This window comes from Shewanella sp. Isolate8 (assembly GCF_022398495.1).
GTDB lineage: Bacteria > Pseudomonadota > Gammaproteobacteria > Enterobacterales > Shewanellaceae > Shewanella > Shewanella aquimarina.
Genome location: NZ_JAKEVI010000001.1, coordinates 1,210,620 through 1,325,962 on the forward strand (window position 1 = coordinate 1,210,620; position 115,343 = coordinate 1,325,962).

Consider the following 115,343-nt stretch of genomic DNA (forward strand, 5'->3'; position numbering starts at 1 on the left):
AAGGCCCTTGAGGCTGTCCAGGCCACGCTGATGCTTAACGGCAGCCTTGATACCCAGGTAGGTGCCAAGCGCAGTAAATGGTGATGGGTCACCGCTCTGACCTTCAAGACCCGCCATGTATGGGGTTTCTTGGTGAGCAATCATGATGTCGCTGGTAGACACGCCCACATCTTCTGCAGAGTAGTACTTACCACCCAGAGTATGAATACAACGACCGAAGGCGCGGAACAGGGCTTCACGGTTTTCTACTTTAGGATCGGCGATGATCACCGACTTACCGCCACCCATTGCCAGACCGGCGAGGGCGTTCTTGTAGGTCATGCCACGAGACAGACGTAATACGTCGGTCAGTGCTTCGTCATCAGACTCATAGTTCCACATTCTGCAACCGCCGACCGCTGGGCCCAGGTTGGTGTTGTGAATGGCTATGATTGCACGTAAGCCACTTTCTTTATCATGACAAAATACGACCTGTTCGTGGTCATCAAATGAGATATGATTAAATACTGCCACTTTATGAGTTCTCCGCTTGGGAATTAAAACGCCGAATGCCAAAGAGGCGCCTTCGACGGCTTGTTATATTTATTGCAGAACGATAGCATTTAGCGATACTCTCAACAAAGCAAAGATTGGGATTAATTGTGATCGGTGTGGCAATTTTGCTTTCCACTTTACGTTAACGTAAAGTTGTGTGTGAATTTTCACGCAATATGCAGTTTGTCAGCTCCATTTCGCCCTTCACAGCATAACTATAACAATAGGAAGCAGTATGACGGAACAAGCAGTCGAGAACACCAAAGCACTCACAGCAGAAGAACAAGAAGCCCTAACACAACAATGGGTTAAAGAGCATTTTCAGAAGGCAAATCGCTTCCTGGCTGAAAAAGGGGTGATCCCAAGTAAAGTGATTGCCGAAGAGAGCCGTTACCTTGCGCCTTTCCTCGCGGTATGGAAGATGGAGTCTAAGCAGCCAAAGCCACAGACCTTCTGGGTGATGTCTGGCGATCTGCCTTCAGATTATGTGGATGTTAAGGTCGCCGCCACCGCGCGCGACGCGATTCGCCATTTCTCTATGATGTGGCAGCTTAAGGCGGAAAACCTGGTGAAATCTGGCGCCGTAAAGGACAAGACCCAGGCGCAGTTTGCGCAGCTGTTGGTGTCACGTGCCGAGAGCCTGTATCAGATCCACAACGACGAAAAATTGTGGAAAGAAGGCTAAGCGTTTTAAACAGCCATCGCTGTTAGGAGTGTCTTTAAAAAGCGCTTGAAACGAGAGCCTAAAGCCTAATAAAAAAGCCGCCCATCTGAGGCGGCTTTTTAGTGTTCTCAGCTTCGACGCTTTCTTGTTATCAGATACAGGTCATCAGCTATTTGGCATCGGTTACAGGGCATCAGCGACTGGAGACTCGCATCTGCCAGCTTATGCCAGGTAGGCGTAGCCAGAGTTGAGTAGCCAGATAAAGTATTGGCCTATGGCCTCATGCTGACACAGGTCCAGCGCCTGCTCGCCCTCGAAGCTAAATGCATTAGCCAGCAACATAAGCTGCTCATTCAGCTCATCGGCATCGTCATCATCAACAGCATCAAAGTCGTAGATCTCGCCATTGATAAAGAGCCTAAGGTGTTTATCGCCTTCGAGACGAATCACCTTAAGCCCGCCGATGCGTTGTAGACAGGCGCCGTCTTCTAATGCTCCCATCACCTCTTCTAGGGTGTAGTTATCTCCTTGCTCACACAAGTCAAGCTCGAAGCGGTTCTGGCTCAAGGTTTGGCCCAGTACCGTTTGGTAGTGATCGGGCTGAGATAAGATCTCAGAGACCAGGGCCAACATGCCCGTTTGCTGCTCGACGCTCAGTAGACCTGGGCTGGCGGGTTCCTGATTGGAGGTAAAGCGCTTATTGCCGCCGTTGGTGTCGATGAGATGATCGGCGATGCTGCTAAAGAGCTCCTGTTGGCTCGGCGCGCGAAAGCCTATGGAGTAGCTCAGCGCGGTTTCCAGTGTCTCGCCGCGGTGGGGAAAGCCCGGCGGGATATAAAGCATGTCGCCGGCCTCGAGTACCACATCCAAGATGGGCTCAAAATCATCGATCAGCGCCGTGTGGGTATCACCGCCACGGGGAGCGTATTGCCCCTTGGCGCCGACCTTCCAGCGGCGTCTGCCTTCGCCCTGTAGCAAGAAGACATCATAGTTGTCTATATGAGGGCCGACTCCGCCGCCTGGCGTGGCGTAGGAGACCATAAGATCGTCGAAGCGCCAGTCGGGGATGAAACGAAAGGCGTTAACCAGGGGCTCCACATCCGGGTACCAATGGTTGACGGCCTGTACCAGCAGCTGCCAGTTGGCATCGCCAAAGGGAGAGTAGTCTTCGATGGGGCCTTGGATGATCTCCCAATTATCTTTTTTGGTCAGCACGATGCGCGAGGCGACCTCTTCTTCGCAGGCGAGTCCCGCCAGTTCATCGGGGGCGATAGGGTCTTGAAAATGCGCGAAGGCGCCCTTGAGCACCAGAGGTTGTTTCTGCCAGTGGTTGGCTAAAAATACTTGCGTATCGAAGTTGGGAGTATACATGGCGTCGGTCATCAGGCCTGAATAGTAAGGGGGCAGTATATGCCGAAAATAACATAATCCGGAAATCATATAGTCAGGAAATCGTATCTTCCTGAAACTAGGTATTCCAGAAATAAAAAGGCGGTAAGCTGCTGCCTACCGCCTTTCATAAGGTGTTAGGGATGATTACTTGAGATCATCCACAAACGCTTCGGCGCGGCCAATGTAGTTGGCAGGCGTCATCTTCTTCAGCTCAAGCTTCACGTCGCTTGGTAGCTCAAGATTGTCGATGAACTGCGCCAGTTGCTCGCCGTCGATACGCTTACCGCGTGTCAGCTCTTTGAGTTTCTCGTATGGCTTCTCGATGCCATAGCGACGCATAACGGTTTGTACTGGCTCGGCCAAGACTTCCCAGTTTTGATCCAGCTCTTCACGCAGATGAGTCTCGTTGACCTCAAGCTTGCTGATCCCTTTCAGGGTTGCCTGATAAGCGATGAGCGAGTGGGCCATGCCGACACCCAGGTTACGTAGCACAGTCGAGTCGGTCAGGTCACGCTGCCAGCGAGACACAGGCAGTTTAGCCGCCAGATGCTGCATCAGGGCGTTAGCGATACCCAGGTTACCCTCTGAGTTTTCGAAATCGATTGGATTAACCTTGTGTGGCATGGTCGATGAACCGATCTCGCCGGCAATCGTCTTCTGCTTGAAGTGACCCAGGGCGATATAACCCCAGATGTCGCGGTCGAAGTCGATCAGCACTGTGTTGAAGCGAGCAACGGCATCGAACAGTTCGGCGATGTAGTCGTGTGGCTCGATCTGTGTGGTGTATGGGTTCCAGTTAAGGCCCAGGCTGGTCACGAAACGCTCTGACAGTGTATGCCAGTCAACTTCAGGGTAGGCGGACAGATGAGCGTTGTAGTTGCCCACGGCGCCATTGATCTTACCCATGATCTCAACCGCTTGGATCTGCTTAAGCTGACGTTCGAGGCGTACGGCAACGTTGGCCATCTCTTTACCTAGGGTAGAAGGCGAGGCTGGCTGGCCATGGGTACGTGACATCAAGGGGACCGAACGATATTCATGGGCCAACTTCTTCACGCCGTCGACGATCTGCTGGCAGTATGGCACCAGCACCTGCTCGCGGGCTTCGCTGAGCATCAGGCCGTGAGACAGGTTGTTGATATCTTCCGAGGTACAGGCGAAGTGAACAAACTCGCCGATGGCGGTAAGTTCGCTGTTATCGGCGATCTTCTCTTTGATGAAGTACTCAACTGCCTTCACATCGTGGTTAGTGGTTGCTTCGATGGTCTTGACGCGCAGTGCGTCTTCTTCGCTGAAGTTGTCTTTGATCTGGTCGAGCAAGGCCAGTGCGGCTTCGCTAAAAGGAGGAACTTCTTCAATTTCTGGGCAGCTAGACAGCAGCTTTAGCCAGTTGATTTCGACTTGAACACGGTATTTGGTCAGGCCGTACTCGCTGAAAATCCCTCGCAATGAGGCGGTTTTACTACCATAACGACCGTCTACCGGAGAGATAGCAGTTAGTGCGGAAAGTTCCATTAGAAGCTCCTTTAATGAACTTAACTTATTATTTATAGGGTGAGGCTTTTCTTAGCTGTATCAACTATTGTTTTTCGCGAGAAGACAAGGTGCCTGCGCTTGCCTCCAAGTTGGCGCCACAATACTGCGCTGCGCATGGCAGCTAGCAGCAGGGCGCGTATCTTATGTTGCACCATAGGTTGTTTCAGGTACTCGGGATTGCCCGAGATCTGTATCTTGGGGCCTAAGGTGCTGATTATATCGCTGTAGATGCCGGCGAAGTTGGCAACCACCTGCTCGTCGGTAATTGCAAAGTGGTGCAGCTGGCGATGTACTTGATTGATGCGCTCGGCCAACATGCCCATGGCATTTGAGTTGCGTGATAGCTTACGCTCCAGCGCCAGGATACCGATGAGATAGCGGGTCACTTCGACATCTTTCTGTTTGTCATCGCCCAGCTGATTCAAAATCAGCTGATAACCGCGATTCAGTGCGACCTTGTCTTGATAGACATCGGCGGTGCAGTCGGGATTGGTGACCATGATGGTTCCCAAACAGGCGCCAAGCATCTCATCGTCAGCCTGGCCATGTCTGGCAACCTTTTGTACCTGACCAATCGCCTGCAGTATGCCCGCAAAGGCCATGGTTCTGTCGAATATCGGTTCGCTCACGGCTTACTCTCTAATCAGACTGTCTATGATGCCACCGCCCAGGCAGACCTCGCCGTCGTAGAAGACGGCAGACTGACCCGGCGTCACGGCCGCAACGGGCTCGTCGAAGATCACCTTGATGCGATCGTTCCCTTCATAGGTGAGGGTACAGGCCACATCCTGTTGACGGTAGCGGGTCTTGACCGTGATTTTAGCGCCATCTTTCGGCCCTTTCCTGTCGACCCAGTGTAGCTGATCGGCATAGAAACCAACGGACATGAGGCGAGGGTGCTTACCCCCCTGACCGACAACCAGCACGTTGCGCTCGAGATCTTTATCGACCACATACCAAGGATCGTCATTGCTGTTCTTCATGCCGCCGATCCCCAGCCCCTTGCGTTGGCCTAGGGTGTGGTACATCAGGCCCTGATGCTCACCTATGATTTCGCCTTCGGCTGTCTCTATCTTGCCAGGCTGTGCGGGCAGGAAGGTGCGCAGAAAATCGGTGAACTTACGCTCGCCTATAAAACAGATACCTGTGCTGTCCTTCTTATCGTGAGTAACCAGTCCCATCTTCTTGGCTATCTCGCGCACTTCACCCTTTTCCAGTTCACCTACAGGGAACAGGGAACGGGCGATCTGCTCGTGGCTCAAGGTGTATAGAAAGTAGCTCTGGTCTTTGTTGCCGTCGACGCCACGTAGCATCTGGCTTTGGCCCGAGGCATCGCTGCGGCGTACATAGTGGCCCATGGCGATGTAGTCGGCGTCCAGGATGTCGTCGGCAAACTCGAGAAATGCCTTAAACTTGATCTCTTTGTTACACATGATGTCTGGGTTAGGGGTACGGCCTGCCTTGTATTCGGCAAGGAAGTACTCGAACACATTGTCCCAGTATTCGGCTGCAAAGTTGACCGTGTGCAGCTTGATCCCGAGTTTGTCACAAACGGCTTGGGCATCTTTAAGATCTTCGGCGGCGGCGCAATACTCGTCGGTATCGTCCTCTTCCCAGTTTTTCATGAACAGGCCTTCGACCTGATAGCCCTGTTGCATGAGGAGATACGCCGAAACAGATGAGTCGACACCGCCGGACATACCGACGATCACTTTTTTACCGTTTGGATTGGGTTCGATTGCTGCCATAAATCCTAAAAACCATTAAATTCGTGTAGCTATGGTGGCTGTTTTCGGCGGTTGAGCAAGCCGGTTTGCCTGCTTAGCCCTGTGTCTAATTGCGTGTTGATCGCGCATCACTTGCCGGGAAAACCATCACCATAATATGCGGGGGCATATTCTATCATGCATTGTGACTTTGGGCTAACTAGAGAAAGCGGCTATTGACCACCTCTGTCGAAAAGAGTTTTCCCTGACGAAAGTCGTGAATACATTGCAGTACCAAGGGGCTTCTGAGCTGCGTCTTACGCTGGGCTATCTCATCATATGTCATCCACAGGGCGCGGCGAATCGCGCTATCCTGCGGGGCGGGTGATGGCTGCTCATTAAGGACACAAGCATAGGTGAAGCGCAGAAAGGCCAGGCCTTCATTTGCCTGAAACTGATAGATGTTGATGAGCGACTGTACTTTGATAGTCAGGCCTGTCTCTTCCCATACCTCACGTTCGCAGGCCTGATTTAGGCTCTCAAAGGCTTCCAGGTGACCGGCGGGTTGGTTGTAGGTGAGCTTGCCATCGATGAGCTCCTCGACCATCAGGTATTTGTCGTCACAATTGATGACGCAGGCGACGGTGACATTGGGTTTATAACGTTCCATCTATTACCTCGTTAGGATTGGGGCAGCACCTTATAATCGCCGTTTGCGATGTCATCCAGGCTCCATTGACCTATTTTATAACGAATCAATCTTAGGGTCGGGTGGCCCACGTGGGCTGTCATGCGCCTGACTTGACGATTACGTCCCTCGCAGATGGTGATCGCCAGCCAGCTGGTGGGGATCTGTTTACGCTCTCTCACCGGCGGGTTACGGGGCCAGATGTTCGGCTCGTCGATCCGCTCCACCCTGGCGGGCAGAGTCGGACCATCTTTTAGGGTAACCCCCTCTCTGAGCGCTTTGAGCGCCTCGTCGCTGGGGTTGCCTTCGACCTGCACCCAGTAGGTCTTATCGGTTTTCTTCTTAGGCTCTGTGATACGTGACTGCAGCTGACCATCGTTGGTGAGCAGTAACAGCCCTTCGCTGTCTCTGTCGAGTCTGCCGGCGGCGTAGACATCTTGAATTGGGATAAAATCCTTCAATGTCTGACGTCCCTGTTCATCGGTAAATTGACACAAGACATCGAAAGGCTTGTTAAACAGTACTATGACTGGGTTTTGCGGCCTTGGCTTCGGCTTAGTCCCTAGCTTGCCTTTGGGACGGGGCTTGTAGTGACCTTTAGCCTTAACGCCTTTTGCCGATGGTGCTGCCGAGCCCTGCTTGTGCTGGCGATGATTCCCCTTGGCATTGAAGTCAGGAGATTGGGAAGATGGGGATTTGGACGATGTGGCGTCTTTTCTTGCGCCCCTGCGTTTATTTACTGGCTTATTGGCTCCGGGTGTTTTTTGGGTCACGAGACAAACTTTTGGCTGAGTGTATGCTAATGCTGACATTGTACTGTGCATTGGCCATTAGTGGAATTTGAATATTGGCGTGAATGATTTATGATGTCGGCCAACTAAATGTGATCGATAGCAAAACGTGAACAGCTTTTGAGATGTTAAACGCGCTTTGTTTTGCATTAAATCGGTTTAAGTGTCAGGGCATGGCCCCAGGGCGTTCACCCTTACAGTTTCTCCTTTTCATGCCTCGCATTCGCCATCGTAAAATTATAATAATGACATCATAGTTGTTTGATTCATAAACGATTTATTTTACAAAAACGTAGGAAGTAATAATGAACGATAATCCAACGATCATCTATACGGAGACTGATGAAGCTCCGGCTCTCGCGACCCTCTCTCTGTTACCTATTATCAAGCATTTCACCGCAGCTGCAGGTGTCGGCGTCGAGACACGCGACATCTCATTATCTGGCCGCGTTATTGCCAATTTCCCTGAATTTTTAACCCCAGAACAGCAGATCTCTGATGCACTTTCCGAGCTGGGTGAACTGGCCACTAAGCCAGAAGCCAACATCATTAAGCTGCCTAACATCAGTGCCTCGATCCCACAGCTGAAGGCCTGTATCAAGGAGCTGCAAGACAAAGGTTATGCACTGCCTAACTATCCTGATGAGCCGCAAAATGACGCAGAAGCCGATATCAAGGCCCGTTACGACAAGATCAAAGGTAGTGCCGTTAACCCTGTGCTGCGTGAAGGTAACTCAGACCGCCGCGCGCCGACTTCTGTGAAAAACTACGCCAAGAAGAACCCGCACTCAATGGGCGCCTGGAGCCGTGACTCTAAGTCTCATGTTGCGCACATGGAAGCGGGCGATTTCTATGGTAGCGAGCAATCGGTTACCATCAACGAGCCGACTAGCATAGATATCCTGTTCGAAGGTAAAGATGGCAGCGCTAAGACTCTGAAGTCTGGTCTTAAGTTACTGGCCGGTGAGGTGATTGACGCATCGACTATGAGCAAGAAAGCCCTGGTTGCCTACATGGAGCGTGAAATCGAGGCGGCTAAGGCCGAAGATGTGCTGCTGTCGCTGCACCTAAAAGCCACCATGATGAAGGTGTCAGATCCTATCATGTTCGGTCACGCCGTTAAGGTGTTCTACAAGTCGCTGTTTGACAAGCATGGTGAGCTGTTTGAAGAGCTCGGCGTGGATGTTAACAACGGTTTTGGTGACGTGTATGCCAAGATTGCTAGCCTGCCTGCTGACAAGAAGGCCGAAATTGAAGCCGACATCGCGGCTATCTACGCCGAGCGTCCAGCCCTGGCGATGGTCGATTCAGACCGTGGTATCACCAACCTGCATGTACCAAGCGATGTGATCATCGATGCCTCTATGCCGGCGGCGATTCGCTCTTCCGGTCAGATGTGGGGCCCAGATGGTAAGCTGAAGGATACTAAGGCGCTTATTCCAGATCGTTGCTACGCTGGCGTGTACCAGGAAACAATCCAATTCTGTAAAGAGAATGGTGCCTTCGACCCTACCACCATGGGCAGCGTGCCAAACGTGGGCCTGATGGCTCAGAAGGCCGAAGAATACGGTAGCCATGATAAGACCTTCGAGATCGCCGCAGACGGTGTGGTTAAGGTTGTCGATGCCGCCGGTAATCTGTTGATGTCTCACGATGTCGAAGCCGGTGATATCTGGAGAATGTGTCAGGTTAAAGACGCACCTATCCGCGACTGGGTTAAGCTTGCCGTTAACCGTGCGCGTCTGTCATCGACACCAGCCGTATTCTGGTTAGACGAGAACCGTGCCCACGACGCCCAGCTGATTGCCAAGGTAAACAAATATCTGCCAGAGCATGATACCGATGGGTTAGAGATCCACATCATGGCGCCTGTGGCCGCAACACGTTTCTCGCTAGAGCGCATCAAGCAGGGTCTGGATACCATCTCGGTAACGGGTAACGTACTGCGTGACTACCTGACGGATCTGTTCCCAATTCTTGAGCTGGGCACCAGTGCGAAGATGCTCTCTATCGTGCCGCTAATGAGTGGTGGTGGACTGTTTGAAACCGGTGCAGGTGGCAGCGCGCCTAAGCACGTTCAGCAGGTCGAGAAAGAGGGTCACCTGCGTTGGGACTCTCTGGGTGAATTCCTGGCTCTGGGCGCGTCACTCGAACACCTGAGCCAAAACTATGGTAACCCTAAGGCACAGGTATTGGCCGATGCGCTGGATAACGCAATCGGTAAGTTCCTCGATGAAAACCGCTCACCATCACGTCGCGTGGGTGAGCTGGATAACCGTGGTAGTCACTTCTACCTGGCGATGTACTGGGCACAGGCGCTGGCCGCTCAGGAGACTGATGGCGAGCTAAAGGCGCAGTTTGCACCGCTAGCCGAAGCCTTGACCAGTAACGAAGCTAAGATAGTTGCCGAGTTAAATGGTGCTCAGGGTCCTGCGGTTGATTTAGGTGGTTACTATCGCCTAGATATCACTAAGGCCGAAGCGGCGATGCGCCCGAGCGCAACGCTGAATCAGTTGCTGAGCTAATAAAAGCTAAGTAAATAAAAAGGGCGCCATGGCGCCCTTTTTTATTGCTTGTTTTATACCAATCGTAATAAACAATTGATAATTCTAGCTTGTTAAAACGCTCGATAACTGTATTAGAATTTTTAATTGTAGAATAACTACTTATCTAAAAATCCTGCTTGGTTCTCAAGCGTTTTTCCTGCGCTATTTCTGATCACATATTTACTGTGATTGGTATTAGATATTGGTGAGCGTTTAAAAAGGCAATAAAAAAGGCAGGGATAACCCTGCCTTTTTTGTTTTGGTCCCACTAACTATTTAGTGGGTGATATCGCTGACGCGTGCATCCCTTTAGGCCCCTGTTCCACCTCGAATTGGACTGATTGGCCTGCTTTTAGAGTTCGATAGCCTTCCATTTCAATGGTAGAATAGTGTGCGAAAACGTCTTCACCACCAGCTTCAGGGCAGATAAACCCGAATCCTTTGGCGTTGTTGAACCATTTCACAGTTCCGTTTGCCATACTTCCACTTCCTTCTGTTGTTTACTGACCAGTAAGATAGTAAAACTTATGAGGCGGGGTAAATTCACCGCTCGATGAACAGAATGAAACCAGTATAAGCGGATGTCAAGACCAATTTAACAAAAAGGCAACATTTGCGCTAAATTCGTCAGCAATTGGTTCTAATGGTCGGATGAGTAACAGGTTTATCCCGGGTGGTCAGCAACTTTTGGAAGAAGCCAAAACTAGAGGCTAATATTGAAATATGGGTAAAGTAGGTAATATTGAGCATATTGAAGAGCGCGCGGAAACTGAACTCATGCCGCCTTCGATGTACAAAGTGATCTTAAACAACGATGACTATACCCCGATGGACTTCGTCATCGAGGTGTTACAACTCTTTTTTAATAAAAATGAACAAGAAGCCACAGATATCATGTTGGCAATTCATCATCAGGGTAAGGGAATTTGCGGCGTTTTCCCTTTCGGCATTGCAGAAACCAAGGTCGCACAAGTAAATCAGTTTGCAAGACAAAACCAACATCCGTTACTGTGTTCATTAGAGAAAGCCTGAATATCGAAGTTTTGTGATTATTTTAGGGGGTGCTTATGTTAAATAAAGATTTAGAGGTCACCTTGAATCTGGCGTTCCAACAAGCCAGAGACGCGCGACACGAATACATGACCGTAGAGCATCTGCTATTGGCGTTAATCGATAATCCTGCGGCTCAAGAGGCGCTGCTCGCCTGCGGTGCAAACCTCGACAAGTTAAGAGAAGAGGTGTCGAGTTTCATCGAACAAACCACACCTATCATCAGCGATCCTAACGACGACAGAGAAACCCAGCCTACCTTAGGTTTTCAGCGCGTGCTGCAGCGCGCTGTCTTTCATGTGCAATCTTCGGGTCGCAACGAAGTGACAGGTGCTAACGTCTTGGTGGCCATCTTCAGCGAGCAGGAGTCTCAGGCGGTTTATCTGCTGCGTAATGGTGAGATCACCCGCCTTGATGTGGTGAACTACATCTCCCACGGCGTGGCGCGTGATGAGCTGGATAATGCTCAGGAACCCGAACAGATTGAAGATCACAGCGAATCGGAGGAGCGCAGCAAGCTGTCGCAATTCACCGCCAATCTCAACGAAGAGGCCCGCAAGGGCAATATCGATCCTCTGATCGGCCGCTCCGATGAGATAGAGCGCTCGATTCAGATCCTCTGCCGTCGCCGAAAGAATAACCCGCTATTGGTGGGTGAGGCGGGCGTCGGTAAGACGGCTATTGCCGAGGGGCTTGCCTATCGCATCGTCAACGACGAGGTTCCCGAGGTAATGGCCGACGCCACCGTTTACTCACTGGATCTCGGTGCCTTGCTAGCCGGTACCAAATATCGTGGCGACTTTGAGAAACGCTTTAAGAGTCTGCTCAAGGAGCTTTCGCAAGACAAACACGCCATTCTGTTTATCGATGAGATTCACACCATTATCGGTGCGGGAGCGGCATCCGGTGGCGTGATGGACGCGTCTAACTTGCTAAAGCCGCTGCTCTCTAGTGGGCACCTGCGCTGTATGGGCTCGACCACCTTCCAGGAGTATCAGAGCATCTTCGAGAAAGATCGCGCCCTGGCCAGACGTTTCCAGAAGGTGGATATCAACGAGCCGTCTGTGGCGGAAACCACGAAGATCCTACAAGGCCTCAAGAGCAAGTATGAGGAGCACCATGGTGTGCGTTATACCATGGCGGCCTTGTCCGTGGCGGCGCGTCTGGCGGATAAGCATATCAACGACAGACATCTTCCCGATAAGGCGATCGATGTGATCGACGAGGCGGGCGCGCGCATGGCGATGCAGCCGGCAAGCAAGCGCAAGAAGACAATAGGTCAGGCGGAGATCGAGTCTATCATAGCCAAGATAGCGCGGATCCCTGAGAAGACGGTATCGGCCACCGATAAGGATATGCTGAAGAACCTTGAGCGTAATCTAAAGATGGTGGTGTTTGGGCAGGATAAGGCTATTGAAGCCTTAAGCTCCGCGATTCGCCTCTCACGCTCTGGCCTCAGCGGCGCCCACAAGCCTGTGGGTAGCTTCCTGTTTGCCGGTCCGACCGGTGTGGGTAAGACAGAGGTCACCAGCCAGCTAGCGTCCTGTCTCAGCCTCAAGCTGGTGCGTTTCGATATGTCCGAGTATATGGAGAGTCATACCGTGTCTCGCCTTATCGGTGCGCCGCCAGGCTATGTTGGCTACGATCAGGGGGGCTTGTTAACCGATGCGGTGATCAAGAACCCACATTGCGTGGTGTTGCTCGATGAGATCGAAAAGGCCCACCCCGATGTCTATAACCTGCTGTTGCAGGTAATGGACCACGGTACCCTGACCGACAATAACGGTCGCAAGGCGGACTTTAGACACGTGACCTTGGTGATGACCACCAACGCGGGGGTGCAGGAGACGGTGCGTAAGTCCATCGGCTTTAAGCAGCAAGATCACAGCCAGGATGCGCTGTCGGAGATCAATCGCGTCTTCTCGCCTGAGTTTAGAAACCGCTTAGATGAGATCATCTGGTTCAATCATCTGGATATGACGGTCATCGCCAAGGTGGTCGACAAGTTCCTGGTCGAGCTACAGGCGCAACTGGATGAGAAATCTGTGGTGCTGGATGTCAGCGACGATGCCAGAACCTTATTGGCCGAGAAGGGCTATGATAAGGCGATGGGGGCACGGCCTATGGCTCGAGTGGTTACCGAGATGATCAAGCGGCCACTTGCCGATGAGATCCTCTTTGGTAAGCTGGAGAAGGGGGGGATTGCCCATGTGGATGTCGTCGGTGATAAGCTGACCATCAAGATTGAGCAGTCGGAGCGGCTGACACAGGTGTAATACACTGATGTAATAAAAAGGCTGCAGATGCAGCCTTTTTTCATGATTTGGTTTTTGTATCAGATCCTGCCTAGTGGCTAGAACCTTCATCAACCTTCTTCGCTGCCAGATTCGGCTTGGTCGGGACTGTGTCGGTTTCCGCCAGTCTCTGCCATTGTAGCTATCGATTAGGAACAAAAAAACCGGCACTGCCGGTTTTTATTATTCGCAAGCTAACGATTAGCGTGAACGGAAGACGATGCGCCCTTTGCTCAAATCATAAGGGGTCAGCTGAACAGTGACCTTGTCACCCGTTAGAATACGGATGTAGTTTTTACGCATTTTGCCTGAGATATGGGCGATTACTACGTGACCATTCTCTAGCTCTACTCGAAACATTGTATTTGGCAAGGTTTCAAGAATAGTGCCTTGCATCTCAATGTTGTCTTCTTTCGCCATTAATCAGTTATCCTGTTAGCCTTCAAATATTAAAAACGGGCGTATCATGCCGCAAATTAGCGCTTCTGTAAAGAGGTGTTCGTTATCTGGGCAAATATCTGTTTGCTTTATTTTTTCTAATTAAGCGCGCTTATTCACTGCGTTGCCAACCGTTTGCGGTCAATATCTCATAGGGATGGTAGGCCGTCTTATAATTCATTTTTCGTGACTCATGGATTTGATAACCCAGGTAGAGGTACTCCTTGTGCATCTGCTTGGCAAGTTCGCACTGCAGCAGGATCATCAAAGAGCCCAGAGAGCGTTTGTCCAGCTCTGGTGCAAAAAAGCTATAGATGGCCGACAGGCTGTTGGGTAAGAGGTCGGTGATCGCCACGCCAATCAGCTCGCCCTCGAGCCGCAGTTCAAGCAGCTTCGGTGGATGCCAGCTGCACTGCACGAAATGATCGTATTGCTCGCGTGAGGGGGGATACATGGGACCGTCGTGATGCCGCGCCTTGATGTACCTGTCATAGAGCGCATAGTGTTCGTCGGTGCAGTTGTCGACTAAGTGCCAACTTACGTCCCTGTTTTGTTTCAGGGTACGTTTCTGGCGTCGTGACGGGATAAAAGCATCGACCGGAATGCGAATGGGCAGACAGGCCTGACAGTGGGGGCAATGTGGCTTATAGATGGTCTCACCACTACGACGAAATCCCAGGGCGAGTAGCTTCTCAAACAAGGTCAAGTCGAGCGACTCCTCCTGCAGCACCAATAGCTGTTCCTGCTTATTGGGCAGGTAGCTGCAGTCGAAGGTATGTGTCATACCCACCTGTATGGTGTCGGATCTAGAGTTCAATCTGCACCTCTTGTGGGTGCCAGGCATCGCTGGCGACCTCGGTATCGCGAAAGCGCTTCAATAAATTGATGAAGTCTGCGCGTTTTAACGCCTTGGCGCCCAGTGAGGCTAGATGAGGATTCATGACCTGGGCGTCGATCAGTCGGTACCTGTGTGACAACAGGTGCTGATGCAGCATGGCCATGGCTGCCTTGGAGGCATTGCTCTGCAGGTGAAACATGGACTCGCCGCAAAATACCTGGCCGATGGCCACCCCATAGAGGCCACCAATGAGCTTATCGCCGTCCCATACCTCAATCGAGTGGGCCTTGTTGTACTGGTGTAGCGCCTTATAGGCCTGCTGTATCTCTAAGGTTATCCAGGTGCCCTCCTTGCCTTGGCGGGTGAGGGCGCAGTGTTCGATCACGCTGTTAAAGGCGCGATTGACGCTGAAGCGCCACTGACGGCGTTTGATATCGCGCTTCAGGCTACGACTGACCTTGAGTGAACCGGGCACAAATACGGCACGGGGGTCGGGGGACCACCAGAGGATAGGGTCGTTTTCGTTAAACCAGGGGAAGATCCCTTCATAGTAGGCGTTAAGCAGACGCTTGGGATGTAGATCGCCGCCGATGGCCAAGAGTCCGTTTGGATCGGTTAGGGCAAACTCCGGCGAAGGGAACTTTGCCAGCTCATGATTTAAATAGGACAGTGAGTTCACAATTGAGTAAAATTAGTTATCGGCCTCTTTATAAGTTAGCGGAAAACCTCTTATGTTGAAACCTACACCCAGCCTCTTTCGCTTCATTTGGTCAGTTTTTATCTTGGTTGCCAGCCTGGGACTGAGTGCTAGTGCAAGTGCGGCCTATGAGCGCAATCAAGCAGTCCCTGTCGAGAAGGTAGAGTATGGTTATGTCACCTCGGTACGTAACATTACTCAGACTCAGTTGGTGGAAGACCGTAACCAAGGTTGGCGTACTTTTGGTGGCGCCCTGATAGGCGGTGTCATTGGCCATCAGTTTGGTGGCGGCAGCGGTCAGGATGTGGCTACGGTGTTGGGTGCCCTGATAGGGGGCGGTATAGGGCACAGTGCTGGCGGTGACTATTATCAGCAACTAAAGTTGGTCGAGCTGATGATACGTTATGAAGATGGCCAGGAGGTGATGGTGATCCAAGACTTAGATCCCGGCATGATCTTCAACGTCGATGACGAGGTGCGTGTGGTTTATCTTCAGGGAGGCGTGCGAGTCGATCTGGCGATGTAGCAGGCGTGTAGCTATTGCAGAGTTATATTCAATAAAAAAGGAGCCCTGAGGCTCCTTTTTTATAACAACATCTTGCTTGGTTAGAAGCCGCGAGGAAGTTGTCCTTTACCCGCCAGCTTAGCACGCCATAGTTCTTTCGGTGTCATGCCACCAGAGGTAGACTTGCTGGCTTTTGCTTCCGCCTTAGACTTGGCTGCTTTTGCAGGCGCGGCCTTCTTAGGTGCAGCCTTTGCTTTTTCCGCTTTTGCCGGTGCCTTAGCTACTGGAGCTTGCTCACCTTGTTCAGCCAACATAGCTTCTAAATCACTAAAGCGAAGAGACTTACCACCATCGATCTTATACCAGCTTCCTTTCTGCTCGATAGTAACACTCTTACCCTGCGCCTTGCTCAATGCAGACTCGAGTGCGCTGATCACCTCTTCTTTGGTCAACTTTGACATAGTATTAACCTATTTCTTTTAATGTGTAATTGAAGGTTTGGCCTAATTTTATAGTCCAAAGGCCTGAATTGTCCAATTTTCACAGAAATTCAACGTATTTCTATGAACTGAGGCCCAGATATGGCTAAACTAGGCGCTATCGCCACGGCCATTTTTTTCGTTTTTGAACGGGGAATCGGCCAAAGTTATCTGATTCATATGAGGAGCTTAGATGAATCGCACAGCATTGACTCGATACCTCACGGAATTTCTGCAGGTAGGCAACTATAAGGACTATGCCCCCAACGGGCTCCAGGTCGAGGGTAAAGAGCGGATCAAGACGATTGTCACTGGGGTGACTGCCTGTCAGGCATTGATCGATAGGGCGGTTGAGCTAAAAGCCGATGCCTTGCTGGTGCACCATGGTTTCTTCTGGAAGGGAGAGCCTGAACCCATTACCGGCATGAAGTATCGCCGAATCAAGTCGCTGATCACCAATGATATTAACCTCTTTGGTTACCATCTGCCGTTAGATGGTCACCCTATGCTGGGTAACAACGCCGAGTTGGCTCGCGAGCTTGGGATCATAGATGCCGAATCGGTTGAAGGGGTCGCCCAGGGGCTGGTCTGGCAGGGACGTCTCGATGAGCCTATGGCGCCGAGTGCGTTTGCCGAGCATTTGGCGGGCGTTCTGGGCCGTCAGGCATTACACCTGGGTGAGAGCAACAAGCCGATTCATCGCCTGGCCTGGTGCAGCGGCGGCGCACAAGATTATATCGATATCGCCGTCGAACTGGGCGTCGATGCCTTTATCAGTGGCGAGGTGTCTGAGCGTACCTTCCACAGTGCGGTCGAACAGGATATTCACTATTATGCCGCAGGCCATCACGCCACGGAAAGGTTCGGCATCAGGGCATTGGGTGAACACCTGGCTAATGAGTTTGACTTGACTCACCATTTTGTGGATATCGACAATCCTGTGTAACGCATCTTTTAGCGACTCTACTAAAAGAAAAGGCCGCTAGTAGCGGCCTTTTTGTCATATCGGTACACAACCGATCATCTGGATAGCGACTTATTTAACGCGCATGCCAGGCTGCGCGCCTTCATGGGGCTCCAGGATCCATAGATCTTTCTTACCCGGCCCCGCGGCCAGCACCATGCCTTCAGACATGCCGAAACGCATCTTACGTGGCGCCAGGTTGGCCACCATCACGGTCAGCTTGCCTTCCAGATCTTCTGGTGCGTAGGCAGACTTGATACCGGCAAACACCTGTTTAGTCTCGCCGCCCAGATCCAGCTGAAGCTTGAGTAGCTTGTTGGCTTCAGGCACATGTTCCGCCTTGGCGATGCGGGCGATACGCAGATCTAACTTGGCGAAGTCGTCGAAGCTGATCTCTTCGCTGATAGGGTCGAGATCCAGCTGGCTCTTAGGCGCCTCGGCTACCTGCAGGTTCTCGGTCGATGCTTCGATAATGGCTTCGATGTTCTTCATCTCGACACGTTGCATCAGTGCCTTGAACGGTGCGATCTCGTGACCGCTCAGATCCTTGGCCAGATCATTCCAGGTCAGCTCAAGTTGTAGGAAGGCTTCAACATCCTGGGCCAGTTTTGGCAGCACAGGCTTGAGGTAGGTCACCAGAATACGGAACAGATTCAGCGCATTGCTACATACTTGATGGGCTTCTTCTTGCTTATCTTCCTGCTTCACCAGCTGCCATGGCGCGGCATCGGCCACATAGGCGTTGGCGATATCGGCCAGGGCCATGATCTCACGCATCGCCTTGCCAAATTCGCGAGTCTCGTAAAACTCGGCAATAGCATCAGCCTTGGCGAGGAAGGTCTCGCTCAGGCTTGTGTCGGCTACCTTGGCTAGCTTGCCGTCGAAACGCTTGCTGATAAAGCCAGCGGTGCGAGAGGCGAGGTTAACCAGTTTACCGACGAGATCTGAGTTGACGCGCTGGGCGAAGTCTTCCAGGTTCAGGTCGAGATCGTCGATGCGGCTGCTGAGCTTGGCGGCGTAGTAATAACGCAGGTACTCGGGGTTTAAGTTATCCAGATAGGTTCTGGCCTTGATGAAGGTACCCTTAGACTTTGACATCTTGGCGCCGTTCACTGTCACATAGCCGTGGGCGTAGACGCTGTTTGGCTTACGGAATCCCGCGCCTTCAAGCATGGCTGGCCAGAACAGGCTGTGGAAGTAGACGATATCCTTACCGATGAAGTGATACACCTCTGCGGTAGAGTCTTTGGCCCAGAACTCGTCGAAGTTAAGGTCGCCGCGCTTGTTACACAGGTTTTTGAACGAGCCCATGTAGCCGATAGGCGCATCGAGCCAGACGTAGAAGAATTTACCTGGTGCATCGGGGATCTCGAAACCGAAGTATGGTGCATCACGGGTGATGTCCCATTGCTGCAGGCCTTGTTCGAACCATTCGCCCAGCTTGTTCGCCATCTCTTGTTGCAGGGAACCTGAACGGGTCCACTCTTTCAACATCTCTTCGAAGGCAGGCAGGTCGAAGAAGAAGTGTTCTGTCTCCTTCATCACAGGTGTGGCACCGGATACCGCCGACTTAGGATCGATCAGATCCGTCGGGCTGTAGGTTGCGCCGCAGCTGTCACAGTTGTCGCCATATTGATCCACAGATTTACACTTAGGGCAGGTGCCCTTAACGAAGCGATCCGGCAGGAACATAGACTTTTCTGGATCGAACAGCTGAGAGATGGTTTTAGACTTGATATAGCCGCCATCACGCAGTTTCAGGTAGATCTCGCTCGCCAACTCACGGTTCTCGTCACTGTGAGTGCTGTGGAAGTTATCGAACTGGATATTAAAGTCGGCAAAATCTTGCTGATGCTCTTTCTGTACCTGAGCGATCATCTGCTCGGGCGCCATGCCGAGTTGCTGTGCCTTAAGCATGATGGGCGTGCCGTGGGCATCGTCTGCACAGATATAGTGACACTCGTGGCCGCGTAGCTTTTGAAAACGCGCCCAGATATCGGTTTGAATATATTCAAGCATGTGACCTAAATGAATGGGGCCATTAGCGTACGGAAGTGCGCTGGTCACGAGAATTTTACGTTGTGAAGTTGCCATCTTGTCTCTAAATCAGTAAGTGCCCAAAAAGAATGGCATAGATACTAACCGATCATCGCTAAAGTTTCATCAAAAGCTGCTTTAAGTGAACTAAATCTATCCGAATATGAGGAGTTTTTCTGATACACTTAGCCAAATTTATTTTTGGAGGTAGTCGTTTTGTCTTCAGCGTCTCAGAATTATCATCTTCATGATGATCTGCTCGGTCCGGTTTTGGCCATTTTAGATGCCCATCAAGACCCCTATTTAATGCAAGGTCTCGTCAGCGCAGGTTGTGTCACCAAGCTGGATATTGAAGGCAAGCGATTGCAACTCGGGCTGTGTTACCCCTATCCCTGTCAGAGCCAGTATCGCGATACGGTAATGGCAATCACCAACAAGCTGGCGGTACTCGATGCCATCGATGAGGTCGAGTGTGAAATCGATTTCCAACCCGCGGTGATCTCGGCCGGCGCCGTCGAGCCGCTACCCAATGTGAAGCAAGTGATTGCCGTTGCCTCGGGCAAGGGCGGTGTGGGCAAATCGACCACCTCGGTTAACCTGGCGCTGGCGCTCGCGGCAGAAGGCGCTAAGGTTGGCATTCTCGATGCCGATATCTATGGCCCCTCTATTCCTTTAATGCTGGGTGTCCCCAATTTTAACCCTGTTTCACCAGACGGCAAGATGATGACCGCGGCCGAGGCTCATGGTATCGCCGCCCAGTCTATCGGTTTTATCGTCAGTGGTGATGAGGCCGCCGTATGGCGCGGCCCAATGGCGGCGGGCGCACTGGCGCAGCTGCTTAATGAGACCTTGTGGCCCGAGCTGGATTACCTGGTTATCGACATGCCACCGGGCACCGGCGACATTCAGCTGACCCTGTCACAGAAGGTGCCTGTAAGCGGCGCCGTGGTAGTGACCACCCCGCAAGATATCGCTCTGGCCGATGCCAAGAAGGGGATCAGCATGTTCCAGAAGGTCAACATTCCCGTATTAGGGATTGTCGAGAACATGAGTTTCCATATTTGTAGCGACTGTGGTCATAAGGAGCACCTCTTCGGTGAGGATGGCGGCCTTAAGATGGCAGCGCGTTATAATGTACCACTATTGGGGCAGCTACCGCTGCAACTTAATATCCGCGAGGATGTGGATAGAGGCACGCCGAGCGTAGTGGCGGATGGTGAGAGCCAGGTGGCCTTGTTGTATAAGGAGATCGCCAGAAAGGTGGGGGCACAACTTGCCCTGAGCCAGACACAGAGTGTCGTATCTATTTCAATTTCAGATGATGAGTAAGGTTTACAAAGCATGAATTCGCAATGTGTCATAATTGGTATCGCAGGGGCATCGGCATCGGGTAAGAGCCTAATCGCGAAGACGATTTTCGAGGAGCTATGCCGTGATCTAGGCACAGATCAGATAGGGGTTATCGCCGAGGATGCCTACTATAAGGATCAGAGCCACCTGTCGATGGACCAGCGTGTCCTGACGAATTACGATCACCCTAAGGCACTGGATCATCAGCTACTGTGTGAACACCTTAGCGCCCTAAAGAATGGTGAGTCGGTGGAGATCCCGCAATACAGTTACACCGAGCATACCCGTATGGCCGAGACAGTCACCATGACGCCAAAGAAGGTGATCATTCTCGAGGGGATCTTGCTACTGACAGATCCTAATCTGCGCGAGCAGATGGATGCGAGCGTCTTCATGGATACGCCACTGGATATCTGTTTCATGCGCCGCCTGACCCGCGATGTGGCCGAACGTGGCCGTACCATGGAGTCTGTGATGCAGCAGTACACTCAGACGGTGCGTCCTATGTTCCTGCAATTTATTGATCCTTCAAAGCAATACGCCGATATTATCGTGCCGCGGGGTGGTAAAAACCGCATCGCAACCGATATATTAAAGGCGAGAATTCAGCACCTTTTAGCAAAATAATCGCTGTTTACGGGGAGTTTGGCTGAGATGCGTTTAACTGATTTAGAGATTGAAGCATGTCTGGACGATGGGTCTATTATCCTTGAGCCTCGTCCGAGCAATGATGCCATCAACGGTGTCAGCGTCGATGTTAAACTCGGCGATCAGTTCCGCGTCTTTCAAGATCATACGGCGCCCTATATCGATCTCAGCGGTCCTAAGGCCGAGGTACAGGCGGCCCTAGACAGGGTGATGAGCGACAAGATAGTGATCCCGGAAGGGGAGGCGTTTTTCCTCCACCCGGGTGAGCTGGCGTTGGCGGTGACCCATGAGAGCCTGACCCTGCCTGCCGATATCGTCGGCTGGTTGGATGGTCGCTCTTCCCTGGCAAGGCTCGGGCTCATGGTGCATGTCACGGCTCATCGTATCGACCCAGGTTGGCAGGGAAAGATAGTGCTTGAGTTCTACAACAGCGGCAAGCTGCCCCTGGCCTTGAAGCCTATGATGACCATAGGTGCCCTCAATTTCGAGCGCCTAAGTTCGCCCGTGGCGCGCCCCTATAATCAGCGCGAGAGCGCTAAATATAGGGATCAGCAAGAAGCCCTTGCCAGCCGCATTAGCCAGGACAAGTGATGTCGAAGGCTATCTGGGTAAACGGTCAGCAAGAGGACAGTGTTTCGGCGTTCGATAGGGGACTCGCCTATGGCGACGGCCTGTTTGCCACCATGCGTTGCAGTGGCAATGAGGTGCGCTTCCTTGACAGTCAGCTGTTGCGTTTAGCCCAAGGCGCCGCCAGGTTAGGCTTGCCAACGCTAGATGACGACTCGCTGCGCCAACGGCTAGCCGAGGCTTGCGCGCAAGGTGCCAGTGCCTTTTCACAGGATTATTGCCTCAAGTTACTCATTAGCAGAGGCTGTGGTGGACGTGGATACCTACCGCCTGCTGCGCCAACGCTGACTGAGGTGATCTCACTTCACGAGATCCCAAGTCACTACAGTGATTGGCAGACTCAGGGGATCAGGCTACAGATGAGTCAGCTAAGCCTGGCCCGGCAGCCGCTGCTTGCCGGCATCAAACATCTTAACCGTCTCGAGCAGGTGTTGATTCGCCGTCAATCACTGAGTGAGGGCTACGATGACTGGGTGGTCTGCGACACGGCCGGTAATATCATAGAGGCCTCCATGGCCAACCTTTTCTTTATAAAGGGCCGCACCATAGTTACGCCGAGTCTGGATCAGGCCGGGGTGGCCGGTGTGATGCGCGAGCAGTTGATGCTGTGGTTTGTTAAGGCAGGCTTTAATCTTGAGGTGCGCCGCGTAACATCCGATGAGCTCACGCATTTTGATCATGTTCTGGCCAGTAATAGCCTGTTTGGTGCGGTCGCCGTGACGGGCATCGCAGAGCATAGCTTTAGCCACAGCCCACTGCTAGCCCAATTGCTGCACGATCTAAAACTAACTTTATGAAAAAAATGATCATAGGTGTGCTTGCCACACTCTTTACCTTACTTACCGTGAGTGCGATTGGCTTCTATTGGGTCTATCAGAGCGTGGTGAGCTACGGCCAGGCACAACTCAAGCTAGATGCACCCGTCGAGTTTGAGCTGACGCGCGGCACCTCCTTTTCACAGATGGCCACCGCCTTGGCGCAAACCGGCGCGGTGGATGAGCTTTGGAAACTTAAGCTGCTGGTTAGGCTGCGCCCTGAGCTTGCCAAGATCCGCAGCGGACTATATCAACTCTCTCCCAACGACACTGTGGTGGAGCTACTCGAAAAGCTTCGTCAGGGCAAGGAGATGGTCTTTACCGTGACGCTTGTCGAAGGGCAGAGCATTAAAGAGTGGCGCGAGCAGCTCAAACAGTTACCGCGCCTGAAATGGCAGGATGAAGCCTTTATGCAGGTGCTTGAGGATAATGGCGATGAGTCTAAACTGCCCGAGGGCAAGTTTTATCCCGACACCTACCACTATGGCGCCGGTGATTCGGTTAAGGTGATCCTGCAGCAGAGCTATCAGAAAATGCAGCAGGAGCTGGACAAGGCCTGGCAGGAGCGCGATCAGAGCATCCCGCTTAAGAGCCCTTATGAGCTGCTGACCATGGCCTCGATTATCGAGAAAGAGACAGGCAAGGCCAGCGAGCGCCCCTGGATCTCGGCGGTTTTTACCAATAGGTTACGTAAGGGGATGCGTTTGCAGACAGATCCTACTGTGATCTATGGCATGGGAGAGCGATATCAGGGCAACATTACCCGCAAAGATCTGCGCGAGCAGACCCCCTATAACACCTATCGCATTCATGGCCTGACGCCGACACCCATTGCGGCCCCGAGCGGCGCATCCTTGATGGCGGCGGCGCGCCCGGCCGATGTCGACTATCTCTATTTCGTGTCGAAGAATGACGGCAGCCATATTTTTTCTAAAACATTAACCGAGCACAATCGTGCTGTAGACAAGTATCAGAGAAATCGATGAAGCAAAACAGCGCGAAATTTATCGTTATCGAAGGATTGGAAGGGGCGGGCAAGTCGAGTGCCATTGCCCTGGTAAGAGATTTTATCGAGAAGCATACCGGTCAGGCGCCCGTGTGTACCCGTGAGCCCGGCGGCACGCCTCTCGCCGAGCGAATTAGGGATCTGGTAAAGATTGCCGACCCTAGCGATCCCCTGTGTGATGAGTCTGAGTGTTTGCTCATCTATGCGGCCAGGGCGCAGCTGGTGGCTAACGTGATTAAACCAGCATTGGCTCAGGGCAACTGGGTGTTAGGCGATCGTCACAACCTCTCTTCTCTGGCTTATCAAGGTGGCGGACGTCAACTCATGCCTCTGGTCGAGGCGGTGAGTCAGGCGACACTAAAAGACTTTAAACCCGATCTGACCCTGTACTTAGATATCGATCCTCAACTTGGCTTGCAGCGAGCCCGAGACAGAGGCGAACTGGATAGAATCGAGCAGCAGGCACTGAGCTTTTTCGAGCGCGCCAGGGCAACTTACCTGCAACTGGCCGAGCAAGACGACACTATCAAAGTGATCGATGCCAGCCAGACGATGGCGCAGGTGCATAAAGAGATTCTGGCCGTGTTGCAGCAACAAGATTGGTCATAACAACGGCGGATTTGATGATGGAGCTACCTTGGTTAACGCCAGTTCGTGAATCTTTCTGTGGTCAGTTGATGACTGGTCAGCAGGGACATGCCTACCTCTTGGGGATCCACCAGGGCTATGGCGGCATGCAGCTGGCTGAAACCTTGGCCCAGGCCAGTCTGTGTATGTCGCCGACCCAAAGTGGTGGCTGCGGTGTCTGTAAGAGCTGTCAGCTGTTTATCGCAGGTAACCATCCAGATTGTTATTTCGTCGAGGCCGACGGCAATCAGATCAAGGTGGACCAAGTCAGGGAACTGTGCCAGAAATTGACAGCCACCGCCCAGCAGGGGGGCAGGCGGGTCGCCGTGATTAAGAACTGTGAGCGACTCAATACCGCGGCGGCCAATGCGCTACTCAAAACCCTGGAGGAGCCGGGCAAGGGGACGCTGCTGTTGCTGCAGAGTGATACCCCAAGCCGTTTGATGGCCACCATCAGCAGTCGTTGTCAGCGCCTGCATTGCCAGCTACCGAGCCGCGAAGCGGTGCAAGACTGGCTGGCTGCACAGTTTACTTTGAGCAGCGATGTGACCTGGTGTCTGCCGGTTGTCGGTGGGCCTGTGGATCTGCTTATTGCCTTAAATGATGGACGATACGAGGCCTTGATCGGTCTGAGAAAAGCCTGGGTGCAAAGTTTGTCGTCTGGGCACCTGTGTGCTAACTTAACTAATATAGATGAAAAGCAAGTTTCTGATGCACTTAAAGTTTTGTATGTTGTCTTGCGACAAAAACTGGTGAAGCAGAAAAATGCTGATGCATTAATTAACATCAAGATAACAAAATTTGCAGCCAAGGTCATGGACACGTATCATAGCCTGAGTATGATGCCTAATGTGAATTTTATGGCTGTTTTTCAGTCGTTTATCTTAGAGTATCAGTCGCTAACAACAAGTTAAAATAATATGGTCGATCTCGTGGTTAATTTTGATACATTACATCAGCTATATAGAGCCTACATGCCATTTATTCAGCCCGCGGGCCTGTTTGTGGCGACCACCGAAAGCCACTATCTAGGGCAAGAGCTTACCATCGCCTATCAACTACCGGGTTCGACCGTGCGTCACGAGTTTCAAGGCCTGGTGGTGTGGATCAATCCCCTGGGGGCATCGGGTGGGCGACCGGCAGGTATCGGGGTGAAGATCATTACCGACGCCTCAACCCATAAACATCATATTGAAAACCTACTTTCCCGTGAACTCGCCTCAGGCGATTTGACCTGCACCATGTAGATAGCTATCCTTTGCCTCCTTTTGTAGTGACTTAGGATTTTTGCGTGCTTATCGATTCCCATTGCCATCTCGATCGCCTTAAAGCGGCGCCCGATCAAGATTCGTTGAAAACATTGCTAGCCCAAGCCAAGGATCGCGGCGTGGAGTATTTCCTGTGCGTCAACGTGCGCCAGCAAGGTTTTGCGTCTATGCAGGCGAAAATGGCAGCGTTCGACCAGGTATTTCTGTCGGCGGGCGTGCATCCGCTGGATGTGCAGGAGGGGCTGGATACACAGCAGCTGCACAGCTATCTGCAAGACCCTAAGGTGATCGCCATCGGTGAGACTGGCCTGGATTATTACTACTCGGGCGAGACTAAGGCGCTGCAACAGCAATGTTTCGAGCAGCAGATCGCCCTGGCGGTTGAGGTGGATAAGCCACTGATCGTTCATACCCGTGATGCCCGAGAAGATACCATCGCCATGCTTAAGGCCGGTCAGGCCGATAAAGTGGGGGGCGTGCTGCATTGCTTCACCGAAAACTGGGAGATGGCGAAGGCCGCCATAGACCTGGGTTTCTATATTTCAGTATCCGGCATAGTAACCTTTAAGAATGCCGGCGAGTTGCGCTCGGTGATCCGTAAGGTGCCAAGAGACAGACTCTTGGTGGAAACCGACGCACCTTATCTTGCGCCTGTGCCTCATCGCGGCGAAGAGAATCAACCTGCCTTTGTGAGGGATGTGGCGGAATTTGTTGCCGAGCTGCGTGGCGAGAAGTATGAAGAACTAGCTCAATATACAGGCGACAACTTCTTTAGGCTGTTTAAAGACGCGATTAAACTGGCCTAAGCTTAATGCCTTGCCGCTTTGGTAGTATTTAAAAGAAGAGTTAAAAAGCTAAGAGAAACAGACAAAAAAAGACCCAAAACTATTCCAATTGTTCTGGGTCTAGGGGAATGGCTCTTTGCAGAGCCGTGCGCTACTGTTTGAGATTGCCTCGAATTTGTCTCAGGCTTATAGTGTAGTCAAACTCCACCTCACTGCCGGGCTCGTCTAGGCAAATCTCAGATTAAAATGTAACAAAATGTTAATAAAAGCCACTCGCGCTAATTCGGTGGCTTTTGCTTAGACCTTCATCAATGCCCGCTTAATCCACTGCAATGGTAGAGGATGAGCAGATTTTATCCCGTACCAAGTCACGAGGCAGGCTGTTCTTGAGTTTATTGCCCAGGTGTTTCACTAGGCCTAAGTGAGCCCCCTGGTAGCTGACCAGCTGCTCGCCCTGAGGCTTCTCTTTTGTGGTTAATCCTATGTCCCGTCCCATCAGGTATTGAATCGCCTGAGCTTCATCAAGCCGGATCCCTCGTGACCTGTCGGCCAGTGCCATCACCGCCTCGTGTCTAGGTTTGAAGCCTTTCTTTAGAGCATCGGCTAGCTTGACGCCGATGCGCTGAAAGCGAATCTTGCCGATGAGCGGCTCGACATTACTGGGGAACAACCAGTACTCATCGTCCCTCTGCATCAAGATTCCCTGGCCGTCGAGTTTGATGCCGAAACTCGTCTCGAAATAGTCGCAAAGGGCCTGGCGAGACTTCCTATCGATCGGGCTAAAGGGAAAGTTTTTCTGTTTGCGCGGCTCTTCTGTATTTCTGGGAACCTCTGCAAGCTTGGTCAGTTTGGCGATGAAGAAGCCTTCGCTGTCGAAGATCTGCGGCCAGACATGGAGGAAGCCTGCGTCGGTACAGGCTTTGTCGGCACTCGGGAAGAGGTCGGCAAGGGATTCAAACTGCACCGCGTCGCCATAGGTGGCCTTGAGGTGCAGGCAGACATCCTGATTCTCGCGGCGATTGAGGGTGCAGGTGGAATAGACCAGGCTGCCACCTGGCTTGAGGGCGAGAAAGGCCGACTCGATCAGGTCGCGCTGCACGCTGGCAATGGTCTCTATCTCCTCGGCATCCCAATGTTTAAGGGCATCGGGGTCTTTGCGCACCGTGCCTTCACCGCCGCAGGGGGCGTCGAGCAGTATGGCATCGAAGCTCTCGAATAGGTACTCGCCAAACACCCTGGCATCGAAGTGGGTGAGGGCGAGATTACTGGCGCCCATGCGCTGCACGTTGGCGTGTAGCACCTTGACCCGACTGGAGGAGTACTCGTTAGCAACCAACAAGCCTTGGTTGTTCATCATGGCGGCGAGTTGGGTGGTCTTAGACCCCGGCGCCGAGGCCATATCCAGCAGACTCAGGGAGGCTGCATCCTCGATTGGGGCAGGAAATAAGGCTTTAGGTGGCAGCATGGAGCTGGCCTCCTGAATATAAAACAGCCCCTGAATATGCTCTACCGTGTTACCCAGCTGAATCGAGTCATCCACCTTGACCCAGAAGCCTTCCTCACACCAGGGGATAGGTTCAAACTGCCAGCCTTTGGCGCTCATCATGGCGATAAAGTCAGAGGTCTTTATCTTGAGGGTATTGACTCGAATGGAGGGGCGTAAAGGCTTGGCACAATAGCTTATAAATTCGTCCATCGAGAGATGATCCGGCATATCTTTCGCTATGCTATTGATAAAATTTTGATTTAGTTGAACCATAGGTAACAGAATAGAGATATCGTTAGTCGCCAGTATATCACATCCATTATCGGGCCTTGAGCAAAGCTTGGGGTGAAAGGAGTCTCGGGTGTTAAATCGCGTTTGGTTTGCCTTTTTTGTCGCCGCCTTAGTCGCTATTAGCATTAGTCTGTTTCAGGGGCAGTGGCAGATTTTATCTGCCGTGGTCGATGCCCTGTTTACCAGTGCTAAGTTGGCCGCCGAAATAGCCTTGGGGCTGATCGGCGTGCTTTCGCTATGGATGGGGCTGATGCGAGTGGGTGAGAAGGCTGGCGTTGTCGGCGTCTTTGCTCGTCTGTTCGAGCCTCTGCTCAGCCGTTTGATGCCCGAGGTGCCCCGGGGCCATCCCGCCTTTGGCAGCGTGACCATGAACCTGACGGCCAATGTGCTCGGGCTCGATAACGCCGCGACGCCGCTGGGGCTTAAGGCGATGCAAGATTTACAGAGCCTGAACCCGGTGAAGAGTGTGGCCACTAATGCCCAGATCCTCTTCTTGGTGCTGAATACCTCCTCGGTCACCTTAGTACCGGTGACCGTCTTCCTCTACCGCGCCCAACAAGGCGCAGAATCACCGGCGGATATCTTCCTGCCTATCTTGTTGGCTACCACGGCCTCGACGCTGGTGGGGGTATTGGTCGTGGCCATCTACCAGCGTATATCCTTACTCAATAGCGTCCTACTCGGTTATGGCGCCCTGATGTTGGCGGCGGTATCGGCCTTGGTGTTTTATCTGGGGACCTTGACGGTAACAGCCATCGGCGAGTTTTCCACGGCCCTGGGTAACGGCATCTTAGTCCTGCTGATCTTCAGCTTTATCCAGGTGGCTGGACTGCGTAAGGTGGCTGTCTATGATGAGTTTGTCGGCGGCGCCAAAGATGGCTTTACCCAGGCGGTGCAGCTGATCCCCTATTTACTCGCCATGTTGCTGGCCATCGCCTTGCTGCGAGCCTCGGGCGCGTTCGATTATCTACTCGGCGTCATCGCCGCCTTGGTGAATCTGCTTGGCGGAGATACTCGGTTCGTCGACGCCTTGCCTACGGCGCTGATGAAACCCTTTAGCGGCTCAGGCGCTCGCGCCATGATGTTGGAGACGATGCAACACTATGGGGTCGATTCATTTGCCGGCCGCTTGGCGGCTGTGGTGCAGGGAAGTACCGAGACTACCTTCTATGTACTGGCCGTTTATTTCGGCGCCGTGGGGATCCGCAACGGCCGTCATGCCCTGGTATGTGGTTTGACTGCGGATCTTGCTGGGATCTGCGCTGCAATCTGGGTCTGCTATCAGTTTTATGGTTGATTGGTGCCGATAAGGACTCGTACATAGGCAAGCATGGATAGGCGAGCATGGAGAGGTAAGCCATGGGTAGGAAAGCCATTGATAGGCAAGCTGCTATACAGGTAGCCAAACGTTAGTTCGAGCGATTAAGAAGTCACGTAAGCGTTCGCTTAGGGCGAGAAGCACTAAGCGTCGTATAAAGGCGATATTGAGAAAATCAGAAGCGATAGCTTACCGACAGCATAGGGCCGATAAAGCTGTAATACAGGTTGTAGTCAGCCACATTGAATTCATCGGCAATACCGTGTTTAAAGTCAACGTCGACCTTGTAGTAGTTAAAGGCCGCTGACATGTGCCAGTTCTTGGTGATCTCGGCTTCGACACCGGCGCGAATATCGACCAGGCTGCCCCTGATATCATCGAGCTTGATGTAGAAATACTGTGCGTGGGCGTTGAACTTGAAACCAGGGCTGAACTCATAGTCGCCATACAGGCCAACATCCGGCAAAGGCGCAGTAACCTCTTCATCGACAATTCTAGGCGTGGCGGTTTGAGCGCACTGTTGCAGCGTTTCGCCCTTGGCACAGACACCTATGTCACCGTCAAATGCGGTCTTGATAAACATGGTGTGTACGCCCAGGGACAGTCCTAGGTTGAAGTTATTCCCCTGATAGAAGTTATAACCATAGCCCAGGCGTGCAATATCGATATTAAGCGTGGTCTCCAGACGAGCCCCGGACTGAATGTCGTAAACCTGATCGTCTAGGGTGACCTGAAACGGCACGGTAAGTTTCTGTACTTCCGCATTACGGTGCAGCTGTTTCCAGTCGAAATAGATGCTGTGGCGCGAGTTGAAATGGTAGCTAGCCTCGAAGAATGGCAGAAACTGCGACTCTTCCAATGCTAAGTCTTCTTCGAAATCAAGCTTGAAATTATTACCCAGAACCGGATTGGTGACATCCATGCTGGAGTTAGAGTTTGAGTAGAAACCGCCGAGCTTTAGAACGATCTCGCTGGGCTCTACCGGTGCTGATACCGAATAGGAATTGGCAGCTCCTGCGGCAAAAACCGAAGAACTTAAGAGACCCAAGCTAAATATGGCGACCGACTTAATCACTAACTACAACCTCTATCAATTAATAATTATTATAAGTTATTGATTTATTTAGTAAGACTTTTTTACTACGTTACCATTCTAGCAGGATATTTAAAATTGTGAATGATTTGTATCAAAAAATGTCAGGGTTGCGGCATTTTTGTTGATATTGAGAGCTGAATTACACAAATAAAAAGGCTCCCGATAGCCTATCGAGAGCCTTATCATTCAGCCTTTGGCGGGTTAGAAAAACAGTGGCCAGAGGATAAGTAGCCAGGTGATGCCACACAGGGCTAAGGCGATAAAGACCGCCGCCGAGGCGATATCTTTTGCCTGTCCGCTGAGGGGGTGGATCTCGTGGCCAATACGATCGACCACAGCCTCGATGGCCGAGTTAAGTAGCTCGACGATTAACACTATCATCAGCGTCATGATGAGCAGGATGCGTTCAACCATAGGCACGTCTACCAATAGGGCTATCGGTAGCATGAAGAGGACCAAGATTAACTCTTGGCGAAAGGCGGCCTCAGATTGCCAGGCGAGCTTAAGGCCCTGCATAGAGAAACCTGTCGCTCTGAAGATGCGTTTAATACCGTGGTTATTTTCCGGTTTCATAGGTGTCCATTTCTTTCGTTAGTATCGAATTAGAGTCGCGATAGTATTGCATTAGTATCGTTTTAGTTTCTCAGCTTGCCTTGCTCTGACGCCGGCAGGCTAGTTACAAATTGCGCGCCAGTATAACACTCTAGTTACCACCATAACATCTGCATGAAGGGCTTTGAGCTAAACTTACCGCTTAGCTATCATCATGTTGCTCAAGGAGGAGCCTATGTTGTGTCACAACAGGTCTATAGCGGTCGGCAGTATCGTCTTGTTCCTGAGTTGGCTATCGTCAGTGGCGCTGGCCGCCGAAATCAGCGAGCAGCCTAATTTCGATAACCCGGATAAGTCGACTAACTTGGCTAGCCCAACTAGCCCAACTAGCCCGACTAACCCGGCTAAGTCCCCCGACACGGTTGGCTTCTTAGTTGTCGAGGCCAACCAGCTGAGGTCAAAACGTCCGAAGCTGACGCGCCGGCAACTGCCCGACCTGCAATTGGCCGGTAGCCTCGAGGCCGACCGGCCTATATCTGAGTATCTGGTGAGCGAAAAGTTCGATGGTGTCAGGGGACGCTGGACCGGCACACGTATGCTTACCCGCTCCGGTCAGCCTATTAACTTGCCTGCTTGGTTTACCAAAGGCTTTCCTACGGACCCCTTAGATGGTGAGCTGTGGATCGGCCGTCAGCAGTTTGAAGCCATCTCAGCCTTGGTGCGTGATAAAGATGCCGACCCGGCGCGTTGGCGCACAGTTCAGTTTATGGTCTTCGACTATCCTGCCATAGATAGCCCCTTTGGCGAGCGTTACGCTTTAGCAGTTAAGCGTTATGCTAACCTGTCGCCGTTTTTGCAAATTATTCCTCAGTGGCACATTCAAGATAGGCAGAGGTTGAATGCCACGTTGGGCGAGTGGGTGGCCCAGGGCGCCGAGGGTTTGATGCTGCATCACCAAGATGCCCATTACCACGGCGGGCGTAATAGTGATTTGGTGAAGCTTAAGCGCTATCAAGATGCCGAAGCCAAGGTGATCGCCTATCTTGCGGGCAAAGGAAAATATCAGGGGATGATGGGCGCGTTGGAGGTCGAGACGCCAGAAGGCATACGTTTTAAGCTGGGGACAGGTTTTACTGATGAGCAGCGTCGCCATCCTCCGGCCATTGGCAGCATGGTAACCTACAAGTATTATGGCCTGACCCATAATGGCGTGCCCAGGTTTGCCAGCTTCTTGCGGCAACGAGAGCCGCTTTAAAAAACGAATAAAACATGTACGAAAAGGATAACTATGTCGAAGATCAACTCGTCGAAGATCAACTCAGTCCTGTTTGTCTGCCTTGGAAATATCTGCCGCTCACCGACGGCCGAGGCGGTGTTTAGAGGGCTGCTCAGCGAGCGCGGTTTGTCTATGGACTGCGATTCGGCGGGCACCTCTGGCTACCATGAGGGGGAGGAGCCTGACAGGCGTGCACGCTTGGCGGGCGAGCGCCGCGGGTTGGACTTTAGCGGCATTCGTGCCAGAGGGGTTAGAGATGAAGACTTTGAACGTTTCGATCTGATCCTGGCGGCCGACAGGGCTAACTTGCGTGAGTTGCGAGCGCGTTGTCCGGCTCAGCATCAGTCTAAGCTGACCTTGATGCTCTCTTTTCTAGGAGAGGGGGAGCGGGAGGTGCCAGATCCTTATTACGGTGGCGATGAAGGCTTCGAGCAGGTGTTAGATCTACTGCAACAGAGCTGTGACAAGCTATTGGCGCAGATTGCGAAATAGGGGCTTGGTTAAACCGCTTGCAACTGACCTTTATCTAAGTGTCATGTTGCAAGCGGCGAAGTAGTAAGCGCTTATCTTAATCCGTTAGCCATGTCAGATAGCTATGCCAGATAGCTATGCCAGATAGTTACGCCAAATAGCTATGGTTAATGATGAAGCGCTGAGTAGTTATGACGGGCTTAGTCGTTATGACGAACGCCCGAACGTTTGAGGCGCTCTGCCTCGATCTTTGCTTGTTTCTCAGCCTCTTTCTCGGCCAGGATACGCGCCACTTCCGCCTTCTCGGCTGCGGCCATCTCTGGTGTCTCCAGTGACAACTGGCCTATCTTACCCGAGCGGAACTCGTGCAGTAGTAGTTCAGAGGCCTTGTGCAGATCGATTCTGCCACCCGGTCTTAGGGCGCCGCGCTTACGTCCTATCGCCTCTAGCAGGCCGATATCATCATTCGGCAGCTCTTTCAGCTTATAACGCTCTAGCATGGCATCGGGATAGGCCTTGAGGAAATATTCGGCGGCAAACATGGCTACATCTTCATACTCCATTGCCGTGTCTTTAATGGCGCCCGTAACCGCCAGGCGATAGCCACTGGCCTCATTATCCACCTTTGGCCAGAGAATACCAGGGGTGTCGGACAGCACTATGCCATTCTTGAGGTTGATACGTTGCTGGGTCTTGGTGACGGCGGGCTCATTACCCGTCTTGGCGATAACTCTGCCCGCCAAGGTATTGATAATGGTTGATTTACCTACGTTAGGGATCCCCATGATCATGGTGCGGATATCTTTCTCTATCTTGTCGCGACTAGGCACCAGCTTACGGCAGAGTTCGGGGACCTTACGCACCTGGGCAGCCTGCAGCGTGGTGATGGCCATCGCCTTTACTCCTTGCTCCTGCTCCAGATAGTCAATCCAGCGCTGGGTTACTTCAGGATCGGCCAGATCTGACTTGTTGAGCAGTTTGATACAGGGCCTGTCACCGCGCAAACTGGTGACCATAGGGTTTTCGCTGCTGTAGGGGATGCGGGCATCGAGCACCTCGATCACCAGATCGACCTGAGGCATCACCTCTGCTATCTCTTTGCGCGCCTTGTGCATATGGCCTGGAAACCACTGAATTGCCATCTCTGTACTCTGTCTCTGTGCAAATTTGGGGAGGGATTTTACCCTGATATGGCTTAAAAATCATAAATAAAAAGCGCCCGCGGGCGCTTTTTATCTTAGTCGAAGCGGTTAGATAACCCCTAATTCTCTCAGACGCTCCATCAGATAGCTGTCGGCAGTGTAGCGCTCCGATAGGACCACCTCTGGCTTAGGATGTAGGAAGAGGGGCAGAGATATGCGCGAGCGTGTCTTGTCGGCGCCCTCTGGGTTGACCACTCTATGGGTAGTCGATGGGAAGTAGCCGCCTGAGGCTTCCTGCAGCATGTCACCTATGTTGATGATCAGGTTGCCGAAATCGCTTGGTACGTCTAACCACTCGCCCGATTTGGCTTTCACCTGAAGGCCAGGCTCATTAGCGGCCGGCAGCACGGTCAGCAGGTTGATATCTTCGTGGGCGGCGGCGCGAATGGCACCTAGCTCCTCATCGCCCGACATTGGCGGGTAGTGAAGAATACGCAATAGTGTCTTATGGCTGTTTTCGATCATTTTCGGCAGGGCGATAGAGTAGTTAACCGCCACTTCCGCTGGCGTATGGGCTTCCACCCAGCCTAGCAGCTCCTCGGCCAGGGCGTTGGCCTCTTGGTAGTAACGCAGTATGTTTTCCCTGAGCGAATCGGGAATGCGTCCCCATGGATACACATGGTAATACTCTTTGATGTCTTTAACCGTATGACCCTTAGCGGTTTCAGACACCTCAGCCGGGAAGAAACCATCATGGGTTTCCGGCTTAAACAGATAGTGCTGTTTCTCGTCGCTATTGAAGAAGGCCTGCCATTCTTCATAAATGGTATCGACTAAGGCCTTGTCGATTGGGTGATTTGAGAGTACGCCAAATCCTGTTTCGCGCAAAGATTCAACGAATCGCTTGGCGCTGTCTTCTGCATGGTAATCTATTGTTTCTAATTTCATATTTTGTTTTCTTGTTATTGAACCCCGCAGGCAGTGTACCCCTGGGATAGCCTTTGAGCAATTAGGTGTGACAAAAATCACGTTTTCATTGTTTTAGTACAAGAAGGGGATGGTTTGCCTCAGGTGTTTTCGTTATTAAAATCATTGGCTAGCTAACAAACAACAGATTATTAGTGCCAACATGTAATAACCTACCTGTTTACTAGGTCTTTTATCTGCTATTGTGAGAGTAGTGAGATCTTGTTGGCCTGATGGGTCGTCTTAGCGGTACAGGAGTGCAAAGCCTTTAACTATGCGTGAGCTAACGGAATTTGAGCGGTTTGTGATTGAGAGTAAGGGCACGGAGCGGCCCTTTAGTGGCGAGTATAACCAGCACGATGCGCCGGGGGTCTATCATTGTAAGCGCTGTGATGCGCCTCTCTATCTGTCCGAACATAAGTTTAATGCCCATTGTGGATGGCCCGCCTTCGATGACGAGATCCCGGGGGCAGTCAAGCGCCTGCCCGATGCCGATGGTCACAGGGTTGAGATAGTGTGTCACCAGTGTGGCGCTCACCTAGGTCATGTGTTTGAAGGAGAGTATCTGACAGATAAGAATTTGCGCCACTGTGTCAATTCTGTCTCCATGATATTTAAGGGTGATACGAAGCAAAAGAGTGATGACAGCCATATTCGCTGGGCCACCCTGGGCGGCGGTTGTTTCTGGTGCCTAGAGGCGGTATTTAGCCAGCTCAGAGGGGTGATCGCCGTGAAGTCTGGCTATTCAGGGGGCGATGCATCGAGCGCTAACTATCGTGCGGTGTGCGCCGGTGATACGGGTCATGCAGAGGTGGTACAGATAGAGTTCGATAGCCATATTATCAGCTTTGATGAGCTGTTAGAGGTCTTTTGGCAGAGCCATGATCCCACCACGCTTAATCGCCAGGGCAACGATGTCGGCACCCAATATCGCTCGGTGATTTTCGCCCATGACGATGAGCAGATTAAGACTGCCAGCCAGATGATCGCCAGATTGACCGAGGCGAAGGTTTTCGACAAGCCCATCGTCACCGAGCTGGTGGCACTGGAAAACTTCTATCCCGCGGAGTCCTATCATGATGACTACTTCGAGCATAATGGTCAGCAGCCCTATTGCCAGATGGTGGTTAAACCAAAGGTGGACAAGATAAAGGCCCTGTTTAAGGAACGGCTCAAGTCGGGTGGGGGAGCATAAAAAAAGGCGCATCATGCGCCTTTTTTGTTGCTAACTTTAAGCCAGCTCCTAGGAGGTGAGCGTTAAGAGTCGAGCTTGTCGTCGGCCACCTTGTAGTGGGGATCTTCGATTAGGTTTACCTCCACCAGATCGCCCGCCTTATGCAGCAGCTGCTTACAGTCGTGGCTGAGGTGACGCAGGTGCAGTCGCTTACCCGAGCTGACATAGCGTTCAGCCAATGTATCTATGGCTTCGAGCGCAGAGTGGTCGCATACGCGGGAGTTTTGGAAATCCACAATCACGTCTTGGGGATCTGTCTTGGCATGAAACAGCTCTAAGAACTCGGCGACCGAGCCGAAAAACAGCGGGCCGTTGAGTTTATATACCTTCCAGCCATTGGCATCTTCGCTGACATCGACGTTGATGTGCTTGGCGTGTTCCCAGGCAAATACCAGCGCAGAGACGATAACACCGACAAACACAGCAAAGGCGAGATCGGTAAATACGGTCACCACAGTCACCAGGACGATAACGAAGGCATCGTGCTTAGGCACCTTGCGCATCACCTTGAAGCTTGCCCACTCAAATGTGCCCAGCACTACCATGAACATTACACCGACCAACGCTGCCAGCGGGATCATCTCGATCAGCGCCGAGCCGAACAGGATAAAGGTGAGCAGGGCGATGGCTGCCGTGATCCCTGAGAGTCTGCCGCGTCCGCCTGAGTTAATGTTGATCATCGACTGGCCGATCATGGCGCAGCCACCCATGGCACCGAAGAAACCGCTGGTGATGTTGCCAATGCCCTGGCCGACACACTCTTTGTTGCCTTTGCCTCGGGTACTGGTCATCTCATCGATCACCGTCAGGGTCAGTAGCGATTCGATAAGGCCAACTGCCGCCAGAATAAAGGAGTAGGGCAGGATGATCGACAGTGTCTCCAGGTTAAAGGGCACCGATGGAATGGCGAAGGTCGGCAGGTTACCCGCTATGGTCGCGCTCTCATCGCCTGACATGGATTTCAAGAAGTCCAGTACGTTACGGGTATCGAGATCCATGAAGACTACGATGGCGGTGACCGTCAGGATCGCCGCTAGCGAAGAAGGAAACGCCGTGGTGAGCTTAGGCAAGAAGTGGATGATTGCCATGGTGAGAGCTACCAGCCCCAGCATGAGGAGCAATTGTTCCTGTGGCAGCCAGGTTAATACACCGTTGGCATCTGGCACCTTAAATTGGCCCAGTTGCGCCAGAAAGATCACTATGGCGAGGCCGTTGACGAAACCTATCATCACAGGATAGGGCACGATTCGAATAAATTTCCCCAGCTTGAACAGGCCGCATGTCACCTGTATCAGGCCTGCGAGTACCACGGCGGCAAAGAGGTATTGCACCCCATGTTCGCTGACCAGTGCCACCATGACGACGGCCATGGCGCCGGTTGCGCCGGAGATCATGCCTGGACGACCCCCGATGAGGGCGGTGACCAGTCCCATGATGAAGGCGGCGTATAGGCCAACCATGGGCTCGACACCGGCGACGAAAGCAAAAGCAACGGCTTCGGGCACCAATGCCAGTGCAACCGTGAGTCCCGACAACAGGTCGGCTCTATGGCTGCTGGTTTTGTGACGAATAAGATCGAACATTTAGCCTCTGTTATTAATATGTTGGTTGATTGATTTTCGGCCGCGCATACTAGCAAAATAGCGGCGCTAATAAAATAAAAAGCCATGCATTGTTGCATGGCTTTTTTGACTTAAGGCTTAGTATACCTTAGGGACGGGCCATTTCCGAGTTTGCGCTGTTGGCGCGTTTCGCCGGCTCGGCCGAGGCTTCTTTTGCCGTAGGCTCATATTGACGTCCCGATGGGGTATCGACTAGCGCCCTGGCTTCTACCTCTGGCTTGGTCATGGTCGAGCTCACCATGGAACCAAAGCGGCTGGTAGCCTTAGCTGCAGGCTTCTCGGCCTTAATGCTAGCCGCCTCTTCTGACGACGCAGTCTCTACAGGCTTTTCCTGTACCTTAGCGGCAGGTTTTACCTGAGTGCTAGGTGCCTGTATGGCTGCTGGCTTTGCCATTGGCGCAGAGGCAGCGCTGCTCTCTTTCGCTGCAGGCTCCTGAGCCGCCGGTGCCTGTGTTTCAGCCTTGGCTTCTTGCGCTTCGACTTCAGAGGTTTCGACCTGTGCAGCCTCCACCACTTCGGCAGCGACAACTGACTCTTGCGTCTGCGCTGCATCGTCATTCGCCTGTGGCGCAGCTTCCTGGCTAGCCTTAACCTCTTCAGGTGTGCTGGTTAGATCCAGTTCCGCCTGAACTTCCTCTTTCAGACTGGCCTCTGCTTCACCCGCCAGTGGCAGACTTTGCTGAGCGTCTTCTACAGAGGTTTCCTCTTCAGCTACGACTTTGGCCTTCGGCGCACGACGCTTTGGCTTAGGCTTGCTCTCTTCTTGAGCAGTTTCTTCAGCCACTTCTTTAGCAGGTGCTTCTTCTGCAGCGGCACTGGCCGCTTCATTAGCTTCTGCCGAGGTCGTTTCAGCTTTGCTATGGTCACCAGCTTCTTGTTGACTAGCTGCTTGTTGAGTTACTTCCGCCTGGGCTTCGCTAACCACTTCAGCACCGCTGCCGGTTTGCAGCTGCTCGTCCAGCAGAGGAGCGGTCTCCACCTCATTTGGGATAAAGGCGGGTTCGCCATTGCTCGCTTCGCCATTGTTTTCCTCATCGCGACGACGACGCTGACCGGCGGCGCGTAGATGACGTGGGCTACGACGACTGCGACGCTGACCTTCTCTTGGCTCGCGCTTGCCTTCTGTCTCACCTTCCTGGGCCTGAGCCGCAGTATCGTCGACTTGCGCTTCGTCTTGAGTCGCCTTGTCGGCATCAACTGGGGCCTGAGGCTCGCTCTTGGCCTGAGTCTCTGTAGCTGGTTGCTCGGCGGCCGTTTCTTCGGCGGCGCTTTGCTCGGCTTGAGTCTCTTCCTCTACCTTGTCGACTTTTTCCTGCTTAGGCTTGCTCTTACGAGGCTGACGCTTCTGGCGCTGCGGCTTGTCTTCTGCTTTGGCTTCTGCGGCGGGCACTTGTACCTGCTCGTCGTTGGCCTTTTCGGCAACGTCGACGACCAGTGCAGCTTCATCGGCTAACTGCTGCTCAGACTGTACGCGCACCTTGCGGCGCATGTTACGACGTTGACGACGCTCGCGAGCGGCCTCTTGCTTTGGCTGCTGTGCCTTGCTCTCAGTGTCTTTACTCTGGCTCTGAGGCTTGTCGTCACGGTCGCGCTTTTGGCGCTTCTCGTTACGGCTCTTAGCATTGCGGTTGTCCGTGTCGTCAGACTTGGCGCCACGGCTGCGCTTGTTGTCAGTCTCTTTACCTTCTTCGCGACTCTTACGTGTATCGTTGCGACGGTTGTTGCGACGAGTGTTACGGTTTTGCGCGTTGCGACGAGGCTGCTCTTTCTTAACCTCTTCTTTCGGCTGCTCTGGCTCACCACCAAATAGCTTACCGATAGCGGCAAATAGCTTAGCAATTAGGCCTGGCTCTTGCGGCTTTTCGGCCTGCTTGGGCGCTGCGGGTTCCTTCTGGGTTGGGGCATCCTTAACCGGCGTCGAGAAACCTTTGAGGGCTGGCTCTGGTGCGGCGGCACGCTCTAGCTTGCGTGGCTCATAGAGCTTAGATTCAGGCTGCTCGAGTAGCTTGTAGCTCGATTCGCTGATCTGATCGTCCTTGCGATGGCGGGTCACGCGGTAGTCCGGTGTCGTCATGTTAGGATCTGGGATCACATAGACTTCTACGCCATGACGCTGTTCCGTGATGCGTATGGCTTTACGCTTCTCGTTCAGCAGGAAGGCGGCGACATCGACCGGTACGACGGCCTCAATTTGAGAGGTGTTCTCTTTAATCGCTTCCTCTTCCATCAGACGCAGAATCGAGAGGGCCAGCGACTCAGTACCACGAATAGTGCCTTGACCATGACAGCGTGGACACAGGTGCGCGGCAGACTCTTCCAAAGATGGACGTAGACGCTGACGTGACATCTCCATCAGACCGAAACGAGAGATGCGTCCCAGTTGGACACGGGCTCTGTCGTGATGCACGGCGTCGCGCATTCTGTTTTCGACTTCGCGTTGGTGTCTGACCGGTGTCATGTCGATGAAATCGATAACAACCAGACCACCCAAGTCGCGCAGACGTAGTTGACGGGCAATCTCGTCGGCCGCTTCAAGGTTCGTATTGAGTGCGGTTTCTTCGATATCGCCGCCCTTAGTCGCCCGGGCCGAGTTGATATCGATTGAGGTCAGAGCTTCGGTTGGATCGATAACGATAGAACCGCCAGAAGGCAGGCGTACTTCGCGTTGGAAGGCCGATTCGATCTGGGTTTCAATCTGGAAATGGGTAAACAGCGGGACTTCTGCTTCGTAGCGCTTGATACGATCGACGAAGTCAGGACGAACCAGAGCCACGTGCTGTTTGGCCTGTTCATAGATACGCTGATGGTCGATAAGTACCTCGCCCACATCGCGGCGCAGGTAGTCACGAATGGCGCGTACGATAACGTTACTCTCCTGATGGATCAGGAAAGGTGCAGGGCGGTTTTGCGCCGCTTCTTCGATGGCTGCCCAGTGATGCTGGAGTACCTTAAGGTCCCATTTCAGCTCGGCGGCATCTTTACCAACACCTGCGGTGCGTACGATAAGGCCCATGCCTTGCGGTACTTCCAGTTCAGACATGGCCGCTTTTAGCTCGGTACGCTCATCGCCTTCGATTCGGCGAGAGATACCGCCGGCACGAGGGTTGTTTGGCATGAGTACCAGGTAAGAGCCCGCCAGACTGATGAAGGTGGTCAGGGCCGCGCCCTTGTTGCCACGCTCTTCTTTGTCAATCTGTACTATGACTTCCTGACCCTCTTTAACCACCTCTTTGATGTTAGGACGGCCTTGGAAAGAGTAACCTTTAGGGAAGTATTCGCGTGCAATTTCTTTGAGGGGGAGGAAACCATGACGCTCCGCGCCATAGTCGACGAAAGCCGCTTCGAGTGAGGGTTCTACGCGGGTGATTTTACCCTTGTAGATGTTGGCTTTCTTCTGCTCGTGACCAGGACTCTCGATATCGAGATCGTACAGTTGTTGCCCATCAACGAGGGCAACGCGCAACTCTTCAGACTGAGTCGCATTAATTAACATCCGTTTCATGATGACGTATTTCTTCTTAAAATAAGGTCATCAAACGACGCTTTTTCGATGCATTACGGGCCCAGAATCGGTAAGTGAAGCCTCACGGCTTGGGTCTGGGCTAGGGTGCGCAATCTCTGTAAGACGCAATCGCTGCGTGTCGCATCCTATTTATGGCTTATTTTTTAAAATCGCTAAAAACAAGGAATTCGTTGTTAAACGTCAACCAACCCCATAAATTCTAATGTACTTTCCGGTAATGCCAAAATCGATAAGTGTTCGTCTGACGACAAGTTAATAGTAAACTTCGAAATTGGGGGCGCTATTCTTAGAGAAACCACGTTGAAATGTGGCATTGATACTGTGTTTAGTCGTTTAAACTCGTTTTCTCGGTTTATTTTTATCCAACGACTTGTAAGTCAATGACTTACTACTCAGTAAAAATGGCTTTTAGTCTCCGCTCTTCGCGCCTGCATTGGGGGATTTGTGAACACTTTATTCACTATTTATCCCCATTGGCGTGGCAAATATAGCAACAATCCTGAAAATCAGCAAATGGAAAGGCACAAAACTTGTTATCTGATGTACAATGTGCAGCTTGAAAGAGACAAGGCGTAGCATGAACAATCAACAAGCATTAAATAAAGTCGAACTGGTGACGATCGACGAGGATAACCTCGGCCAGCGAATCGATAACTTTCTGGTGACTAAATTGAAGGGCGTTCCCAAGAGCATGATCTATCGTATCGTGCGCAAGGGCGAGGTGCGGGTCAACAAGAAGCGGATCAAGCCCGAATATAAGCTGCAAGATGGTGACGTGGTGCGTATTCCGCCTGTTCGTGTCTCCAGCAGCGAGGACAAGCCAGGGCCAAGTGCCAAGTTGACTAAGGTGTCTCAACTCGAGGGACGCATCCTGTTTGAAGACAAGGCCATCATAGTGCTCAACAAGCCGGCAGGCATCGCGGTGCACGGCGGCAGTGGCGTCGATTTTGGCGTCATTGAGGCGATGCGTTCACTCAGGCCGCAGCAAAAGTTCCTCGAACTGGTTCACCGACTGGACAAGGAGACCTCGGGGGTCTTGTTGATTGCCAAGAAGCGTAGCGCCCTTAAACATCTCCACGATCAGCTGCGTTACAAGAAGATGCAGAAGGATTATCTCGCCCTGGTACGTGGTGAATGGCAAAACCATGACAAGGTGATTAATGCGCCGTTATTGAAACTCACCCTTAAATCGGGCGAGCGCATCGTGCGGGTCAATCAAGAGGGTAAGCCCTCGGAAACCCGTTTTAAGGTGGTGCAGCGCTACCAAGGGGCCTCGCTGGTGCAGGCCAGTCCTGTTACCGGGCGTACCCATCAGATCCGAGTGCATTGCCAGTATGCTGGTCACCCCATAGCTTGTGATGAGAAATACAGCGAGCAGAAATTCGATGACTCCATGCGCGCGTTGGGGCTTAACCGTCTCTTTCTCCATGCGGCCCAACTGAAATTTACCCATCCGGTCACCGAAGAGGTGATGCAGGTTAAGGCGCCACTGGATGCGGCACTACAAGACTTGTTGAATAAATTGGATAAGGCATGAAACGATACGATTTAGTGATCTTCGATTGGGATGGTACCCTGATGGACTCGGTCAGCAAGATAGTGGCCTGCATGCAGCAGACCGCCAGAGAGCTGAGTATGATGGTGCCGAGTGAACAGGCGATACGTGACATCATAGGCCTGTCAATGGACGAGGCACTAAATGTCCTGCACCCCAGTGCCTGTGAGCAGACTCGCCAGAATATGGTTAATGTGTATCGCAAGCAGTATCTGCAGCTCAATCAAACGCCGAGCCCTCTGTTTGATGGCGCCGAGCAGTTACTCTTGTCTCTTAAGGCTTCTGGGCATCAACTGGCGGTAGCTACCGGCAAGGCCCGCGCCGGGCTAGACAGGGTGCTCAATGAGACAGGTTTTCATCAGCATTTTGTGGCCAGTCGCTGCGCCGATGAAGCCAAGAGTAAGCCTCATCCGCAGATGCTGCACGAGCTGCTCTCACTGCTCGATGTTGCTCCCGAGAAGGCGGTGATGATTGGCGACTCGGTGCACGATCTCAACATGGCGAGCAATGCGGGCATAGATGGCATTGGCGTGAGTTATGGCGCTCATTCGGCGTTGAAACTGCAAGAAGCCAACCCTGTCGCCATCGCAGCGCATCCGTTGGCGCTGCTCCCCCTCATCACTGGACAGGTTGGTTAAGCTGTTTACGGCGCTTGATGCGGTACATGGCTTTGTCTGCCTGGCAGATCAGCGCCGAGACATCTTTTTGAGCAGGCTCGACCCAATGGTAACCAATACTGGCGGCGAGTCGCAGATGCTCCCCTTCGTGCCTAATGCCTTCATCGAGCATCTGATCTAGGCTGAGGCAGAGTCTGGTGAGCGCCTGTCGCTTGTCATCCTCATCTTGTGCGTCGAATCTATGCAGTATGATAAATTCGTCGCCGCCTATTCGCGCTACCATCTCCGCCTCGGCGCATGCCTCCCGTAAGATCTGCGCCACTCTTTGTAAAACCTGGTCGCCCACCAGATGGTTGTAGTTGTCGTTGATCTGTTTGAAATCATCAAGATCCAAATATAGTACCGCCAGCTCAGCTTGGGTGTCGGACAGGTTTGGCAGTAAGTCGGCAAAGTGATTAAACAGGGCGAGTCTGTTAGGCAACTGAGTCAGAGAGTCATGAAATGCCAGATATTCGCTCTCCTCTTTTGCCTTGTGCAGCTCGGTGATGTTATGGGCCGAGACGATGACACCATTGATTCGACCATTCTCATCTTGGTGCGGATTGTGATGGACGTTGAGGTATTGCGGCTCGGACACCGAAGGGGGATGGATGCGGGTCTGGGTGTTGATCGACTCTCCCGCAAAGGATCTGTCTAGCAGTGGCTTTAGATAGTTATCGAAAACCGCTTTTCCGTGGATTTCGCTGGCATGCTTGCCAACAATCTCACTTGCGTTGCAGTTGAGTAGGTGTTCGTAGCCTTTAGATACCACGTGGTAGCGATAGTCCAGATCGACGAAGGACATCATGTGGTGGGTCGATGCGATCATCTGCTTGTGCACCGATAGCTCCCTCGACAGTAGCAGGCGCTTATATTCGACGCCAATTCGCTGAGCCAATAGGCGGAAAAACTCCCGTGACTTGGTGTTCTCCCTCTGGGGCAGGGGATCCATGACTAAGATGTGCCCAATTGGGTTGCCCTCATCGTCCAGGATCAACTCGCCCTGATAACTGACCGCCCCCAGATCTTTAATCAGCTTAAAATCGGGGAAGCGTTGTTGTAGATCGCTTGCGTACAAGAGATGAGTATTGGGGTAACGCATCTGATAGATGGCTTCACAGGGGGAGCCTTTGAGATCAAACTCAAATCCGGGAATGGTTTGTTTAAGGTCGCAAAATGCGACCACCTCAATTTTCCCTTGCAGCGTCGAAGGCCGGGCGAAGGCCGCCCAGCGACACTGAGTGACAAGTGCTAGCGCCTTCAGTGCCCGCTGAAAAAAGCGCTCATCAATACAGGGCGCGGCAAGCAAGGCAAGGGCTTCTTCAAGATCGGTCATAGTATAACCACCCCAAGTAAACTGACTTCCTTGTCGCTAACATTGTTATTGGCATGTAACAACCAGTCATTTCAACATAGCGAGTTTTTGATCGGTTGTGAAGTGGTTATCTAGTGATTAGTCCTGAATTAGATTCATGTGGTGGTATTAATTGCTGTGTCTTTGGTGGCAGTTATTAACTCGCTGCCGGGGCAAGAATGTCGACGCCTTGCTTGAGTAGCATTTCAGTGAGCGCGATCAGGGGTAAACCTACTAGTGTGTTAGGGTCTCGTCCCTCCAGACGCTCGAACAGGGCGATGCCGAGGCCTTCTGACTTAAAGCTACCGGCGCAGTAGAGCGGCTGCTCAGTATCAACATAGTATTGGATCTGCTTGCTGGTCAGCGTCTTGAAGTGCACGACGAAGGGCTCGCAGATTACTTCATGGGATTCGTTGGCCGCATTAAAGAGTGCGAGTCCGGTATAGAAGGTGATCGATTTGCCAGAGACACGTTCAAGCTGTGCGATCGCGTTGGCTCGCGTCAGCGGCTTACCTATGATGTCGCCATCGACCACCGCCACTTGATCTGAGCCGATAATCAGTCCGCTCTGGCGACCTTGGGCGCCCGCCTTGGCCTTGGCTAATGCCAGGCGTGTGACCAGTTCCTGAGCCGGTTCACCGGCAATTGGCGTCTCGTCGACCTCAGGGGCACAGGTGTCAAACTTGATGGCCAGCTTTTGCAGTAATGACTGACGAAAGACTGAGGTGGATGCGAGTATGATGCTTGGGGTCATGGTTTAACCTTGTTGTTTCTCTGGTATTTGTTGCGCCTGAAGCAATAGCCGATTCTTCTGCCTGTATATGCCTCTATGACATTTATGGCATCTAAATTGAGGCGCGCCGTAAACTAGCTCTGCGTGGCGACCATCATAATTCATCTGGCTTCAAAAGACAGAGCTAAGCTGAGAACAACCAAAGCGGCGCGTGAACATTTGCCGTTTGCGTTGAGAAAGAGGCTGAACCGTTGCCTAGGGCTGTTTTCTTAGTGCAGTGGGCCAGTCGTGGTGAGCTAGGTGTTTGCGTCATGGCTTTGGGGTCAATAGTGGCTGAGGTTAGACAAAAATGAGGTTATAAATAAACCCTCAAATGACCCAAGAAAGAGACCGATATAGGTGCCGCGGGCTATATTTAGACAAGGGTAATGAAAAGAACAGGCTAACCCCGTGCGAATGCTTTTATTTTAAGCGTGCGGGGCTTGAGTATCCATTGGCCCTTGGGTAAAATTTTCGCTCCAACAATTTTTGAATTATTGATGGGTTTTATCGCTTTCGTTAACGGGATCGATAAAGGAGATAAATTTTCCTTTGACTCAAGGTAATTCAAACTATAATATGCGCGCCTTATGCAAACAGTAAAGATACCGGTTTCAATTGATCCTATACGCGCAGCGGCCAGCAAGCTTTCTTATGAAGGCGTTGTTCCCGGTGTGCAGTTAAAGCGATTAAATGAATTATGTGCCGGCGACTGTTCCGATGTGGCAGTGTCGCTTGAATGTGGTGTAGATATACAGGGGATAGTCTACCTGAAAGGGAAGGCTGTGACGGAGCTCACTCTGATATGTCAACGTTGCATGACGCTTTTTACCACTGAGGTTACGGTCGACTTTTGTTTTAGCCCTTGCGGGTCTGAGGCAGAAATCGATGAGCTCCCGGATGCGTATGACCCTATTGAGTGCAATGAGATAGGTGAGATTCGTCTGCATCAATTGATTGAAGATGAATTGATAGTAGCTATGCCTTTGATCCCGATGCATGCAGAAGAAAGCTGCAGCAAAGGCGATCAAGATGTAGTAGTAGGCGAGATTGAACCCGCTCAAGAGGAGCGTCCAAATCCGTTTGCAGTGTTAGAAAAACTGAAGAGCAAGTAATCTAGGAGACAGGTCAAATGGCTGTACAACAGAATAAAAAATCTCGTTCAAAGCGCGGTATGCGCCGTTCACACGACGCGTTGAGCACTGCTCAACTGTCAGTTGATGCAACGAGTGGTGAACTACACCGTCGTCACAACGTGACTGCAGACGGTTACTACCGTGGTCAAAAGGTTATCAACAAGTAATCTGTTGATTGCCGATGACTAATCTGACGCTTGCGTTAGATGCGATGGGGGGCGACTTTGGCCCCCGCATCACAGTGCCTGCAACCCTGCAGGCACTTCGCTTATACCCCTTCTTACACGTCATCATGGTGGGTGACAGGTCGCAAATCGAACCTCTGCTAAGCCACCTTGAGTCAGACATACTTTCGCGTATCGAACTCGTGCATACCACAGAAGTGGTGAAGATGTGCGACAGACCCGTGCATGCGCTGCGTAACTGCAAGCAAAGCTCAATGCGTCTGGCAATCGAACTGGTACGGGATAAGAAGGCGCAGGCCTGTTTGAGCGCGGGTAATACCGGGGCATTGATGGCCATCTCCAAGGTGTTACTTAAGACACTACCGGGCATAGACAGACCCGCCCTGGTCAGCTGCCTGCCGGCGGTCAATCATAAACCCGTGTACCTGCTGGATCTCGGTGCTAACGTCTCCTGCTGCAGCGAAACCCTGTTTCAGTTTGCGGTGATGGGTTCAGTGTTATGTGAGGCCGTGGATAAGAATCCTGCCCCAAAGGTTGCCCTGCTCAATGTGGGTATCGAAGAGATCAAGGGTAACGATCAGGTACAACAGGCGGGGCAACTACTGCAACAGAGCCCACAGCTCAATTACGCCGGATTTATTGAAGGCGATGATATCTATTCGGGTAATGTCGACGTCATCGTCTGTGACGGTTTTGTTGGCAACATTACCCTGAAAACCTCAGAGGGGATCGCAAGGCTCCTCGTCCATCAGTTGAAGAAAGGCTTAACTCAAGGCTTTTTCGTACGATTACTGGCCAAGTTAATCGCCCCACGCATTAATAGTGTTTTAAATCAGATGAACCCCGACCACTATAACGGAGCAAGTCTGATAGGATTGCGCGGAATTGTAGTAAAAAGTCATGGAAGTGCGGATGAATCTGCCTATTTACAAGCAATTAGTTTGGCAGTGACCGAAGCACAACGTCGACTCCCCAAGATGATCGAAGAGCGTCTTGAGTCGATCCTTTTAGACATAAATAACTGATATCTCCTTATGCATACAAAAATTCTCGGAACTGGTAGTTATTTGCCAGCGCAAGTCCGTAGCAATCAAGATCTGGAAAAGATGGTGGATACCAGTGACCAGTGGATTGTTGAACGTACCGGTATTTCAGAGCGCAGAATAGCCGCCGAAGACGAATCAGTATCAACCATGGGTTACGCCGCCGCCGTGCGCGCCCTGGAAATGGCTGGGGTAGACCCTAGCGAGCTGGATATGATCGTATGTGGCACCACGAGCGCTAACAACGCCTTTCCTGCCGCGGCCTGTGAAATTCAGGCGATGCTGGGCGTGCATACCATTCCGGCCTTCGATGTCGCCGCCGCCTGCTCTGGCTTTGTCTACGCGTTGTCGGTTGCCGATCAGTTTGTGAAGACGGGTGCGGCCAAGAAAGTCTTGGTGATTGGCGCCGATGTCTTGTCGCGTCTGTGTGAGCCTGAAGATCGCACCACCATCATTTTGTTCGGTGATGGCGCCGGCGCCGCCGTTGTGGGCGCCTCAGAAGAGCCGGGCATCATCTCGACCCATATTTACGCCGATGGCCGTCAAGGCGATCTGCTTAAGTGTTCCTTCCCGCCACGAGCCGGTGAGTCGTCTCAAGCCGTTGGCTATATGACGATGAAGGGCAACGATGTTTTCAAGGTCGCCGTGACTCAGCTTTCCCATGTGGTCACTGAGACGCTACGCATCAATCAGATCGATAAATCAGAGATCGACTGGCTGGTGCCTCATCAGGCCAATTTCCGCATCATCAAGGCGACCGCCAAGAAGCTCGACATGAGCCTGGACAAGGTGGTATTGACCCTGGCCAAACATGGTAATACCTCGGCCGCCTCTGTGCCTATCGCCCTTGATGAGGCTGTGCGCGACGGACGTATCCAACGTGGTCAGCTTCTGCTTCTCGAGGCCTTCGGTGCCGGATTTGCCTGGGGCAGCGCGCTCGTTCGTTTTTAGTCGATTTTAGTACTAGAATACATTGATTTAGTAAAGGTATATAAAAATGGAAAAGATTGCTTATATCTTCCCTGGGCAAGGTTCTCAGGCCGTAGGCATGTTGGCCGACCTGGCGGCGGAACATGAAGTCGTCGGTCAAACCTTCGCCGAAGCGAGCGAAGTGTTAGGCTATGATTTATGGCAACTGGTACAAGAGGGACCTGCCGAGTCTCTGAATCAGACCGATAAGACCCAGCCTGCACTGCTTACCGCAAGCGTCGCTATCTGGCGCGCGATCCAAGCCACCTCTGCATCTAAGCCAGCCTTGCTTGCCGGCCACAGCCTGGGTGAGTACTCGGCGCTGGTGTGTGCCGGTGTTATCGATTTTAAAGACGCTGTTAAGTTGGTTGAGCTACGTGGCCAACTGATGCAACAGGCGGTGCCAGCTGGTACCGGCGCCATGTTTGCGATTATCGGTCTGGATAACGACGGCATCGCTAAAGCCTGTGAAGAGACGGCTCAGGGTGAGGTGGTTGCACCGGTTAACTTTAACAGCCCTGGTCAAGTGGTTATCGCAGGTGAGAAAGCGGCGGTTGAGCGCGCGGCGGATGCCTGTAAGGCGGCCGGTGCCAAGATGGCCGTTGCCTTGCCGGTGAGCGTGCCATCTCACTGCCAATTGATGAAGCCTGCGGCGGATGAGTTGGCAAAGGCGTTGGACGCATTGAGCTTTAATGTTCCTAGCATTCCTGTGATCAACAACGTCGATGTGGCTATGCCTGAGGCGGTAGATGCCATTAAAGATGCGCTAGTACGTCAGCTATACTGCCCTGTTAGATGGTCTGAGACCGTTGAGAAGATGGCCGCAGAGGGCATCAGTCAGCTGGTAGAAGTGGGCCCAGGCAAGGTGCTAACCGGGTTAGCGAAAAGAATCAATAAATCACTGAGCGCGAAAGTGGCGAATGATAGCGCCTCTGTTGCGGCGCTCGGTGAATAAGGAGTAATAGATGAGTTTCAATCTCGATTTAACAGGCAAGGTTGCCTTGGTAACCGGTGCTAGCCGCGGTATCGGCCGCGCGGTCGCCGAAACATTGGTCGAGGCCGGCGCCTTAGTGATCGGCACCGCGACCAGTGAGCGTGGCGCAGCCGCTATCCAGGAATACCTGGGTGATAAGGGTCATGGATTAGTATTAAATGTCACCGATAGCGAATCAGTTGACCAATTATTTGCCTCGATCAAAGAAAAAGTCGGTGAAGTTGATATTCTGGTAAACAATGCGGGTATCACGCGCGATAATCTCTTGATGCGTATGAAGGAAGATGAGTGGACGGATATCATAGATACCAACCTGACCTCTCTCTATCGCACCTCTAAGCCGGTGTTACGTACAATGATGAAGAAGCGCAGTGGCCGTATTATTAATATTGGCTCTGTTGTAGGCACAATGGGCAATGCAGGTCAGACAAACTATTGCGCAGCTAAAGCTGGTTTGATTGGATTTACAAAATCTCTTGCAAGAGAGGTTGCATCTCGTCAAATAACAGTGAATGCTATTGCTCCTGGGTTTATCCAGACCGATATGACGGATGAGCTGACGGAAGAGCAGCAAAAAGGTATTATGTCACAAGTTCCTATGGAAAGACTGGGACAGCCGCAAGAGATTGCAAATGCTGTACTGTTTTTAGCATCGGATTCAGCGGCTTACATCACAGGGGAAACTCTGCATGTAAACGGCGGCATGTACATGGTTTAAACGTTGGTTATAACAACTGACTGATTTTGATTGATTTTTGGCGTAGACTTACGTAGGTTTTGTGGTTAGACCACAAAAGTTAAGCTTGCATTGTGTGCCAAATTGAATAAACTACTCGCAATCTTACGCAAGTGCGTAATTTGAATAGGAAAGAAAACTAATGAGCAACATCGAAGAACGTGTAAAGAAAATCATTATCGAGCAACTGGGCGTTAAAGAAGAAGACGTAAAACCAGCAGCATCTTTCGTTGACGACCTAGGTGCAGATTCTCTGGACACCGTTGAGTTGGTAATGGCTCTAGAAGAAGAGTTTGACACTGAGATCCCTGATGAAGAAGCTGAAAAGATCACTACTGTTCAGGCAGCGATCGATTACGTTTCTAAGAATCAGTAATACTGAATTCTCTAAAACAGGCGGCAATTTTGCCGCCTGTTTTTGTTTGAGGGCTAGGCGCAGGTGAGGGCGGATGCCCGTCTGAGTTTCCTGTGCTATAACCTAATAAGCCTTGTTTTTCCGGCCTCCTTCGAGGCCTCCCATCTCATTCTAGTGAAAGGTGAAAACGTGTCTAAACGTCGTGTAGTCATCACAGGTATTGGTCTTGTCACACCAGTCGGCAATACCGTAGAGACCTCCTGGAAAGCCCTGCTTGCGGGACAGAGCGGTATTGCACCGATAACCAAATTTGATGCCAGCGAGTTCTCAACTCGTTTCAGCGGCTCGGTCAAAGATTTTGACGTAGAGCAGTACTTGCCTAAGAAAGAAGCCCGTAAGATGGATCTCTTCATCCAATACGGCATGGCGGCGGGTATCCAGGCGATCCAAGATGCGGGTTTGAATATGGAGGTGGAAGATCCCACTCGTGTCGGTACCGCTATCGGCGCCGGTATGGGCGGTATGCCGCTGATCGAGGCGGCACATTCGGCCCTGTTAAAGGGCGGTCCACGCAAGATCTCGCCATTTTTCGTGCCCAGCACCATCATCAACATGATCGCCGGTCATCTGTCGATCAAGTATGGCATGACAGGCCCTAACTTTGCGGTCACCACCGCCTGTACCACAGGCGTGCACAATATTGGCTTTGCAGCACGTACTATCGCCTATGGCGATGCCGATGTGATGATTGCCGGCGGCGCAGAGGATGTGACCTGTCCGCTAGCCGTTGGCGGCTTCGGTTCGGCCAAGGCGCTGTCGACCCGCAATGACGATCCCGTTGCGGCCAGCCGTCCCTGGGATAAGGACAGAGATGGTTTCGTCATCGGTGACGGTGCCGGTATCATGGTGATGGAAGAGTATGAGCATGCTAAGGCGCGCGGTGCAACCATCTATGGTGAGCTGGTAGGCTTTGGTATGAGCGGCGACGCCTTCCATATGACCTCGCCACCGGCGGATGGTGCAGGCGCTGCATTGGCGATGGAAAATGCCATCAAGGATGCCGCTATCGACAAGCAGCTAGTGGGTTACATCAATGCTCACGGCACCTCAACACCTGCAGGCGACAAGGCCGAGGCCTCTGCGGTGAAGAATGTGTTTGGCGATCATGCCTACAACTTGTTGGTGAGCTCGACCAAATCGATGACGGGCCATCTGCTTGGCGCGGCCGGTGCAGTCGAAGCCATTATTACCCTGCTGGCGCTGCGCGACCAGATGATCCCACCGACCATTAATCTGGATAATCCAGACGAAGGCTGCGATCTTGATTTCGTACCGCACACGGCGCGTGCTCACGCGTTCGATTACGCCCTGTGTAATTCCTTCGGTTTCGGCGGTACTAACGGGTCATTGTTATTTAAACGTGGCGAATAAGTATCAGTTTTAAAGCGAAAAAAGCACCTTAATGGTGCTTTTTTTATGTTTGAATTAAGTTGGAATGGCGCCTGAATTAAGCTTAGTTCATCTCTATTGGCAGCGACTAAAAGCAGGCAGATAATCTGGCTCTGTTAACTTCACTCTGATGGTGTCATCGTGTTAAATCCAGTCGTTGTTCCGTTAATGCCCATGGTTGGTCTGCTCACCGCTAACCTCAATGGACTCATTCGTGGTGAACATTCATTTCGTCTGCCTGTGGGGCTAAAGACCTTCATTCTCTCCTCGGCCGCGTTTGCCACCGTTTGGTTTGCCTTATTGGTCACCGCCATCTATAGCGGTGGTGATACCAATCTGGCGGCTGGTGTCGAGGTGCTCCTGCTCTTCCTGCTGGGGATTGGCCTCTCTCGATTTATCAAGATCCCGGCTATTTTGGGCCAACGCGCCCTACTTTGGGTGTTTCGCCTGAGTCTACCATTGATCCTCGCGGCCTGTGTTGCGGTAGTCCGTTGGGGATAACTGCGCTAAAAGCATGATTCTTAGTTACTATCTCGGACTTATTTGCAGTACACTTTAGTTTTATTATCTCTGATGAGGTGGCTGTGATGGCGGGACAAGATAGAGAAAGCACCCTGCGATTTTTGGCCGAGCCGGCCGATGTTAACTTTGGCGGTAAGGTGCATGGCGGTGCGGTCATGAAATGGATCGATTTAGCCGCCTACGCCTGTGCGGCGGGCTGGAGCGGAAAGTACTGCATCACCGCCTATGCAGGGGGCATACGTTTCGTTAAACCCATTCATGTGGGCAACATAGTCGAGGTCGGGGCAAAGGTTATCTACACCGGCCGGACCTCGATGCATATCGGGATAGACGTGAAAGCGGGCGATCCTAAACATCCTGAGCGCCACCTTACCACCCACTGTATCGTTATCATGGTGGCCGTAGATGATTCCGGTCAGCCGTCATCCGTGCCTGAGTGGGTGCCTGTTACCGAGTCTGATAAGCTGATGCGTGACTCTGCCATTCGCCTGATGGAGATGCGTAAGAAGATTGGTGCTGAGATGGAAGCACACCTTAAACCTTAACTCATAAACCTTAACTCTTAAATCTTAGGGCTTGGCTGCTCATTATCGTCTATGACTCTAACTTCAGCTGAATCTAGCGCCCGAGCCAGTACCGCGGGCGATAATCCTTATTTCCTCGCTCTGGACTATGGTACCCAGAGCGTTAGAGCCTTAGTGTTCGACCGCCAAGGGCAGCTCATCGCAAAACGACAGCACGCAGTGCAGCCCTATCGTGATGGTGCGCCCGGCGTGAGTGAGCAGTCGGCCGACTATTGTTATCGCCAGTTGGTGGATGTGGTGCGCGGCCTCTTCGAGCACACCCAGGTGTTACCTGGTCAGATCAAGGGAATGGCGCTGACGACCCAAAGAGCCTGCACTGTGCTGCTCGACGATGCAGGGGAGGCAATATCGCCTGTCTACATGTGGTCCGATAGACGGTTGGCGAGCAACGAGTTGCCACCTATGGCCTGGTACTACCGCCTGGGCTTTCTCTGCATAGGCCTTAGGCGGCGAATTCAATACCTGCGACGCGCTGCTAAGGTGAACTATCTGTTTGAGCATCATAAAGACAAGCTGGTTGCCGCCGACAAGGTGGCGCTGCTCAGCGGCTATCTCACCGGAAAGATCACCGGACGTCTCATCGACAGCGAGGCATCTCAGGTGGCTTATCTGCCCTTCGATTACCGCCGCAAAACCTGGGCGAATCGCCGCAGCTGGCGTTGGCAGGCGCTGGCATGCAGTCCATCACAGATGGTGCCTTTGGCCGCGCCGACCCAGGCCATGGGGAAGGTGAGTGAGCATTTTGCTAAGGATACCGGGTTAGCAACTGGCCTTGCCGTTTATGGCGCCGGAGCAGATAAGGCCTGTGAGGTGTACGCGGCTGGCTGCGGCGAGCAGGATATCGCCTGTATCAGTCTGGGCAGCGCGGCCATACTCGCCTGGGGCGGTCACAGATACCGCGAGGCCTATCGTTATCTTCCTGCCTTTCCCTCGATTGAGGCGACAGATTATATTACCGAGATCCAGCTAGAGAGAGGCTTTTGGCTGCTCAGTTGGCTCATCGAGCAGTTTGGCGCGCAGGAGGTTAAAGACTCCACGGCGCTCGGCATTAGCCCAGAGCAATATATCACCCAGGCCATCGCCAAGGTGCCCATAGGCGCGGATGGCCTCATGCTGAGCCCGCTGTGGGCGCAAGGCGTCATCTACCCAGGGCCAGAGGCGAGAGGCAGCATTATCGGTTTTACGCCAGAGCATGGCCGGCTGCACCTTTACCGCGCCGCCATCGAGGGGATCTTGATGACCCTCAAGCAGGGTTTGCTTCGTTTGGAGCCGCTCAAGGGATCACCCTTTAGGCTGGTTCGGGTGACAGGCGGTGGCGCACAAAGCGATCTGGTGATGCAGATGTGCGCCGACATTTTTAACCGTCCGGTGGAGCGTTTATCATTGCATGAAGCCTCGGGGCTGGGCGCCGCCATGTGCTGCGCCGTAGGCGCGGGGATCTATCCTGATCTCGCCAGAGCCAGACGCCAGATGCGCCGTCTGGGTGAAAAGTTCGAACCCCAGGCCGAGCATGTGGCACAATATGCCAGCGTGTTTAAAGCCTATGAGGCCTTGTACCCCCAAATAAAACCTTTCTTTAAGAAGGTGAATAAGCAGTATTAATCAATAAAGAGATAGGACAGAAGATGGCAAAGGTAGCATTTTTAGGATTAGGCGTGATGGGATACCCAATGGCGGGGCATCTGGTGAAGCATGGTCATGAGGTAACTGTCTATAACCGTACGCAGGCCAAGGCACAGGCCTGGTGTGATACCTATGGCGGGACCTGGTGCCCGACGCCTTTCGAGGCGGCTAAAGGACAAGACTTTGTATTTGTCTGCGTCGGCAACGATGACGATCTGCGCTCTGTGGTGCTGGGAGATACCGGTGCCCTGGCGGCCATGGAAGAGGGCAGCATTCTGGTCGACCACACCACGGCATCTGCGGATGTGGCGCGTGAGCTTGGCGGTGAGGCAAAAGCGAAAGGTATTGGCTTTATCGATGCGCCAGTTTCTGGCGGACAAGCCGGCGCCGAGAATGGCGTGCTGACCGTCATGGTGGGCGGCGAAGCGGCCAACTTCGAGGCTGCCAAGCCTGTGATGCAGGCTTATGCTCGCTGCTCAGAGCTGCTAGGTGAGGTGGGCAGTGGTCAACTTACTAAGATGGTAAACCAGATCTGTATCGCAGGCGTGGTGCAGGGGCTGGCCGAGGGCTTACACTTTGCCCGTAGCGCGGGGCTCGATGGCGAGAGAGTGGTCGAGGTGATCTGTAAAGGCGCCGCGCAATCTTGGCAGATGGAGAACCGTTATCAGACCATGTGGCAGGGACAATATGACTTCGGTTTTGCCGTCGACTGGATGCGTAAAGACCTAGGCATCGCCTTGGATGAAGCGCGCCGTAATGGCTCGCACCTGCCGTTGACGGCATTGGTCGATCAATTCTATAGCGAGGTTCAGGCTCAGGGCGGTCAGCGCTGGGATACCTCAAGCCTGTTAGCGCGCTTGGAGAAGAGCCGCGGCTAATGCCACTATCAAGGTATCGAGAACCTGATCAATAGATAATAAAAAGGACTGCCAAGCAGTCCTTTTTTGATCATTAAGGTGTGGAATCAGACCTTAAACCGGATCGACCATGATGTGTTCAAGTTCGACCGCCGCTACCGCGTGTAGCGCATCCATGGTGGCTCCCACTAATGAGATCTTACCCTGGCTCGACTCGATCAACACGGCGCGGTTGATCTCGCTAAAATCGCGGTTATGTCTGGCCATGGCCGACAAGGCCATCTGCATCGGCAGCATGGACGGGTTAAACGCTGCATTTTCCGCATAGCGGCCGCAGAAGGTCGCGCCATCGCGTGTCTCTAACACCACGGCGGCATAGCTTTCACTGTAAGGCGCGTAGCTCAGGCTCAGATGGTCCAGAGCCTCGATGATCATGGGATCGGCGCTTTCCAGGGCAAACTCGTGCTGCTGTTTGGACAGCAGTGGCGTCTTGATATTCAGATCGGCCGGGCCGAAGGCGTAGGGCAGATAGTGAGACAAGGGCTGAGTCGCCTGCTCAGGCAGGTGGATGCGAATGGCTTGCCCCTCGACCAATTCATTCATAAATTGACGGCAGTGACCACAGGGAGAGGCGTTGACTATGATATCTTCGATGCCAGTCTCACCGCTTAACCAGGCGTGGCTGATGGCGCTCTGCTCGGCGTGAACGCTATGGAAAAGCGCCTCGCCGTCGAGCTCCAGGTTGGCACCCATGTAGATGTCGCCGCTGGCCCCCTTGGCGATAGCACCTACATAAAACTCACTAATGGGAGGCTTGGCGAGTGCCGCAGCTATCGGCAGCATTGCGAGCAGTAACTCATCCTGGCTCATCTGGGTAGCCTGGGCGAGGTCGGCCACCTGCTGGGCGTCCATATGCCCGACAAAGTCCTGGTTCAATAAAGGGACTAATTGATCTGCCAAAGGTTGAGGCAGTTGAGCTATGCAGTGAACAAATCTATCTTGCATGAGCTTGATCCTTAATTGTTAAGCTATTGGAAAATCATTTTAGTAACTAAGTTACCATGAAAACGGGATCTGACGCCCATTTTGATGGCTGTTTCGACTAAATTACCGCAATTTCGGCTACAGGTTGCTAAGATAATGACACAATGCCGTTAATAACTTCTGTTTTTCTTCGTCAGCCTCTGTGTCATTGACCAAGGTTTCGAGCTTGATCATATAGTCTGGATCATTCAGACGTGCCTGGCAGAAGGTGCGCCAACGTTGCTGTTCGGTATCATCCAGGGTTTCCGGATAGTTACGGGCGCGGTAACGAAACAGCATCTCGGGCAGACGCTCGTCATCAAAGTCTAGCTCCAATGCGGCCAAGTGTTGTGGCGCCGTATTACGTATGATCTCCATCTTGCTCTTGTCGGCGTGGCTGAAGAAGCCGCCGCTGTAGAGTTGCAGATCCGGATCGCTTATCTCATTGCCATGCTCGGTATCGAAGACGGCCACCAGTTTCTCTCTGATCTCAGGATGTTGACGCAGGCGCTTGTATTGGGCGCGGGCAAACTCCTTGTCTATGTCTAAACGCTGGGCATTGCCATCGGTGAGTGTCTTGGCGGTTGCAATAAAGGGACACTTGTTGATGTGTAGCTGCTTCAGACCGATAGGCAGTTCATCGCTGGCGAGATCGGCTCTTGGGGTATACATGCGATCGCGGATCTCATCGGCACTCAGTTCAATCAGCGGGGTGACATCCATGGCCAGGTTGACACAGATGATGGCATTCTTATTGGTGCTATGGTGAGCCACAGGGGCGATCAGCGTGGTACAGCCATTAAGGGCGCTGATCTTAGAGCTGACATGCACCAGAGGCTGCATATTCAGCACATCTATCTGCTTGCTCACTTCGTTCTTCTTACGCAGATTGAAGTAGTATTCGAACAGCTTAGGCTGGCGCTGCTTGATCAATTTGGCCATGGCGATGGTGGCGTACACGTCCGACATGGCATCGTGGGCCTTGTCATGGCTCAGGTTGTTGGCTTGAGTGAGGTGTTCGAGTTTAAAGCTGGGACTGCCATCTTCTTTCTCGGGCCAGTTTATTCCCTCTGGTCTCAGGGCGTAACAGGCGCGCACCAGATCGATAATGTCCCAGCGGCTGTTGCCGTTCTGCCATTCCCGTGCGTAGGGATCAAAGAAGTTGCGGTAGAAGCCGTAACGGGTGACCTCATCGTCGAAGCGTAGCGAGTTATAGCCTGCCACGCAGGTGTTGGGCTGAGAAAACTCGGCGTGGATCTTGGCCATAAATTCCGCTTCCGGCATGCCTTTGAGATTGGCGAGCTGCGGTGTGATCCCGGTAATGAGGATAGCCTCCGGAGAGGGCAGATAGTCGCTGCCCAGCTTGCAGTAGAAGGTGACTGGCTCTGAGATGATGTTGAGATCCATGTCGGTTCGAATGCCGGCAAACTGAGACGGCCTGTCTTTGGCCGGGTTGGCACCGAAGGTCTCGTAGTCGTGCCAAAAAATGCTGGGAATGTTATTTGCAGCCATAGCGTAAGTTAGCCTGTGAATAGTGGCAGTTATCATAGCACCCTAGATTGCGCCTGCACTAATTTAACGGTTTATTTTACCTATTTGATTGAAATCGCGCCATTTTGAAGTTGGCAGCCCCTCTATTGGCCAGTTACAATGGTCGGCTAACGAGGAATAGCCCTATGTTCGAACCCTTACTGACTCAACCACAATTTATCGAACTGACCCAAAGGTGTCAGTTGCATCTGCGTTTGCGTGAGTCGGTAAGCGATTTTAGCCTGCTGCAGACCATGGGCGGACACCTGCTCGAATGTGTGGTGACCCAGGCATCGAGTGACAATGGCTTGATCTTAAGACTCCATCCATATCTCATCTGTGAGTTGGCGCCTATAGAAGTGCCCACTATCGATGCGGAAGGCTCCCAAACAGAGGTCTTACATCGCTCTCACGGCCAGGGGGGGCGGCTGTTTAGCGCGCTTGGGATCTCACCTGTGATGTGCGCCGAGCGCTTACGAAAAGGCCTGGTGATTGACCTTGAGGTGCAGGGCAGTACTGTGAGTTTTACGCCACAGTTTGATCAGAAGTGGTTGCTGGTGACTCTAGAGCGAGATCTGCGGCTCTTCGGCGGCCCCTTGGAGCTACGCCGGGCCAAGGCGGTGCTGGCTCGGGCAGAAGACCTTAGCCAAAACGCCGAGGCGCTGCTGCTGGAGATAGGTGAGATAGAGCTGGTTCGTCAAGAGTTGGCCCATTTTGCTAATCATGGCGATGTGAAGCAGCATGGGCTTATCTTAAGTGAGGTGACCAAGGTGGATGAGCAGTTGCTACGCAAGAAGCAGTTATTGTCCCATCATTATTACCAGAAGGTACAGCGCCCTAACTGGCAGCATGCCGCCAATCAGCATGAGGATCTCGAGGCGCTGCAGCGCAAGCTGGAGTCCTATCAGCTGCTGGCACCACCCGAACTTAACCTCATGGTTGAGCAGATGTTTTTAGACGACTAGTCGGATCAAGCCCGACTAGGATTGGAATATTGCAATGAATTACCTTTGTCCTATCTGTCAGCGCACGCTGTCACTCATAGATCGCACCTGGTGCTGTGAAGCGAATCATAGGTTCGACTGCGCCAAAGAGGGTTACGTTAACCTGCTGCCGGTGCAGAAGAAACGCTCTAAAGATCCCGGCGACAATAAAGAGATGATGTTTGCCCGGCGGGAGTTTCTCAACAAGGGCTACTATGAGGCGATGAGCGATAGGGTGAACGCCTTGGCATTGGAGTTTGCCAGTGAGGCTCGAAATGGGCTCGATATAGGATGCGGTGAGGGGTATTACACCCATAGACTACAACAGGCGATGAACAAGGCCGAGGCCTTTAGCCTTAGTGGGCTGGATATCTCAAAATCGGCGCTGAAATATGCGGCGAAGCGTTATCCTGATATTCAGTTTTGTGTGGCGAGCAGTTTCGAGATGCCGTTTGCCGAGCAGAGTTTCGACTTCATGTTGCGTATTTATGCGCCGTCACAAGATGCTGAGCTAAGACGTGTCGCTAAACCGGGCGCGATTCTGATCACCGTCTCGGCGGGCCCCCACCATCACTTTGCCCTTAAGCAGGTGATCTATGACCAGCCAAGGCCAAATCCCGAGGTGGACAGCCAAATAGCGGGGTTCGAGCGCCTGCACAGCGAGCGACTGACGCAATCTATGACCATCAGCGACAGTGCGGATATTGGCCATTTTCTGGCGATGACACCCTACAATTGGAAATTTACCGATGCGCAGCGCGCCTTGCTGACATCCAAGCCCTTGAGCTGTGAGCTGGATTTTAAGCTTGAGGTCTTTCGGGTCTGCTAGCTGGTTAATCCTTGTTTAATTTGTGTTTTTTATTCGCTTAGAAAAATTTAGTGTTTTTACACGAAGTTTTAGAAGGTTTTTTTGTAACAACTGACAGATATGTAAGTAAAAAATAGGATTTGCGCCTTTTAATGTTTGTTGACATACGGTCAGAATGATTTATAGTGAACTCAGCTTGAAGGTTGGGCTTAACTTTATGTGTTCAATACGACCAGTTCGTCCTGTTAACATAAGTAATACCGGCATTTTCCAGCTCTACTGCCGTTTAAGGCTTTATTTTATTTAGTTACAGGATTTATATCATGTCTCAAGTTACTGGCGTTGTTAAGTGGTTCAACTCTGACAAAGGTTTTGGTTTTATCGAGCAAGAGTCTGGCCCAGACGTTTTCGTACACTTCCGTGCGATCAACTCTGACGGTTTCAAAACTCTAGACGAAGGTCAGAAAGTGCAGTTCACTGTGACTCAAGGTCAAAAAGGTCCACAAGCTGAGAACGTAACTGTTATCTAAGCTGACCTTTGGGTAACCCAAGGTTACCTAAAAACAGAATTCCAAGAGCTGTGATTAGTATCACAGCTCTTTTTTTGTCTGCAATTTCCCGCAAAGCCCATTCTTGAAGCCTAATTCACGGCTTATCTTTCATGCTTGATTTTCGCTTCCGCGAATTTACGATGCGAGTCGAGGATTCGTTACCAGTTTTCGTTGCCAGCCTCAGGTTTCAGCCTCTGGCGCCAGCTACAAGTTTCGGCCCCCGGTTCCAGCATTGGGAGGCTAGGGTAAAAGAGTGAGTGAGAGACGGAAAGAGTAAAGAGTTAGAGAGTTGAGAGTTAAAGAGTAGAGGCGGTCAGTCTAAGCGGAGAAGCTAGTTGGTGAGCGGGCACGGCATAGGCGCCGTGCCCTAAGTATTACGTAATTAAGTCTGTGAGAACAGCTTGTCTTCCAGAGTGCGGCCACGTTGAATGGCACGGTAGCGCCAGTCCTGGCGATTGAAGAGGGCGAATAGCTCGGTTTCCAGTGCGAAGCCTGCCGTGACCTGATAGTGGATCACAAACTCCTTGCTCTGACTGGATTTCACCGATATGACCTGAGGCAGCGACTCTAGCGCCGCCATCAGCGCCTCGTCATCGCAGCTCTGCATAGTCAGGGTCAGATATTCGTCGGCCAGCTCGTCCTGAATCGAGATAGATTGATTCAGCACGCCTTTATCCAGATAGAGCACCTTGTCACACAGCTTCTCCAGCTCCGCCAGGTTGTGTGAACTGATGACGAAGGTGGTCTTGCCTACCTGAGCACGTACCAATTCGCGTATCGCCTTGGCGTTGGCGGGATCCAGCCCAGCGGTCGGCTCATCGAGCAGTACCAGCTCGGGGGAGCCGATCAGGGCCTGAGCAATCGAGACGCGCTTGCTCATACCATGGCTCAGGGAAGAGGGCTTTTGCGGGGCGACATCGGCCAAATCCACTAAGGCCAATACTCGCTGGCATTCCTGCCGCGCGGCAGCAGCGTTAAAGCCCTGCAGCTGGGCAAATAGCTCCAGTTGGGCGGCAATGGTAAGGTTAGGATCGAGCCGTGCATCCTGGGGCAGGGCGGCCACCTTGCCTAACAGCGCCGAGCCGCCAGGCGCATGCCCTAAGATCTCAACTGCGCCCTGTGTCGGGCGAATATAGCCACACAGCAGTGAAAACAGCGTGGTCTTGCCCGCACCATTGGGGCCAACCAGGGCGATAGGCTGGCCAGCATCGAGTTCCAGGTTGATATCCGTGAGTGCATGTTTACTGCCGAACTGCTTGCTCAGCGACTTGCAGGTGATTAGCTTCATAGTGCGATCCTCGCCATATAACTTCTTCCTAATAGCAGGAGTACACCGGCCTGAAGCAGAGGAATCGCTGCCACGGCTAAGCTGCTCAGGCCTTTGGTATTAATCATCATATCGAGCTGGGCACCGGGCACTAGCCACTGCAGAATATTGCTGAGCCCAGGCAGATAATAGGAGATGATGCCGTTGACTATGGTGCTGCCGGCTAAAATCAACACCGCATAGATGCTGGCCTGTCTGGCCGAATTGGCGTGCAGTGACAGGATAGCCATCATGGCGGTAAAGGGGGTCAGCACTATCATGATATTGATAAACACTAAGGCGCCTGAACCCATGGCGGTCCACACTAAAGCCGTGTCGCGATAGGCCACCAGAAGTATGGTCGCCATCAGGGTGAGGATGAGCAGTATCGCCTGGATCAACAAGTAACCCGTTACCCGACCGAAGAACAGGGTGTCGCGGCTGACTCTTAGGGTGAGGAAGCGGAAGCTGCCCCTGGCCTTGTCGGAGGCAAACTGATCGGCTCCGACAAACAGGCTGAAGATGGGGAACAAGTAAAGGGCGGCGACCCATAAAATGGCCATCTCGGCCACGTCCCATGAGAGCAACTCGCCCACATTAGCGGCACCAAATACGCCCTCGAGTAAGTTTTTAAAGTCTGGTGAAAACAGATAGATAGAAGCCTGCCTGATGGGGTACCAGAGGATGAGGAACCAGGTTAGCGCGAAGGTGGCCAGGCCTATCACGCCTCGGGTGCTAAAGAGAATTTTTTTCAGTTCGAACCTGGCCAATACCGAGGCTGCGTTCCATGAACTGCGTGGAGTAAGATTATCCAAAGATGATTCCTTTATCATATGGTTAAAGGCTCAGCCTAACACTCATCTGTTTGTCTAAATGTTTCAGATTGTTGTTAAATTTTACCTAAGAGTTCGGCAACTTGTTGTTTTAGCTCGGCGACTTCCTGCTCGAGTTGCGCGACGCGACCGACAAGCTCATCGTTTGGCGGCGGCATAATCCCTTGCCCTGGCGAGGCTTGAGGCACAGCTTGAGGGGCTGACTGAGTCGCTAGTTGCTCATCGACTTCGCTGAAGAGTTCGATGAAGCGTGACTCCCGCTTGCCCGGCTCTCTGGCAAGCTGGCGCACCAAGGGGGGCTCCATCTGAGACAGGCTAGTGAGGGCTTGCTCGACCTGACTGACATCGCTAAAGGCGTGTAGCCGGTTGCTACGAGTTCTTAGCTCACCTGCGGTCTGCGGTCCTCTCAACAGGAGTAGACAGATTATCGCGACCTTATCTTCGCTCAGCTGGAGATCGCTAAACTCGGTATTGCAAAATCTATGCTTGTATTTGACGACTCGAGAGCCGAAACCACTCTGCTCGGCCACCAGGCGTTTCTTCGCCAATGAATCCAGTGCGGCCTGGGTATCAGACTCCGACAAATTCATCACAGGCTCGCGGCTCGATTTTTGATTACAGGCCAGGGTGAGCCCGTTCAGGGAGAGGGGATATTGCTCTGGCGTGGTTTTTTCTTTTTCCAGCAGACAACCGATCACACGTGCTTCATGGGAGGTGAGTTTCATGATTTAGGTACTCGGATAAAAAAAGCATAGCCCTGTTATAACAGAGCCATGCTTTTATGCAAAGACAATCAGAGGCTTGGTAACCTTTGCTGCTTAACTTCTATTCAGTCAGGCGGATACCGTCGGCTTCGATGGCGATCTGCTGGCGCTTGTAGAGGCCGCCGATACTCTTCTTGAAGGCCTTCTTGCTCATGGCGAGCTCGGCGTAGATCACCTCGGCATCCGTCTTGTCGGTCAGGGGCAGGAAGCCGCCAGCCTGGTTGAGTTTCATCAAGATAGCGGTGGCGTGCTTGTCCAACTCTTCTTTGGCGCCGCGCTGCAAAATCAGATCTATCTTGTCGTCACTTCTGACCCGCTTGATGAAGCCTTTGATACGCTGGCCAAATCTGAGGGGCTGATACACCTCATTCTTATAGAGCACGCCCCAGTGGGTGTTATCTACGATGGCCTTGTAACCAAGATCTGTCGTACCGGCGATGATGAGGCTCACCTCTTGGCCGTTCTTATATGGTGGCGGCGTTTTATCGAGGAACTTGTCTATCTTAGATGAGGCGACGATACGGTCGTCGGCGCTGTTGACATAGACATAGACCAGATAGGAGCGTCCCACCTCGATCTCCCTGTGCTGCTCACCAAAGGGCAACATCAGATCTTTATCCAGGCCCCAGTCTAGGAAGGCGCCGTAAGGACCGGTCGCGACCGCCTTAAGGTAGGCAAACTGGCCCACCTGCGCCTTGGGGCGTTTGGTGGTGGCGATCACCATATCTTCAGAGTCCAGATAGAGAAAAACCTCGACGCTGTCGCCTATCTCGCAGCCTTGTGGGGCAACCTTATTAGGCAGTAATACCTGGCCGAATTCATGGGCATTTAAGTACACACCAAAATCGACGCGTTTGACGATCTCTAAGGTGCAGCGTTTTCCTATCTCTATCATCTGGTTCTCTATAGCTAATGGCTTAGACGTTAAATGTGGCGATTATAGTGGAAATCTTGCCAAGATGCTTTAGCCTAAGTTGTTTATTCTGGCGTAAATGACATTAATTTCGGCCAAGCGGTGGATGAAGGCTTTCGACTCGAATGCTGGGCCGAGTGGAATCTCGTTAGGTGGTCCAGTCGATAACCTAACGCTAGCGGGCTGAAGACGGCATTTACTGTAAAAAACGCTGAACACCCGTAAGGGATAAAAGGCAGTCTGGGCGCGTGTTTGAATGCAAAAAACCTTGTAATAAATTAATGTGATAATGATACTTGCATTTAGTTAAATTCAGGGGTTTAATTGCGCGCCTTTTTTTACTTTAGACAAGTATAAATTGAGTTAACTAATATGGCGGGGACTCGAAGGATAACTTCGATATCTGACACCCAAAAACGGTGTTGATGTTGCGGCTTATTTACCTGATAGGTGCGATAGTAAGTAACATTAATGTGTTGGCAGACAAAGCAGCTGCCGAATATGAATGTAAATAGACAGGTTGAGAGAATATGAGTAATTGGTCTATTAAAGATGCTTATGTTGGTTATAACGTTAATTACTGGAGCTCTGGGCTCTACGGCATAAGCGAGGCCGGTGAGGTGACGGTGTCCCCGGATCCTAATCATCCTGAGCACACTATAGGGTTAAATGAACTCGCTAAGGATATGGTCAAATCCGGCGTGGCCTTGCCTGTATTGGTGCGCTTCCCGCAGATCCTGCATCACAGAGTCAATAGCCTGTGTAACGCCTTCAATCAGGCGATCACCCGTTATGACTATCAGTCAGATTATCTGCTTGTCTATCCCATCAAGGTGAACCAACAGCAAACTGTGGTCGAAGAGATCCTGGCGAGCCAGGTCTCTAAAGAGGTGCCGCAGCTTGGCCTAGAGGCCGGTAGTAAGCCTGAGCTGATGGCGGTACTCGCCATGGCGCAGAAGGCCAGCTCGGTGATCATCTGTAATGGCTACAAAGATGTGGAATATATTCGCCTGGCGCTAATCGGCGAAAAACTGGGTCACCAGGTCTATATCGTGCTGGAGAAGCTCTCAGAGCTAAAGGTCGTCCTCGAAGAAGCCAAGAAGCTGGGCGTGACTCCGCGTCTTGGTCTGCGTGTGCGTCTGGCCTTCCAGGGCAAGGGCAAGTGGCAAGCCAGTGGCGGTGAGAAGTCTAAATTTGGTCTGTCTGCGGCTCAGGTGCTGAACGTTATCGACTCCCTCAAAGCGCAGGACATGCTCGACAGCCTGCAGCTGCTGCACTTCCACCTGGGCTCGCAAATCGCCAACATTCGCGATATCCGTAGCGGTGTGAGTGAGGCAGGACGTTTCTATTGTGAACTGCAGAAGATGGGCGCTAACGTTAAGTGCTTCGACGTGGGTGGTGGCCTGGCGGTGGACTATGACGGTACCCGTAGCCAGAGCAGCAACTCGATGAACTATGGCCTGACCGAATACGCCAATAACATCGTCAGCGTGCTGAATGATATGTGCCGCGAGTACGATCAGCCTATGCCGCGTCTCATCTCTGAGTCTGGTCGCTATCTCACGGCGCACCACGCCGTGTTGATCACAGATGTGATTGGCACCGAGGCCTATAAGCCTGAAGATCTGCAGGCGCCGGACGAAGAGGCACCGCAGCAACTGAAGAACATGTGGGATTCATGGGGTGAGGTGAGTGGCCGCGCCGATCAACGCGCCCTGATCGAGATCTACCATGACGTACAGAGCGATCTGGCCGAGGTGCACTCACTGTTTGCGCTAGGGCAGATGAGCCTGTCCGACAGAGCTTGGGCGGAGCAGATGAACCTGCGCGTCTGTTACGAGCTCAAGGGCGTGATGAGCGGCAAGTATCGTTTCCACCGTCCGGTGATCGACGAGCTCAACGAGAAGCTGGCGGACAAGTTCTTCGTCAACTTCTCGCTGTTCCAGTCGCTGCCCGATGCCTGGGGTATCGATCAGGTGTTCCCTGTGATGCCACTAAGCGGTCTGGATAAGGCGCCCGAGCGCCGCGCCGTAATGCTGGACATCACCTGTGACTCAGACGGTACTGTGGATCAGTACGTCGATGGTCAGGGTATCGAAACCACGCTGCCGGTTCCGGCCTGGAGTGCAGAGAGCCCATACCTTATCGGTTTCTTCCTGGTGGGTGCCTATCAGGAGATCCTTGGCGATATGCACAACCTGTTCGGTGACACTAACTCGGCCGTGGTCAGGTTAGACGATGATGGCCTGGTGAATATCGAATCGGTACTGGCCGGTGATACGGTTGCCGACGTGCTGCGCTACGTTAACCTGGATGCCGTCTCTTTCATGCGTACTTATGAGGAGTTGGTGAACCTGCACATTCAGGAAGATGAGCGGGCCAACATTCTTGAAGAGCTGCAGATTGGACTGAAGGGCTACACCTATCTGGAAGATTTTTCCTGATTGGCAGGCTAGCCTGTTTCGCCTGGGATCTCGGCTGATTTATGCCGGGATCCTTTAAGACGATGAGGAGCGGGTAGATGTATTTTGAAGGGGCGGAGAAGCGCTTATCGCTGACGCTGGCGCCGGGTTATCCGTCGCTCAGGGCCTTGGGCGATGCCTATTGGCGCCGCGCCCTTTTAAAGAGTGATACAGAGATCCTCTCTAAGCTAAGCAGTGAGCAATGCGACGCATACCTGCTCAGCGAATCCAGCCTGTTCGTCTGGCACGATAGCCTGGTGCTCATCACCTGTGGCAACACCCGACTTATCGAGACGGTACTGTTTCTGGTCGATTCATTCGGTGGCAAGCAACTTGCCAGTCTGAGTTTTCAGCGTAAGAGCGAGATCTTACCCGCCTTGCAGAGCAGTCGCTTCGAGGAAGATATCGCCCGTCTGAGTGGCATGCTAAGGGGCAATGCCTATCGTATCGGCCATTTGGATGGTCATTATCATCAACTGTTCTTTTCGGGAAAAATGGCGCGGCTCAAGCCCGTGCAAGTGGTGCAGATGTACCATATTCGCGGCGATGTGGCCGACTTTCTGCTCAGCGATAAGCAATCGACTCAAGCGATCGCCAGCAGACTGAATTTATCCCGGCTCTTGTCTGGGTTTGATTTAGATGCGCACCTGTTTTCGCCCCTTGGCTATTCGCTCAATGCCCTGCGCGGTGAGGACTATTTCACCCTGCACATTACCCCCCAAGAGACGAGTTCCTATGTGAGTCTTGAAACGAATTTGTCGCTCGGCGCCGGTCTTGACGGTATAGTAGTTGAGTTACTCAAGCGCTTGAATCCGCTCAGCTGGGACATTGCAGGATTTGAGGCCGAGGAGCCAGGATATTGCCCCGAGCAGTATAGTCTGCAGGCTCGCGGCGAACTTGCCTTGGTAGATGGTCAAGGCTTATATATAAAACACTATAAACAGCGTGATTGTGAGCAGTTGTTGCCCGTTACGTTGTGATCTTTACTTCTATGATTTGGAGCATATATGACCACTATTGCAGATAAGCCTGATTACTCGCTTTACTCAAATGCATTTGGTTATTTAAGACAGCCACTAGACTTTAAACCGCTCGAGAGCGATGCCGATGTGGTGGTATTGGGATTGCCGTTTGATATGGCGACTACGGGCCGCTCGGGTGGTCGTATGGGCCCTGGTGCCATACGTCAAGCCTCGGTAAACCTGGCCTGGGAAGAGTGCCGTTGGCCTTGGGATTTTAAGTTGTCCGATCACCTTAAAATGGTCGATGCGGGCGATCTGGTATTCGATTGTGGCGATGCTGCCGATTTTACCCAGCGCGTCGAAGACTTTGCGACGGCCATTCTCGACTCTGGTAAGGCACTACTCAGCTTCGGTGGCGATCACTTTGTGACCCTGCCGCTACTACGTGCCCACTACAAGAAGCATGGCAAGATGGCGCTGCTGCATTTCGATGCCCACACAGACACCTATAGCCAGGGTAGTAAGTACGACCATGGCACCATGTTTTTCCACGCGCCTAATGAAGGGATCATCGATGCCTCTCACTCTGTGCAGGTGGGGATCCGTACCGAGTATGATAAGCCAAGCCACCTGTTTAAGGTGATCGACGCCGCCGCGGCCAACGAGCTAAGCGCCGATGAGATTGTCGCCCAGATTAAAGACCGTGTCGGCGACATGCCTTTGTACGTCACCTTCGACATTGACTGTCTGGATCCAGCCTTCGCGCCGGGTACGGGTACGCCTGTATGTGGTGGCCTCACCAGCGACAAGGCGATGAAGATCATTCGCGGTCTGCGCGGCATGAACGTGGTGGGCATGGATGTGGTAGAGGTGGCGCCAGCCTATGACAGCGCCGAGATCACCGCATTAGCCGGCGCGACGTTAGGCCTGGAGATGCTACACGTTTGGGCTTGTGCCCATAAGAAGTAAACCAAACGGGACAGGGTAAGGAAGCAGATGTCGAACTTAAGTGATATTAGACGAGAATACACCCTGGGCGGGCTGCACCGAGAGGAGCTGCCCGACAATCCCATGGTGTTGTTTGAGAAGTGGATAGAGCAGATCCGTGATGCTGAGATCCTGCCGGATCCCACCGCCATGTCGGTGGCGACCGTCGATGCCGAAGGTCAACCGTTCCAGCGCATCGTGCTGCTAAAACGCTTCGATGACGATGGCTTTGTGTTTTTCACTAACCTGGCCAGTCGCAAGGCGGAGCAGATAGCGCACAACAACAAGGTGAGCCTGCTGTTTCCCTGGCACGCCCTAGAGCGTCAGGTGGCGGTAACGGGCGTGGCGGAGCAGCTCTCCACCACCGAGGTGCTTAAGTACTTCGTTACGCGTCCCAAGGAGAGTCAGATCGCTGCCTGGGTGTCTAAACAATCCAGTAAGATCTCTGCGCGTCAGGCGCTTGAAAGCAAGTTTGCCGAGATGAAGGCCAAGTTCAGCCAGGGTGAGGTGCCACTGCCTAAGTTCTGGGGTGGTTATCGTGTGCGGCCCAGCAGCATAGAGTTCTGGCAGGGCGGTGAATATCGACTGCACGATCGCTTTCTCTATACGCGTCAAGACGCTAGCCGCCTGGATAGTGGCTGGAATATCGACCGTCTGGCGCCTTAAGTGTTTTTCGTTAAAGAGATGCTTTAATAATAAAAAACCACCGCTTGCGGTGGTTTTTTGTTTTAAGTGATGCCTGTGGTTACCATTTCTTCTTCGGCTGGAACAGCACATCGATATCGTCTTCTTCGCTCTTCTGTTGTGGGGCATTAGGCTGGGCCATCTTCTGCGCTCCCATGATCTCATCGAGGAGCAACTTGGCTTCATCCACCTTCTTGGTGATAAAAGGATCGTTTGGCGTCAGCGCCTTAATGGTGTGCAGGGTCGCCAATGCCTTGGTTACCATCTGCTTGGAGGAACCATATTGCTTCATGAAGCAGGCGGTGCGGGCGCGGGACAACATAGAATCTACATTGATCCTCAGCTGCAGGCTATCTACACGAGCCTCTTCCTGGGCGAAAACGTTAGGGTCGACCTTGCCCTTGTTGTGTTCGGCGCGCAAGATGGCCTTGAGTTTCTTTAACACCTTAACCAGATCCAGGATCTGTTTGTCTGTGTCCGGCAGGCGAAAGCTCTCTATGGCTGGGGTCTGTTTCTGGGCGTTGTTCAGGTTCTCTATCTGGCCAGTAAGATCGGTGAGACGACGCTGGTAGTCGGCCGCCTGAGGGCCGCCTAAGGTGACAGACTGGCTTAAGGCGTCTTGTACTCGCTTATAGAGGATGAGCACCAGATTGGTAGAGCAGGGAAACATTCCTGTGCATGAAAGCACGTTTTCGGTTTCATCGATGATGGCTCTTTGTCTGGCTAATTCTGTTCTTCGCTCGGCCTCGGCACGTTCTTTTTGTTGTTGGATGACATTGATGCCAATAACCAATAGCAACAATGCACCGATGAGGATCAGAACCAAAGTAAAAATCATAGATCTACCAATTTTTATGCAATTCCATTAATGCTACTATAAATCAACACGCTAGCATAGTTATCTTAGACTAGCTTTATCGTTATGTCGTGTGATTCATCTCACCTCTATGCTATATTCCCCTTTGATTTAATTTTTCGCCTGTACTATAACTAATTATTATAGTAACTCTTATGATTAGGGTACCGATTTCAGGCCGTGGCGCTCACTAAGAGACCGACCTTTGCAAAGGAAAGACGATGAAGCTGCAACAACTCAGATACATTGCCGAAGTGGTGAATCACAACCTTAACGTGTCGGCGACCGCTGAGAACCTTTACACCTCTCAGCCTGGGATCAGTAAACAGGTGCGCATGCTTGAAGATGAGCTGGGCATCCAGATCTTTGGCCGTAGCGGTAAGCATCTAACCCATGTGACACCGGCCGGTCAGCAGGTGATCAATATTGCCAACGACATACTGGGCAAGGTGGAGAGCATCAAGAAGGTTGCCGAAGAATATACCAAGCCGGATCAGGGTGAGCTCAACATAGCCACCACTGATACTCAGGCGCGATATGCCTTGCCGGGGATCATCCGCGCCTTTATCGACCGCTATCCCAAGGTAAACCTGCATATGCATCAGGGGACGCCTTCGCAAATAAGCGAGCTGGCGGCGCGGGGCGATGCTGACTTTGCCATCGCAACAGAAGGGATGCATCTGTATACGGATCTCATCATGTTGCCATGCTATCACTGGAATCGCTCCATAGTGGTCACCAAAGATCATCCTTTGGCCTCACGCACTCAGATCAGCATCGAAGACTTGGGCCGTTTCCCGCTAGTCACCTATGTGTTTGGCTTCGATAGAGAATCAGAAATCGAGAAGGCCTTCAACCGCGCCGGTATCGACCCTAGGGTGGTGTTTACCGCCACCAGTGCCGATGTGCTCAAGACCTATGTCAGGTTGGGCTTAGGGGTTGGGGTGATCGCCTCCATGGCGATCGATCCTGTGATAGACAAAGATCTGGTGGCCATAGATGCCAGCCATCTGTTTGCCCACAGCACTACTAAGATTGGCTTTAGGAAGGGCAATTTCCTGCGTAATTATATGTATGAGTTTATCGAGCATTTCGCGCCGCATCTGACCAAGGATATTGTGGAGAAGGCGGTGGCGTTAAGAGACCCTCAGCTTATCGAGAACCTGTTTGCGGATGTGGAGCTGCCGATCCGTTAAGGCGAGCGTTTGAGCTTAACTAAGATAAGCAGATGTTTAGCCATAAAAAAACTCGCCCTAGGGCGAGTTTTTTTATGTTTCATTCATTGCCGATTAACACTCGACTATGTTAACGGCCAGGCCGCCCTTAGCGGTTTCCTTGTACTTGCTGCGCATATCTTTGCCGGTATCCATCATGGTCTTGATCACCTTATCCAGGGAGACCTTGTGGTTGCCGTCGCCGCGCATCGCTAGGCGTGAGGCGTTAATTGCCTTTACCGCGCCCATGGCATTACGCTCGATGCAAGGCACCTGAACTAGGCCGCCAACAGGGTCGCAGGTGAGGCCCAGGTTGTGCTCCATGCCGATCTCGGCGGCGTTTTCCACATGCTCTACTGTGCCACCCATTATCTCAGTGAGTGCAGCGGCGGCCATGGAACAAGCCACGCCCACTTCGCCCTGACAGCCCACTTCGGCCCCCGAGATTGAGGCGTTCTTCTTATAGAGGATGCCAATGGCGGCCGCGGTCAGCAGGTATTGGCAACAGATATCCAGATCCACCTCTTGAACGAAGGTATCGTAATAGCAGAGCACGGCCGGAATGATGCCGGCGGCGCCGTTGGTCGGTGCCGTCACCACGCGATCGCCGGCGGCGTTTTGTTCGTTAACCGCCAGGGCAAACAGATCGACCCAATCCATGGCGGTCAGCGGATCAACCACCGTCTTGCTCTCGGCCTTAAGGCGTCGATACAGCGCCGGTGCCCGGCGTCTGAGTTTCAGGCCGCCAGGGAGTATGCCCTCCTTCTGATAGCCACGCTCGACACAGGTCTTCATGGTCTGCCAGATGGTCCACAGGCGCTCCTTGATGTCCTTCTCGCTGGCGATAGACAGCTCGTTCTCCATCATCAGCGCAGAGATACTCAGACCGTTCTCGACGCACATGTCCAGCAGCTCGGCCGCGCTGTTAAAGTCATAGGGCGCCGCTTCGATAGGAGAGGCGGGCGAGGCATCCTGCGCCTGGATCTCATCCTCATCTAAGATGAAGCCACCACCAACAGAGTAGTAGGTGCGCTGGTAGATACAGTTTCCCTTGGCATAGGCGTAAAGGGTCATGGCGTTGGCGTGGGCCGGCAGACTCTTGCGTCTGTGGTAGGTGATGCCATCTTCACGGCTGAAGCGCACCACCTTGTTGTTGGGCATGGTTAAGGTTTGTGTGTCGTGTACCTGCGCCAGGGTGGCGTCGATTTTGTCGGTATCCACGGTTTCAGGGGCTTCGCCCATCAGGCCTAAGATCACCGCCTTGCCTGTGCCGTGGCCCTTACCGGTTTGGCCGAGTGAGCCAAACAGCTCTGATCTCAGCTCATCTGTGTCTGCTAGATGACCATGTTTTTCTAAATCTTGAATGAAGACATTACCCGCTTTCATCGGGCCAACGGTATGGGAGCTTGAGGGCCCGATACCAATTTTAAACATGTCAAAAACGCTAATCATTATAAAACCCTGTTGTAATCATTATTTTCGTTATGCAATCTCAGTGATTTTAGGCCAATTTATTTATTCATGCCTGAGGGGGCGTTAATGTGGCCCCGTTGTGCTAATCTTGCGAGCACATTAAGATCGTCAATTATTAAGTATCCCATACTTTAGTCGCAGCTTTCGCATTAGTTTTTTTCAAGAAAAAGTTTCGCATTAGGCATACTATTGCTAACCGCGGAGGCTTGAGGAGAGCTGCTCGATGATTTGTGGTTTTATCAATTGTATACAAAAACTTAGGTGATTTCGCCTTTCTGAGTGTTTGTTTAGCGTTAGCGTCAATTAAACTGATTTAACAGTTTTTCTAGGGGGAGTTGTGAGTTATTTAATGATGGATTTATTATCCACCGAGATGAATGCGCAGGAGCAAGCGCAGTTGATGCATCCCATGGTCGGTGGGCTGATATTGTTTTCCCGCAACTACCAAGATCGCGACCAGCTCTGCGCCTTGGTGGCCTCCGTGCGTGCCCTAAGACCCGAACTGCTTATCGCAGTAGACCATGAGGGAGGCCGGGTACAAAGATTTATCGACGGCTTTAGTAAGATCCCCGCGATGGGCGACATATTGCCGGCAGCCAAGCAAGATCTTCCATTGGCCAAGGAGTGGGCGACCGAGCTTGGCTTCCTCATGGCCGTCGAGCTACTGAGTTGTGATATCGATTTAAGTTTCGCGCCTGTGCTGGATCTGAACGGCATCAGTCAGGTGATAGGCACCCGGGCCTTTAGCGATAAAACTGATGAGGTGATCGCCTTGGCCGACGCCTTCATTCAAGGGATGCAGGATGCCGGGATGGCGGCGGTGGGCAAACACTTCCCCGGCCATGGCAGCGTGGCGGCAGATTCTCACATCGCCAAGCCGGTCGATGAGCGCAGCGAAGCCGAGATCCGCGCCCTGGATATGGTGCCATTTCAACACCTCATGGGGGTTAAGAGACTGCAGGGGGTGATGCCGGCTCACGTGATCTACCCTAAGGTGGATGCTAATCCGGCGGGCTTCTCATCCTATTGGCTCAAGAAGGTGCTGCGCGAAGAGTTGAAATTCGATGGGGTGATCTTTTCAGACGACCTTGGCATGAAGGGCGCCGGCGTGGTCGGCGGCTATCCCGAGCGGGCAAAGGCGGCCATAGAGGCTGGTTGTGACATGATATTGCTGTGTAACGACAGCCAGGGAGTCAGCGAGCTGTTAACCTCGTTCGAGTGGCCAGAGCAGGGTCCACAGGTGCCGGCGCGTAAACTACTGGCTAATAGGCCTCAGGTCGCCAAGGCGTTAGAGGATGAATCTCGTTATCTGGCGGCAAGAAGCATAGCAGAGCAGATCTGTATGGGCTAAATTTGATGTAGCGCAACAACAGGCAATGATGAGTTAGCTAAAGTTAATATTCACTTACAGTTAGCAGGTAACAGGATGATCCTCTATTTCCACGGTTTTGACGCCACCAGTCCGGGTAATCATGAAAAAATGCGCCAGCTGCAGTTTGTCGATCCTGACGTGCGTCTGGTGAGCTACAGCACGCTCCACCCCAAATATGATATGCAGTATCTATTGAACGAGGTGAGTCGTCAGCTGAACCAGAGTGATGATCCCGCGCCCCTGGCGATAGGCGTCGGTCTCGGTGGCTATTGGGCCGAGCGCATCGGTTTTCTCAATGGGCTCAAAACCGTGATGATCAATCCCAACCTGCATCCGGAAGACAATATGCTCGGCAAGATAGACAGGCCCGAGGAGTATGCCGATATCGCTAACAAGTGTGTCAGTCAGTTTAGGGAGAAGCATAAGGGCCGTGGCATGTGTATCTTGTCCCGCCAGGATGAGGTGCATGACAACCAAGCGGTGGCCAGTACCTTAGCGCCTTTCTATCCCATCGTTTGGGATGAGGAGCAGCGCCACAAGTTTCCATCGCTGGCGGCGCACCTTGGCGAGATAAAGGCCTTTAAAGAGCGGCAGTAACAATGTTTAGTCCAAAAAGGAGCCTGCAGGCTCCTTTTTTATGGGCGAACCATACTGACAACACAGAGGCAGGCTGAGTGATTATGCGTCAAGCCGCTTGGCTGTTGATGCTGGCTTAATTGGCTTAGCTGGCATAGAGGTTTTGGGATAAGTGGCTCAGGGTCAAGTCGCCTTCCCTAAGCCTTGTTGGTTTAAGAGGGAAAATGCCGGTATTTTTCGAGTCATAGAGAGTACCATTTTTCAGGGGCTTATGGCGATTAAATGATAAAAAATGGTTGAATATCCTGAATTTAGCCCATTGCTGAGCGTAAGTGGTCAACAAATTTTGTTATTCAAATCTAGCATAGCTTATCCATTTTGTGATACAAAGTGATACATATTGCTACATGATGGTCTTAACGACCTTTTCCCAGTTTGCGTATGTCGCCCGATGCAGCTAACCACTTTATTAGTTAGCTGTTTTTTTTGTCTATTTTTTGCCCATCCACCAAGTTTAGGTTATCTTCAAAGGGTTAGATCGATAAGAAGAACGAGGCGCAGATGAAGCGGGTATTATTGACAATATCGGGAAAGGTTCAGGGCGTATGTTTCAGGCGATACAGTCAGCTGAAGGCCAATGAATTGGGGCTGACGGGATATGCCAAAAACCTGGAAGATGGCAGGGTACTGATTTTATTGCAGGGAGGCGGCTTAGCTGTCGATCGTTTTATCGCCTGGAGTGAGCAGGGATCCCCCCAGTCTGTGGTGGACAATGTGCTGGTGGAGGAAGACGAGGCAGATGAGATCTACCTCGATTTTTCTGTCTATTGAGGTGAGTCGCTGCCCACTCGGTGACTAATAGACCTTAGTACAGGATGAGGTAGATGAGCGCTACCTCTTCTCGCTCTGCCTCTTCTCTAAGAGTTAGTTTTTACTATTAGCTTCTGGCTATTAAGCTAGTTTTGCGGAATGACGCTCGGTTGGCTCAACTCTGAGGGACGCTCACCTGGCTGTTCCATCTTTCTGATCTGTAAAATCATGCCCATGTTAGGGTGATCGAAATAATGGATTTCGTCGCTCTTCACTCGCTTATTCTGTGTCATATAGATATTGTGCAGATAAGGTATCTGGCTCACAAGGGTTTCATCCTCAGTTTGAGGCGGTGTTTTACTGCCTGCTCTATGCAGGGTTAACGCCGTTTCCACATAGAGGTAGTGATTCAGGTAGATGTTGAGCGTGCCGTCGAGTGCCCAAATAGGCTCCGCCTGCTTTTCCTCGAAATTCAAATCGAAATTAAACTGGGGAATGTCGCTGTTATCGAGCTGGGGCGCAGCATTCACCGCGTAGCCATCCTCATTGAAGCGGTCTGAATAATCTTCGCCGCCATAGAGGCGCACAGGCTTGGCCTGATGACGAGGTAGCATAGACTGTTGCCAAGTCATGTGTAGCAGACTCTTGTGTCCTGCCTCGCGCTTTAAGGTGTCGATCATCGCACCAAACTGCGACTGAGAGTCGGCTAATAAGACTGTGCCCGCGCCCAGGGTGGCGTATTGCGGTGTCGGGGCGCCTATGGTTGCTGGGATCTGGCTTGGGTGAGTCACCTGTGCCTGTTGAAGTTGCTTGTCGCATTCTTCGGGCGTTTCCAGCCACTGCTGTGCGTTGCAGCCCTCAAGGCCTAGGCTGGCGCCGGTAATATCTGTGGCAAATAGCGGCGAGATCATGTCTATCGGTTGACGCGTGTGGCGATTGCCAGGGCTTGCCAAGGTTTCTTCTAATTGACTTCCCTGACGCTCAAACAGGTAAACTTCCACCTCAAACCAGCGCTCATTGTCTGCCCAGGCGGCGCCGGATAGTGAGGCGAGGGTGGTCACCAATAAAAGACTCTTTTTAAGCACGGGGTTCTCCAAGGCGATTTTGCATGAGTTGAGAGATGATCAGGGATAACAGGGCTAACCTATCCTTGTCTGTCTCTGTTGGCATCAAGAATTTTAACTTACTTGGGCCGTCCATACGATAATTTTGTGGCTGACTCTGTAATAGCCCTATGATAAAGCCAGGATCGACACAGTGGTCGTTATTAAATTCCAGGCTGCCGCCCTTGGCATGCATCTCTATCTTGGCGATGCCGAGTGCCGTCGCCTGGTGTTTGAACAGGGAGACTTCCATCAGGTTCTTGGTCGCCTGTGGCAAGAGGCCGAAGCGGTCGATAAGCTCGACCTTTAACTCGTCCAGTGCCTGCGCCGTGGCGCAGTTGGCGATACGCTTATAGAGTGACAGGCGGATGTTGACGTCGCCCACATAGTCTTCCGGCAGCAGGGCAGGGATGCGCAGGTCAATCTCGCACTGTCCTCTGAGCATCTGATCAAGTGACGGCTCCTTGCCCTCCTTGAGGGATTTCACCGCATCTTCGAGCATCTCCATGTAGAGGGTAAATCCTATCTTGGAGATGTGGCCGCTCTGCTCATCACCCAAGAGTTCCCCGGCGCCGCGGATCTCAAGATCTTGGGTCGCCAACATGAAGCCTGCGCCGAGATCTTCCAGTACGCCGATGGCTTCCAGGCGCTTGACGGCATCCTTGGTCATGCGTTTAGGATGCGGTGTCATCAGGTAGGCATAGGCTTGGTGATGGGAGCGTCCGACTCGTCCCCTCAGCTGATGTAGCTGTGCCAGGCCGAAGTTGTCGGCGCGCTCTATGATGATGGTGTTGGCGCTGGGAACGTCGATGCCGGTCTCTATGATGGTGGTACATACCAACACATTGTATTTCTGGTGATAGAAATCTGACATCACCTTTTCCAGCTCGCGCTCGCGCATCTGGCCATGGGCGGTGATCACTCTCGCTTCGGGCAGCAAAGCCTCGATTTCACGGGCGCGCTTCTCTATGGTTTCGACGCTGTTGTGCAGAAAATAGACCTGGCCGCCCCTTAATATCTCACGCAGAAGCGCCTCGCGCACCGTGGCGTCGTCATACTCACGCACAAAGGTCTTCACCGCCAGGCGCTTGGCCGGCGGTGTGGCAATGATGGAGAGATCCCGCATGCCGGACATCGCCATGTTGAGGGTGCGCGGAATAGGGGTGGCCGTCAAGGTGAGGATGTCGATATTGGCGCGCAGCGCCTTGATCTTCTCCTTCTGACGCACGCCGAACCTGTGTTCCTCGTCGATAATGAGCAGGCCGAGGTTTTCAAATTTAGCCTCGGACTGGAGCAGCTTGTGGGTACCAATGACGATATCCACTTGGCCGAGTTCCAGCTGCTTGAGTACCGCCTGTTGTTCCTTGGCGGTTTTAAAGCGAGACATCACCTCTATCTTGATTGGCCAGTCGGCAAATCTGTCTTTGAAGTTCTCATAGTGTTGCTGGGCCAGCAGGGTGGTAGGTACCAAGATGGCCACCTGTTTGCCGTCGTTGACCGCAACGAAAGCGGCGCGCATGGCCACTTCCGTCTTACCAAAGCCCACATCGCCACACACTAGTCTGTCCATCGAGATGGGGCTGCACATGTCGGTGAGCACGGCATCGATGGCGGTTTCCTGATCCACGGTTTCTTCGAAGGGGAAGCTGCCGGCAAACTGAGCGTACTCTTCTCTATCTAGCTTGCAGGCCTCACCGGGACGAGCCTGACGGCGGGCGTAAACGTCTAACAGCTCGGCGGCCACATCGCGGATCTTCTCAATTGCCTTACGCTTGGCCTTGGTCCAACTCTCGTTGCCCAGCTTATTGAGCTGTGGCGAATCATCGGCGCCGACGCTGTATTGGCTGATGAGGTTGAGGGAGGCGACAGGCACATAGAGCTTATCGCCGCCGGCGTATTCCAGTTTGAGATACTCAGCCACCAGCCCGCCGGTGTCTAAGGTCTCCAGCCCCTGATAGAGGGCGACGCCGTGATCAAGATGGACTATGGGCTGGCCGACCTTGAGTTCCGCCAGATCTTTAATCAGGGCATCCTGGCTGACCTGACGCTGTTTATCGCGCCTACGTTGCTGGGCGATGCGCTGACCAAACAGCTCGGTTTCACACACCAGGGCCCAGCTTTGACCCTTCTTAGGGTGATAGATGGCGCCCTGAGCCAGCGGCGCGACAATCAAACCAAAGGGCTGAGGCTTTTGGCTGAAGCTATCCAGATGGTCCACCAGTGCTGGTTTTATCTCTATCTTGGCCAGCAGTTCCAGCAGCGCCTCGCGGCGGCCCTCTGATTCGACGCAGAACAGGATTGGCATGCCGCCATCGGCAAATGCTTTAAGGCTAATGAGCGGTTGCTTTAGCTTGTGGTTAGCGGTGATGTCAGGTAATGGCTCGACCTGTGCGGCGATGCTGGTGCCCGTTGCCTCATTGCCCTTGACCAGGAAGCGTGGCATCTGCTTAAAGGCTTCGAAGACTTGCTCGGTCAGCAGGTAGAGGTCTTTTGGCGGCAGCAGTGGCCTGAGGGGATCGACCCGGCGATTCTCATAACGCTGGTGGATCTCCTGCAGGTGGTGCCTAGCCGCACCTTCGAGATCGCCTACCTGCACCAGTTGACACTCACCTGGTAGATAGTCGAACAGGCTGGCTGTCTCATCGAAGAACAGCGGCAGGTAGCTCTCAATCCCTGCGGGCATCACCTTGCGGCTCACCATCTGATAGATGGACTCGGGCTCCTTGACCACGACCTCGAATTGGCGGCGGTAGCGCTGCCTAAAACCCTCGATGGCGGCGTCATTGGTCGGAAATTCCTTGGCCGGTAGCAGGCGAATCGATTGGATCTCGCCGCTGGAACGCTGAGTCTCAGGGTCAAATTCGCGGATGGATTCGACCTCGTCATCGAACAGCTCTATGCGGTATGGACTCTGGGCCCCCATGGGAAAGAGATCTATGATAGAGCCGCGCACGGCAAACTCGCCATGCTCGTAAACCTGCTCTACATGATGATAGCCGGTGTTGACCAGCTGGCTGCGCACCGCCTCTAATGGATAGTTGTCGCCCTTGCTGAGAAGCAGAACATTGCCGGTTAAGAAAGACTGTGGCGGCAACTTCACCATCAGGGTGCTCATGGGCACTATCACCAGGCTATGGCCTGCGCTCGGGATCCTGGATAAAGTCTCTAGCCTCTGGGATACCAAGTCCTGGTGAGGCGAGAAGCTGTCATAGGGCAAGGTTTCCCGGTCGGGGAAGAGCATGACAGGCACGTCTTGTGGCGCTAACAGGTAGCCTAGCTCGGCCTCTAGCCTGAGCGCGCTGGGCGTATCTGGCGTCACCACTAAGGTCAGGCCACTGTGCTGCTCGCACAATTTAGCCAGGCTGATCGCCTGGGCGGCGCCGGTTAATTGGCTCAGAGTTTGCGGGGATTTGACCCCTTTGACTTTAGGTGGTGTGAGGATGGAGAAAGCATTCATGAAAACAGACTAAGGCCAACAATCGACAATGATGCGGTCATTGTAGAGACTTAGCCCCGTCAGTGCCAGTGAAAACTACCTTGGGGTTTGTTGCTGCTTTTTACGTTGTTGTAATTGTTTTTGTTGAATATTTAGGCTGGCTTTCACCAGTTGCTCGACGTCCTCATCGAGAATTTCGATAAAGCTGAGCTCGCAATCGAAACCGCCCTCAGAGGCTTCCTCTTCGCAGCGGGTACACTCACCGATGCAGAGAATGGCGATAAGCGCCTCCCTGATATGTAGGGTGATGCGATAGGCCTCGCCGGGCACAAGCTTTGTTGGGCTTAAGATATGTATACCGCTGCCGCCAAAATGGAGCCCACTGCACCTTTCACCCTCGTGGGTCTGCTGCTCCAGCACATGCTGCAGCACAAGATCGATTTTGCGCGACTGTAGTTTGAGGTAGTCGACTACGGTGCGCGCCTCATCATCTAGGTTTCGAAGTTGCAGCAGACAATCGGCTTCCATCGCCTTCACTTGGCTGATGAGCTGCATACCGAGGGGCAGCATGGCTCTGAGTTCATGGTCGTTGGGCAGCGGCTGCTCCTTAGGCCAGGGCGATAGGTAAGCGGCGAACCCATGCGCGACGCTAAAATAGGAGTTTGATTGGCTGTTCAACGGATTGCCTCTTGTTTTTAGGGGGCTATTCCCCCTATTATCGTGCCCATCTTAATGATTTATCAAGGCTCTGATATAAAGAGACCCTGCCAAACATGAATTTAGCGTTATCTTGGACCATAGGTTACCGGTACTGGCGAGCACGTAAGGCCAATCCATTTGCCTCATTTATTACCCTGTTTGCCGTATCGGGGATCTTGCTTGGGGTGGCGGCGCTGATCATTGTCAGTTCAGTGATGAATGGCCTAGAGGGGCAGCTCAAGCAGCGCATTTTGGGCGCGGTGCCGCAACTGACGGTGCACAGTGAGCAGCATCTTGGTGACTGGCAGTCTGTCGCATCCAGCCTTGTCGATGGCAAGCAGATCTTGGCCATGAGCCCGAGCGTGGCCACCCAGGCCATGTTGCAGGCACCGGGTAGCATCAGCGCGGTGCAGATCTATGGCATCTATCCCGAACTTGAGCAAGACAATCTCGCGCGGCTTAACCGCCATTTCAATGGCTCCCTCGATAGTCTCGAGGCGGGCAAATACCGCATTGTTATAGGCGCCGAGCTGGCGCGCCGCCTGGATGTGAAGCCCGGCGACAGGCTTCGTGTGTTGAGCGGCGATGGCGTGGTCTATTCACCGCTGGGGCCGGTACCGAGTCAGCGTAAGTTTACCGTGGCCGGCGTCTTCGAGATGGGCTCCCAGGTCGATGCAAGCCTTGCCTATATACACCATGAAGATGCGCTGCGCCTGATGCGCAAATCCCCAAATGAGATCAAGTCGCTGCGCCTCTATCTGGCCGACCCCTTCAAGGCAAGCAAACTGGCGCCTAAGGTCAAGGCCGCGTTTGAGGCCGCGGGTGATAGCGTCACCACCAGCGATTGGCGTGAGAGCTATGGGCATCTGTTTTCGGCGGTGAAGATGGAGAAGAACATGATGTCGCTTATGCTGAGTCTCATCATCGCCGTGGCTGCCTTCAATATCGTCTCGGCCCTGGTGATGATGGTGGTGGATAAGACCACAGATGTTGCCGTGCTGAAAACCCAGGGCCTGACCACAGGGAGCATCATGGGGATCTTCATGATCCAGGGCTCCCTCAATGCCGTCTTAGGCTTGGTGGGCGGCCTGGTTATCGGCGTACTGGCAACTTTGAATATTAACACCCTCTTTTCGGCGCTCGGCATTCATGTGCTTGGGGCTGGTCAACGCCTGCCGGTGCAACTCGAGTGGGGGCAGTTGTCCCTTATCGTGGTCGGCACCCTGGCAATCACATTTTTGGCGACCGTTTATCCCGCGCTGCGGGCGGCAAGCGTGCAACCAGCCACAGCTTTAAGGTACGAATGATCTATGACCCAACAGGAAAAATCTTTGTTACTTCAAGTCAATAACGTTAGCAAGCGCTATCACGAAGGCAGCATAGACACCCAGGTGCTCAGCGGTGTTAGCCTCAGTATCGCCAAGGGCGAACAGGTGGCTATCGTTGGCAGTTCGGGATCGGGTAAGAGTACCTTGCTGCATATCATGGGCACCTTAGATAAACCGAGCAGTGGTGAGGTGATGTTTGACGGCGAAGATCTCTATCGGCTGTCACCATCACGTCAGGCGGCTATCCGCAATCAGGAGCTGGGGTTCATCTACCAGTTTCACCACCTTTTACCCGAGTTTACCGCGCTTGAAAATGTGGCCATGCCTGGACTTATCCAGAAGCGGCCGCGCCAAGAAGTTGAGCAGGAGGCGACAGAGCTGCTTAATCGCGTGGGCCTTGGGCACAGGCTGCATCATACACCGGCCGAGATGTCGGGTGGTGAACGCCAGCGTACGGCGATAGCCAGGGCGCTGATCAATCGCCCGAAACTGGTGTTGGCCGACGAGCCTACCGGAAACCTGGACGCCGCGAGCGGCGATACCGTCTATGAGCTTATCCGTGAGCTGGGCAGCCAGCTGGGTACCGCCTTTGTGGTGGTGACCCATGATCCTAAGCTGGCCGCGCGCATGGACAGACAACTTAAGATGCAAGATGGACAGTTAAGCGCCTGGGAGATGGCATGAGAGAGAGACTCGCCTTCTGGGTAGGCTGGCGCTTCTACATGGCGCGTCAGTCCAATCGTTTTATCAGTTTCATCTCTTTTGCCTCGACGGCGGGTATCGCCCTTGGGGTGGCCGTGCTGATCACAGTACTGTCGGCCATGAACGGCTTCGAGCAGGAGCTTGAGCAGCGTCTGCTGGGGGTCGTGCCCCATGGAGAGTTGACCGGGGTGAATGAGCCGCTTCATGATTGGCCCCAGATAGCCGAGGATGCCAAGAAGATCCCAGGCATTCTGGCCAGCGCACCCTTTGTGCGCATTCAGGGGCTGATTCAGAAGCCTGGTGGCTTTCAAGGGCTCACGGTTATCGGCATCACGCCAGCGCTAGAAGCCAAGGTGTCAAACATAGATGACTTTATGCCAGAACCTGCCTGGCAGGCGCTGGCCACTAAAGAGAACAACATAGTGCTGGGTAAGGGGCTCGCCGATGCCCTGGGGTTGTCGCTTGGCAACACTCTAAGTCTCTACACGCCGAACCTCGCGGGTAAGTCTGCGGGTCGAGGTCTGGGCTCGGCCAAGAGTCATCAATTTAAGGTGGCGGGTATCTTTGAGCTTGGCGGCGAGCTAGATCTGACGACGGCCTATATCTCGCTGGATTACGGCGCCGAACTGTTGGGGCTGGGTGAGGGCGTGAGCGGGATCCGCATCAAGGTCGACGATGTTTTCGCCGCGCCGCAGCTGATCCGCACCTTGGGCTATAGCCAGTCGCAATATATGTACCTGTCGGACTGGACCCGTACCCAAGGCCATCTCTATCAGGACATTCAGCTGGTGCGCGCCGTGATGTATCTGGTGCTGGCGCTGGTGATCGCCGTGGCCTGTTTCAATATCGTCTCCACCTTAGTGATGGCGGTACGTGACAAGCAGTCGGAGATCGCCATCTTGCTGACCATGGGGATGGCCAAGGCCACCATCATGGGGATCTTCGTGGTGCAGGGCGCGCTAAATGGCCTGTTGGGTTGCTTGATTGGTGCGGGGCTGGGGATCACCCTTGCGCTGAATCTAAGTTCTATCGCCAGCGGTATCGAGCAGCTGTTTGGCGTGCAGCTCTTATCGGCCGATGTCTATTTCATCGATTTCTTGCCATCACAGCTGCATCTGTTGGATGTGATGCTGGTGGTGTCACTTGCTTTGGTGATGAGCCTGCTGGCTACCCTCTATCCGGCCTGGAAGGCGAGCCGCATCCATCCCGCCGAGGCATTGGCCGGGCGCTAAGACTAGGTCGTAAATTAGGAATAGTCTTTAGTGACTTTCCCGGTAGGCGCGTTTTTGTTGATACATCCGCCTGTCGGCATCGGAGAGTAACTCTTTGATGTCGGCATTTTGCCCATCAAAAGTGGCGTAGCCTATGCTGAGCGAAGGCGTCAGTTGCTGTGATCGCCAGCAGAAAGGCTGGGACTCTATCGCCTGGGTGATGTGAGCCATGATGGCTTCAATCTCCTGCCCGTCGGTAACGTCATAGAGCAAGATGAGAAACTCATCGCCGCCAAATCGCGCGACCGATCCCTTAATCCCCACCTCTGTCACTAGACGATTGGCGACATATTTTAGCAACTCGTCGCCCGCTTCATGTCCCAGTTCGTCATTCACCCTTTTAAAGTCGTTCAGATCTATGTTGAGTAAGGTAAAAGATGGCTGGTTATGCTTGTTCATCACGCGGTCGAGCTCATTGATGATGAAACGTCGGTTGGGGAGATGGGTTAATTCATCGTGCAGGGCCGCCCTGTGGGTGTGCTGATAGTTACGAAACAGCAGCAGCATCAGCATATACAGGGTAAAGGCTGCGACCGTGCCCGTGCCGACTATGCCTAGGCGCAGATGATTGATGCGGGAGAGATTTTCAACATGAAATTTGGCGGCCAGGTTCCAGGTTGCACTGGGCAACTTGATGGGATAGATCACATCGGCATCTTCAAAAATACCGGGATCGCCATAGAAAACCTGTTCCGCTTCGTTAGCGTTTAGCTGTTTCTTGATGGCGATATCGCCGCCCTGAAATTGCGTGATCCCCGTATCATACAGTAACTGGTTATAGTTCATCACCACGCTCACCCCGCCCCAATATTGGGTGTTTTGGGGATAGTCTTTGAAGATAGGGTAGCGGGCGATAAGGCCCAGCCCACCTTGCACCAGATTCACCGGTCCGGCAATAAACACCGACTGCTGCTCCTTGGCAAGTAGCACTGTCTTTAGCTGATTTGGCTGAGTGCGAAAATCGAAGCCCACCGCCTTCTCGTTGCCCTTGAGGGGATAGACTAAGGAGATGATATTGTTTGGTGCGATGGCGACATTGCGTACGTACTGCGCCTTGTCGAGCAGTTTGGCGGCGATCACATGCCAGTTTTTCATGGCAAAATCGGGGTCTATAGTCACCACTGTGGCCAGACTATCGGCCAGATAGGTGTCTTTATAGATGGTGGCCTCGAAGTTGAAGCGAAGCAGCGCCAGGTTTTTGCGCAGGTTTTCCTCTTCTTGCTGGATCTCATTGTTAACAAAGTACTTTGTTAGCGCACTTATGGTGATCACTGCGGCGAGCAGAAATAAGCAGGAGAGCAATGCGAAGATCGCGACATGTTTTCTATTTGAATTTAAGTGCATGGCCTTCCTGCATTTATTGTGATTATTCTAACGAGCGACTTCATCTAGGGCATGTCATTTAGGTAGATACAAAGCGTTAACCTTGTGATCAATTTGTTCATTCTATCTTAAGTTTCTATGAGATGCGAAGGGGCAATTTCAGCAGCTTATGCTGTGGGTGATGATTAACCCAGTGTGATCGTCGATATCGGGGTAATGATTTAGTTAAGTGAATGCTTAAGTGACTAGCTGCTTACCAGGCTAACTGCTTGTGTGATCAAGTGAGCTAAGCCCGGGTCACAACTCAAGGCAATAGGTCGCGAGGTTTAAGAGGCATAGATGTACTGCCCGGTGACTAATGCCGGGTAACCAATGTAGTGTGAAACATCACTATTTGGCGCGATTCTTCCACTTAAACAGGATCGAGTACTTCCACAGGTTGTGAACGACAAAGTAACCCGAGGCCGCAAAGATGATCCCAAACACCAGGCAACCCAGCAAGAATGGTGGGCCTATGGTGAAGAGTGAGGCCTCTATCCATTGCCAGCTGGCTTCGAAGGCAAATTCTTGGGGGGGGTGGCCGAGTAGTTTGGCGCCAAAGAGGTAGGCGGCGTAGAACATAAAGGGCATGGTAACAGGATTGGTGACCCACACCAGCGCGACGGCGACAGGTAAGTTACAGTTAAACAATATGGCTAACGCCGCGGCTAATACCATCTGAAACGGCATGGGGATCCAAGCGACAAACAGGCCGACCGCAAAGGCGAGGGGAGCGGAGCGTCGATTCAGTGCCCAGAGGTTAGGTTTGTGTAGCAGCTTACCGAACATCTGCAGGTGTTTATGATTCTGCAGCGTCTCGGGTTTGGGCATATATCGTTGAATGAATTTTTTTGGCATAGCTTAGTGTTGCAGTCTTAAATTATTCATTATGAATCGATTCATGTTTGGCTATTGTGCCACCCTCATCTCCGCGCTGCTCTGGCCCGCCTTGCCGACCCTTTCACTTGCATGTGTGGTGTTAGTCATTGCCGTCATCATGCTGAAATGGTCAAAATTATTGGCTGGTTGCCTTCTGGCTATAGCTTGGATGAGTCTATTTTGCCACCAACTTTTGGTTTTTACGCCTGAAAATTCCAGCGAGCCGCCAACAGTAAGGGGCGAAATCATATCACTAGTTTATCGAAACGGCGACTGGATAAATGCCGATATTCGTATTTTGACCGACCATCCTCTTCAATTTCCTGATAAATATTTGCGCTTGCGCTGGCAAAGCGAACAAAAAGTCGCCATAGGTGAGGTGTGGCTATTCACGCTTGCCCCTAAGCCGATCACCAGCGTGCTTAATCAGGGGGGATTTAATCAGCAGGCCTATCTGTTGTCTAAGCACATCATAGGCAAGGGCAGGGTAATAGCGGCCAAGCGTCTATCGCCGCCGCGGGGGATGCGGGCAGGGCTACTGACACCATTGCGGCAGGCCGTGGCCACATTCGCCAATGGCGATCTGATGCTGGCGCTCATGCTGGGGGATAAGCAGCAGATAAGCGAGGCGCATTGGCAGGGGCTAAGGCAGAGTGGAACCGGCCATCTGGTGACCATCTCCGGGCTGCATCTGTCGGTACTGGCGCTCTGGGTTATGGGGCTGGGAGGCTATCTTTTAGGGTGCTTGCGTCCTCGTCTGGGACTTGGCAATCGCCAAGCCATCGCCTTAGTGGCCTTGGTTTGTTGCGGCCTCTATGCCTTTCTTGCCGGACTGGGGTTGCCGACCCAGCGAGCGCTTATCATGTTGGTTATGGTGATTTGGCTTGGGCTTATCAGGCGCTATGCCTCGCCATTCGAGCGGCTGCTATGGGCGCTCTTCATCGTATTGTTGCTGGACCCCTTGAGTATTCTCGGTGCCGGGCTCTGGCTCTCCTTCGGCGCGCTGGCGATCATTCTCTGGTTCGGCCAATCAGCGTCCGAGCCTGATGAGCGCTTATCGTCTTTGCAGAAGCTGACATACCGCCTTGGCCAGTTGTGGCAGATTCAGTGGCGGTTAAGTTTATCCTTGGGTCTTTTGCAGGGGCTGCTGTTTGGCGGCTTTGCGCCCTACGCCCTGATATTTAACCTAATCTTCGTACCCTGGTTTAGTCTGGTGGTGATCCCGCTAAGCTTCTTGGCCTTGATAACATGGATAACTAGCATCTATATCGGCATGCCCGTGAGCTTACCCCTCTATCTGCTAGATCTTGCCATTTCACCCATGACCTTAGCTTTCGACTGGTTAGGCAAACTTCCTGTTCACTGGTTGCCAGCCTCGATGCAGCTTGTTTCGGCCCTACTGTTTAGCCTGCTTGCTTTTATCTGTTGGCGACTTGCCTCAGGCGCCTGGCGCTGGATGCCCTTGGTGCTTCTCATGCCACTCTGTCTGTGGTGTTTACCTCAAGGGATGACAGATCCTCGCCGTTGGCAGGTCCATCTGTTAGATGTGGGGCAGGGGCTGAGCCTGGTGGTCGAGAAACAGGGGCATGGATTAATCTATGATACCGGCGCCGCCTTCGGTGAGCACTTTAGCTACGCAGAAAGGGTGATCCAACCCTTCTTGCATTACCGTGGTATAGGCAAGCTTGATTACTTGGTGTTGAGCCATGGGGATAACGACCACGCCGGCGGCGCCAACTATTTGTTGTCCCAGCATCCTGAGGTCAAGCTTGTGACTGACCTCGACTATCCTGGTGCCATGGACTGTCGCCCCAAGAGCATGCACTGGCGGGGACTAACCGTCGAGCTACTGGGGCCGCGAGAGGCTGGCGTTGGCAACAATGCTTCCTGCATAGTTCGGATAAGTGACGGCAGTCGAAGCGTGCTTATCCCCGGGGATATCGAGCGTGAGGGTGAGCAGTCGCTCCTGACGCAGACGCCAGAGGTGACCAGTACCGTGTTGATCGCTGCGCATCACGGCAGCAATACCTCATCGAGCAGCACCTTTATTCAGGCAAGTGCGCCAGACATAGTGCTCTATGCGGCTGGGTTCAACAATCGTTATGGCTTTCCCAAGGCCGATGTGGTTAGGCGCTTCAGCGAGACAAAGGCGCGCCAATACAGCACTGGAGACAATGGTCAGCTCAGTTTAACGCTGGACGAAGAGGGCGTTTTAGTCTCGGGTTATCGCCGGGATTTGGCGCCATTTTGGTATAATCAACGCTTTGAATTTGGTGAGTTTGGCAATCCAGAGTAGAATACACTTTTTTGCATCTATTGATAGAATCCCGAATGACAAATGCTTCGAAAAGTGAAGTTAGCAGCGTTTTTCTTAGACTGCTGACCTATCTTGTCCCGCTTAAAGGGGTGTTATTTCTGTCTGTGTTCGGCCTAGTGCTTTATGGCTTGGTGGACGCAACCTTTATTTATTCAATTAAACCCTTTATCGATCAGGGCTTTGCCAGCAATGTACCGACCACTCCCGGTTTGGTGGAAGGCGTCGATCTCGGCATGAGTGGCGGCTTTAACTCCGACAGTGATGTGTTAAAAACCGCGCCCTTTGTGGTGATTGGCCTGTTTACCCTCAGGGGACTGGCTAACTTTTTATCTACCTACGGCATCTCCTACATCAGCGCGCGCATGATCATGGATATGCGTCAGCAGGTGTTTGAACATTATCTCAAGCTGCCCGTCAGCTATATCGATGCCGAGAGCAGCGGTAATTTGATCTCCCGGGTCACCTTCGATACCGAGCAGATCGCCAGAGCGTCCGGCAGTGCGTTGATCACCATAGTGCGTGACGGTATTACTGTGATTGGTATGTTGGGGGTGATGTTTTACAACTCCTGGAAACTCTCGCTCTGTATCCTGATTGTCGGGCCCTTGATTGGCCTGGTGATTGCCGTGGTCAGCCGTAAATTCCGTAAGGTCTCTAAACAGATCCAGACCGCCATGGGTGGGGTGACCTCGGTCACCGAGCAGATGATTAAAGGCCATAAGAATGTGTTGGTCTTCGGTGGTCAGCAGGCCGAGTCCCAGCGTTTTGCCAAGGTGAACGACGATAACCGCTCGCGCACCATGAAACTGGCCCTGGCCCAGGCAATCAGCCAGCCTTTGGTAATGGTGATTGGCTCCCTGGCGCTGGCCTTCGTGCTCTACGCGTCAAGCCTTGAGAGCATGCGTGCAGATCTTACCGCAGGTACCTTTGCGACCATCTTGGCGGCCATGCTCGCCATGTTGCAGCCAATTAAGAGCCTGACCCGTGTCAACGCCGAGTTTCAGCGGGGTATCGCCGCCTGTAGTACCATCTTTGCGGTGTTAGACACGCCGGCCGAGGTGGACAATGGCACCTATGAGACGCAAAGAGTGGCGGGACGCCTGAGCTTCGATAAGGTCAACTTCCGCTATGACAATCAGGAAGGCTTGGCATTGAAAGATGTAGATTTTCAGGTCAATCCTGGCGAGACCCTGGCCCTGGTGGGGCGCAGCGGTTCCGGTAAGTCGACCATAGCCAGCCTTATCACCCGCTTCTACTCGGATCTCGAAAGCGGTGATATTCGCCTGGATGATGTGAGCCTGAGAGACTATAAGCTGGCGTCATTGCGTCGTCAGGTGGCCCTGGTTTCACAGCAGGTGACGCTTATCAACGATACCATTGCAGCTAACATTGCCTATGCCTACCCGGGTGAGGTGAGTGAGGAGCAGATCATAGATGCCGCTAAGCTCGCCAATGCCTGGGAGTTTATCAGTAACATGCCCGAGGGGATCTATACCCAGGTCGGGGAGAACGGCGTCATGCTCTCAGGTGGTCAGCGTCAGCGTATCGCCATTGCCAGGGCGATACTGCGAGATGCGCCCCTGTTGATACTCGATGAAGCGACCTCGGCGCTGGACACCGAATCGGAGAAGGCGATTCAGACGGGGCTGGATAACCTCAGGCAGAACCGCACCTCGATCGTGATCGCTCACCGTTTGTCGACGGTTGAAAATGCCAACCAGATCTTGGTGGTCGATCAGGGCAAGGTGGTCGAGCGCGGCACCCATAGCGAGCTACTGGCCAAGCAGGGGATCTATTACAACCTGTACCAGATGCAGTTTGGTAGCTAAGCACAATGCAGGCGTTGGTTAATCGTCTCTGGTATGACAGGCAGCCCGGTGTTCACTGGTTGCTTGTACTGCTGCTTCTGCCACTCAGTGGCTTGTTTTATCTATTGACGAGCCTCAGACGACAGCTGTTTCGTTTGGGGCTTAAGGCAAGCGCGCGGCTCGATGTGCCTGTGATTGTGGTGGGCAACATCACGGTCGGTGGCAGCGGCAAGACCCCCACGGTCATCTATCTCATCGAACTGCTTCGCCGTAATGGCTATCGCCCTGGGGTGATCAGCCGCGGCTACGGCGTCGAGTTTTCCGGCTGTAAGCGAGTTATCGCTGGCATGCCAGCCAATGAAGTAGGCGATGAACCAGCCATGATAGTCGCGCGAACTCAGGTGCCTATGGTGATAGGTAGCGATCGCGTGGCGGCGGGTAAGGCCCTGATGGATTGGCAGGCGGTGGATGTGATCATCAGCGACGATGGTTTGCAGCACTATAAACTCGAACGGGATATCGAGATCTTAGTGCTCGATGGCAAACGCCGTTTCGGTAATGGTCTGCTGTTACCTGCAGGGCCCCTGCGAGAGGGACGCTGGCGTCAGCGCACAGTCGATTTTACCTTAGTCAATGGTGAGCGCGCCCATCCGGAGGAGTTTGAGATGGCGCTGTCCCCCGGCAATTGGCGCAGGGTGGCCGACGGCGAGCTGGTCTCAGCTAATTTAACTGAGAGCCTAGCCGATAATCCGCTTTCTGAGAATCTGGCTATCGCCGGGATAGGCAATCCACAGCGATTTTTCGATACCCTAACCCATATTGGGGTTCATCCCGTTCACCAACATGCTTTTGACGATCATCAGGCCTACAGCCTCGAAGCCATAGAGACGGTCGCGGCGGGGCGAGGTGTGCTAATGACAGAGAAAGATGCGGTTAAATGTCGCGATTTTGCAAAGTCTAACTGGTGGTATCTGCCGGTAGATGCCAAGATAGCACCAGAATTTGAACAGCAATTGTTAACGCTGCTTGAGCGGCGCTAAAACGTACAACAAGGAAATTAACATGGCGTTTGATAAGAAACTTTTAGAGATAGTTGCCTGCCCTGTATGTAAGGGGAAGCTTGAATATGACAAAGCTAATCAGCAGCTTATCTGTAAGGCAGACCGTTTGGTCTATGCGATTAACGAAGGGATCCCCGTATTGCTTGAAAACAAGGCGACCCCTTGGAACGAAGAAGCTTAAGCCGCTTGGTGTAAAAAGTGCCTCCGTTTATCGCGTGGCATTCTTGAGACGTGTCGGTCGATACGTCTCTCGCTTTCTCCCCGCAGTCGTCACCTATCAGTCAGTCTGGTGTCGTTCATAGTTTCCCCGCTTACGCCCCTGAAGATTGCATTTGCGCAAGCTTGCACACATAATCCCCTTTCACTTTTACCGGAGTATCTTGTGTGACTGTTTCTAGCCTTCAACATGTGATTGATAAACTGCTTGTCGAACATCAGGGCGAACGAATAGTTAGTTTCGAATACCAAGGTCGCAAGTATTGGCTTAAACAGGCAGAGTGTCTCACCGGCGCCATGCGCTGGCTAAAGTCCCAGCCCCAGGCGGCACTGCAGCTTGAGATAGCAACTCTTACTCAACTCGCCAAGAAAGGGGCTCCCGTGCCCGAACTGGTTGCCAGCGGTGAAGGGTTTCTGGTAGTGGCCGACGTAGGCATGCCGATTAATGCTTGGTTAAATGCTGAGATCGATGAGGCCGAGAAGCTCAAGATATTACAGGATAGTGCAACCGGGTTGGCTCAACTGCATCTAAAAGGTTTGGCTCACGGCAGGCCCGCCCTAAGGGATATCTGCTGGCAAGCGGGTAATGTTTCCTTTATCGATTTCGAGGCAAACCAGCAAGACAGCGATATGCATAGGCAGCAGATCAGAGATCTCCTCGTCTATATCCATAGCCTGTATCGCTACATAGGACCCCATCCAGAGATTGTTGAACCTGTGATTGCTGCCTACCGTGCTGCGGGGGGAGAGTCGCTCTGGCAGACTTCAAAGCAAGAGATGAAGAAGTGGCAGTGGCTTAACTATCTTATTGCGCCGCTAAAATCTATCGGTGGAAAGGATCTTCGTCCTGTCTATTGGCTTCTGCGTCACTTTAAACAGACCCATTAATTACTAGGGCCTGTTTATCTTTCGCGTTCATTTTTGCAGCATTCTGTATCGCTTTTATATAAGGCAGAGCGATTGTAATGTAGTGCACTACATCAATGAGTGATAACCCAGTAGAAAAATGATACAGACGCTGCCCGCAGGGTTCGTCTTGAGCACGTTCAACTCTTTGTTACTCGGCTTTTATATAGAATAACTATACTTCAAGCCTCATGCCGCGATTTGAACGTGCTCAATTAGAACAAAATTTGTTCTCAAAAGATAAACAGACCCTAAGCTTTCTCCCGCTTTTCATCCCTCCTGCAGTCAATTCTATGTCAGAACGACGCGATCGCTTGTGCATGATGAGGTAAAACTTGCTGTCTCGGGTTTTAATTCTGCGTTGCGTTGAGAGTTTGGTGAAATAAACTTTTTATGTGATTCTGTGCCGAGTTTTACACCAAGGTTTGTTGTTTTGACAACTTTTGGCTATTCGTTGTGCATTGATTTTCATGGGGTTTTAAAAATTGATTAAAAAATGATCAATTTTTGGTTGAGATTGACTGAGATTAATTGCTAGAATGCCCGAACTCTCTGGGCTGAAGCCGCCTAGAGGTTTAGTTCGAAAGCACTCTCGAAACGGCAAGCATTAAGTAATTAATGTACGCAAAGCCACAGGCCCTAATTGCATAGCAAAAGGGTGGCTGGGCTACCGAATGAGCGTTGATAGAGCCTTGTACTTGTACTTGGAGCTTTCGAAGTGATGTTGACTTTGAGAGGTCCTAGCTATGAGTTCAGTTCATTGCGCTGTTGCGCGTACCGATTCTACATCTACTTTCCTGAAAACCCTCGGTTTTGGTTTAATGGGGGCTGGCTTACTGTCTGCGTCAGCTATTATCCCTGTTCATGCAGATACTCATTCATCTATATCAATTGCTCAAAGCGAAGTCGGTGAACATCAACTAAAAGGTGTCTTGAGTGTTGCCTATACCGACTATCAGGATGGAAAACTCCCAGAATTACATCATAAGTTGACGCTGGACGACGGCAGTGTCGTGCCTTTCAATCTTGTTGGGAAAAACCTCGAGCTGATAAATGGCCAGGAAGTTACGCTGCCAAATAGCGTGCTTAAAAATCCTAATCTCTATCCTGAGCAAATTACCTTATTTGACGGCGGAGTCAGCTCTGCGACTTCGACGACTAGCAGTTTAGATGCCATCACCGTGACCGGTGACCGCAGCGTGCTAGTGATGCTGGTGAAATTTGAAAACTCTTCGAGTGAATATGCAAGTGTCGAACAAGCGAATGACTTGGTTTTTAATCAAGGTAATGCATTCTATCTGGAAAACTCAAATGGGAACGTCAGTTTGAGCGGCGATACCATAGGATATTTGACCCTTCCGCTTGATAAATTTGTATGTGATACCACAGCTATCGGTAACGAAGCCGACATAATAGCCCGTGATCAAGGCTTTGAGCCAAATGACTATGATCACGTGATGTATGTGATCGAAGCAAATCTGGGTTGTCGTTGGTCTGGTCAGGGCACTGTGGCAGGTTACCCTGGGCGTACCTGGATTAAAAATTTCCAGATTAAGACAGTTGTACATGAACTTGGCCACAACCTTGGGTTACATCACTCGCACAGCAAAGATTGTGGTGAGTCTGTTAGCGAAGGGACTTGTTCAACAACTGAGTACGGTGATATCTACGATGCAATGGGGGGAGCCGACGAGGGAGCCCATTTCAACGCATTCCAAAAGGAACGCCTGGGTTGGTTAAATAATCAAGTTACCACTGTGACCAGTGACCAAGTGATCACCTTAGATTATTACGAATCTTTAGAAAGCAACAGCACCCTTGCTGCAAAAGTCTATCTTGGTAACGACGCGAATGGTAATGCACGCTACTACTACTTGGAATATCGCACTCCAACGGGATTTGATGCATTTTTATTCGACAAATATGCCAACCTAGCAGATTCAATTATTCTGCGTGAGGGGACTGAAAACACGCCTGGTAGCAGCTACCTACTCGATAGTACGCCCATGAGCACCAGCAGCGATTGGACCGATAGTACCATAGGTGTTGGCCAGACTTTTTATGATGCAGATAATGGCGTGACAATTGAGCTGCTGGCAGCTGACGGCTATCAGGCAACAGTAGGCATTAGTCACTCAAGCGCAACCACTTGTATCGCCAAGGCGCCAAGTTTAACCGCTATGTCTTCGGGTAGTATGCAAACCTGGGAGCAAAAAAGCTTAAGCTATAGCCTGACTAACAACGATTCTGCAGATTGTCCAAGCACCAATGTGTCACTTGCCGCGACTCTGCCAACAGGATGGACTGGTCAGTGGGAGCAATCTGCCATGACGCTGGCACCACAGCAGACTGTTACCGTTAATTATACCCTGACAGTTAATGGTGATGTAGGTGCTCAGCAGCTCGCCTTGGTTGCAACACCTAGTAACGGTAAGACGAATGCTGAACTGTTGCAAACTATCACGGTAGAAGCGACGAGTGTTAACACGGCACCAGTTGCCCTGGCAGATACACTGACACTTAGTAGTAAGACAAGTGGCATTATTAGCGTATTAGGCAATGATAGCGATGCCGATGGTGATCAGCTTACTGTTGTTACGGTTAGCGCACCGGCTAAGGGAAGTGTGGTGATTAATAGCGATAACACTATCACTTACATACCTGCTAAGTCATTTAAGTCGAGCGATAGCTTTACTTATACGATAAGCGATGGTGAGTTGCAGGCCACGGCAACCGTTAAAGTCAGCCTGACAACTAGTTCTGGCGACGGTGGTGGAAAGCCTGGTGGTAAAGGCAAGAACAGATAGTTTTAGAGTATATTCTTAACAAAAAAGGGCCATAAGGCCCTTTTTTGTTGGCGTTGACAAGTAGTCACAACAAGGCTTCCTGCAATTGTGCTGTGATTTCTTTCAGGGCTTTGTGGCTTGCCGCCGCTATTTGCTATGCATCCCAGAATCCGTTACCTAAAGTGCCCATTCTTGAGGTGCCGAGGATGGGAAATCGAGAGTGGCAGAGTGACATTTCGTCTGTTAGGTGGATATTGGTCGAGAGATGATTTCGTCAAGGTGAATGGTAATACCTTGGGGAGACAAAGACTCGACTAAGTCTAAGCCTTTACGATTATTATCACCAATGCCAACACGTCTTTTATCATGCGGGCTAAAAAAAGCCACCTGCGATAAGTAGGTGGCTTTGTCATATTTCAGAATCAAGCTCTATTCAGGTTGAGGTTCAGGTTGTATTGGGCATAATGGGCAGGTTGCCGTTACCTCATCTGTCAATTCTTCAATTTCATCTACATCAAATATTGAGTATGCAGAAACAGTGACTGTATTTTGAGAATTCAGTCTATTGCCAGTAGGTAGCGTGCTAGGTCTGTAAGTGTCAGATATTATTGCACAAACTGGATCACCATTGACTAGGCCAGGTGCTTCTAGACATAGACCATTGTCACAACTACCGACTGCACAGTCTGTATCGAGTTCACAGGCTTGTGCTATGTCTAATGTATAAGATGCCAATAAATCAACGGTCGCATCAGTAATGGTTGCGTCTAGTGGGACATCACCTAAGTTACAAGAGACGATATCGTAATCGACACTCAATATTACCTCTCCGCCATCTTCGACTAGCTCAGATGTACAGACTTTAGTCAAATCAATCGCTGGATTGAGATCCAAAGAGCTACATTCAATAGTATATTCGTCGCTAGCTGAGGAGCTACCAAAGTCTACAGTTGCCTCGATGGTGTTCATTGGTGGATTGTCATCGGTAAAGAAAGTGCCTGAATAGGTGAACGATTCTCCACCTGGGAGTCCTAGTCCGCCGTTGAAATAACCAACTGTTTCGTCAATGACAACATCATCGCTTGTGTCCAGAGGTGTACCCGCATCATCCACTAGCATGAGTGGGAAGTCAGCATCATAAGCACCCGAACCGTCATTGGTAACGGTTGCTTCGAATGAAGCGACATAGGTTTTCGTTGTGTTGTCACTGGCTAGCGCTAGTCTTTCTACCTTACAGGTTTTAGTGACCATGATACTACATAGTGGGAATTCACCGCCGATGAAATCTTTAAGCTGAGCGGTTTCAGAACGAGAGGAACGCGTTTCAATTAAGAAGCTGCTAAAACATGGGATATTATCGCCCAAGATCTCACTAACGTTTACTCGACCCTCAAAGAATGATTCGTGGGGATATGTAGCTGTTGAGCCATCTTTCGCCATGTAGTCCCACACTGTCTCCTGTGAGTCGTCTTCGTTGGTGATTGCACAGGCTTCTTCCGCCACATTTAGCGCGTCACATTTAGCACTGGTGGCTGCATCGGCCTCAGAGTTGTAGAGCACTTTCAGGTTGTCTGACACATCACCGCCGCCTTCAAGCCATTCCATGACTTGTACGAAGGGTTCTGCATTACTGCCTTGTGGATACTCCATCACAATAAATAGGTCGCCATCTGTATGTTGACCGGTAAATCGATTGGCTCCGTCAGGGCCGACATCGGCCTGGAAGAACCAGAAACCGAAGATCGCGTCACCACTGTTGGCATAACGGTCGGCGCCAAAATAGAAGATGAGATCGTTATTACCGTCACGATAGGCCGCGGCGATACCGTTTCTGATATCATCCTTATCGGGGACGGAACCGTCCTTGTACCACCACTCGGTGACATCGTTGATATCTTTCGAGCCCCCTTTCCAGAAGATTGTCTTGGGTGGCAGATCCGGTATAACGCCTGCTTGACCTGTTTCTCTATCGACTGAAATTGCTATTGCTCCAGCGCCGTCGATGAGGACTTGCTCCCAGTCATTCATACCATTATTTTTAACGTTACCGTCGAGTTCGAGTTGATCGTCGGCGGCAAATGCGCTCGCAGCGGTAAAGCAGGCTGCACAACACATGATTGCAAGTTTATTGAATCTCATTGTCGTATCTCCTACAAATTTGATGACTTCTGTTCCTTGTTGCTATGGCTTAACTTCTGCCATCAAAACCAGGATAATTTTCTCAAAAGTGTTTACTTAGACTTACTTGTTCGGCGTATGCCGCTTTTTAGTAACTGCAGAGGATGTGAAAAAAAGGCTGTCCATATGCAGTATCCAAATCGATGTTCTATTAACAGCAAGCATTAGGCCAAAAGAGTAAGTAGCTGATATTAAATATTTTGTGTGGTTTATGGTTTAGGTGGGGGAGCCGGTGTGTTACAAATGTGGAACACAGTGCAAAGTTCAAACTTGAGGTGGACAAGAGCCTAGTGATGGGCGAAAAGAGTTTCGGATTCGTCAATTTTTGGCAAAGCTAAATGAGAGATATTGTGCGAGCCTAGTTGTTGCGCCGCAAAGTTGAAAAGTGAGCAAATTAAAGGTCCTTCGCTCAAAAACACTTTGCGGCGATTTATTTGAGTTAGTTGGCTTGGGGAGACGGTTCCAGGGCATCTATGCTGGCTTTAAAGACGTCAAAACTTTGCGCCCCGGTAAGAAGCTTAGGTTTGAGCAGCCGATTGTTCTCCAGTCTTCCTATTAGGAAGCTTGGGGTACCACGAACACCTACCGATGAGCCATAGCTTATATCTTGCTTAATCTTATTCATGATGGCTTGATCTTTCAGGCAGGCAGCGAATTTAGTCATGTCCAGAGAGAGCTGTGTCGCCGTGTCTTGGTAGAGTTTGTCCCCTAGCTGTCGCATGTTTTTAAATAGCGCATCGCGCATAGGCCAATAGGCGTCTTGTTGCAGGCTACAGTTGGCGGCAATGGCAGCCCCTTTGGCCTTAGGGTGAAAACCTAAAGGGAAGTCCCTGGCGATATACTTCACCTTGCCGGTGTCGATATAGTCGCTCTTGATCTTGGTGAAGGTATTGTCCATATATCGCTTGCAGTAGGGGCATTGAAAATCTGAAAATTCAATGATGGCTATTCGAGCCGTGGCTTTTCCTATGGAGGGGAGTTTACCATCCTCAGCTGGGTTGTTTTGTGTCGGTAGATTGCGATGTTGCAGCTTCTGGCCTCTCATGACTACTGTGTGTATCTCTTTGATCTGACTGCCCATGATGGCCACTTGTTGTTGAAGTTGGCCAACCTCTTGTTTCAGATAGGCAATCTCCTGTTCTTGTTTGTCATCATTTGTTTGCTGACAGGCTGCAGCGAAAAACAGTAAAGATAGGCAGACAATCACTGTCGAATGAGTTGATGGCATAAGTCGATCCTCGTTTGGTGCCACTGACTTGGCTATAGCTTAATCTTGCACTTCTTGATGAGGCGATAGAAAGTCGTTCGGGAGATGTTGAGTTCACGGGCCGCCGCCGAGATGTTGTGGTTATTGCGCTTAATGGCGGCCAATAGCAGTTCGGTATCAATTTCGGTTCTGTGTTGCGCCAGATCGACCACATCGGAGTCATCGTTTGCCGAACATGCGAATTTAATGCCCAGGTTGGCTTCGGTGATGATGTCGCTTTCGGTCATGATGATGGCGCGTTGAATGCGGTTTTTAAGCTCGCGCACATTGCCCGGCCATTGGTAGTTGGTCATGGCGAGTAATGCGTCCTGGTGAAACTGAAATTGACGATTGGGTGGAGCAAGTTTAGTTAAGTAGTCTTGAGCCAAGAGAGGAATATCTTGCTTATGTTCTCTCAGGCTGGGTAACTCAATCTGTATGATATTGATTCGGTAAAACAAATCCTCTCTAAATTTGCCCTCCTCGACGGCGTTCTCGAGATTAACATGGGTCGCGAATATGATGCGGCAATCCACTTCTGTGGTCTTTTGACCACCGATACGCTCGATGTAGTGCTCTTCAAGAAACTGCAGCAGATTGATTTGCAATTCGAGTGACAGATCACCAATCTCATCTAAAAACAGAGTGCCCTTGTTGGCGCGCTCGATTCGGCCTATGTATTGCCGGTCGGCGCCGGTGAAGGCGCCTTTCTCGTGACCAAACAGCTCAGAATGGATCAGCGTTGGCGGCAGGGCGCCACAGTTAACCGTGATAAAGGGGCCATTTTTACGAGACGAGAGTGAGTGGATTAAGTTGGCGCACAGGCCTTTTCCCGTACCGGTTTCGCCACCTATCAACACAGTTTCATCTGACTTGGCGATCTTATAAAGGTTGTCACGCAGGGTTTGCATGACCTTAGATTCACCAAAGAAGAAAGACTTTGACTGATGTGTAGTCTGCTCTTTGCTCCAACGTTCATTTAACTGAGCCATGCCACACAGGTGGCCCAAGGTGTGGTTGAGTCGTTGCCAATCTATAGGAAGGTGATGAAAATCCAGGAAGTAATCTGTAAAACAGAAACACAGATTATCCATCTTCTTAGGACTGTCTAAGGAGATTGCCAGCCAGAGTAAGCCGGGTTGGCGCGCTGAGAGTAGTTCTATTGCGCGCAGCACAACCTGCTGATGGGGGAGATCTATGATGGCGATGGCGATTTGGCAAGGGAACGACTCTAGCGCCTTGTAGGCCGCACTAAGGGTGCCAGCATGATTGAAATGCCACTGGGAAGCGTTAGTTTGTTTATCGGCAAGACATGCCTCATCCGTGAGGTTTAATACCAATATGTTACGTTCCTTGTGAGTTAAATTCCTCTTACGGTTACTCACGCTGAATCCTTAGCCGGGGCCCCAAGACAGCCAATGCATTTGCTATATAGGATGCTTAAATTTTAGGAAAGCTTGGTGCGAACGCAAGTTGATAGTGTATCTAATTATGATTATTTCCATGTGCAGTCAATGCCACCGAAGATGCCTTGTGGTGCGTAGAATCGCGGGGATTATCAGCCTGGTTTTAACGGCGCTTTGCTCCGAGTTCTCATCAAGCTCATGTGTGCTTGTTTTTATGTGTTTTTTCCTAGAATGGGGGCATTGTGTGTCTTGATAACTGCGCTGTCATTAAGGTGGAATTATGTTGGCTCATGAAGTGGTGGCAGGTTTTACCATGAAAAAGCGCAGCCCTTACAGCTGCGCTTTAATTTGTCAGGTTGGGACTGGTTTGCTGTTGCCAGAACTACTACCTCTTATAGGTTAGTTCGCCTTAAGGCCGTTATAGAGAGTCTCTATCCAGGTTTCCTGAGAGATAAATTGCCACTCCCATTGCTTGAGTGCCTCGGGTAGGCCTTGTTGCTTGATCGCGTCGAGCGACTTTCCCGATTTCAGCTGGGTGTTCATCCAGTCGATAGAGGTGTCTAACATCTGCTTGAACTTAATGAGATCCTGCTTGTTGGCGAGACCGCCGTGGCCTGGGATGATTTTAGCCTCGTCATCGATCTTGGCGAGGAGTGTGGCAACGTTGTCGCGAAAACCGACCACAGAGCCGCCGGCCTTGAGATCGATAAAGGGGAATCTGTCCTTAAAGAAGAGGTCACCCATATGTACCACTGGGGCATCACGCCAGAAGATCACGCTATCACCATCTGTATGGCCCGCTGGCAGATACATCAGGGAGAGGGTGTCGTCATTGAAGTGGATCTTAATGCCCTGATCATAAGTGATGCTGGGTAAGGCCTGTTTGCTATAGTCTTCGTCACTTGCTAGCCGTTTGAGCACATTGTCATGGGCGAAAATAATGCCTTGTTGGCCAAAGATGCTGTTACCGCCTGTATGATCCCCATGGTAGTGGGTATTGACGATATATTTGGGCTTACCGGGCTGAATGTTGGCCAGAGCAGCGCTGATTTTATCTGCCAGTGGCGCAAATTGATCGTCGATGATCAGCAGGCCATCTTCCCCCGCCGATACGCCTATGTTGCCGCCCGCGCCACTTAGCATGTAGACCTTTTCAGTCAGTTTAGTTGCTGTGATTTCGACCTCGGCAAATTTATCATCGGCAGCCAGGCAGCCTAGGCTTGTGCCGTAACTGCCGATGAGCAAGCCTGCAAGGGCGAGACGTAAGATGTTGTTCATAAGTGGACCTTCTTCTTTATTACCGATTCAGTTTATATAGTTGCATAATAAAAAGGCTGCAAGATGCAGCCTTTGATTTGGGGAGTCTTTAGTGTGCCCAAGGCATGATGCGCCGGGTGAACCTGTCGGCGTTGCCTAGCTTGATCGCCGCCTGATGGCGCATGCGATACAAGGCCTGATAGCAGAGTGGTACCAGGTATAGACTGGTAAGCGTCGAGAAGCTCAAGCCGCCAATGATGGCGATCGCCATAGGCGAATAGGGTGGGCCACCGCCTCCAATCTGGGTATCACCCATGGCCAGAGGGATAAGGCCCAGCACCGTGGTACCTACAGTCATGAGTACGGGACGCAGACGGGTGATACACACGGCTTCTATGGTGGCCGACAGGCGATCCAGATCGGGTGTCTTCTGGTTGATCTGGTCGACTAACACTATGCCGTTGTTCACTACGATACCCATCAAGATCAGAATCCCTATCATCGCCATGATCGACATATTGGTGCCCGTCAGCAGCAGCGCCCAGAACACGCCAGTGATGGAGAAGAGGATAGAGGTGATGATGGCCGTTGGCAGCAGCAGTGATTCGAACAGGGCGGCCATGACGATATAGATCATGGCGATGGCCAAGATCATATTGGTTGCCATGATGGCCTGATCTTCATCCTGACGCTGGAATCCACCGCGTAGCGAGTAACCATAGCCTGCGGGGAACTGCACCGCATCCATCACCTGGGTGATTGCTTTTTGGGCCTCTTCCGTGGTCATCTCATCCAGGTTGGCACCGATAGAAAGCGCGGTCTGACGATCATAGTGACGGATAGTATCGAAGCGTGGACGAATCGAGATCTCGGCCAGACTCTGCAGGGTATAGACGCGATTGTCCTGACGCACTATGGGTAGCTCTTTCAGTCTTTCGAGCGACTCACGCCACTGTTTATCGTAGGCCAGCTCGATACGTAGCTCACCGCTGGGATCGTGTCTGAAGGAGCGCAGCGGCGATCCCCGCAGGGCCATGGACACGCTGCGGGCAAGCTCACTCAGGCTGAGATCCAGTCTCGCTGCCATGGTGCGGTCGAGCTCGATGATAACCTCCTGCTGTGTGCTGTTAAGCTCAGAGCGCACATCGATGAGACCGTCTATCTTGGCCAGCAGCGGCACCACCTGCTCACTGATGGTGATCAGTTCGCTGGTGGAACGGCCCGTGAGGGTGACACGTATGCCGTTGTTGTCGTTACCCCAGCCAAATTGTGGCTTGGCGATGGAGAACTTGGGGAAACCGTCGCGGATCTTGCGCTTAAGCGCTTTGATATCTATGTCGGCATCTTCCTGTAGCAGCAGGGTTGATTGGCCTCTGTCGGCCGAGAAGTAGCTGTAGACAGAATCGATATAGAATTCCTCTTTATTGGCGTAGAGGTAATCTTCCATGCGGTTGATCATCGCCTCGGTGACGTCCAGGCTGTGACGCCCCTCCACCTGGTAGTTGATGTAGAGACGGTTGTTGCCCTCGCCGTCGTTTTGATCTTGTTGGACCATGCTCAGCGGCAGTGCCGTCGAGGCCAGGATGATCACGGCAATCAGCCCTGAGCGTTTGGGTCTGTGTAAGATCCACGCCAGGCTGCGCTCGTAGAAAGACTCGAGCTTGCTCTGCTTTGGGTTAGTGTCGATGTCGAAATGCAGCTTAGTTAACATCAAGGGGATCAATGTTTTCGCCACTAACAGCGATGCTGCCAGCGAGATACAGATGGCAATGGCCACATGTTCCAGGAAGATGGTTAGCTCTACCTTGACGCCGAAGATATTCGGCAGAAACACAATCGCCGTGGTGAGTGTACCGGCCAGTACCGCCAGGGCAACCTTATTCACCCCTGTGAGTACGGCCTCGGATGTCGAGGCTGTGCCTTGATGCTGTTTCTCCTGCAGCACGCTCTCACTGACCACCACCGCATTGTCGATCAGCATGCCCACCGCCAATAATAGCCCCATCATGGAGAGAATGTTCAGGCTGTAACCTAAGAAATACATGCCCGCCAGTGTCATACACAGGGAGATGGGCACAGAAGAGACCACAACCAGGGTCATCTTAAGGTTGCGCAAAAACAGGTAGAGCACGGCAAAGGAGAGCAGTGCGCCGATAAGACCGGCCGCCAGCAGATCCGATAGCGAGGATTTCACCCCATAGGCCTGATCTTCCATGATAAACAGCTTGATGCCGTTGAATTGCTGATCTTGTTTGGCCGCCTCGATCACCTTGAGCACACGCTCAGAGACATCCACCAGGTTGGCACCAGACTCTTTGAACACATCCAGACCAACTGCGTACTTTTGATCTAAGTGTCGACCGTCTAGGCGCTCGGGCAGGGCATAGCGAATACTGGCGATATCGCCCAAGGTGACGCCAGGGATCAGCACTAAGGCAGAGATATCGTCGAGATCGCGAAACTCACCCTTTGGCGATACCTGATACACTCGGGTGTTGGCCCTGAGTGTCCCCGCGCTGACGATAAAGTTCTCCTGCCCCAATCTTTGCTGCAGCATGGCACTGCTGATCCCTGTGGCACTGAGCTTATCGGCATCGATTCTGATCTCTATCTGCTTCTGCTCGACGCCATACAGGGTCACCTGAGAGACACCTTCGACTCGCTCCAACGGCTTCTTCAGCTGTTTATCCAGCAGATCGAAGGCGCCAGAGAGCTCTCGTTCACTTGAGATACGTATTGTCAGCACAGGCATGTCGGCGGTCGAGAACTGACGGATAAAGACGCGTTCGACATCTTTAGGCAGCAGGTGGCGCACCGCATCCACCTTTTCCCTGGCCTCCAGGCTCTTGGTGGAGACATTCTCGCCCCACTTCATTCTAAGCTCGATCTCGGCGCCGTTTTGCGACGAGCGGGATCTCAACTCCTCGATCCCCCCCATGGTGGCGAGGGACTCTTCTAGGACGTTGGTGATCTCACGCTCCACCTCGGCAGGGGTTGAGCCCTTGTAGGGGACTTCAATCAACACCTGGGGCATCTCGATGCCGGGAAACATCTCCAGCGGCAACAGGCGACTCGAGGCCAGACCAAAGAGCAGTATGGCCACGAAGAACATGCTGGTGGTAACGGGTCTGGCAAGGGCTAACCGGGTGATATTCATGCTGATTCTCCCTCTTGAGCCACTTCGGCTGGCGCGTCAAAGGCCTTGCGATCGAACAGGGCATATAGCGCCGGGATCACCACGAGTGTCATCAGGGTGGCCAATGACAGACCGAAGATAACGGTGATCGCCATGGGCGCACGTACCTCGCTGCCATCGCCTAAGCCCAGTGCCATCGGCGCCAGACCCAGAGCCGTCGTCATAGTGGTCATGACGATAGGGCGCAGACGTGACTTGGCGGCCTCTTCGATGGCGCTAAGTTTTTCGATGCCTTGTTGACGCAGCTGATTGATGCGATCGACCAGGACGATGGCGTTGTTAACGACGATACCCGCCAGCATGATAAGCCCGATGAAGACCACCACACTCAGGTGGGTCTGAGTAATGAACAGACCAAAGATGCTGCCGCCTACCGCCATAGGTACGGCGATAAGAATAAGCAGCGGATGCACCAGGGACTCGAACTGACTCGCCATCACCAGATACACCAGGAAGACGGCCAAGATCAGGGCTATTTGCAGCGACTGGAACGAGTGCTCCATCTCTTCATTCTGGCCGCCGAAGCGCACCTGAATCGAGCTAGGCAGATTCTGCTGGTCTATGATGCTTCTCGCCTCCAGCACGGCGTCGTTAAGATCGCCATAGGCGAGGTTAGCTGACACGATAGCCACGCGTTGCTGGCTGATACGGTTGATGGCAGAGGGGCCCAGATTCAAGGAGACATCGGCAACGGCGCTCAGTGGAATAGGCTGATTGCTGTTGGGGTTGATGATCATCGAATCGATATCGCTTATCTGGTCGCGCTCCTCGAGTTCGCTGCGCACCAGGATGTCGATCTTTCTGTCGCGTACCGTGTATTGGCTGGCCACAGTGCCACCGATGCGCTGGGCGATGCGGTTAGCGACGGTTGGCGCGTCCATGCCCAACGCGGCGAGACGAGCATGATCGAAGCGGATGCTAAGCTCTGGCTGGCCATCACGCAGGCTGGTGTTGAGGTCGGCGAAACGATCTGAGTCCGACAGGGCGCTGATGAGGTTATCCGCGGTCTGTTTAAGTTGGGCCAGATCATAACCAATCACTTCAATCTCCAGTGGTGTCTTGAAACTAAACAACTCCGGATGTTGGATCTTGGCCTCCAGCTCAGGGATACGCATAGCCGTGCTGCGCAGCACTCGGGTGACCGCATCGAAGGCTCGATGATCGGCGAGTACCACCTGCAGACGGCCCCAGTTTTCGCCGCCGCGCGAGGTATCTGAGGTCATCAGACCGCCGCTACCGGCTTGGCTGTAGGCATGTTTAACATCCTCTCTGTCCTTGATGGACAAGGCCAGTTTCTGTAACACTCTGTCGGTCTCACTCACCTCTGTACCCGGCGGCAACAAGACCTCGACATAAAACTCACCCTGATTCATCGGCGGAATCAGCTCCATGCCCAGTCTTGGCACTAGGCTCATGGTACCTATAGTGAGAGTGAGGGCGATGGCCATCGTTAGCCAGCTGAATTTCAGCGCCTGGCGCAGCAGCTTGTGATAAACACTCTCGAGCAACTTATAGAACCAGTTAAATGCCGCGCTGATGGGGCGCATCACCAGGCCCGCAAGCCAAGAAAATGCGCGGCTAAGCATCAATACCAGTGTCAGCAGCAGTGATGGCAAGTAGCTAAACAGCAGCACGAAGGGGAAAGAGCAGACGGTGGCGCCGTAGTGCTTTACCTTGGCAAACTTAGTGTCGAGAACCGGCTTTTCTCGTTTTTGCACCAGATGTGGCAGGGCCTTAAAGCCTTCACGCGATGCCAACATAGGAATCGTGGTGAGCGCAACCAGCAGCGAGGCGAGTAGGGCAAAGGTCACGGTTAAGGCTTGGTCAGAGAAGAGGGCGCCGGCAACACCGTCGACAAATACCAGTGGTACAAATACCGCCAGCGTCGTCATGGTGGAGGCGAAGATAGCCCCAGCCACCTCTTTAGTGCCTGTCACCGCGGCGTCGAGCTTGTTCATGCCCAGCTTGCGGCAGCGGTCGATGTTTTCCAGCACCACGATGGCATTATCTACCAAAAGGCCCACCGCCAGCGCGATACCGCCCAGAGACATGATGTTGAGACTGATGTCGGCGAAATACATCATGTTAAAGGTGGCGATAACCGAGAACGGGATCGAGATGGAGATGATAAGGGTCGGCACTATGTCCCTGAGGAACAGGTAGATCACCAGCATAGACAGCAGACTACCTATCAGCGCCGCCGAGGTCACCTCGCTCACGGCGCTCTCGATAAACTCTGACTGGTCATAGATCACCTTAAGCTCCGCCTTCTCGTTGAGCTTCTTCAGGGCATCGAGCTTAGCGGTAACTTTGCGGGCCACGGCAACCGTGTTGGCATCACCCTCCTTATAAATGGCCAGTTCGATAGACTCGGCCGAGCCGATACGGGTGATGTCGTTGCGCTCCTTGTGGGCGTCGATGATGTCGGCCACCTCGAACAGACGCACCAGGGTCTGGTTATCGCGATAGACGATGATCTGACCCAATTCGTCTAAGGAGTTGAACTGGTTCAGAGTACGAACTAGGTACTCTTTCTCGCCCTGTACGACCTTACCGGCAGAGAGGTTGATATTCTCGGCGGCGATACGCTCGCGGATCTTGTCGGCGTTCAGATTAAGCTGGGTCAGCTTCTCCTGATTGAGCTGAATATGTACCTCTTGCTCCAGACCGCCCGAGAGCCTGACGGCGGCGACACCGCTGAGTGACTCCAGCTGACGCTTAAGCTCCTCCTCGGCAAAGGTGCGCATCTGCTTGAGTGACTGATCATCGGCATCGGGTAGGGAGAGCGCCAGACGCACGATTGGGTCTAAGTTAGGGTTAAAGCGCAGCAAGAGTGGCTTCTTCACATCCAGTGGCAGCTCTATGGTGTCTAGCTTTTCCCTCACCTCCAGGCTCGCCATATCCATATCTGTGCCCCATTCAAATTCGAGCACTACATCGGACATGCCTGAGCGGGAGATGGAGCTAATCTTGCGCAGCCCCTTAACGATACCGGCGGCTTCTTCGATAGGCTTAGAGACCAGCTGCTCTACCTCGACCGGTGCGGCGCCTTCATATTGGGTGCGTATGGTAATAGTTGGGTAGCTGAGATCCGGCAGGAGTTTTACCGCCAGGCGAGAGAAACCCACCATGCCAAACAGGATCACCGCCAGCATAAACATCCACACGGATACCGGCCGTTTAACGGAAGTATTAATAATCGACATAAGCTAAGTTCCCGTTATTGTTGTGCGCGAGCAACGTCTAGTTGGCTGATCACTTCAACTAACGACTGGTCTTTCAGGTTTTGTTGACCGCGGATCACTATCTGCTCGCCCGGCTCTAGCCCTGAGACCACCTCAACGGTATCGGCCTCGCGATAACCCAGGGCAACTTCGCGGCGCAGGGCATTTTCACCCTGGACAACATACAGGGCGTATTGGTTGTCCTGATTGACTACGGCGTTGTAGGGCACTGTGATCACATTGCTGTGGGTGTCGTATCTCAGCTCTACGCGAGTAAACATACCCGCCTTAAGCTTTGCGTTTTGGTTGGGAACCGATAGAGTGACCTTAAAGGTACCGCTTTGGGGATCCACTATGGGGCTGATCCGCAGCACCTTGGCATGTATGGTTTCTTTGGTATGCTTGTTGGCATAAAGCTCGGCCTCCTGGCCTAAACGCAGGCTTTGCAGCTGAGCCTCTGGCAGGTGCACTATGCCGTATAGCTCGTCTTGATTGACCACATAGAATAGCTGCTCAAACTCTTTGGCCATGTTGCCGGCCTTCACGTATCGCTTGGCGACCACACCGTCGATAGGGGAGCGCACCATGCTCTCCTGAACTTGCAGCGCGGCAAGGTCGCGCTTGGCAATCGCCGCTTGTAGGTTGTATTCGAGTTTGGCCATGGAGTCGGCGCTGATGAACTCTTTATTGCTCATCTTCTTCAAACGGTTGAGTTCCTGCTCGATGATCTCCACTTCGGCCTGCGAACGAGCCAGATCGTAGCGTTGGCGCTTGGCATCGATAACCGCTAACAGTTGTCCCTTGGTGACGCGATCGCCTTCTTCGACTTTAATGGATTCGATAAGCCCGGCAATGCGACTGACCACGTCTGCTTCCTGAGGGGCTTCCAGGGTAGCTGTAGTGCTGTAAAAAGAGGAGACATCACCTTGTATGACGGTCGTGGTTTCGACGGGGACGGCGTACTTTTCTTCTTCTTTCTTTGTTTCCTCATTACCACATGCACTGAGTACGGCAACAAAAAGTAGGGGGAGTGCCAACTTAAACTTTGAAAAAGATTCCATGTGAAGATACCTATGTTATTTATCCAATTAGCCTTAGTAAGCACAAGGTGTGCCAAAATGTTAAATCCATTTATATCAGTAGTTTACACCAAAGCCTGTCAGGTCGTGGTGAGTTTGTTAACTGGTTTGTAGCGAAAATGTTTAACATGTGATGCTTTTGACTAATCTACAGTTAAGACCTATTGCCAAGGTCAGTGCAAATTGGATTTGATACAAAATGTATCTCAAGTGTTAACCCTATCTTGCATGGCGACGATGATACAAACCAAAGGGCGCTCGGGAGTCGGTCGTCGATAAAAACTCAAGGCACCAAATTTTAGTCATATAACTTTAGTCATATAACTTTAGTCATATAAAGTAGGGGGGTTTAATACTCTTCATATAAGCATCGGCGTTTAAGGCTGGATATAAAAGGTCAGCGACAGAAGGGCCTGCATCAGAAGGCGTGGCAGTCAGAACGATGTGGGATGAAAGAGAGGCATAAAAAAAGCACCCCTAGGGATGCTTTTTAAGATTAGGCCGCAGTGATTAACGCTGGTCCAGTTTGACGAAGTCGCGTTCTGCCGAACCTGTGTAGAGCTGGCGTGGACGGCTGATCTTGTGACCAGGCTGATCCAGCATCTCTTTCCAGTGAGCAATCCAGCCAACGGTACGCGCAAGGGCGAACAGTACGGTGAACATGCTGGTTGGAATGCCGATAGCCTTCATGATGATGCCCGAGTAGAAATCGACGTTTGGATAGAGCTTCTTCGATACGAAGTACTCATCTTCCAGTGCGATACGCTCAAGTTCCATCGCCACATCCAGTAGTGGGTCATTAACCTTAAGCTCTGCAAGTACTTCGTGACAGGTTTCGCGCATAACCTTGGCGCGAGGGTCGAAGTTCTTGTAGACGCGGTGACCGAAGCCCATCAGACGGAAAGGATCTTCCTTATCTTTAGCACGTGCGATGAACTCAGGAATACGATCGACAGTACCGATCTCTTCCAGCATGTTCAGGCAAGCTTCGTTAGCGCCGCCGTGTGCAGGGCCCCATAGTGAAGCGATACCCGCTGCGATACATGCAAATGGGTTAGCACCCGATGAACCGGCTAGACGCACGGTAGAAGTCGAGGCATTTTGCTCGTGATCCGCGTGCAGAATAAAGATACGGTCCATGGCGCGCTCGATGATTGGGTTAACCTTGTACTCTTCACAAGGTACCGCAAACATCATGCTTAGGAAGTTGCCCGCATAGCTTAGGTCGTTACGTGGGTAAACAAATGGCTGACCAATTGAATACTTGTAACACATGGCGGCGATAGTCGGCATCTTAGAGACTAAACGGAACGCCGCAATTTCGCGGTGATGTTCGTCGTTAACGTCAAGAGAGTCTTGGTAGAATGCAGACAATGCGCCTGTCACACCACATAGCATGGCCATTGGGTGTGCGTCACGGCGGAAACCACGGAAGAACGAAGCCAGTTGCTCGTTAACCATAGTGTGAGTCTTAACCGTGTAAACAAATTTGTCGTATTGAGCCTTGTTAGGTAACTCACCGTAAAGCAGTAGATAACAAAGATCTAAATAGTCTGAATCGACGGCAAGTTCGTCGATCGCGTAACCACGGTGTAAAAGTATACCTTGGGCGCCATCAATGTAAGTGATAGCTGATTCGCAGGATGCTGTCGCTAGGAATCCTGGGTCAAATGTAAAATGACCTTTGCTACCGAGTTTGCTGATGTCGATAACATCAAATCCCGCCGTTCCTTTCTTGATAGGCAGGTCAATCGAATCGTTCCCTGGTAGTTCCAATTTGGCTATATTATCAGCCATACCCCGTTCTCCTTACTTCATTCTTATGTGAGTGCGGCTTTGTCAAACGCCAATACTTTACAGTGAATCTAGATCACATTTCAATTTAAATAAGCGTTTAAATTCGTTAGACCATGGTCTTAATTTGACGTAAGTGCCCGCCAATACAGCGACTTGGCAGATTTTTTTACCAAAAAAACAAAATTTGCATAATGTGATGTTTGTATTTGACATTTGTGGGGCGTATACTTGCTTCGGCTCGAAAGAGCTGCAAACAAACCAATTCGAAGACCATTATTTACATACTTATTTAGTGATTTTTGAATTAGTTAACTGTTTGTTTCAACTTTCCTTTTGAGGCGAGAGGAGGTGGTAAGTTTGCTTGCTGGTCAAATTTCGTTCGAAAGAGGTTCAATAACAAAAATAATGCTCAATGGAGCAGAGTGAGCAGAACGTGAAAAAGCAAAGACCTGTCCATCTAGATCTGCAGACCATTCGCTTTCCTGCAACAGCGATTGCGTCAATCCTACACCGTGTCTCCGGTGTCATCATGCTGTTTGCCGTCGGCATTCTTATCTGGATGTTGAGTGAATCACTCGCATCTGCTGAGAGTTTCGCAGGCATTCAATCTCTATTTGATACCTTTATCGTTAAGTTCGTTGTCTGGGGAATTCTGACCGCACTGGGTTACCACCTGATTGTTGGCGTACGCCATCTGATCATGGATACCGGTCGTTGGGAAGAGTTGGAATCGGGTAACGCTTCAGCGAAAGCCGCCTTCGTTATTGCTGCGGCATGGTCAATCATTGCGGGGATTTGGGTATGGTAACAAATGCAGCGAGTCTTGGACGCAGTGGCGTTCATGATTTTATTCTTCTTCGTGCTAGTGCCGTGATCCTTACTTGTTACACCATTTTCTTAGTAGGATTCATCGCAGCTAGTTCGCCTCTCACTTATGACGTATGGCACGGTTTGTTCAGTGCTTTGCCGATGAAAGTGTTTACGCTTCTTGCCCTGGTGGCCATCCTGGTTCACGCCTGGATCGGTATCTGGCAGGTGCTTACCGACTATGTTAAGCCGGTAGCCCTTCGTGGCGTACTCCAATTCGTCTTCGTCGTAGCAGCACTTTCTTACCTGGCTGCTGGCATTGTTATTGTGTGGGGTGTTTAAGTGAGTATTCCAGTACGTGAGTTTGATGCAGTCGTAATTGGCGCCGGTGGCGCGGGTATGCGAGCTGCACTACAGATTTCTAAAGAAGGTAAGAGCTGCGCGCTGTTATCTAAAGTATTCCCAACGCGTTCTCATACGGTTTCGGCCCAGGGTGGTATTACCGTCGCCCTAGGCAACGCCCATGAAGACCATTGGGAACAACACATGTACGATACCGTTAAGGGTTCCGATTTCATCGGCGACCAAGACGCGATCGAATTTATGTGTCAAACCGGTCCTGAAGCCATTATCGAGCTAGAGCATATGGGTCTGCCATTCTCTCGTTTCGAAAACGGTAAAATTTATCAGCGTCCTTTCGGCGGCCAATCGAAAAACTTCGGTGGCGAGCAGGCGGCACGTACCGCTGCGGCGGCTGACCGTACCGGACACGCCTTGCTGCACTGTCTATACCAACAGAACGTTAAGCATAAGACTGAAGTCTTCTCTGAGTGGTATGCACTTGATCTAGTGAAGAACGAAGACGGCGCCATCGTAGGTTGTACTGCAATCGAAATCGAAACCGGCGAGATCGTTTACTTCAAGTCTAAGGCCACTATTCTGGCTACTGGTGGTGCGGGTCGTATCTACGCCTCTACTACTAACGCTCACATTAATACCGGTGACGGTGTCGGTATGGCGATGCGCGCTGGCGTGCAGATGCAAGACATGGAGATGTGGCAGTTCCACCCAACCGGTATCGCCGGCGCGGGTGTACTGGTAACCGAAGGTTGTCGTGGTGAAGGCGGATACCTGCTGAACAAAGATGGCGAGCGCTTCATGGAGCGTTATGCGCCAAACGCGAAAGATCTGGCATCACGTGACGTGGTAGCACGTTCTATGATGACCGAGATCCGTGAAGGTCGCGGCCTTGACGGTCCACTAGGCCCTCACTGTCTACTTAAGCTAGATCACTTAGGTAAAGAGACCCTAGAAGCACGTCTACCAGGCGTTTGCGAACTGTCTCGTACCTTCGCGCACATCGATCCGGCCGACGGTCCAATCCCTGTATTGCCAACCTGTCACTACATGATGGGTGGTCTGCCTGCTAAGGTTAGCGGTCAGGTGATCCGTAAGAACGAAGATGGCAGCGAAAGCGATGTGGTTGGTCTGTTTGCCGTGGGTGAGATTGCCTGTGTATCGGTACACGGTGCGAACCGCCTGGGTGGTAACTCACTACTCGACCTCGTGGTCTTCGGCCGTGCAGCCGGTCAGCACCTGGGTAAGGCGCTGGATGAGACTGCAACACCGAAAGATGCGAGTGATGCCGACATCGCTAAGTCGCTTGAGCGTCTCAATCGTTGGGAAAGCAACAAAGACGGTGAAGACCCTGCGCAGATCCGTAAAGATCTTCAGCTTTGTATGCAGCTTAACTTCTCGGTATTCCGTACCGGCGAGGCGATGGCAGAAGGCCTCGAAGAGCTTAAGGCGATTCGTGAGCGTCTGGCTAACGCCAAGCTGTCTGACAATTCAAGAGAGTTCAATACTCAGCGTATCGAGTGTTTAGAGCTAGACAACCTGATGGCGACAGCGATTGCAACAGCTTATGCTGCGAACTTCCGTCAAGAGAGTCGTGGTGCGCATTCACGTGAAGACTTCCTCGAGCGTGATGATGAGAACTGGTTGTGTCACAGTCTGTTCAATCCTGAGACTGAGCAGATGACCAAGCGTGCGGTGAACATGGAGCCTAAGCTTCGTGAAGCCTTCCCGCCGATCAAGCGTACCTACTAAGGAAGATAAGATGAATTTGAAGATTGCTATTTATCGCTATAATCCTGAAGTAGACGCTAAGCCTTACATGAAGGATTACACGCTAGAAGTGGCTGACGGTACCGATATGATGGTGCTGGATGTCCTGATGCAGCTAAAGATACAAGACCCAACGTTGGCGTTCCGTCGCTCATGCCGTGAAGGTGTATGTGGTAGTGATGGCGTTAACATGAACGGTAAGAACGGTCTGGCCTGTATCACGCCTATTTCTACCTTCAAGGGTAAGAAGCTGGAGATACGTCCACTACCTGGTATGCCTGTGGTTCGCGACCTGATTGTTGACCTGACTCAGTTCTACAAGCAGTACGAGAAGATCAAGCCTTACCTGATCAACGACGACAAGACACCGGCCCGTGAACATCTGCAATCGCCAGAAGAGCGTGCGCACCTGGACGGTCTGTATGAGTGTATCATGTGTGCGTGTTGTTCAACGGCTTGTCCATCATTCTGGTGGAACCCAGACAAGTTCATCGGTCCAAGCGGTCTGTTGCATGCCTATCGTTTCCTTATCGATAGCCGCGATACGGCCACCGAAGAGCGTCTGTCTGAGCTCGATGATGCTTACAGCGTATTCCGTTGCCATGGCATCATGAACTGTGTTGACGTTTGTCCTAAGGGACTCAACCCGACTAAAGCAATTGGACACATCAAGTCTATGCTGCTTAAGCGAGCTGTCTAAATGCAACACACTGAGCTGATTTTAATAATTATATAGCTCTTTTGAGAGTCACTTCTTCTATGTGAGAAGTGGCTCTTTTATGTAATGGAACTACACATGCCGTGAAATCTGGACTCTAGGGGCGGCAGATATTTTGCAATTGCAGTACATTTGACTGAATTGCATTTTCAATACTTTGGCTAAAAACACGTGTATAAAGTTTGAAAGGAATAGAAATGCACCAAGGCATCATGAAAGCCTGGCTCGAATCGTCTCATTTAAACGGGGCTAATTCGACCTATGTAGAAGAGATG

At 52.1% G+C, this 115,343-nt stretch carries 101 protein-coding genes and 1 riboswitch (2 of these 102 cut by a window edge); of the genes, 58 read left to right on the forward strand and 43 right to left on the reverse strand.

Annotated features, from left to right (window positions below):
• Positions 1-513, reverse strand: the 5' portion of a protein-coding gene (locus L1D43_RS05380; protein ID WP_011865354.1) for a Glu/Leu/Phe/Val dehydrogenase dimerization domain-containing protein. Its footprint begins 519 nt before the window's first position; the window shows 513 of its 1,032 coding nt (coding positions 1-513); it begins with the start codon at positions 511-513; its stop codon lies off the left edge, out of view.
• Between the two features lie 256 nt (positions 514-769).
• On the opposite strand from L1D43_RS05380, the gene L1D43_RS05385 reads away from it, so the two are divergent.
• Positions 770-1,219, forward strand: coding sequence for a DUF4826 family protein (locus tag L1D43_RS05385; RefSeq protein WP_239850218.1), 450 nt, complete (start codon positions 770-772; stop codon positions 1,217-1,219).
• A gap of 201 nt (positions 1,220-1,420) precedes the next feature.
• On the opposite strand, the gene L1D43_RS05390 is transcribed toward L1D43_RS05385, so the two are convergent.
• The 6 genes from L1D43_RS05390 to rluE form a co-directional block, all read right to left on the reverse strand.
• Positions 1,421-2,569: a cupin domain-containing protein gene (locus tag L1D43_RS05390; protein ID WP_239850219.1), complete on the reverse strand. Its 1,149-nt coding sequence runs from the start codon at positions 2,567-2,569 to the stop codon at positions 1,421-1,423.
• 165 nt (positions 2,570-2,734) lie between these two features.
• Complete coding sequence (gene purB, locus L1D43_RS05395; protein WP_239850220.1) at positions 2,735-4,105, reverse strand: adenylosuccinate lyase; 1,371 nt, start codon at positions 4,103-4,105, stop codon at positions 2,735-2,737.
• A gap of 32 nt (positions 4,106-4,137) precedes the next feature.
• Positions 4,138-4,755: a high frequency lysogenization protein HflD gene (gene hflD, locus L1D43_RS05400; protein WP_041511649.1), complete on the reverse strand. Its 618-nt coding sequence runs from the start codon at positions 4,753-4,755 to the stop codon at positions 4,138-4,140.
• A gap of 3 nt (positions 4,756-4,758) precedes the next feature.
• On the reverse strand, positions 4,759-5,874 hold the full coding sequence (mnmA, locus tag L1D43_RS05405) for a tRNA 2-thiouridine(34) synthase MnmA (RefSeq protein ID WP_239850221.1): 1,116 nt from the start codon (positions 5,872-5,874) through the stop codon (positions 4,759-4,761).
• 178 nt (positions 5,875-6,052) lie between these two features.
• Positions 6,053-6,502 carry an NUDIX hydrolase gene (locus L1D43_RS05410; RefSeq protein ID WP_239850222.1) on the reverse strand — a complete coding sequence of 150 codons (450 nt, stop codon included), beginning with the start codon at positions 6,500-6,502 and terminating at the stop codon, positions 6,053-6,055.
• Between the two features lie 11 nt (positions 6,503-6,513).
• Positions 6,514-7,293: a 23S rRNA pseudouridine(2457) synthase RluE gene (rluE, locus tag L1D43_RS05415; protein WP_239850223.1), complete on the reverse strand. Its 780-nt coding sequence runs from the start codon at positions 7,291-7,293 to the stop codon at positions 6,514-6,516.
• Positions 7,294-7,616: 323 nt separating this feature from the next.
• Here rluE and L1D43_RS05420 point away from each other — a divergent pair, with 323 nt between their 5' ends.
• Positions 7,617-9,836 carry an NADP-dependent isocitrate dehydrogenase gene (locus tag L1D43_RS05420; protein WP_239850224.1) on the forward strand — a complete coding sequence of 740 codons (2,220 nt, stop codon included), beginning with the start codon at positions 7,617-7,619 and terminating at the stop codon, positions 9,834-9,836.
• A 293-nt stretch (positions 9,837-10,129) separates the two neighbouring features.
• On the opposite strand, the gene cspD is transcribed toward L1D43_RS05420, so the two are convergent.
• The gene (gene cspD, locus L1D43_RS05425) at positions 10,130-10,336 is read right to left on the reverse strand and encodes a cold shock domain-containing protein CspD (RefSeq protein ID WP_011865363.1); all 207 of its coding nucleotides are present in this window, start codon (positions 10,334-10,336) and stop codon (positions 10,130-10,132) included.
• Between the two features lie 244 nt (positions 10,337-10,580).
• Between cspD and clpS the strand changes: the two genes are divergently transcribed.
• A complete protein-coding gene (gene clpS / locus L1D43_RS05430; protein ID WP_011865364.1) occupies positions 10,581-10,889 on the forward strand; it encodes an ATP-dependent Clp protease adapter ClpS in 309 nt (102 codons plus the stop codon).
• Between the two features lie 35 nt (positions 10,890-10,924).
• On the forward strand, positions 10,925-13,183 hold the full coding sequence (clpA, locus tag L1D43_RS05435) for an ATP-dependent Clp protease ATP-binding subunit ClpA (RefSeq protein ID WP_239850225.1): 2,259 nt from the start codon (positions 10,925-10,927) through the stop codon (positions 13,181-13,183).
• Between the two features lie 219 nt (positions 13,184-13,402).
• Here the strand turns inward: clpA and infA are convergent, their stop codons facing one another.
• The 3 genes from infA to aat form a co-directional block, all read right to left on the reverse strand.
• Entirely contained in the window at positions 13,403-13,621 is a 219-nt protein-coding gene (gene infA / locus L1D43_RS05440) for a translation initiation factor IF-1 (protein ID WP_011865366.1), read from the reverse strand.
• Positions 13,622-13,751: 130 nt separating this feature from the next.
• Positions 13,752-14,456, reverse strand: a complete 705-nt coding sequence (locus tag L1D43_RS05445) for an arginyltransferase (RefSeq protein WP_239850226.1) — start codon at positions 14,454-14,456, stop codon at positions 13,752-13,754.
• Positions 14,446-15,156, reverse strand: a complete 711-nt coding sequence (gene aat / locus L1D43_RS05450) for a leucyl/phenylalanyl-tRNA--protein transferase (RefSeq protein WP_239850227.1) — start codon at positions 15,154-15,156, stop codon at positions 14,446-14,448. The genes L1D43_RS05445 and aat overlap by 11 nt, the downstream gene beginning before the upstream one ends.
• 52 nt (positions 15,157-15,208) lie before the next feature.
• Between aat and L1D43_RS05455 the strand changes: the two genes are divergently transcribed.
• Positions 15,209-15,700, forward strand: a complete 492-nt coding sequence (locus tag L1D43_RS05455) for a glycine zipper 2TM domain-containing protein (protein WP_239850228.1) — start codon at positions 15,209-15,211, stop codon at positions 15,698-15,700.
• A gap of 80 nt (positions 15,701-15,780) precedes the next feature.
• Here L1D43_RS05455 and L1D43_RS05460 read toward each other — a convergent pair whose 3' ends face one another.
• A complete protein-coding gene (locus L1D43_RS05460) occupies positions 15,781-16,140 on the reverse strand; it encodes a hypothetical protein (protein WP_239850229.1) in 360 nt (119 codons plus the stop codon).
• Positions 16,141-16,351: 211 nt separating this feature from the next.
• On the opposite strand from L1D43_RS05460, the gene L1D43_RS05465 reads away from it, so the two are divergent.
• Complete coding sequence (locus tag L1D43_RS05465; protein WP_239850230.1) at positions 16,352-17,104, forward strand: Nif3-like dinuclear metal center hexameric protein; 753 nt, start codon at positions 16,352-16,354, stop codon at positions 17,102-17,104.
• A gap of 90 nt (positions 17,105-17,194) precedes the next feature.
• Here the strand turns inward: L1D43_RS05465 and metG are convergent, their stop codons facing one another.
• Entirely contained in the window at positions 17,195-19,216 is a 2,022-nt protein-coding gene (metG, locus tag L1D43_RS05470; RefSeq protein WP_239850231.1) for a methionine--tRNA ligase, read from the reverse strand.
• A gap of 159 nt (positions 19,217-19,375) precedes the next feature.
• Here metG and apbC point away from each other — a divergent pair, with 159 nt between their 5' ends.
• The 9 genes from apbC to L1D43_RS05515 are packed head-to-tail and all read left to right on the forward strand — an operon-like array spanning position 19,376 to position 26,306.
• The gene (gene apbC / locus L1D43_RS05475) at positions 19,376-20,488 is read left to right on the forward strand and encodes an iron-sulfur cluster carrier protein ApbC (protein ID WP_239850232.1); all 1,113 of its coding nucleotides are present in this window, start codon (positions 19,376-19,378) and stop codon (positions 20,486-20,488) included.
• Positions 20,489-20,500: 12 nt separating this feature from the next.
• On the forward strand, positions 20,501-21,136 hold the full coding sequence (udk, locus tag L1D43_RS05480; RefSeq protein ID WP_239850233.1) for a uridine kinase: 636 nt from the start codon (positions 20,501-20,503) through the stop codon (positions 21,134-21,136).
• 27 nt (positions 21,137-21,163) lie between these two features.
• On the forward strand, positions 21,164-21,748 hold the full coding sequence (gene dcd, locus L1D43_RS05485) for a dCTP deaminase (RefSeq protein ID WP_239850234.1): 585 nt from the start codon (positions 21,164-21,166) through the stop codon (positions 21,746-21,748).
• Positions 21,748-22,581 (forward strand): aminodeoxychorismate lyase, encoded by an 834-nt coding sequence (gene pabC, locus L1D43_RS05490; protein ID WP_239850235.1) that lies wholly within the window; start codon positions 21,748-21,750, stop codon positions 22,579-22,581. The genes dcd and pabC overlap by 1 nt, the downstream gene beginning before the upstream one ends.
• Positions 22,578-23,585 carry an endolytic transglycosylase MltG gene (gene mltG, locus L1D43_RS05495; protein WP_239850236.1) on the forward strand — a complete coding sequence of 336 codons (1,008 nt, stop codon included), beginning with the start codon at positions 22,578-22,580 and terminating at the stop codon, positions 23,583-23,585. The genes pabC and mltG overlap by 4 nt, the downstream gene beginning before the upstream one ends.
• Entirely contained in the window at positions 23,582-24,214 is a 633-nt protein-coding gene (tmk, locus tag L1D43_RS05500; protein WP_239850237.1) for a dTMP kinase, read from the forward strand. The genes mltG and tmk overlap by 4 nt, the downstream gene beginning before the upstream one ends.
• Positions 24,215-24,231: 17 nt before the next feature.
• Complete coding sequence (gene holB, locus L1D43_RS05505) at positions 24,232-25,146, forward strand: DNA polymerase III subunit delta' (RefSeq protein WP_082035682.1); 915 nt, start codon at positions 24,232-24,234, stop codon at positions 25,144-25,146.
• 6 nt (positions 25,147-25,152) lie between these two features.
• Positions 25,153-25,479 carry a PilZ domain-containing protein gene (locus L1D43_RS05510; RefSeq protein ID WP_041511631.1) on the forward strand — a complete coding sequence of 109 codons (327 nt, stop codon included), beginning with the start codon at positions 25,153-25,155 and terminating at the stop codon, positions 25,477-25,479.
• Positions 25,480-25,523: 44 nt separating this feature from the next.
• Complete coding sequence (locus tag L1D43_RS05515; protein WP_239850238.1) at positions 25,524-26,306, forward strand: TatD family hydrolase; 783 nt, start codon at positions 25,524-25,526, stop codon at positions 26,304-26,306.
• 298 nt (positions 26,307-26,604) lie between these two features.
• Here the strand turns inward: L1D43_RS05515 and rsmF are convergent, their stop codons facing one another.
• The gene (rsmF, locus tag L1D43_RS05520; protein WP_239850239.1) at positions 26,605-28,044 is read right to left on the reverse strand and encodes a 16S rRNA (cytosine(1407)-C(5))-methyltransferase RsmF; all 1,440 of its coding nucleotides are present in this window, start codon (positions 28,042-28,044) and stop codon (positions 26,605-26,607) included.
• Positions 28,045-28,132: 88 nt separating this feature from the next.
• On the opposite strand from rsmF, the gene L1D43_RS05525 reads away from it, so the two are divergent.
• The gene (locus L1D43_RS05525; RefSeq protein WP_239850240.1) at positions 28,133-29,359 is read left to right on the forward strand and encodes a nucleoside recognition domain-containing protein; all 1,227 of its coding nucleotides are present in this window, start codon (positions 28,133-28,135) and stop codon (positions 29,357-29,359) included.
• 196 nt (positions 29,360-29,555) lie between these two features.
• Here L1D43_RS05525 and L1D43_RS05530 read toward each other — a convergent pair whose 3' ends face one another.
• Together L1D43_RS05530 and L1D43_RS05535 are read right to left on the reverse strand one after the other, a co-directional pair.
• On the reverse strand, positions 29,556-30,455 hold the full coding sequence (locus tag L1D43_RS05530; RefSeq protein WP_239850241.1) for a DUF481 domain-containing protein: 900 nt from the start codon (positions 30,453-30,455) through the stop codon (positions 29,556-29,558).
• A 222-nt stretch (positions 30,456-30,677) separates the two neighbouring features.
• Positions 30,678-31,049: a diacylglycerol kinase gene (locus L1D43_RS05535; RefSeq protein WP_041511626.1), complete on the reverse strand. Its 372-nt coding sequence runs from the start codon at positions 31,047-31,049 to the stop codon at positions 30,678-30,680.
• 214 nt (positions 31,050-31,263) lie between these two features.
• On the opposite strand from L1D43_RS05535, the gene L1D43_RS05540 reads away from it, so the two are divergent.
• Positions 31,264-32,283 (forward strand): DNA ligase, encoded by a 1,020-nt coding sequence (locus L1D43_RS05540; RefSeq protein ID WP_239850242.1) that lies wholly within the window; start codon positions 31,264-31,266, stop codon positions 32,281-32,283.
• A gap of 33 nt (positions 32,284-32,316) precedes the next feature.
• Positions 32,317-32,796: a low molecular weight protein-tyrosine-phosphatase gene (locus tag L1D43_RS05545; protein ID WP_239850243.1), complete on the forward strand. Its 480-nt coding sequence runs from the start codon at positions 32,317-32,319 to the stop codon at positions 32,794-32,796.
• A gap of 179 nt (positions 32,797-32,975) precedes the next feature.
• On the opposite strand, the gene ylqF is transcribed toward L1D43_RS05545, so the two are convergent.
• Together ylqF and L1D43_RS05555 are read right to left on the reverse strand one after the other, a co-directional pair.
• A complete protein-coding gene (gene ylqF, locus L1D43_RS05550) occupies positions 32,976-33,917 on the reverse strand; it encodes a ribosome biogenesis GTPase YlqF (protein ID WP_239850244.1) in 942 nt (313 codons plus the stop codon).
• Positions 33,918-34,025: 108 nt separating this feature from the next.
• The gene (locus tag L1D43_RS05555) at positions 34,026-34,865 is read right to left on the reverse strand and encodes a 2OG-Fe(II) oxygenase family protein (protein ID WP_239850245.1); all 840 of its coding nucleotides are present in this window, start codon (positions 34,863-34,865) and stop codon (positions 34,026-34,028) included.
• A gap of 292 nt (positions 34,866-35,157) precedes the next feature.
• Here L1D43_RS05555 and L1D43_RS05560 point away from each other — a divergent pair, with 292 nt between their 5' ends.
• Entirely contained in the window at positions 35,158-36,078 is a 921-nt protein-coding gene (locus tag L1D43_RS05560; RefSeq protein WP_239850246.1) for a bifunctional methionine sulfoxide reductase B/A protein, read from the forward strand.
• A 62-nt stretch (positions 36,079-36,140) separates the two neighbouring features.
• Here L1D43_RS05560 and L1D43_RS05565 read toward each other — a convergent pair whose 3' ends face one another.
• Both L1D43_RS05565 and rne read right to left on the reverse strand, forming a co-directional pair.
• On the reverse strand, positions 36,141-37,700 hold the full coding sequence (locus L1D43_RS05565) for a SulP family inorganic anion transporter (protein WP_239850247.1): 1,560 nt from the start codon (positions 37,698-37,700) through the stop codon (positions 36,141-36,143).
• Between the two features lie 127 nt (positions 37,701-37,827).
• Positions 37,828-41,241 carry a ribonuclease E gene (gene rne, locus L1D43_RS05570; protein ID WP_239850248.1) on the reverse strand — a complete coding sequence of 1,138 codons (3,414 nt, stop codon included), beginning with the start codon at positions 41,239-41,241 and terminating at the stop codon, positions 37,828-37,830.
• Between the two features lie 598 nt (positions 41,242-41,839).
• Between rne and rluC the strand changes: the two genes are divergently transcribed.
• Positions 41,840-42,799: a 23S rRNA pseudouridine(955/2504/2580) synthase RluC gene (gene rluC / locus L1D43_RS05575; protein ID WP_239850249.1), complete on the forward strand. Its 960-nt coding sequence runs from the start codon at positions 41,840-41,842 to the stop codon at positions 42,797-42,799.
• The gene (locus tag L1D43_RS05580; protein ID WP_239850250.1) at positions 42,796-43,455 is read left to right on the forward strand and encodes an HAD-IA family hydrolase; all 660 of its coding nucleotides are present in this window, start codon (positions 42,796-42,798) and stop codon (positions 43,453-43,455) included. Before rluC ends, L1D43_RS05580 begins: the two co-directional genes overlap by 4 nt.
• Here the strand turns inward: L1D43_RS05580 and L1D43_RS05585 are convergent.
• Positions 43,436-44,809 (reverse strand): sensor domain-containing diguanylate cyclase, encoded by a 1,374-nt coding sequence (locus L1D43_RS05585; RefSeq protein WP_239850251.1) that lies wholly within the window; start codon positions 44,807-44,809, stop codon positions 43,436-43,438. The two genes, L1D43_RS05580 and L1D43_RS05585, sit on opposite strands and share 20 nt — an antisense overlap.
• Positions 44,810-44,984: 175 nt before the next feature.
• A complete protein-coding gene (locus L1D43_RS05590; RefSeq protein ID WP_239850252.1) occupies positions 44,985-45,581 on the reverse strand; it encodes a Maf family nucleotide pyrophosphatase in 597 nt (198 codons plus the stop codon).
• A 608-nt stretch (positions 45,582-46,189) separates the two neighbouring features.
• On the opposite strand from L1D43_RS05590, the gene yceD reads away from it, so the two are divergent.
• The 12 genes from yceD (at position 46,190) to L1D43_RS05650 (ending at position 56,073) form a co-directional block, all read left to right on the forward strand.
• The gene (gene yceD, locus L1D43_RS05595; RefSeq protein WP_239850253.1) at positions 46,190-46,714 is read left to right on the forward strand and encodes a 23S rRNA accumulation protein YceD; all 525 of its coding nucleotides are present in this window, start codon (positions 46,190-46,192) and stop codon (positions 46,712-46,714) included.
• Between the two features lie 17 nt (positions 46,715-46,731).
• Complete coding sequence (gene rpmF / locus L1D43_RS05600; RefSeq protein ID WP_011865398.1) at positions 46,732-46,902, forward strand: 50S ribosomal protein L32; 171 nt, start codon at positions 46,732-46,734, stop codon at positions 46,900-46,902.
• Positions 46,903-46,916: 14 nt separating this feature from the next.
• Positions 46,917-47,945 carry a phosphate acyltransferase PlsX gene (gene plsX / locus L1D43_RS05605; RefSeq protein WP_220058463.1) on the forward strand — a complete coding sequence of 343 codons (1,029 nt, stop codon included), beginning with the start codon at positions 46,917-46,919 and terminating at the stop codon, positions 47,943-47,945.
• A 9-nt stretch (positions 47,946-47,954) separates the two neighbouring features.
• Entirely contained in the window at positions 47,955-48,914 is a 960-nt protein-coding gene (locus L1D43_RS05610) for a beta-ketoacyl-ACP synthase III (RefSeq protein WP_041511593.1), read from the forward strand.
• Positions 48,915-48,960: 46 nt separating this feature from the next.
• On the forward strand, positions 48,961-49,887 hold the full coding sequence (gene fabD, locus L1D43_RS05615) for an ACP S-malonyltransferase (RefSeq protein ID WP_239850254.1): 927 nt from the start codon (positions 48,961-48,963) through the stop codon (positions 49,885-49,887).
• A 10-nt stretch (positions 49,888-49,897) separates the two neighbouring features.
• Positions 49,898-50,644, forward strand: coding sequence for a 3-oxoacyl-ACP reductase FabG (gene fabG / locus L1D43_RS05620; protein ID WP_239850255.1), 747 nt, complete (start codon positions 49,898-49,900; stop codon positions 50,642-50,644).
• A 160-nt stretch (positions 50,645-50,804) separates the two neighbouring features.
• Positions 50,805-51,038: an acyl carrier protein gene (gene acpP / locus L1D43_RS05625; RefSeq protein ID WP_011865403.1), complete on the forward strand. Its 234-nt coding sequence runs from the start codon at positions 50,805-50,807 to the stop codon at positions 51,036-51,038.
• A 168-nt stretch (positions 51,039-51,206) separates the two neighbouring features.
• On the forward strand, positions 51,207-52,448 hold the full coding sequence (gene fabF / locus L1D43_RS05630) for a beta-ketoacyl-ACP synthase II (RefSeq protein WP_239850256.1): 1,242 nt from the start codon (positions 51,207-51,209) through the stop codon (positions 52,446-52,448).
• A 159-nt stretch (positions 52,449-52,607) separates the two neighbouring features.
• Positions 52,608-52,967: a hypothetical protein gene (locus tag L1D43_RS05635; protein WP_239850257.1), complete on the forward strand. Its 360-nt coding sequence runs from the start codon at positions 52,608-52,610 to the stop codon at positions 52,965-52,967.
• Between the two features lie 86 nt (positions 52,968-53,053).
• On the forward strand, positions 53,054-53,533 hold the full coding sequence (locus tag L1D43_RS05640; protein ID WP_041511588.1) for an acyl-CoA thioesterase: 480 nt from the start codon (positions 53,054-53,056) through the stop codon (positions 53,531-53,533).
• A gap of 51 nt (positions 53,534-53,584) precedes the next feature.
• Positions 53,585-55,174 (forward strand): FGGY-family carbohydrate kinase, encoded by a 1,590-nt coding sequence (locus L1D43_RS05645; RefSeq protein ID WP_239850258.1) that lies wholly within the window; start codon positions 53,585-53,587, stop codon positions 55,172-55,174.
• Positions 55,175-55,197: 23 nt separating this feature from the next.
• Positions 55,198-56,073 (forward strand): NAD(P)-dependent oxidoreductase, encoded by an 876-nt coding sequence (locus L1D43_RS05650; RefSeq protein ID WP_239850259.1) that lies wholly within the window; start codon positions 55,198-55,200, stop codon positions 56,071-56,073.
• Between the two features lie 93 nt (positions 56,074-56,166).
• Here the strand turns inward: L1D43_RS05650 and cdd are convergent, their stop codons facing one another.
• Together cdd and sbcB are read right to left on the reverse strand one after the other, a co-directional pair.
• Positions 56,167-57,057, reverse strand: a complete 891-nt coding sequence (gene cdd / locus L1D43_RS05655) for a cytidine deaminase (protein WP_239850260.1) — start codon at positions 57,055-57,057, stop codon at positions 56,167-56,169.
• A gap of 117 nt (positions 57,058-57,174) precedes the next feature.
• Entirely contained in the window at positions 57,175-58,587 is a 1,413-nt protein-coding gene (sbcB, locus tag L1D43_RS05660) for an exodeoxyribonuclease I (RefSeq protein WP_239850261.1), read from the reverse strand.
• 164 nt (positions 58,588-58,751) lie between these two features.
• Here sbcB and L1D43_RS05665 point away from each other — a divergent pair, with 164 nt between their 5' ends.
• The 3 genes from L1D43_RS05665 (at position 58,752) to L1D43_RS05675 (ending at position 60,926) form a co-directional block, all read left to right on the forward strand.
• Entirely contained in the window at positions 58,752-59,570 is an 819-nt protein-coding gene (locus tag L1D43_RS05665) for a hypothetical protein (protein ID WP_239850262.1), read from the forward strand.
• 34 nt (positions 59,571-59,604) lie between these two features.
• The gene (gene rlmA / locus L1D43_RS05670) at positions 59,605-60,417 is read left to right on the forward strand and encodes a 23S rRNA (guanine(745)-N(1))-methyltransferase (protein WP_239850263.1); all 813 of its coding nucleotides are present in this window, start codon (positions 59,605-59,607) and stop codon (positions 60,415-60,417) included.
• A 302-nt stretch (positions 60,418-60,719) separates the two neighbouring features.
• Complete coding sequence (locus tag L1D43_RS05675) at positions 60,720-60,926, forward strand: cold-shock protein (protein ID WP_011865413.1); 207 nt, start codon at positions 60,720-60,722, stop codon at positions 60,924-60,926.
• Positions 60,927-61,329: 403 nt separating this feature from the next.
• On the opposite strand, the gene L1D43_RS05680 is transcribed toward L1D43_RS05675, so the two are convergent.
• From L1D43_RS05680 to L1D43_RS05695, 4 genes are all read right to left on the reverse strand, one after another.
• A complete protein-coding gene (locus tag L1D43_RS05680; RefSeq protein ID WP_239850264.1) occupies positions 61,330-62,235 on the reverse strand; it encodes an ABC transporter ATP-binding protein in 906 nt (301 codons plus the stop codon).
• Entirely contained in the window at positions 62,232-63,086 is an 855-nt protein-coding gene (locus L1D43_RS05685) for an ABC transporter permease subunit (protein WP_239850265.1), read from the reverse strand. Before L1D43_RS05685 ends, L1D43_RS05680 begins: the two co-directional genes overlap by 4 nt.
• 56 nt (positions 63,087-63,142) lie before the next feature.
• Positions 63,143-63,811, reverse strand: coding sequence for a DUF480 domain-containing protein (locus tag L1D43_RS05690; protein WP_239850266.1), 669 nt, complete (start codon positions 63,809-63,811; stop codon positions 63,143-63,145).
• 100 nt (positions 63,812-63,911) lie between these two features.
• Positions 63,912-64,745, reverse strand: coding sequence for a S1-like domain-containing RNA-binding protein (locus L1D43_RS05695; RefSeq protein WP_239850267.1), 834 nt, complete (start codon positions 64,743-64,745; stop codon positions 63,912-63,914).
• 548 nt (positions 64,746-65,293) lie between these two features.
• On the opposite strand from L1D43_RS05695, the gene speA reads away from it, so the two are divergent.
• The 4 genes from speA (at position 65,294) to pdxH (ending at position 69,840) form a co-directional block, all read left to right on the forward strand.
• Positions 65,294-67,207: a biosynthetic arginine decarboxylase gene (gene speA, locus L1D43_RS05700; RefSeq protein ID WP_239850268.1), complete on the forward strand. Its 1,914-nt coding sequence runs from the start codon at positions 65,294-65,296 to the stop codon at positions 67,205-67,207.
• Between the two features lie 77 nt (positions 67,208-67,284).
• A complete protein-coding gene (locus tag L1D43_RS05705) occupies positions 67,285-68,205 on the forward strand; it encodes an S-adenosylmethionine decarboxylase proenzyme (protein ID WP_239850269.1) in 921 nt (306 codons plus the stop codon).
• Between the two features lie 27 nt (positions 68,206-68,232).
• Entirely contained in the window at positions 68,233-69,156 is a 924-nt protein-coding gene (gene speB / locus L1D43_RS05710; RefSeq protein WP_239850270.1) for an agmatinase, read from the forward strand.
• A gap of 27 nt (positions 69,157-69,183) precedes the next feature.
• The gene (gene pdxH, locus L1D43_RS05715; protein WP_239850271.1) at positions 69,184-69,840 is read left to right on the forward strand and encodes a pyridoxamine 5'-phosphate oxidase; all 657 of its coding nucleotides are present in this window, start codon (positions 69,184-69,186) and stop codon (positions 69,838-69,840) included.
• Between the two features lie 79 nt (positions 69,841-69,919).
• Here the strand turns inward: pdxH and L1D43_RS05720 are convergent, their stop codons facing one another.
• A complete protein-coding gene (locus L1D43_RS05720; RefSeq protein ID WP_239850272.1) occupies positions 69,920-70,696 on the reverse strand; it encodes a hypothetical protein in 777 nt (258 codons plus the stop codon).
• Positions 70,697-70,935: 239 nt separating this feature from the next.
• On the opposite strand from L1D43_RS05720, the gene cysB reads away from it, so the two are divergent.
• Complete coding sequence (gene cysB, locus L1D43_RS05725; RefSeq protein ID WP_239850273.1) at positions 70,936-71,910, forward strand: HTH-type transcriptional regulator CysB; 975 nt, start codon at positions 70,936-70,938, stop codon at positions 71,908-71,910.
• A 93-nt stretch (positions 71,911-72,003) separates the two neighbouring features.
• On the opposite strand, the gene L1D43_RS05730 is transcribed toward cysB, so the two are convergent.
• Positions 72,004-73,380, reverse strand: coding sequence for an L-serine ammonia-lyase (locus tag L1D43_RS05730; protein WP_041511572.1), 1,377 nt, complete (start codon positions 73,378-73,380; stop codon positions 72,004-72,006).
• 358 nt (positions 73,381-73,738) lie between these two features.
• On the opposite strand from L1D43_RS05730, the gene nagZ reads away from it, so the two are divergent.
• From nagZ to L1D43_RS05745, 3 genes are all read left to right on the forward strand, one after another.
• A complete protein-coding gene (nagZ, locus tag L1D43_RS05735) occupies positions 73,739-74,752 on the forward strand; it encodes a beta-N-acetylhexosaminidase (RefSeq protein ID WP_239850274.1) in 1,014 nt (337 codons plus the stop codon).
• Between the two features lie 75 nt (positions 74,753-74,827).
• Positions 74,828-75,370, forward strand: a complete 543-nt coding sequence (gene ycfP / locus L1D43_RS05740; RefSeq protein WP_239850275.1) for an alpha/beta hydrolase YcfP — start codon at positions 74,828-74,830, stop codon at positions 75,368-75,370.
• Positions 75,371-75,910: 540 nt separating this feature from the next.
• Positions 75,911-76,180, forward strand: a complete 270-nt coding sequence (locus tag L1D43_RS05745) for an acylphosphatase (RefSeq protein WP_011865427.1) — start codon at positions 75,911-75,913, stop codon at positions 76,178-76,180.
• A gap of 125 nt (positions 76,181-76,305) precedes the next feature.
• Here L1D43_RS05745 and L1D43_RS05750 read toward each other — a convergent pair whose 3' ends face one another.
• The 3 genes from L1D43_RS05750 to L1D43_RS05760 all read right to left on the reverse strand — a co-directional run bounded on the left by L1D43_RS05750 (position 76,306) and on the right by L1D43_RS05760 (position 81,376).
• Positions 76,306-77,244 (reverse strand): peptidoglycan binding protein CsiV, encoded by a 939-nt coding sequence (locus L1D43_RS05750; protein WP_239850276.1) that lies wholly within the window; start codon positions 77,242-77,244, stop codon positions 76,306-76,308.
• Complete coding sequence (gene mfd, locus L1D43_RS05755; protein WP_239850277.1) at positions 77,237-80,719, reverse strand: transcription-repair coupling factor; 3,483 nt, start codon at positions 80,717-80,719, stop codon at positions 77,237-77,239. Before mfd ends, L1D43_RS05750 begins: the two co-directional genes overlap by 8 nt.
• 75 nt (positions 80,720-80,794) lie before the next feature.
• Complete coding sequence (locus L1D43_RS05760) at positions 80,795-81,376, reverse strand: hypothetical protein (RefSeq protein WP_239850278.1); 582 nt, start codon at positions 81,374-81,376, stop codon at positions 80,795-80,797.
• A gap of 95 nt (positions 81,377-81,471) precedes the next feature.
• Between L1D43_RS05760 and L1D43_RS05765 the strand changes: the two genes are divergently transcribed.
• The 3 genes from L1D43_RS05765 to lolE are packed head-to-tail and all read left to right on the forward strand — an operon-like array spanning position 81,472 to position 84,659.
• Positions 81,472-82,704 (forward strand): lipoprotein-releasing ABC transporter permease subunit, encoded by a 1,233-nt coding sequence (locus L1D43_RS05765; protein WP_239850279.1) that lies wholly within the window; start codon positions 81,472-81,474, stop codon positions 82,702-82,704.
• Positions 82,705-82,707: 3 nt separating this feature from the next.
• Positions 82,708-83,409 carry a lipoprotein-releasing ABC transporter ATP-binding protein LolD gene (lolD, locus tag L1D43_RS05770; RefSeq protein ID WP_239850280.1) on the forward strand — a complete coding sequence of 234 codons (702 nt, stop codon included), beginning with the start codon at positions 82,708-82,710 and terminating at the stop codon, positions 83,407-83,409.
• On the forward strand, positions 83,406-84,659 hold the full coding sequence (lolE, locus tag L1D43_RS05775) for a lipoprotein-releasing ABC transporter permease subunit LolE (RefSeq protein ID WP_239850281.1): 1,254 nt from the start codon (positions 83,406-83,408) through the stop codon (positions 84,657-84,659). Before lolD ends, lolE begins: the two co-directional genes overlap by 4 nt.
• Positions 84,660-84,686: 27 nt before the next feature.
• On the opposite strand, the gene L1D43_RS05780 is transcribed toward lolE, so the two are convergent.
• Together L1D43_RS05780 and L1D43_RS05785 are read right to left on the reverse strand one after the other, a co-directional pair.
• Positions 84,687-86,042, reverse strand: a complete 1,356-nt coding sequence (locus tag L1D43_RS05780) for a diguanylate cyclase (RefSeq protein WP_239850282.1) — start codon at positions 86,040-86,042, stop codon at positions 84,687-84,689.
• Between the two features lie 369 nt (positions 86,043-86,411).
• Entirely contained in the window at positions 86,412-86,918 is a 507-nt protein-coding gene (locus tag L1D43_RS05785) for a DUF2062 domain-containing protein (RefSeq protein WP_041511563.1), read from the reverse strand.
• 43 nt (positions 86,919-86,961) lie between these two features.
• Between L1D43_RS05785 and L1D43_RS05790 the strand changes: the two genes are divergently transcribed.
• The 6 genes from L1D43_RS05790 (at position 86,962) to L1D43_RS05815 (ending at position 96,054) form a co-directional block, all read left to right on the forward strand.
• Positions 86,962-89,235 (forward strand): DNA internalization-related competence protein ComEC/Rec2, encoded by a 2,274-nt coding sequence (locus L1D43_RS05790; RefSeq protein ID WP_275659052.1) that lies wholly within the window; start codon positions 86,962-86,964, stop codon positions 89,233-89,235.
• 35 nt (positions 89,236-89,270) lie between these two features.
• Positions 89,271-91,085, forward strand: coding sequence for a lipid A export permease/ATP-binding protein MsbA (msbA, locus tag L1D43_RS05795; protein ID WP_239850283.1), 1,815 nt, complete (start codon positions 89,271-89,273; stop codon positions 91,083-91,085).
• 5 nt (positions 91,086-91,090) lie between these two features.
• Positions 91,091-92,104, forward strand: coding sequence for a tetraacyldisaccharide 4'-kinase (gene lpxK / locus L1D43_RS05800; protein WP_239850284.1), 1,014 nt, complete (start codon positions 91,091-91,093; stop codon positions 92,102-92,104).
• Between the two features lie 22 nt (positions 92,105-92,126).
• Positions 92,127-92,306, forward strand: coding sequence for a Trm112 family protein (locus tag L1D43_RS05805; RefSeq protein WP_041511559.1), 180 nt, complete (start codon positions 92,127-92,129; stop codon positions 92,304-92,306).
• Positions 92,307-92,509: 203 nt separating this feature from the next.
• Positions 92,510-93,229: a lipopolysaccharide kinase InaA family protein gene (locus tag L1D43_RS05810; protein ID WP_239850285.1), complete on the forward strand. Its 720-nt coding sequence runs from the start codon at positions 92,510-92,512 to the stop codon at positions 93,227-93,229.
• 607 nt (positions 93,230-93,836) lie between these two features.
• Positions 93,837-93,922, forward strand: a riboswitch (cyclic di-GMP riboswitch).
• Positions 93,923-93,993: 71 nt separating this feature from the next.
• Positions 93,994-96,054, forward strand: coding sequence for an Ig-like domain-containing protein (locus L1D43_RS05815; protein WP_239850286.1), 2,061 nt, complete (start codon positions 93,994-93,996; stop codon positions 96,052-96,054).
• Positions 96,055-96,462: 408 nt separating this feature from the next.
• Here L1D43_RS05815 and L1D43_RS05820 read toward each other — a convergent pair whose 3' ends face one another.
• From L1D43_RS05820 to L1D43_RS05855, 8 genes are all read right to left on the reverse strand, one after another.
• The gene (locus tag L1D43_RS05820) at positions 96,463-98,172 is read right to left on the reverse strand and encodes a hypothetical protein (protein WP_239850287.1); all 1,710 of its coding nucleotides are present in this window, start codon (positions 98,170-98,172) and stop codon (positions 96,463-96,465) included.
• 478 nt (positions 98,173-98,650) lie between these two features.
• Positions 98,651-99,439 carry a thioredoxin domain-containing protein gene (locus L1D43_RS05825; protein WP_239850288.1) on the reverse strand — a complete coding sequence of 263 codons (789 nt, stop codon included), beginning with the start codon at positions 99,437-99,439 and terminating at the stop codon, positions 98,651-98,653.
• A 32-nt stretch (positions 99,440-99,471) separates the two neighbouring features.
• Positions 99,472-100,842 carry a sigma-54 dependent transcriptional regulator gene (locus tag L1D43_RS05830; protein WP_239850289.1) on the reverse strand — a complete coding sequence of 457 codons (1,371 nt, stop codon included), beginning with the start codon at positions 100,840-100,842 and terminating at the stop codon, positions 99,472-99,474.
• A 420-nt stretch (positions 100,843-101,262) separates the two neighbouring features.
• Positions 101,263-102,141 (reverse strand): MBL fold metallo-hydrolase, encoded by an 879-nt coding sequence (locus L1D43_RS05835; protein ID WP_239850290.1) that lies wholly within the window; start codon positions 102,139-102,141, stop codon positions 101,263-101,265.
• A gap of 88 nt (positions 102,142-102,229) precedes the next feature.
• Complete coding sequence (locus L1D43_RS05840) at positions 102,230-105,277, reverse strand: efflux RND transporter permease subunit (RefSeq protein ID WP_239850291.1); 3,048 nt, start codon at positions 105,275-105,277, stop codon at positions 102,230-102,232.
• Positions 105,274-108,522 carry an efflux RND transporter permease subunit gene (locus tag L1D43_RS05845; protein WP_239850292.1) on the reverse strand — a complete coding sequence of 1,083 codons (3,249 nt, stop codon included), beginning with the start codon at positions 108,520-108,522 and terminating at the stop codon, positions 105,274-105,276. The genes L1D43_RS05840 and L1D43_RS05845 overlap by 4 nt, the downstream gene beginning before the upstream one ends.
• Positions 108,523-108,536: 14 nt before the next feature.
• Positions 108,537-109,601 (reverse strand): efflux RND transporter periplasmic adaptor subunit, encoded by a 1,065-nt coding sequence (locus L1D43_RS05850; RefSeq protein WP_239850293.1) that lies wholly within the window; start codon positions 109,599-109,601, stop codon positions 108,537-108,539.
• A 528-nt stretch (positions 109,602-110,129) separates the two neighbouring features.
• A complete protein-coding gene (locus L1D43_RS05855; RefSeq protein ID WP_041511551.1) occupies positions 110,130-111,416 on the reverse strand; it encodes a citrate synthase in 1,287 nt (428 codons plus the stop codon).
• 412 nt (positions 111,417-111,828) lie between these two features.
• On the opposite strand from L1D43_RS05855, the gene sdhC reads away from it, so the two are divergent.
• The 5 genes from sdhC to sucA form a co-directional block, all read left to right on the forward strand.
• A complete protein-coding gene (gene sdhC / locus L1D43_RS05860) occupies positions 111,829-112,224 on the forward strand; it encodes a succinate dehydrogenase cytochrome b556 subunit (protein WP_041511550.1) in 396 nt (131 codons plus the stop codon).
• Positions 112,218-112,565 carry a succinate dehydrogenase, hydrophobic membrane anchor protein gene (gene sdhD, locus L1D43_RS05865; RefSeq protein ID WP_041511549.1) on the forward strand — a complete coding sequence of 116 codons (348 nt, stop codon included), beginning with the start codon at positions 112,218-112,220 and terminating at the stop codon, positions 112,563-112,565. Before sdhC ends, sdhD begins: the two co-directional genes overlap by 7 nt.
• Positions 112,566-114,332 (forward strand): succinate dehydrogenase flavoprotein subunit, encoded by a 1,767-nt coding sequence (gene sdhA, locus L1D43_RS05870; RefSeq protein ID WP_239850294.1) that lies wholly within the window; start codon positions 112,566-112,568, stop codon positions 114,330-114,332. It abuts the gene before it with no gap.
• A 10-nt stretch (positions 114,333-114,342) separates the two neighbouring features.
• Positions 114,343-115,050, forward strand: coding sequence for a succinate dehydrogenase iron-sulfur subunit (locus tag L1D43_RS05875; protein ID WP_239850295.1), 708 nt, complete (start codon positions 114,343-114,345; stop codon positions 115,048-115,050).
• Between the two features lie 215 nt (positions 115,051-115,265).
• Positions 115,266-115,343, forward strand: partial view of a 2-oxoglutarate dehydrogenase E1 component gene (gene sucA / locus L1D43_RS05880; protein WP_239850296.1) — the beginning only. The gene runs 2,745 nt beyond the window's last position; the window shows 78 of its 2,823 coding nt (coding positions 1-78); its start codon is at positions 115,266-115,268; its stop codon lies beyond the right edge, outside the window.

Excerpts from the sequence above, each read along its gene's own strand:
- L1D43_RS05730 (WP_041511572.1), bottom strand. The coding sequence starts at position 73,380 with ATGATTAGCGTTTTTGACATGTTTAAAATTGGTATCGGGCCCTCAAGC.
- L1D43_RS05510 (WP_041511631.1), top strand. The coding sequence starts at position 25,153 with ATGGTCGATCTCGTGGTTAATTTTGATACATTACATCAGCTATATAGA.
- clpS (WP_011865364.1), top strand. The coding sequence starts at position 10,581 with ATGGGTAAAGTAGGTAATATTGAGCATATTGAAGAGCGCGCGGAAACT.
- pdxH (WP_239850271.1), top strand. The coding sequence starts at position 69,184 with ATGTCGAACTTAAGTGATATTAGACGAGAATACACCCTGGGCGGGCTG.
- L1D43_RS05845 (WP_239850292.1), bottom strand. The coding sequence starts at position 108,522 with ATGTCGATTATTAATACTTCCGTTAAACGGCCGGTATCCGTGTGGATG.
- ycfP (WP_239850275.1), top strand. The coding sequence starts at position 74,828 with ATGATCCTCTATTTCCACGGTTTTGACGCCACCAGTCCGGGTAATCAT.
- purB (WP_239850220.1), bottom strand. The coding sequence starts at position 4,105 with ATGGAACTTTCCGCACTAACTGCTATCTCTCCGGTAGACGGTCGTTAT.
- holB (WP_082035682.1), top strand. The coding sequence starts at position 24,232 with ATGGAGCTACCTTGGTTAACGCCAGTTCGTGAATCTTTCTGTGGTCAG.
- L1D43_RS05675 (WP_011865413.1), top strand. The coding sequence starts at position 60,720 with ATGTCTCAAGTTACTGGCGTTGTTAAGTGGTTCAACTCTGACAAAGGT.
- L1D43_RS05580 (WP_239850250.1), top strand. The coding sequence starts at position 42,796 with ATGAAACGATACGATTTAGTGATCTTCGATTGGGATGGTACCCTGATG.
- tmk (WP_239850237.1), top strand. The coding sequence starts at position 23,582 with ATGAAGCAAAACAGCGCGAAATTTATCGTTATCGAAGGATTGGAAGGG.
- L1D43_RS05460 (WP_239850229.1), bottom strand. The coding sequence starts at position 16,140 with ATGTCAAAGTTGACCAAAGAAGAGGTGATCAGCGCACTCGAGTCTGCA.
- L1D43_RS05850 (WP_239850293.1), bottom strand. The coding sequence starts at position 109,601 with ATGGAATCTTTTTCAAAGTTTAAGTTGGCACTCCCCCTACTTTTTGTT.
- udk (WP_239850233.1), top strand. The coding sequence starts at position 20,501 with ATGAATTCGCAATGTGTCATAATTGGTATCGCAGGGGCATCGGCATCG.
- L1D43_RS05385 (WP_239850218.1), top strand. The coding sequence starts at position 770 with ATGACGGAACAAGCAGTCGAGAACACCAAAGCACTCACAGCAGAAGAA.
- L1D43_RS05455 (WP_239850228.1), top strand. The coding sequence starts at position 15,209 with ATGTTGAAACCTACACCCAGCCTCTTTCGCTTCATTTGGTCAGTTTTT.
- L1D43_RS05840 (WP_239850291.1), bottom strand. The coding sequence starts at position 105,277 with ATGAATATCACCCGGTTAGCCCTTGCCAGACCCGTTACCACCAGCATG.
- L1D43_RS05685 (WP_239850265.1), bottom strand. The coding sequence starts at position 63,086 with ATGATAAAGGAATCATCTTTGGATAATCTTACTCCACGCAGTTCATGG.
- L1D43_RS05390 (WP_239850219.1), bottom strand. The coding sequence starts at position 2,569 with ATGTATACTCCCAACTTCGATACGCAAGTATTTTTAGCCAACCACTGG.
- L1D43_RS05765 (WP_239850279.1), top strand. The coding sequence starts at position 81,472 with ATGAATTTAGCGTTATCTTGGACCATAGGTTACCGGTACTGGCGAGCA.
- metG (WP_239850231.1), bottom strand. The coding sequence starts at position 19,216 with ATGGCAACTTCACAACGTAAAATTCTCGTGACCAGCGCACTTCCGTAC.
- L1D43_RS05560 (WP_239850246.1), top strand. The coding sequence starts at position 35,158 with ATGCGTGAGCTAACGGAATTTGAGCGGTTTGTGATTGAGAGTAAGGGC.
- L1D43_RS05695 (WP_239850267.1), bottom strand. The coding sequence starts at position 64,745 with ATGATAGAGATAGGAAAACGCTGCACCTTAGAGATCGTCAAACGCGTC.
- sdhD (WP_041511549.1), top strand. The coding sequence starts at position 112,218 with ATGGTAACAAATGCAGCGAGTCTTGGACGCAGTGGCGTTCATGATTTT.
- L1D43_RS05815 (WP_239850286.1), top strand. The coding sequence starts at position 93,994 with ATGAGTTCAGTTCATTGCGCTGTTGCGCGTACCGATTCTACATCTACT.
- mnmA (WP_239850221.1), bottom strand. The coding sequence starts at position 5,874 with ATGGCAGCAATCGAACCCAATCCAAACGGTAAAAAAGTGATCGTCGGT.
- L1D43_RS05745 (WP_011865427.1), top strand. The coding sequence starts at position 75,911 with ATGAAGCGGGTATTATTGACAATATCGGGAAAGGTTCAGGGCGTATGT.
- rsmF (WP_239850239.1), bottom strand. The coding sequence starts at position 28,044 with ATGGTTCAACTAAATCAAAATTTTATCAATAGCATAGCGAAAGATATG.
- clpA (WP_239850225.1), top strand. The coding sequence starts at position 10,925 with ATGTTAAATAAAGATTTAGAGGTCACCTTGAATCTGGCGTTCCAACAA.
- fabD (WP_239850254.1), top strand. The coding sequence starts at position 48,961 with ATGGAAAAGATTGCTTATATCTTCCCTGGGCAAGGTTCTCAGGCCGTA.
- fabG (WP_239850255.1), top strand. The coding sequence starts at position 49,898 with ATGAGTTTCAATCTCGATTTAACAGGCAAGGTTGCCTTGGTAACCGGT.
- msbA (WP_239850283.1), top strand. The coding sequence starts at position 89,271 with ATGACAAATGCTTCGAAAAGTGAAGTTAGCAGCGTTTTTCTTAGACTG.
- L1D43_RS05875 (WP_239850295.1), top strand. The coding sequence starts at position 114,343 with ATGAATTTGAAGATTGCTATTTATCGCTATAATCCTGAAGTAGACGCT.
- L1D43_RS05805 (WP_041511559.1), top strand. The coding sequence starts at position 92,127 with ATGGCGTTTGATAAGAAACTTTTAGAGATAGTTGCCTGCCCTGTATGT.
- L1D43_RS05825 (WP_239850288.1), bottom strand. The coding sequence starts at position 99,439 with ATGCCATCAACTCATTCGACAGTGATTGTCTGCCTATCTTTACTGTTT.
- mfd (WP_239850277.1), bottom strand. The coding sequence starts at position 80,719 with ATGAATGCTTTCTCCATCCTCACACCACCTAAAGTCAAAGGGGTCAAA.
- pabC (WP_239850235.1), top strand. The coding sequence starts at position 21,748 with ATGTCGAAGGCTATCTGGGTAAACGGTCAGCAAGAGGACAGTGTTTCG.
- L1D43_RS05535 (WP_041511626.1), bottom strand. The coding sequence starts at position 31,049 with ATGAAACCGGAAAATAACCACGGTATTAAACGCATCTTCAGAGCGACA.
- L1D43_RS05645 (WP_239850258.1), top strand. The coding sequence starts at position 53,585 with ATGACTCTAACTTCAGCTGAATCTAGCGCCCGAGCCAGTACCGCGGGC.
- L1D43_RS05650 (WP_239850259.1), top strand. The coding sequence starts at position 55,198 with ATGGCAAAGGTAGCATTTTTAGGATTAGGCGTGATGGGATACCCAATG.
- L1D43_RS05785 (WP_041511563.1), bottom strand. The coding sequence starts at position 86,918 with ATGCCAAAAAAATTCATTCAACGATATATGCCCAAACCCGAGACGCTG.
- L1D43_RS05690 (WP_239850266.1), bottom strand. The coding sequence starts at position 63,811 with ATGAAACTCACCTCCCATGAAGCACGTGTGATCGGTTGTCTGCTGGAA.
- cspD (WP_011865363.1), bottom strand. The coding sequence starts at position 10,336 with ATGGCAAACGGAACTGTGAAATGGTTCAACAACGCCAAAGGATTCGGG.
- cdd (WP_239850260.1), bottom strand. The coding sequence starts at position 57,057 with ATGCAAGATAGATTTGTTCACTGCATAGCTCAACTGCCTCAACCTTTG.
- yceD (WP_239850253.1), top strand. The coding sequence starts at position 46,190 with ATGCAAACAGTAAAGATACCGGTTTCAATTGATCCTATACGCGCAGCG.
- cysB (WP_239850273.1), top strand. The coding sequence starts at position 70,936 with ATGAAGCTGCAACAACTCAGATACATTGCCGAAGTGGTGAATCACAAC.
- mltG (WP_239850236.1), top strand. The coding sequence starts at position 22,578 with ATGAAAAAAATGATCATAGGTGTGCTTGCCACACTCTTTACCTTACTT.
- L1D43_RS05540 (WP_239850242.1), top strand. The coding sequence starts at position 31,264 with ATGTTGTGTCACAACAGGTCTATAGCGGTCGGCAGTATCGTCTTGTTC.
- L1D43_RS05665 (WP_239850262.1), top strand. The coding sequence starts at position 58,752 with ATGTTCGAACCCTTACTGACTCAACCACAATTTATCGAACTGACCCAA.
- L1D43_RS05820 (WP_239850287.1), bottom strand. The coding sequence starts at position 98,172 with ATGAGATTCAATAAACTTGCAATCATGTGTTGTGCAGCCTGCTTTACC.
- L1D43_RS05790 (WP_275659052.1), top strand. The coding sequence starts at position 86,962 with ATGTTTGGCTATTGTGCCACCCTCATCTCCGCGCTGCTCTGGCCCGCC.
- L1D43_RS05780 (WP_239850282.1), bottom strand. The coding sequence starts at position 86,042 with ATGCACTTAAATTCAAATAGAAAACATGTCGCGATCTTCGCATTGCTC.
- L1D43_RS05610 (WP_041511593.1), top strand. The coding sequence starts at position 47,955 with ATGCATACAAAAATTCTCGGAACTGGTAGTTATTTGCCAGCGCAAGTC.
- speB (WP_239850270.1), top strand. The coding sequence starts at position 68,233 with ATGACCACTATTGCAGATAAGCCTGATTACTCGCTTTACTCAAATGCA.
- L1D43_RS05545 (WP_239850243.1), top strand. The coding sequence starts at position 32,317 with ATGTCGAAGATCAACTCGTCGAAGATCAACTCAGTCCTGTTTGTCTGC.
- lpxK (WP_239850284.1), top strand. The coding sequence starts at position 91,091 with ATGCAGGCGTTGGTTAATCGTCTCTGGTATGACAGGCAGCCCGGTGTT.
- L1D43_RS05410 (WP_239850222.1), bottom strand. The coding sequence starts at position 6,502 with ATGGAACGTTATAAACCCAATGTCACCGTCGCCTGCGTCATCAATTGT.
- L1D43_RS05640 (WP_041511588.1), top strand. The coding sequence starts at position 53,054 with ATGGCGGGACAAGATAGAGAAAGCACCCTGCGATTTTTGGCCGAGCCG.
- lolE (WP_239850281.1), top strand. The coding sequence starts at position 83,406 with ATGAGAGAGAGACTCGCCTTCTGGGTAGGCTGGCGCTTCTACATGGCG.
- acpP (WP_011865403.1), top strand. The coding sequence starts at position 50,805 with ATGAGCAACATCGAAGAACGTGTAAAGAAAATCATTATCGAGCAACTG.
- L1D43_RS05680 (WP_239850264.1), bottom strand. The coding sequence starts at position 62,235 with ATGAAGCTAATCACCTGCAAGTCGCTGAGCAAGCAGTTCGGCAGTAAA.
- L1D43_RS05590 (WP_239850252.1), bottom strand. The coding sequence starts at position 45,581 with ATGACCCCAAGCATCATACTCGCATCCACCTCAGTCTTTCGTCAGTCA.
- speA (WP_239850268.1), top strand. The coding sequence starts at position 65,294 with ATGAGTAATTGGTCTATTAAAGATGCTTATGTTGGTTATAACGTTAAT.
- sbcB (WP_239850261.1), bottom strand. The coding sequence starts at position 58,587 with ATGGCTGCAAATAACATTCCCAGCATTTTTTGGCACGACTACGAGACC.
- L1D43_RS05465 (WP_239850230.1), top strand. The coding sequence starts at position 16,352 with ATGAATCGCACAGCATTGACTCGATACCTCACGGAATTTCTGCAGGTA.
- L1D43_RS05855 (WP_041511551.1), bottom strand. The coding sequence starts at position 111,416 with ATGGCTGATAATATAGCCAAATTGGAACTACCAGGGAACGATTCGATT.
- dcd (WP_239850234.1), top strand. The coding sequence starts at position 21,164 with ATGCGTTTAACTGATTTAGAGATTGAAGCATGTCTGGACGATGGGTCT.
- L1D43_RS05565 (WP_239850247.1), bottom strand. The coding sequence starts at position 37,700 with ATGTTCGATCTTATTCGTCACAAAACCAGCAGCCATAGAGCCGACCTG.
- sdhC (WP_041511550.1), top strand. The coding sequence starts at position 111,829 with ATGGAGCAGAGTGAGCAGAACGTGAAAAAGCAAAGACCTGTCCATCTA.
- rluC (WP_239850249.1), top strand. The coding sequence starts at position 41,840 with ATGAACAATCAACAAGCATTAAATAAAGTCGAACTGGTGACGATCGAC.
- L1D43_RS05555 (WP_239850245.1), bottom strand. The coding sequence starts at position 34,865 with ATGAAATTAGAAACAATAGATTACCATGCAGAAGACAGCGCCAAGCGA.
- L1D43_RS05420 (WP_239850224.1), top strand. The coding sequence starts at position 7,617 with ATGAACGATAATCCAACGATCATCTATACGGAGACTGATGAAGCTCCG.
- infA (WP_011865366.1), bottom strand. The coding sequence starts at position 13,621 with ATGGCGAAAGAAGACAACATTGAGATGCAAGGCACTATTCTTGAAACC.
- ylqF (WP_239850244.1), bottom strand. The coding sequence starts at position 33,917 with ATGGCAATTCAGTGGTTTCCAGGCCATATGCACAAGGCGCGCAAAGAG.
- rne (WP_239850248.1), bottom strand. The coding sequence starts at position 41,241 with ATGAAACGGATGTTAATTAATGCGACTCAGTCTGAAGAGTTGCGCGTT.
- rlmA (WP_239850263.1), top strand. The coding sequence starts at position 59,605 with ATGAATTACCTTTGTCCTATCTGTCAGCGCACGCTGTCACTCATAGAT.
- plsX (WP_220058463.1), top strand. The coding sequence starts at position 46,917 with ATGACTAATCTGACGCTTGCGTTAGATGCGATGGGGGGCGACTTTGGC.
- lolD (WP_239850280.1), top strand. The coding sequence starts at position 82,708 with ATGACCCAACAGGAAAAATCTTTGTTACTTCAAGTCAATAACGTTAGC.
- L1D43_RS05705 (WP_239850269.1), top strand. The coding sequence starts at position 67,285 with ATGTATTTTGAAGGGGCGGAGAAGCGCTTATCGCTGACGCTGGCGCCG.
- rpmF (WP_011865398.1), top strand. The coding sequence starts at position 46,732 with ATGGCTGTACAACAGAATAAAAAATCTCGTTCAAAGCGCGGTATGCGC.
- L1D43_RS05835 (WP_239850290.1), bottom strand. The coding sequence starts at position 102,141 with ATGAACAACATCTTACGTCTCGCCCTTGCAGGCTTGCTCATCGGCAGT.
- L1D43_RS05585 (WP_239850251.1), bottom strand. The coding sequence starts at position 44,809 with ATGACCGATCTTGAAGAAGCCCTTGCCTTGCTTGCCGCGCCCTGTATT.
- L1D43_RS05720 (WP_239850272.1), bottom strand. The coding sequence starts at position 70,696 with ATGATTTTTACTTTGGTTCTGATCCTCATCGGTGCATTGTTGCTATTG.